At 35.9% G+C, this 115,343-nt stretch carries 113 protein-coding genes (2 of these 113 cut by a window edge); 64 read left to right on the forward strand and 49 right to left on the reverse strand.

The window, feature by feature from the left end; translation table 11 throughout:
- The 8 genes in view from IV494_RS11080 to IV494_RS11115 are tightly spaced (at most 20 nt apart) and all read left to right on the forward strand, a layout consistent with a single transcriptional unit that may run on beyond the window.
- Window positions 1-522, forward strand: the 3' portion of a protein-coding gene (locus tag IV494_RS11080; RefSeq protein WP_196080208.1) for an alpha-1,2-fucosyltransferase. The gene continues 381 nt to the left of window position 1, outside the view; 522 of the gene's 903 nt are visible here — the last part of the coding sequence; its start codon lies off the left edge, out of view; its stop codon occupies window positions 520-522.
- Window positions 519-1,523, forward strand: coding sequence for a glycosyltransferase (locus IV494_RS11085; RefSeq protein ID WP_196080209.1), 1,005 nt, complete (start codon window positions 519-521; stop codon window positions 1,521-1,523). The genes IV494_RS11080 and IV494_RS11085 overlap by 4 nt, the downstream gene beginning before the upstream one ends.
- Window positions 1,523-2,437, forward strand: a complete 915-nt coding sequence (locus IV494_RS11090) for a glycosyltransferase family 2 protein (RefSeq protein ID WP_230380118.1) — start codon at window positions 1,523-1,525, stop codon at window positions 2,435-2,437. Before IV494_RS11085 ends, IV494_RS11090 begins: the two co-directional genes overlap by 1 nt.
- Before the next feature lie 5 nt (window positions 2,438-2,442).
- Window positions 2,443-4,239, forward strand: coding sequence for an asparagine synthase (glutamine-hydrolyzing) (gene asnB, locus IV494_RS11095; RefSeq protein WP_196080210.1), 1,797 nt, complete (start codon window positions 2,443-2,445; stop codon window positions 4,237-4,239).
- Between the two features lie 4 nt (window positions 4,240-4,243).
- Entirely contained in the window at window positions 4,244-5,188 is a 945-nt protein-coding gene (locus IV494_RS11100; protein WP_196080211.1) for a glycosyltransferase family 2 protein, read from the forward strand.
- Between the two features lie 20 nt (window positions 5,189-5,208).
- The gene (locus IV494_RS11105; RefSeq protein ID WP_196080212.1) at window positions 5,209-6,264 is read left to right on the forward strand and encodes a hypothetical protein; all 1,056 of its coding nucleotides are present in this window, start codon (window positions 5,209-5,211) and stop codon (window positions 6,262-6,264) included.
- The gene (locus tag IV494_RS11110; protein ID WP_196080213.1) at window positions 6,265-7,155 is read left to right on the forward strand and encodes a GT-D fold domain-containing glycosyltransferase; all 891 of its coding nucleotides are present in this window, start codon (window positions 6,265-6,267) and stop codon (window positions 7,153-7,155) included.
- An 18-nt stretch (window positions 7,156-7,173) separates the two neighbouring features.
- Window positions 7,174-8,115 (forward strand): glycosyltransferase family 2 protein, encoded by a 942-nt coding sequence (locus IV494_RS11115; RefSeq protein WP_196080214.1) that lies wholly within the window; start codon window positions 7,174-7,176, stop codon window positions 8,113-8,115.
- Here the strand turns inward: IV494_RS11115 and IV494_RS11120 are convergent.
- From IV494_RS11120 to IV494_RS14900, 6 genes are read right to left on the reverse strand one after another with little or no spacing between them, the layout of a single operon-like run.
- Window positions 8,107-8,685, reverse strand: coding sequence for a GNAT family N-acetyltransferase (locus tag IV494_RS11120; RefSeq protein ID WP_196080215.1), 579 nt, complete (start codon window positions 8,683-8,685; stop codon window positions 8,107-8,109). The two genes, IV494_RS11115 and IV494_RS11120, sit on opposite strands and share 9 nt — an antisense overlap.
- Window positions 8,682-9,620: a GNAT family N-acetyltransferase gene (locus IV494_RS11125; protein ID WP_196080216.1), complete on the reverse strand. Its 939-nt coding sequence runs from the start codon at window positions 9,618-9,620 to the stop codon at window positions 8,682-8,684. The genes IV494_RS11120 and IV494_RS11125 overlap by 4 nt, the downstream gene beginning before the upstream one ends.
- Window positions 9,604-10,431 (reverse strand): carbohydrate deacetylase, encoded by an 828-nt coding sequence (locus IV494_RS11130; protein WP_196080217.1) that lies wholly within the window; start codon window positions 10,429-10,431, stop codon window positions 9,604-9,606. Before IV494_RS11130 ends, IV494_RS11125 begins: the two co-directional genes overlap by 17 nt.
- A complete protein-coding gene (locus IV494_RS11135; RefSeq protein ID WP_196080218.1) occupies window positions 10,431-11,771 on the reverse strand; it encodes a DUF6056 family protein in 1,341 nt (446 codons plus the stop codon). The genes IV494_RS11130 and IV494_RS11135 overlap by 1 nt, the downstream gene beginning before the upstream one ends.
- The gene (locus IV494_RS11140) at window positions 11,758-12,720 is read right to left on the reverse strand and encodes a glycosyltransferase family 2 protein (RefSeq protein WP_196080219.1); all 963 of its coding nucleotides are present in this window, start codon (window positions 12,718-12,720) and stop codon (window positions 11,758-11,760) included. Before IV494_RS11140 ends, IV494_RS11135 begins: the two co-directional genes overlap by 14 nt.
- Before the next feature lie 12 nt (window positions 12,721-12,732).
- Entirely contained in the window at window positions 12,733-13,503 is a 771-nt protein-coding gene (locus IV494_RS14900; protein ID WP_196080220.1) for a class I SAM-dependent methyltransferase, read from the reverse strand.
- 104 nt (window positions 13,504-13,607) lie between these two features.
- On the opposite strand from IV494_RS14900, the gene IV494_RS11150 reads away from it, so the two are divergent.
- Genes IV494_RS11150 through IV494_RS11160 form a run of 3 tightly spaced genes read left to right on the forward strand, consistent with a single transcriptional unit; the run spans window position 13,608 to window position 16,171 of the window.
- Complete coding sequence (locus tag IV494_RS11150) at window positions 13,608-14,444, forward strand: glycosyltransferase family 2 protein (RefSeq protein WP_196080221.1); 837 nt, start codon at window positions 13,608-13,610, stop codon at window positions 14,442-14,444.
- 3 nt (window positions 14,445-14,447) lie between these two features.
- The gene (locus IV494_RS11155; protein ID WP_196080222.1) at window positions 14,448-15,614 is read left to right on the forward strand and encodes a glycosyltransferase; all 1,167 of its coding nucleotides are present in this window, start codon (window positions 14,448-14,450) and stop codon (window positions 15,612-15,614) included.
- Entirely contained in the window at window positions 15,611-16,171 is a 561-nt protein-coding gene (locus tag IV494_RS11160) for an acyltransferase (RefSeq protein ID WP_196080223.1), read from the forward strand. Before IV494_RS11155 ends, IV494_RS11160 begins: the two co-directional genes overlap by 4 nt.
- Window positions 16,172-16,218: 47 nt before the next feature.
- Here IV494_RS11160 and IV494_RS11165 read toward each other — a convergent pair whose 3' ends face one another.
- A complete protein-coding gene (locus IV494_RS11165; protein ID WP_196080224.1) occupies window positions 16,219-16,521 on the reverse strand; it encodes a DUF4298 domain-containing protein in 303 nt (100 codons plus the stop codon).
- 79 nt (window positions 16,522-16,600) lie between these two features.
- Here IV494_RS11165 and IV494_RS11170 point away from each other — a divergent pair, with 79 nt between their 5' ends.
- Genes IV494_RS11170 through IV494_RS11185 form a run of 4 tightly spaced genes read left to right on the forward strand, consistent with a single transcriptional unit; the run spans window position 16,601 to window position 21,037 of the window.
- Window positions 16,601-17,746, forward strand: a complete 1,146-nt coding sequence (locus IV494_RS11170; RefSeq protein ID WP_196080225.1) for a glycosyltransferase — start codon at window positions 16,601-16,603, stop codon at window positions 17,744-17,746.
- Window positions 17,747-19,036, forward strand: coding sequence for a M48 family metallopeptidase (locus IV494_RS11175; RefSeq protein ID WP_196080226.1), 1,290 nt, complete (start codon window positions 17,747-17,749; stop codon window positions 19,034-19,036).
- Between the two features lie 5 nt (window positions 19,037-19,041).
- Window positions 19,042-20,448, forward strand: a complete 1,407-nt coding sequence (locus tag IV494_RS11180; protein ID WP_196080227.1) for a hypothetical protein — start codon at window positions 19,042-19,044, stop codon at window positions 20,446-20,448.
- Window positions 20,449-20,482: 34 nt separating this feature from the next.
- A complete protein-coding gene (locus IV494_RS11185) occupies window positions 20,483-21,037 on the forward strand; it encodes a serine acetyltransferase (protein WP_196080228.1) in 555 nt (184 codons plus the stop codon).
- Here IV494_RS11185 and IV494_RS11190 read toward each other — a convergent pair.
- Window positions 21,034-22,134 carry a Pnap_2097 family protein gene (locus IV494_RS11190; protein WP_196080229.1) on the reverse strand — a complete coding sequence of 367 codons (1,101 nt, stop codon included), beginning with the start codon at window positions 22,132-22,134 and terminating at the stop codon, window positions 21,034-21,036. The genes IV494_RS11185 and IV494_RS11190 overlap by 4 nt on opposite strands.
- A 146-nt stretch (window positions 22,135-22,280) precedes the next feature.
- Here IV494_RS11190 and IV494_RS11195 point away from each other — a divergent pair, with 146 nt between their 5' ends.
- The gene (locus IV494_RS11195) at window positions 22,281-22,961 is read left to right on the forward strand and encodes a carbonic anhydrase (protein ID WP_196080230.1); all 681 of its coding nucleotides are present in this window, start codon (window positions 22,281-22,283) and stop codon (window positions 22,959-22,961) included.
- Between the two features lie 21 nt (window positions 22,962-22,982).
- Here IV494_RS11195 and pth read toward each other — a convergent pair whose 3' ends face one another.
- Genes pth through mfd form a run of 3 tightly spaced genes read right to left on the reverse strand, consistent with a single transcriptional unit; the run spans window position 22,983 to window position 27,914 of the window.
- Window positions 22,983-23,546 carry an aminoacyl-tRNA hydrolase gene (pth, locus tag IV494_RS11200; RefSeq protein ID WP_196080231.1) on the reverse strand — a complete coding sequence of 188 codons (564 nt, stop codon included), beginning with the start codon at window positions 23,544-23,546 and terminating at the stop codon, window positions 22,983-22,985.
- A 9-nt stretch (window positions 23,547-23,555) separates the two neighbouring features.
- The gene (locus IV494_RS11205; protein ID WP_196080232.1) at window positions 23,556-24,452 is read right to left on the reverse strand and encodes a hypothetical protein; all 897 of its coding nucleotides are present in this window, start codon (window positions 24,450-24,452) and stop codon (window positions 23,556-23,558) included.
- A gap of 54 nt (window positions 24,453-24,506) precedes the next feature.
- Window positions 24,507-27,914 (reverse strand): transcription-repair coupling factor, encoded by a 3,408-nt coding sequence (gene mfd / locus IV494_RS11210; RefSeq protein ID WP_196080233.1) that lies wholly within the window; start codon window positions 27,912-27,914, stop codon window positions 24,507-24,509.
- A 313-nt stretch (window positions 27,915-28,227) separates the two neighbouring features.
- Between mfd and IV494_RS11215 the strand changes: the two genes are divergently transcribed.
- From IV494_RS11215 to IV494_RS11235, 5 genes are all read left to right on the forward strand, one after another.
- On the forward strand, window positions 28,228-28,494 hold the full coding sequence (locus IV494_RS11215) for a hypothetical protein (protein WP_196080234.1): 267 nt from the start codon (window positions 28,228-28,230) through the stop codon (window positions 28,492-28,494).
- Between the two features lie 73 nt (window positions 28,495-28,567).
- Window positions 28,568-28,927, forward strand: a complete 360-nt coding sequence (locus IV494_RS11220; protein WP_196080235.1) for a hypothetical protein — start codon at window positions 28,568-28,570, stop codon at window positions 28,925-28,927.
- Entirely contained in the window at window positions 28,927-29,538 is a 612-nt protein-coding gene (locus IV494_RS11225) for a hypothetical protein (protein WP_196080236.1), read from the forward strand. Before IV494_RS11220 ends, IV494_RS11225 begins: the two co-directional genes overlap by 1 nt.
- Window positions 29,539-29,584: 46 nt before the next feature.
- Entirely contained in the window at window positions 29,585-31,102 is a 1,518-nt protein-coding gene (locus tag IV494_RS11230; RefSeq protein WP_196080237.1) for a GH3 auxin-responsive promoter family protein, read from the forward strand.
- Between the two features lie 4 nt (window positions 31,103-31,106).
- Window positions 31,107-31,439, forward strand: a complete 333-nt coding sequence (locus IV494_RS11235; RefSeq protein ID WP_196080238.1) for a hypothetical protein — start codon at window positions 31,107-31,109, stop codon at window positions 31,437-31,439.
- Between the two features lie 35 nt (window positions 31,440-31,474).
- On the opposite strand, the gene IV494_RS11240 is transcribed toward IV494_RS11235, so the two are convergent.
- Window positions 31,475-31,813, reverse strand: a complete 339-nt coding sequence (locus IV494_RS11240; RefSeq protein WP_039349674.1) for a DMT family transporter — start codon at window positions 31,811-31,813, stop codon at window positions 31,475-31,477.
- A 176-nt stretch (window positions 31,814-31,989) separates the two neighbouring features.
- Here IV494_RS11240 and IV494_RS11245 point away from each other — a divergent pair, with 176 nt between their 5' ends.
- From IV494_RS11245 to IV494_RS11300, 12 genes are all read left to right on the forward strand, one after another.
- Window positions 31,990-33,228, forward strand: coding sequence for an MFS transporter (locus tag IV494_RS11245; protein ID WP_196080239.1), 1,239 nt, complete (start codon window positions 31,990-31,992; stop codon window positions 33,226-33,228).
- A gap of 251 nt (window positions 33,229-33,479) precedes the next feature.
- A complete protein-coding gene (gene dnaB / locus IV494_RS11250) occupies window positions 33,480-35,078 on the forward strand; it encodes a replicative DNA helicase (protein ID WP_039349681.1) in 1,599 nt (532 codons plus the stop codon).
- Between the two features lie 2 nt (window positions 35,079-35,080).
- Window positions 35,081-35,563: a ribonuclease HI gene (gene rnhA / locus IV494_RS11255; protein WP_196080240.1), complete on the forward strand. Its 483-nt coding sequence runs from the start codon at window positions 35,081-35,083 to the stop codon at window positions 35,561-35,563.
- Between the two features lie 225 nt (window positions 35,564-35,788).
- Entirely contained in the window at window positions 35,789-36,418 is a 630-nt protein-coding gene (locus IV494_RS11260) for an NAD(P)H-dependent oxidoreductase (protein ID WP_196080241.1), read from the forward strand.
- A gap of 37 nt (window positions 36,419-36,455) precedes the next feature.
- Window positions 36,456-36,680, forward strand: a complete 225-nt coding sequence (locus IV494_RS11265; protein ID WP_196080242.1) for a hypothetical protein — start codon at window positions 36,456-36,458, stop codon at window positions 36,678-36,680.
- A gap of 252 nt (window positions 36,681-36,932) precedes the next feature.
- Complete coding sequence (gene nadB / locus IV494_RS11270; RefSeq protein ID WP_196080243.1) at window positions 36,933-38,507, forward strand: L-aspartate oxidase; 1,575 nt, start codon at window positions 36,933-36,935, stop codon at window positions 38,505-38,507.
- Complete coding sequence (locus tag IV494_RS11275) at window positions 38,504-39,346, forward strand: sulfurtransferase (protein WP_196080244.1); 843 nt, start codon at window positions 38,504-38,506, stop codon at window positions 39,344-39,346. The genes nadB and IV494_RS11275 overlap by 4 nt, the downstream gene beginning before the upstream one ends.
- Window positions 39,347-39,401: 55 nt before the next feature.
- Window positions 39,402-40,271, forward strand: coding sequence for a carboxylating nicotinate-nucleotide diphosphorylase (gene nadC / locus IV494_RS11280; RefSeq protein WP_196080245.1), 870 nt, complete (start codon window positions 39,402-39,404; stop codon window positions 40,269-40,271).
- A gap of 206 nt (window positions 40,272-40,477) precedes the next feature.
- Entirely contained in the window at window positions 40,478-43,144 is a 2,667-nt protein-coding gene (locus IV494_RS11285) for a TonB-dependent receptor (protein ID WP_196080246.1), read from the forward strand.
- Window positions 43,145-43,226: 82 nt separating this feature from the next.
- Window positions 43,227-43,667: a hypothetical protein gene (locus IV494_RS11290; protein WP_196080247.1), complete on the forward strand. Its 441-nt coding sequence runs from the start codon at window positions 43,227-43,229 to the stop codon at window positions 43,665-43,667.
- Between the two features lie 33 nt (window positions 43,668-43,700).
- Window positions 43,701-44,693, forward strand: a complete 993-nt coding sequence (locus IV494_RS11295) for an aspartate-semialdehyde dehydrogenase (RefSeq protein WP_196080248.1) — start codon at window positions 43,701-43,703, stop codon at window positions 44,691-44,693.
- Window positions 44,694-44,768: 75 nt separating this feature from the next.
- Window positions 44,769-45,770, forward strand: coding sequence for a cation diffusion facilitator family transporter (locus IV494_RS11300; protein WP_196080249.1), 1,002 nt, complete (start codon window positions 44,769-44,771; stop codon window positions 45,768-45,770).
- Here IV494_RS11300 and IV494_RS11305 read toward each other — a convergent pair.
- The gene (locus IV494_RS11305; protein WP_196080250.1) at window positions 45,767-46,204 is read right to left on the reverse strand and encodes an exosortase F system-associated membrane protein; all 438 of its coding nucleotides are present in this window, start codon (window positions 46,202-46,204) and stop codon (window positions 45,767-45,769) included. The genes IV494_RS11300 and IV494_RS11305 overlap by 4 nt on opposite strands.
- Window positions 46,191-46,733: an exosortase family protein XrtF gene (xrtF, locus tag IV494_RS11310; RefSeq protein ID WP_196080251.1), complete on the reverse strand. Its 543-nt coding sequence runs from the start codon at window positions 46,731-46,733 to the stop codon at window positions 46,191-46,193. The genes IV494_RS11305 and xrtF overlap by 14 nt, the downstream gene beginning before the upstream one ends.
- A gap of 53 nt (window positions 46,734-46,786) precedes the next feature.
- On the opposite strand from xrtF, the gene IV494_RS11315 reads away from it, so the two are divergent.
- From IV494_RS11315 to IV494_RS11345, 7 genes are all read left to right on the forward strand, one after another.
- The gene (locus tag IV494_RS11315) at window positions 46,787-47,815 is read left to right on the forward strand and encodes an aminoglycoside phosphotransferase family protein (RefSeq protein WP_196080252.1); all 1,029 of its coding nucleotides are present in this window, start codon (window positions 46,787-46,789) and stop codon (window positions 47,813-47,815) included.
- Window positions 47,816-47,824: 9 nt separating this feature from the next.
- A complete protein-coding gene (locus tag IV494_RS11320; protein WP_196080253.1) occupies window positions 47,825-48,244 on the forward strand; it encodes a RapZ C-terminal domain-containing protein in 420 nt (139 codons plus the stop codon).
- Window positions 48,237-48,611 carry a DUF805 domain-containing protein gene (locus tag IV494_RS11325; RefSeq protein WP_196080254.1) on the forward strand — a complete coding sequence of 125 codons (375 nt, stop codon included), beginning with the start codon at window positions 48,237-48,239 and terminating at the stop codon, window positions 48,609-48,611. Before IV494_RS11320 ends, IV494_RS11325 begins: the two co-directional genes overlap by 8 nt.
- Before the next feature lies 1 nt (window position 48,612).
- Window positions 48,613-49,326: a nucleotidyltransferase family protein gene (locus IV494_RS11330; RefSeq protein WP_196080255.1), complete on the forward strand. Its 714-nt coding sequence runs from the start codon at window positions 48,613-48,615 to the stop codon at window positions 49,324-49,326.
- A gap of 4 nt (window positions 49,327-49,330) precedes the next feature.
- A complete protein-coding gene (locus tag IV494_RS11335; RefSeq protein ID WP_196080256.1) occupies window positions 49,331-50,089 on the forward strand; it encodes an LOG family protein in 759 nt (252 codons plus the stop codon).
- Window positions 50,090-50,129: 40 nt separating this feature from the next.
- Window positions 50,130-50,600, forward strand: coding sequence for a DUF6702 family protein (locus IV494_RS11340; RefSeq protein WP_196080257.1), 471 nt, complete (start codon window positions 50,130-50,132; stop codon window positions 50,598-50,600).
- Window positions 50,601-50,721: 121 nt separating this feature from the next.
- Window positions 50,722-50,862, forward strand: coding sequence for a hypothetical protein (locus IV494_RS11345; RefSeq protein WP_196080258.1), 141 nt, complete (start codon window positions 50,722-50,724; stop codon window positions 50,860-50,862).
- Window positions 50,863-50,878: 16 nt separating this feature from the next.
- Here the strand turns inward: IV494_RS11345 and IV494_RS11350 are convergent, their stop codons facing one another.
- Together IV494_RS11350 and IV494_RS11355 are read right to left on the reverse strand one after the other, a co-directional pair.
- A complete protein-coding gene (locus IV494_RS11350; protein ID WP_196080259.1) occupies window positions 50,879-52,942 on the reverse strand; it encodes a DUF5689 domain-containing protein in 2,064 nt (687 codons plus the stop codon).
- A gap of 19 nt (window positions 52,943-52,961) precedes the next feature.
- Complete coding sequence (locus IV494_RS11355) at window positions 52,962-55,739, reverse strand: carboxypeptidase-like regulatory domain-containing protein (protein WP_196080260.1); 2,778 nt, start codon at window positions 55,737-55,739, stop codon at window positions 52,962-52,964.
- Between the two features lie 243 nt (window positions 55,740-55,982).
- On the opposite strand from IV494_RS11355, the gene IV494_RS11360 reads away from it, so the two are divergent.
- The gene (locus tag IV494_RS11360; protein ID WP_196080261.1) at window positions 55,983-57,185 is read left to right on the forward strand and encodes an endonuclease/exonuclease/phosphatase family protein; all 1,203 of its coding nucleotides are present in this window, start codon (window positions 55,983-55,985) and stop codon (window positions 57,183-57,185) included.
- Window positions 57,186-57,267: 82 nt separating this feature from the next.
- Window positions 57,268-57,684: a DUF6146 family protein gene (locus IV494_RS11365; RefSeq protein ID WP_196080262.1), complete on the forward strand. Its 417-nt coding sequence runs from the start codon at window positions 57,268-57,270 to the stop codon at window positions 57,682-57,684.
- An 80-nt stretch (window positions 57,685-57,764) separates the two neighbouring features.
- Here IV494_RS11365 and IV494_RS11370 read toward each other — a convergent pair whose 3' ends face one another.
- Entirely contained in the window at window positions 57,765-58,361 is a 597-nt protein-coding gene (locus IV494_RS11370) for a superoxide dismutase (protein ID WP_317193011.1), read from the reverse strand.
- Between the two features lie 144 nt (window positions 58,362-58,505).
- Window positions 58,506-60,440, reverse strand: a complete 1,935-nt coding sequence (gene rho / locus IV494_RS11375) for a transcription termination factor Rho (RefSeq protein ID WP_196080264.1) — start codon at window positions 60,438-60,440, stop codon at window positions 58,506-58,508.
- A 155-nt stretch (window positions 60,441-60,595) separates the two neighbouring features.
- Between rho and IV494_RS11380 the strand changes: the two genes are divergently transcribed.
- The 4 genes from IV494_RS11380 to IV494_RS11395 all read left to right on the forward strand — a co-directional run bounded on the left by IV494_RS11380 (window position 60,596) and on the right by IV494_RS11395 (window position 64,350).
- Window positions 60,596-60,985 carry a DUF4293 family protein gene (locus IV494_RS11380; RefSeq protein WP_196080265.1) on the forward strand — a complete coding sequence of 130 codons (390 nt, stop codon included), beginning with the start codon at window positions 60,596-60,598 and terminating at the stop codon, window positions 60,983-60,985.
- Between the two features lie 99 nt (window positions 60,986-61,084).
- The gene (locus IV494_RS11385; protein ID WP_196080266.1) at window positions 61,085-62,008 is read left to right on the forward strand and encodes a M28 family metallopeptidase; all 924 of its coding nucleotides are present in this window, start codon (window positions 61,085-61,087) and stop codon (window positions 62,006-62,008) included.
- Window positions 62,009-62,058: 50 nt separating this feature from the next.
- Window positions 62,059-63,897, forward strand: coding sequence for an ABC transporter ATP-binding protein (locus tag IV494_RS11390; RefSeq protein ID WP_196080267.1), 1,839 nt, complete (start codon window positions 62,059-62,061; stop codon window positions 63,895-63,897).
- Between the two features lie 18 nt (window positions 63,898-63,915).
- Window positions 63,916-64,350, forward strand: coding sequence for an energy transducer TonB (locus tag IV494_RS11395; protein ID WP_196080268.1), 435 nt, complete (start codon window positions 63,916-63,918; stop codon window positions 64,348-64,350).
- A 64-nt stretch (window positions 64,351-64,414) separates the two neighbouring features.
- Here IV494_RS11395 and IV494_RS11400 read toward each other — a convergent pair whose 3' ends face one another.
- The 3 genes from IV494_RS11400 to mutS are packed head-to-tail and all read right to left on the reverse strand — an operon-like array spanning window position 64,415 to window position 68,014.
- Window positions 64,415-64,801: a ribosomal maturation YjgA family protein gene (locus IV494_RS11400; RefSeq protein ID WP_196080269.1), complete on the reverse strand. Its 387-nt coding sequence runs from the start codon at window positions 64,799-64,801 to the stop codon at window positions 64,415-64,417.
- A 4-nt stretch (window positions 64,802-64,805) separates the two neighbouring features.
- The gene (locus IV494_RS11405; RefSeq protein ID WP_196080270.1) at window positions 64,806-65,396 is read right to left on the reverse strand and encodes a hypothetical protein; all 591 of its coding nucleotides are present in this window, start codon (window positions 65,394-65,396) and stop codon (window positions 64,806-64,808) included.
- A gap of 32 nt (window positions 65,397-65,428) precedes the next feature.
- A complete protein-coding gene (mutS, locus tag IV494_RS11410; protein ID WP_196080271.1) occupies window positions 65,429-68,014 on the reverse strand; it encodes a DNA mismatch repair protein MutS in 2,586 nt (861 codons plus the stop codon).
- Window positions 68,015-68,086: 72 nt separating this feature from the next.
- On the opposite strand from mutS, the gene IV494_RS11415 reads away from it, so the two are divergent.
- Window positions 68,087-68,623 (forward strand): RNA methyltransferase, encoded by a 537-nt coding sequence (locus IV494_RS11415; RefSeq protein ID WP_196080272.1) that lies wholly within the window; start codon window positions 68,087-68,089, stop codon window positions 68,621-68,623.
- A 225-nt stretch (window positions 68,624-68,848) separates the two neighbouring features.
- Here the strand turns inward: IV494_RS11415 and IV494_RS11420 are convergent, their stop codons facing one another.
- The 4 genes from IV494_RS11420 to IV494_RS11435 form a co-directional block, all read right to left on the reverse strand.
- Window positions 68,849-70,261 (reverse strand): efflux transporter outer membrane subunit, encoded by a 1,413-nt coding sequence (locus IV494_RS11420; RefSeq protein WP_196080273.1) that lies wholly within the window; start codon window positions 70,259-70,261, stop codon window positions 68,849-68,851.
- Between the two features lie 35 nt (window positions 70,262-70,296).
- Entirely contained in the window at window positions 70,297-73,437 is a 3,141-nt protein-coding gene (locus IV494_RS11425) for an efflux RND transporter permease subunit (protein ID WP_196080274.1), read from the reverse strand.
- Entirely contained in the window at window positions 73,437-74,663 is a 1,227-nt protein-coding gene (locus IV494_RS11430) for an efflux RND transporter periplasmic adaptor subunit (protein WP_196080275.1), read from the reverse strand. The genes IV494_RS11425 and IV494_RS11430 overlap by 1 nt, the downstream gene beginning before the upstream one ends.
- Window positions 74,664-74,725: 62 nt before the next feature.
- On the reverse strand, window positions 74,726-75,169 hold the full coding sequence (locus tag IV494_RS11435; protein ID WP_196080276.1) for a transcriptional regulator: 444 nt from the start codon (window positions 75,167-75,169) through the stop codon (window positions 74,726-74,728).
- Between the two features lie 202 nt (window positions 75,170-75,371).
- Here IV494_RS11435 and IV494_RS11440 point away from each other — a divergent pair, with 202 nt between their 5' ends.
- Window positions 75,372-75,695: a translation initiation factor gene (locus IV494_RS11440; RefSeq protein WP_196080277.1), complete on the forward strand. Its 324-nt coding sequence runs from the start codon at window positions 75,372-75,374 to the stop codon at window positions 75,693-75,695.
- Window positions 75,696-75,888: 193 nt separating this feature from the next.
- A complete protein-coding gene (locus IV494_RS11445) occupies window positions 75,889-76,743 on the forward strand; it encodes a nucleoside phosphorylase (RefSeq protein WP_196080278.1) in 855 nt (284 codons plus the stop codon).
- Between the two features lie 201 nt (window positions 76,744-76,944).
- On the opposite strand, the gene IV494_RS11450 is transcribed toward IV494_RS11445, so the two are convergent.
- Complete coding sequence (locus IV494_RS11450; RefSeq protein WP_196080279.1) at window positions 76,945-77,499, reverse strand: DNA-3-methyladenine glycosylase I; 555 nt, start codon at window positions 77,497-77,499, stop codon at window positions 76,945-76,947.
- A 195-nt stretch (window positions 77,500-77,694) separates the two neighbouring features.
- Here IV494_RS11450 and IV494_RS11455 point away from each other — a divergent pair, with 195 nt between their 5' ends.
- The gene (locus IV494_RS11455; RefSeq protein WP_196080280.1) at window positions 77,695-77,961 is read left to right on the forward strand and encodes a hypothetical protein; all 267 of its coding nucleotides are present in this window, start codon (window positions 77,695-77,697) and stop codon (window positions 77,959-77,961) included.
- A gap of 97 nt (window positions 77,962-78,058) precedes the next feature.
- Window positions 78,059-78,871, forward strand: a complete 813-nt coding sequence (locus IV494_RS11460) for an enoyl-ACP reductase FabI (protein ID WP_196080281.1) — start codon at window positions 78,059-78,061, stop codon at window positions 78,869-78,871.
- Between the two features lie 55 nt (window positions 78,872-78,926).
- Here the strand turns inward: IV494_RS11460 and IV494_RS14770 are convergent, their stop codons facing one another.
- The 3 genes from IV494_RS14770 to IV494_RS11470 all read right to left on the reverse strand — a co-directional run bounded on the left by IV494_RS14770 (window position 78,927) and on the right by IV494_RS11470 (window position 81,297).
- On the reverse strand, window positions 78,927-79,427 hold the full coding sequence (locus IV494_RS14770; RefSeq protein ID WP_230380121.1) for a M28 family metallopeptidase: 501 nt from the start codon (window positions 79,425-79,427) through the stop codon (window positions 78,927-78,929).
- A gap of 152 nt (window positions 79,428-79,579) precedes the next feature.
- Entirely contained in the window at window positions 79,580-80,269 is a 690-nt protein-coding gene (locus IV494_RS14775) for a M20/M25/M40 family metallo-hydrolase (RefSeq protein WP_230380122.1), read from the reverse strand.
- Complete coding sequence (locus IV494_RS11470) at window positions 80,266-81,297, reverse strand: threonine aldolase family protein (protein ID WP_196080282.1); 1,032 nt, start codon at window positions 81,295-81,297, stop codon at window positions 80,266-80,268. Before IV494_RS11470 ends, IV494_RS14775 begins: the two co-directional genes overlap by 4 nt.
- 254 nt (window positions 81,298-81,551) lie before the next feature.
- On the opposite strand from IV494_RS11470, the gene IV494_RS11475 reads away from it, so the two are divergent.
- The 3 genes from IV494_RS11475 to IV494_RS11485 all read left to right on the forward strand — a co-directional run bounded on the left by IV494_RS11475 (window position 81,552) and on the right by IV494_RS11485 (window position 84,390).
- Window positions 81,552-82,202, forward strand: a complete 651-nt coding sequence (locus tag IV494_RS11475; protein ID WP_196080283.1) for a metal-dependent transcriptional regulator — start codon at window positions 81,552-81,554, stop codon at window positions 82,200-82,202.
- An 86-nt stretch (window positions 82,203-82,288) separates the two neighbouring features.
- Window positions 82,289-83,914, forward strand: a complete 1,626-nt coding sequence (gene pruA / locus IV494_RS11480; protein WP_196080284.1) for an L-glutamate gamma-semialdehyde dehydrogenase — start codon at window positions 82,289-82,291, stop codon at window positions 83,912-83,914.
- 233 nt (window positions 83,915-84,147) lie between these two features.
- Window positions 84,148-84,390 carry a YtxH domain-containing protein gene (locus IV494_RS11485; protein ID WP_196080285.1) on the forward strand — a complete coding sequence of 81 codons (243 nt, stop codon included), beginning with the start codon at window positions 84,148-84,150 and terminating at the stop codon, window positions 84,388-84,390.
- A 112-nt stretch (window positions 84,391-84,502) separates the two neighbouring features.
- On the opposite strand, the gene ypfJ is transcribed toward IV494_RS11485, so the two are convergent.
- The 13 genes from ypfJ to IV494_RS11550 form a co-directional block, all read right to left on the reverse strand.
- A complete protein-coding gene (gene ypfJ, locus IV494_RS11490) occupies window positions 84,503-85,357 on the reverse strand; it encodes a KPN_02809 family neutral zinc metallopeptidase (protein ID WP_196080286.1) in 855 nt (284 codons plus the stop codon).
- A 154-nt stretch (window positions 85,358-85,511) separates the two neighbouring features.
- Window positions 85,512-87,035, reverse strand: coding sequence for a phosphoethanolamine--lipid A transferase EptA (eptA, locus tag IV494_RS11495; RefSeq protein ID WP_196080287.1), 1,524 nt, complete (start codon window positions 87,033-87,035; stop codon window positions 85,512-85,514).
- On the reverse strand, window positions 87,022-87,849 hold the full coding sequence (locus IV494_RS11500) for a phosphatase PAP2 family protein (protein ID WP_196080288.1): 828 nt from the start codon (window positions 87,847-87,849) through the stop codon (window positions 87,022-87,024). The genes eptA and IV494_RS11500 overlap by 14 nt, the downstream gene beginning before the upstream one ends.
- Window positions 87,850-87,985: 136 nt before the next feature.
- Window positions 87,986-88,495, reverse strand: coding sequence for a 6,7-dimethyl-8-ribityllumazine synthase (ribH, locus tag IV494_RS11505; RefSeq protein WP_196080289.1), 510 nt, complete (start codon window positions 88,493-88,495; stop codon window positions 87,986-87,988).
- Window positions 88,496-88,507: 12 nt separating this feature from the next.
- On the reverse strand, window positions 88,508-89,221 hold the full coding sequence (locus IV494_RS11510; RefSeq protein ID WP_196080290.1) for a YfgM family protein: 714 nt from the start codon (window positions 89,219-89,221) through the stop codon (window positions 88,508-88,510).
- Between the two features lie 135 nt (window positions 89,222-89,356).
- Window positions 89,357-89,893 (reverse strand): adenine phosphoribosyltransferase, encoded by a 537-nt coding sequence (locus IV494_RS11515; protein ID WP_196080291.1) that lies wholly within the window; start codon window positions 89,891-89,893, stop codon window positions 89,357-89,359.
- A 1-nt stretch (window position 89,894) separates the two neighbouring features.
- Window positions 89,895-91,055, reverse strand: coding sequence for a DUF6694 family lipoprotein (locus IV494_RS11520; protein ID WP_196080292.1), 1,161 nt, complete (start codon window positions 91,053-91,055; stop codon window positions 89,895-89,897).
- 78 nt (window positions 91,056-91,133) lie between these two features.
- Window positions 91,134-92,465 carry a quinol:cytochrome C oxidoreductase gene (locus IV494_RS11525; RefSeq protein WP_196080293.1) on the reverse strand — a complete coding sequence of 444 codons (1,332 nt, stop codon included), beginning with the start codon at window positions 92,463-92,465 and terminating at the stop codon, window positions 91,134-91,136.
- Window positions 92,466-92,478: 13 nt separating this feature from the next.
- Window positions 92,479-93,246 (reverse strand): c-type cytochrome, encoded by a 768-nt coding sequence (locus tag IV494_RS11530; RefSeq protein ID WP_196080294.1) that lies wholly within the window; start codon window positions 93,244-93,246, stop codon window positions 92,479-92,481.
- A complete protein-coding gene (locus IV494_RS11535) occupies window positions 93,239-93,760 on the reverse strand; it encodes a DUF3341 domain-containing protein (protein ID WP_196080295.1) in 522 nt (173 codons plus the stop codon). The genes IV494_RS11530 and IV494_RS11535 overlap by 8 nt, the downstream gene beginning before the upstream one ends.
- On the reverse strand, window positions 93,747-95,147 hold the full coding sequence (gene nrfD / locus IV494_RS11540) for an NrfD/PsrC family molybdoenzyme membrane anchor subunit (RefSeq protein ID WP_196080296.1): 1,401 nt from the start codon (window positions 95,145-95,147) through the stop codon (window positions 93,747-93,749). The genes IV494_RS11535 and nrfD overlap by 14 nt, the downstream gene beginning before the upstream one ends.
- An 18-nt stretch (window positions 95,148-95,165) precedes the next feature.
- Entirely contained in the window at window positions 95,166-98,261 is a 3,096-nt protein-coding gene (locus IV494_RS11545) for a TAT-variant-translocated molybdopterin oxidoreductase (protein ID WP_196080297.1), read from the reverse strand.
- Window positions 98,262-98,283: 22 nt separating this feature from the next.
- Complete coding sequence (locus IV494_RS11550) at window positions 98,284-99,645, reverse strand: c-type cytochrome (RefSeq protein ID WP_196080298.1); 1,362 nt, start codon at window positions 99,643-99,645, stop codon at window positions 98,284-98,286.
- A 184-nt stretch (window positions 99,646-99,829) separates the two neighbouring features.
- Here IV494_RS11550 and IV494_RS11555 point away from each other — a divergent pair, with 184 nt between their 5' ends.
- Complete coding sequence (locus IV494_RS11555; protein WP_196080299.1) at window positions 99,830-100,378, forward strand: SPOR domain-containing protein; 549 nt, start codon at window positions 99,830-99,832, stop codon at window positions 100,376-100,378.
- 134 nt (window positions 100,379-100,512) lie between these two features.
- On the opposite strand, the gene IV494_RS11560 is transcribed toward IV494_RS11555, so the two are convergent.
- Window positions 100,513-101,199, reverse strand: a complete 687-nt coding sequence (locus tag IV494_RS11560) for a response regulator transcription factor (protein ID WP_039349832.1) — start codon at window positions 101,197-101,199, stop codon at window positions 100,513-100,515.
- Window positions 101,200-101,274: 75 nt separating this feature from the next.
- Window positions 101,275-102,840 (reverse strand): sensor histidine kinase, encoded by a 1,566-nt coding sequence (locus IV494_RS11565; RefSeq protein ID WP_196080300.1) that lies wholly within the window; start codon window positions 102,838-102,840, stop codon window positions 101,275-101,277.
- A 186-nt stretch (window positions 102,841-103,026) separates the two neighbouring features.
- Here IV494_RS11565 and IV494_RS11570 point away from each other — a divergent pair, with 186 nt between their 5' ends.
- The gene (locus IV494_RS11570) at window positions 103,027-103,521 is read left to right on the forward strand and encodes an SRPBCC family protein (RefSeq protein ID WP_196080301.1); all 495 of its coding nucleotides are present in this window, start codon (window positions 103,027-103,029) and stop codon (window positions 103,519-103,521) included.
- A gap of 24 nt (window positions 103,522-103,545) precedes the next feature.
- On the opposite strand, the gene IV494_RS11575 is transcribed toward IV494_RS11570, so the two are convergent.
- From IV494_RS11575 to IV494_RS11590, 4 genes are all read right to left on the reverse strand, one after another.
- Entirely contained in the window at window positions 103,546-103,896 is a 351-nt protein-coding gene (locus IV494_RS11575; protein ID WP_196080302.1) for a hypothetical protein, read from the reverse strand.
- Window positions 103,886-105,940: a S9 family peptidase gene (locus IV494_RS11580; RefSeq protein WP_196080303.1), complete on the reverse strand. Its 2,055-nt coding sequence runs from the start codon at window positions 105,938-105,940 to the stop codon at window positions 103,886-103,888. The genes IV494_RS11575 and IV494_RS11580 overlap by 11 nt, the downstream gene beginning before the upstream one ends.
- 128 nt (window positions 105,941-106,068) lie before the next feature.
- On the reverse strand, window positions 106,069-106,809 hold the full coding sequence (locus tag IV494_RS11585; protein ID WP_196080304.1) for a uroporphyrinogen-III synthase: 741 nt from the start codon (window positions 106,807-106,809) through the stop codon (window positions 106,069-106,071).
- A 9-nt stretch (window positions 106,810-106,818) separates the two neighbouring features.
- Window positions 106,819-107,487 carry a DUF4271 domain-containing protein gene (locus IV494_RS11590; RefSeq protein ID WP_196080305.1) on the reverse strand — a complete coding sequence of 223 codons (669 nt, stop codon included), beginning with the start codon at window positions 107,485-107,487 and terminating at the stop codon, window positions 106,819-106,821.
- 115 nt (window positions 107,488-107,602) lie between these two features.
- On the opposite strand from IV494_RS11590, the gene IV494_RS11595 reads away from it, so the two are divergent.
- From IV494_RS11595 to IV494_RS11610, 4 genes are read left to right on the forward strand one after another with little or no spacing between them, the layout of a single operon-like run.
- Window positions 107,603-108,319: a polyprenol monophosphomannose synthase gene (locus IV494_RS11595; RefSeq protein WP_196080306.1), complete on the forward strand. Its 717-nt coding sequence runs from the start codon at window positions 107,603-107,605 to the stop codon at window positions 108,317-108,319.
- Window positions 108,316-108,684, forward strand: a complete 369-nt coding sequence (locus IV494_RS11600) for a DUF4296 domain-containing protein (RefSeq protein WP_230380123.1) — start codon at window positions 108,316-108,318, stop codon at window positions 108,682-108,684. Before IV494_RS11595 ends, IV494_RS11600 begins: the two co-directional genes overlap by 4 nt.
- A gap of 4 nt (window positions 108,685-108,688) precedes the next feature.
- Window positions 108,689-109,822, forward strand: a complete 1,134-nt coding sequence (tgt, locus tag IV494_RS11605; protein ID WP_394368406.1) for a tRNA guanosine(34) transglycosylase Tgt — start codon at window positions 108,689-108,691, stop codon at window positions 109,820-109,822.
- Window positions 109,823-109,838: 16 nt separating this feature from the next.
- Window positions 109,839-110,933, forward strand: a complete 1,095-nt coding sequence (locus tag IV494_RS11610) for an LptF/LptG family permease (protein ID WP_196080308.1) — start codon at window positions 109,839-109,841, stop codon at window positions 110,931-110,933.
- Here IV494_RS11610 and IV494_RS11615 read toward each other — a convergent pair.
- Entirely contained in the window at window positions 110,927-111,643 is a 717-nt protein-coding gene (locus IV494_RS11615; RefSeq protein ID WP_196080309.1) for a biotin--[acetyl-CoA-carboxylase] ligase, read from the reverse strand. The two genes, IV494_RS11610 and IV494_RS11615, sit on opposite strands and share 7 nt — an antisense overlap.
- A gap of 86 nt (window positions 111,644-111,729) precedes the next feature.
- Here IV494_RS11615 and rsfS point away from each other — a divergent pair, with 86 nt between their 5' ends.
- From rsfS to IV494_RS11635, 4 genes are all read left to right on the forward strand, one after another.
- Window positions 111,730-112,092, forward strand: coding sequence for a ribosome silencing factor (rsfS, locus tag IV494_RS11620; protein ID WP_039349857.1), 363 nt, complete (start codon window positions 111,730-111,732; stop codon window positions 112,090-112,092).
- 54 nt (window positions 112,093-112,146) lie between these two features.
- A complete protein-coding gene (gene ftsH, locus IV494_RS11625; RefSeq protein ID WP_196080310.1) occupies window positions 112,147-114,144 on the forward strand; it encodes an ATP-dependent zinc metalloprotease FtsH in 1,998 nt (665 codons plus the stop codon).
- Between the two features lie 115 nt (window positions 114,145-114,259).
- Window positions 114,260-114,841: an LUD domain-containing protein gene (locus IV494_RS11630; protein ID WP_196080311.1), complete on the forward strand. Its 582-nt coding sequence runs from the start codon at window positions 114,260-114,262 to the stop codon at window positions 114,839-114,841.
- Between the two features lie 51 nt (window positions 114,842-114,892).
- Window positions 114,893-115,343 carry the 5' portion of a phosphatidate cytidylyltransferase gene (locus IV494_RS11635; RefSeq protein WP_196080312.1) on the forward strand. 425 nt of this gene lie beyond the right edge of the window, so the window shows 451 of its 876 coding nt (coding positions 1-451); its start codon is at window positions 114,893-114,895; its stop codon lies beyond the right edge, outside the window.

Raw genomic sequence — 115,343 nt, forward strand, 5'->3', positions numbered from 1 at the left:
GTAAGAAGAGGCGATTTCGTCGATAATAAATATTATTTTCAAACCTCTTACCGATTTTATTTCACTGCTCTTATAAAGCATTTTCCCGATTTCGAAAATTATAATTTTATTTTCACCAGTGATAACATTGGCTATTGTAAAAAACACTTCAGTTTTTTGCCTAACTCCTATTTTTTAGAGGATCTTTCGGCTGTTGACCAACTTTGTCTGGGAAAGAATTTTGATCATTTCGTCATCAGCAACTCTACTTTTTCCTGGTGGATTGCCTGGCTTGGAGAAAAAGAAAATTCAAAAATAATTTGCCCGGAGAAAAATTTTGATGGCATCTATTCTGATCAATATGATGAAAGCGACTATTTCTGCGAACGTTGGATCACGCACTCTGAAAAGGAGACACCAATTCCTAATAAATACAGAATGATTAAAATTAAAGGGGACGTGTTAATTATAAAGCAAAAAATACGTAATTTTATAAAGAAGAAATATTACATAATGAAAGGCTGGCCAACTGATTTAAGATGACTCCAATAATCTCTATTATTATACCATGTTATAACCAACAGGAATTTATTGATCGTTGTGTAGCGTCGGTTATCGAACAGACTTTTACCACTTGGGAATGCATTCTAATTAATGATGGAAGTACAGACCGCACCTCAGAAATAGGTCAGAAATGGACAGAGAAAGATTCCCGTATAAAACTATTTCATAAACCAAACGGCGGACTTTCTTCAGCAAGAAATGCCGGAATGGAGAAAGCAACCGGAACTCATATTCTTTTTCTTGACAGCGATGATCGATTGGCAGACAAAAACTCATTGGAATATTTAGCAAAAGTACTTCGACCTGAAACAGAAGTAGTTGCCGGAAATATTTACAATGAATTTGCTGACGGTAGTCTGAAAAAATCAACTTTAAATAAAGTTAATCCTGAAGTTACAATTTTTAGAAAAGAGGAAGTTCTTACCGCGTATTTAGAAGACAAAATTTCTCCCGTCGCCTGGAATAAGATTTATAAAACATCCTTTATTAAAAATCATAGTTTGAAGTTCGAAGAAGGCCTTCTACACGAAGACGAATTATGGTCGCTACAGGTTTATCTTAACGCAGAAAATGTGGTAGTTATTCCAGAGTTTACTTACAAATATTACAAAGACAACTCCAGTTCTATTACGGCGAATAAGAATGAAAAAAATTACAATTCGCATCTGTTTATCATGAAAAAAATAACAGAATATGCGGCAGATCATCCCAAATTAAAAAAGACACCGGAAAAATTAGTGATAAGACTTTTCGAAAAACAATACTATTTTTTGAAAAGCGATGCGGTAATAAAAAATAAAAAACTTTGGATTAAAAATTATGGCAAAATCCGCTTAATTTATAGGAACAGTATCTTGAATTCTTATCAAAAAAGATTTTTATATCCTGCATTTATTGCCTATTATGCACTGAAAATTAACAACTCTGAAACTGCACTGCCCATTTTAAAAAAACTATCCCAAAAAGCAATTACCTACTGATGAGTGTTTACATAATTATCGTCACCTACAACGCCATGAAATGGGCAGAGAAATGTTTTTCGAGTTTGCGGAAATCATCTTTTCCCATGCAGGTTATTGTAATCGATAATTGTTCTGAAGATGGCACTCAGGAGTATATTAAAAATAATTTCCCGGAAGTAAATTTTATTCAAAATCAAGAAAATCTGGGTTTCGGGAAAGCCAACAATATCGGTATAGAAATCGCCTATAAAAATGGTGCAGACTTCTTTTATCTCATGAATCAAGACGCCTGGATTTATGAAAATTCTATTCAGAAATTATTAGATGTTTATGAAACTCATCCTCGAAAAAGTGAAATCGGAATTCTAAGTCCGATGCATTTAGACGGAAGCGAAAAGAAACTCGATATTTTCTTGGATAAATACATTTCTCAGAATTTTGAAACCAGAATGATTTCTGATTTCTATCTAAATTCTCCAAAACCTTATTACGAAATCAGTTTTATTAACGCCGCTCATTGGTTTATCCCAAAAGATACGATTGAGAAAGTCGGTGGTTTTAATCCCTATTTTTTCCATTATGGTGAAGATAACGAATATGTAAACAGGCTTCATTTTCATCATAAGAAAATCTTACTTTGCACCAATAGCAAAGTGGTACACGACGGAAAACAGGAGTTGGGAAAAGTAGATTATCAAAAATTTAAAAACAATTTTTTGGAAATCAAGATTCTAAATCCAGGTTATAAAAATGGGTTGCAAAAAGAACTTAAATCATTACAATTAAGCAGAGCCAAACATTTCCTTAAGGGAAATTTGCAATTTGCAAAAGAACTCAACAGCAGTTATAAAAAGATTAAATCAGAATCTATAAACCTGAAAAAACTTCAACAGGAAGCGAGTCAAGAAGGATCTACTTTTTTAAATTTATAAAATTTATGTGTGGAATAGCCGGAATAATCACCCCAAACGCAAGAAATTATACTGAAGAGATTCAGAAAATGACCGATGCAATTGCACATCGCGGTCCCGACGCTGCACATCATGAGTTCTTAGAAAACGCTGCTTTAGGTCATAGAAGATTATCAATTGTTGATCTGTCAGAAACCGGAAAACAACCCATGTTTTCAAACACCAGAAACGAGTGTATTGTTTTGAATGGGGAAATTTACGGTTATCAGGATTTAAAGAAAAAATATTCAAGTTATTCTTATCGCGGAACTTCTGACACTGAAGTAATTCTTGCAATATATCAAGCAAAAGGAAAGGAATTATTAGATGAACTTCCCGGCATGTTTGCGTTTGCTATTTGGGATGAAGAAGAACAGAAGTTATTTTGTGCACGTGATCGATTCGGCGAAAAACCTTTTTATTACGCCATCGGAAAAAATGGTGAGTTTATTTTTGCGTCTGAAATTAAAGGAATTCTTGCATCGGGATTAATTGTTCCTCAAGTTAATCAGGAAGCACTTCACCATTTCCTGCAATATGGTTATGTAAGTACTTATCAAAGTATTTATTCAAATATTCAAACACTTCCACCGGCGCATTATTTAATTTATTCTAAAGGAAATATCGAGGTAAAAAGATATTACAGCATTCCGAAAAATGATTTGCAAATAAACCTTTCCGAAGCGAAAGAAGAATTTTCAAGTTTGCTAAAAAATGCGGTTCAAAAACAATTGGTTGCTGATGTTGAAGTCGGAAGTTTTCTGAGTGGAGGATTAGATTCTTCGACGATTGTAGCGATGGTAAGTGAATTTAAACCAAAACAAACCACCATCAGTTTTGGATATTCCGGAGAAAACAGTGAACTGAAATATGCGGAAGAAATTGCAAAGAAATATCACACCAATCATATCGAAATTCACGAAAACCGCGGAGACATTGCCGCCGATTTATTGAAAATCTCACCCTATTTTGATGAACCCTTTTCAGATATGAGTTATACGCCGCAATTCAAAATTTGTCAGGCTGCAGCAAGACATCTCAAAGTAGTTTTAGGTGGCGATGTTGGCGATGAATTATTTGGTGGTTATCATTTTTACACGGTCGAACAGGAGATGCGAAACCATTTTTCTTACAATAATATTTTGTTGAAATTTGGTTTAAAGCAGTTCGGGAAAGTAAAAGAAACCTCTTTCGTGACGAAACAAAATATAGCTTATAAAAACATTCTCGATTTTCATCAGAATAGAGTTCGTAATTATTTTTCAGCAAAGGAAATGTCAGCATTGGGAGTTCGTTCAAAATACCAGCAGGAATATAGTTTTAATGTTGATCCGAATTCGCTAAATGATTTAATGCGTGTTGATATCGAAAAATATGTTCCCGGAAATATGCTGGTTAAATCTGATCGCATGGCAATGGCAAATTCTCTGGAGATAAGAACACCATTTTTAGATAAAGATTTCGCAGAGTTTTGCATTCAGCTTCCGGAAAATCTAAAATTAAATTCAACTCAAGACAAAATAATTCTGCGGGAAACCATGCAAAACTATTGGACTGAAACGATCCGGAACAGAAGCAAACAAGGTTTTGGCTCTTCTGTCGAGAAATGGTTTGAAGAAAAAAACCTGATGGATTTATCTGATGTTTTATTAAAAAATAAAGACAGTAAAGTATTTCAATTCATTGATTTTAAAGTGGCACAACGGTTTCTAAATCAGGATAAAAAACACTGGAATCTTCTTCAATTAGCACTTTGGGCAGAAAACCACAAAAATTTTATGTAATAAAATGCTGAAAATCTCTGTCATCATTCCGGTTTATAATGCGTCGGCTTTTCTTAAGAAAGCTGTAGAATCTGCCTTGCAATTTGAGGAAGTAAAAGAAATTCTTTTGATTGAAGATTGCTCGAGGGATGATTCTTTAAAAGTCTGTCAGGAATTAACTTTAGAGTATTCAAGAGTTCAACTTTTCCAACATCCAGACAAAGGAAATCATGGCGCAGGAGCAACCCGAAATTTAGGATTAAAAAAAGCATCCCAGGAATTTATCGCCTTTTTAGATGCAGACGATTACTACTTGCCAAACCGTTTTGATGCGGAAAAAGAACTTTTTAAAAATGAAAAAACAGAAGGTGTTTTCGGCGCAATCGGTACTGAATTTTTGACTGAAAAAGGTAAGGAAAAATTTAAAGAAAAATTCAACACAAACACATTAAGTACAGTCAACTATGTCGCTGAAGGCCAGAAAATATTCGAGGGTTTTTTTGGAAATGGTAAGTTTCTCGGCGCCTTCTTTTCCCTTATTGCGCTTACAATACGGAAATCAGCACTGGAAAGAGAAAGTTTGCAATTCAACGAAAAATTGAGGGTGCACCAGGACAGTGATTTTATCACCAAACTGATGTATCACTGCCACCTTCAAACGGGAATTATAGATCAACCGATATCGATGCGCGGTGTACATGATGACAACCGAATTACCAGTGTCATCAACTATTCGGAAGATTACTACAACAAACAGATGCTGCTTGCAGAATCCCGTTATAATTGGGCAAAGGAACAAAAAGCGATGCCAAAAGAGATTTTACTTAATTTCCGACTTTCTTATCTAACTTATAAAATTGGACTGACTCCGACTCCGATTAAATATTTTAATTTTGTATGGCATGCTTTGCAAAATCCTAAATTATTTAAAACAAGATATCGTTTTCTCGCTTTAAAAAAACACGGATGATCAAAAAAAGGTTTTCACAAATGGCAACGCTCTTAAAAGACGCAGCAGAATTCATTATGTTGAAACTTTCACCTACACCGGTCTTGGGAGAAAAAGTTCTTTTAGTTGATTTTAAAAACCCTAATCTTTACCATCGTTTTTTTTATCTTTTGCTTAAATTCTACAAGATATCCGGTTATCAGATCATTTATCCAATGACTTTTGCGAAATTTCGAAATCTACGAAATGGCGATCCTTATTTAGCGTTTATCCTGAAAGAGGAAAATCTTCTCAGTATAAAAGACATTAAGCCAAATTCTAACTTTGTAAGAATAACGGATGAACAATTTAGCGCAGAGTACTTTAAAAATTACTTTTCTGAAAATAATTTAGAAAAAAACGCTTTCCATATCCCGATGAGTTTTCATCCTTTAATGTATCATAAAAACTTGTGGAATAACAACGTACGAAATCAGAATAACCGGATTAACTCCATTTTTTGCTACGGAAACTTTGATGACAAAGCCTATTTAGAAATTGATAGAACAGGCTTTAAAGTTGTTAACCGTCGTAAACTTTACGAATTTTTCAAGCAGCAGTCAGAATTTCATTTAATTAAAAATCAAGAAGATCTAAATCAAATACTATCAGAGAAACCGATTGGAAAATATATTTTCGCAGAAAAATATGTTTATCCTTTACCGATGGACGATGTTCAAAGAACACTTTCTAAATTTCGTTTTTTTCTTTGCTGTCCGGGCGTCGTGATGCCTCTTTGTCACAATGTTATAGAAGCAATATCTGTGGGAACAGTTCCCATAATTCAGCGGGAATATGCGCAAGTAATGTATCCCAAACTTGAGAATGGAAAAAACGCAGTGATTTTTGAGAATCTTGATGATTTAAAAGATATTTTAAAAAACAAACTTTTTAATATTTCAGAAAGTGATTGTAAGATAATGAGCGATCATGTTTTCCAATACTATCAAGATTTTCTTTCTCCAGAAAGTGTTGTTGAAAACATTAATTGTAACTTAAAAAGTGGTGCTACAATTTATTTGAATGCAGAACACCGGAGTATTAAATTCTTAAAATAAATGCAGAATCTCAGAAAGAAATATCATTTTTGGCGTTTCTACTTTACAACCAGAAATCTGCGTAAAAACTTTCCTTTTTACAAGATCAAAAGTATAGAGGAAACAATTGAAGATGCGATTGTAAACCGTAAAAGCATCAGCAGGTTTGGCGATGGCGAATTTCGTCTTCTACTCGAAAACTCCAATATTGGTTTTCAAAGTGGCAGTTCGGAAATGACTGCAAGACTTCGGGAAGTTATACATTCGAAATTAGAAAATCATATGGTGGCTTTACCCGAAACATTTTCCGTAAAAAACAATCTTAACTGGCGCGTAAAATACTGGTGGCTCAATTTCATTAATAATATCGGAGTTCAGGTAGTCCCATTTTTAAATTCTGATAAAACATATGGTAACGCATTTATTACAAGGTTTTATCTGGACTATGAAAAAAAAGAGAAAATCCCAAGGATCATTAAAAACCTTAAAAAAATCTGGGACAATCAAAATATTCTGATCGTAGAAGGAAAATATTCCAGACTTGGAGTTGGAAATGATTTATTCGAAAATTCAAAATCGATAAAGCGTATTTTATGCCCTGAGAAAAATGCTTTTTATAGTTACGAAAGTATTTTACAGGAGGCAAAAAAACATGGCGGAGACAAATTAATTCTTATAGCTTTAGGTCCTACTGCCACTATAATGGCTTATGACTTGGCAAAGGAAAATTTTTGGGCATTAGACATTGGTCACATCGATCTGGAATATATGTGGTATCTGAAAGGAGAAAGAGAGAAAACACCTGTTGAAGGAAGGCTGGTTAATGAAACTGAAAAGCAACTTAGCCTTGAAATCCCTCAGGAATTCAGAAAAAACTACGAAGACTCTATTTTGGCGGAAATTAAATGCTAAAAATAAATTATACAATCAATGAAAATCTCCGTTATCACCCCAGTTTACAATGCCGAGAAATACATTACGCAAGCCGTAGAATCCGCCTTGCAATTTGACGAGGTTTACGAGGTGATTTTGGTTGAAGATCAATCGCCGGATCATGCTTTGGAAGTTTGTAAAAGTCTAGCCGAAAAATATGACCGTGTCCAATTATTTCAGCATCCAGACAAAGGAAATCATGGCGCCGGAGCGAGTAGAAATTTAGGTTTGGAAAAAGCAACCGGTGATTTTATCGCCTTTTTAGATGCCGATGATTATTATTTACCGAACCGTTTCGAGGCTGAAAAGGAACTTTTTAAAAAGCCAGAAGTAGAAGGAGTTTATGGCGCACTTGGCGTTCATTATTATTCTGAAAAAGCAAAAGACCAGTTTTACTCCCTCTTCGGCGATCGACTGACAACAGTTTATAAAAAACATTCGCCGAAAGATGTTTTTCGTGGACAATTGGGAATGAATGGAAGTTTCGGATTATTTAGCATTGATGCTTTAACCATTAGAAAATCAGCTTTAGATAAAAAACTTTCCACAATGATGAAAACGCATTTACGACTTCATCAGGACACCGAATTTCTTTTCCGACTTTCTTATTATTTAGATTTATATCCCGGAATTTTGGATCAAGCGGTGGCGATTCGCGGAGTTCATGAAAGCAACAGAATTACGCAGGTTGACAGTGGAAAAATAAAACCTTCTCTTTCCAGAGTGATGCTTTGGGAGGAAATAAAAAATTGGTCAGAAAATGAACCATCTGTTTCAGAGGATATCAAACGCCATATCCAAAGAATGCATCGCAGTTTTCAAATTGCAAATAATCCTTTCTTGAAAAAATGGGGAATGATTGGAAAGTATTTACTTTTAGATTTTAAAAGTATCCGGTCTGGATTATATAATATAAATTTCCGGAAGGAATTATTTTAAATGTTTTCCGAGCAGGTATTTTTTTTCTAAAATGCCGTTCAGTTCAGAAACGGTAACAAAATTGTTTTTTTGATAAAACCCCAATGCAGGATTATTTTTCTCCACTTCTAATTCGTAATAATCAACTGATTTTTTCGCTTCTTTTTCAAAACCTACCAAAAGCATTTTACCCACTCCTTTTTTACCGTAAGATTGATCAACTGCAATATAAACCAACTGATTTTGAGATTGAGTTTCTGCAGTTCTTTGAAAAACCTTACCTAAAAGATGAACGAAATAAATCGGATGTTTTATCAAAGCCTTCATTGTTTCCTTGATGAAATAGAAACGATTCTTTTTAAGAAAATCATCAAATAACAAATCTACTTGATAAGTTCCGAAAACAAATCCCAGAAGCTTAGTTTCGTCAAAATACCCTAAGAAAATTTTCTTTTCTTTATCAGAAGAAACATGATAAGAATAAAATTTCTCAATAAAGTCTACAGAATAAAAAGAAATGATACTTGGCAAAAACTTCTTGTGAATTTCTGCGACTTGTCTTACATCTTTTTCGGTGATTTTTTCTATCATTTCAGAACTTTGTAGATGAATTTTGGTCCCATAAAATTAGCAATTTTTAAAGGTAATTTTTTCCAAACCTGAATTAAAAACTGAACGATCTTATTTTCCTCTTCGTTTTGATGCGAAGTTTTATTCAAGTAATAATAATACAATTGAACCTCTTCTGCTCCCCAGGACTTTTTATAGGGTGCCGTTCCCTGATCTTTTTTACTTCTGCCTAAATCAAAAAAAGAAATTCCTTTTTCGATAGCGTGACAAATGATCTCCCAATACAATGCGTTGTTTAAAGAAAGATGATTGTACTGCTTCAACGTTGCTGCGTAAGGATGATATATTGCGGTTGGATCCTGAATCAAGCATGCTGCACTCACGGGTCTGTTTCCGATATACATCACAATAAATTCTGCAGAATAATCTTCGCTTTTTCCTAATTCCAGAATAATATTTTTATAAAATTCTTTGCTGTGAGTTGGGGTTCCCAAATCTCGCCAAGCCGTAGAAATTACCTTGTAGAAATCATCTAACAAATCGAGTGTTCCGAATTTTACGGTATAATTTGCTTTTTGGGCTTTTCTGACCTGATTTCGTGTTTTGGACTTCACCGATTTTTTCCAGACTTCTTCTTTCCCAGCACTTAAGTCGAGCAAAAAAGTGAAGTAGTCTTCGATCAAAACATGGTTAATATCCTCAGAAATATTTAAAGGAGATCGGTATTTTAATAAGATCGGCGTTATAATTCCGTTTAAATCTTTTTTAGATAATGAAATAGATTCATCCATCTTTCCACCATCTGTGATATAAGGGGAGTTTACGAACAGTTCTTTGGTGCCAGAAAGAATTATAGTGCTGTTTCCAAAAGTAATTTCTTTGCTTTCAAGTGGATAAGTTTTAAGTGCCATATCCTGCCAAAAACGGGAGTCGGAAAACTTATTCTGCAATTTCATATTCTTTAAAATTTTCGTTGAAACATAAATCATACTCGCTCTTACGGTGAGCGTCTTGAAAAAATGTGACAAATCTTGGATCTAAAGTTTTGTAATATTCTTTGTTGTCGAATTCATTTAAAGCAGGATGCAGCATAACTTCGACCCTATCATAAGTCCTGCTGTTTTTCAGGAAATTAAACAGATTATCGCCATTAATTTCGCACGTATTCAACATGGAATAAAATCCTGTTTTAACGGAATTCTCATTAAAGAAGGAAAGAAACTTTAGCAGTAAAAGTTTAATAACATTACTCACCGAAGCAGTTCTGCCATTGTACTTCCAACTTTCAAAAAGACCTTCATTTATTTCTCTAACTCTTTCGATTTCGTATTTCTTCGCTAACTTTCTTACAATTTTGTTGATGGAGGGAATGATGTGAACATGTTCATGACCATCGATATGAGAAATCTCAATTCCAATTTCTTTGATCTTTAAAATCTGTAATTCAATTTCCTTTTCCAGAGATTCCAGAACTTTTTTACTTTTCCATTTAAAAAGTAATTTCACAAAAGTATTATTAAGCAACCCATTTTCGGTAAGTATATTCTCTGAAAACAATGCTTTTGCACATGTTAGATTAACATGAACTCCGACACTAAGTTCCGGACATTGTGGTATAATTTCTTTGACTGCATGATCAAAAAACTGCGTATTTGCCATCAAACTTGCATGCGAAAGGAAACCTTTCTTATTCGCTTTAAGAATGGCTTGATTTACTCCTAAAGAAAAGCCTAAATCGTCGGCATTGATGATGAGTTTTTTTACCATTACTTTTGTTTTATAGATCGAAGGTTAAATTTACTCTTTAGATTTCTTTCCATAGAAGTGTCTTGTAAAGGATTTTGATCGATATAAGATTCGCCGGATTCTAAAAATATTTTCCGATTAAGATACGATCCAATATCTAAAGTAAAATAATTTAACTGATGATCCAACTCTATATCTTTCGTATTAATTTTCTTATGTTCTATTTCTGAAATCAACATTTCATATTCCTGGTTTGCCCGAAATGTTATGATCATACTCATTCCAAAAAAGACGGTGAAGAAACCGTACAAGAGCATATTACTGAGTTTATTTTGCTTAAAATCAAATAGATATATAATTAATTTATATAAAATAATTAGCAGAATACTGGTGGAAAAGAAAAGCAATCTGGTTCCGATTAATGGTGAAACAGCAACAATTAATAAAGGCATTATAAAAAGTAGTCCCCAAAATAAAATTCTCTCTAGCGAAAAGGTTGCTTTTCTAATCTTTTTATTCCATATCGTAACTGCAATTAAAACAACGATCAATAACAGAAGCAATTCACGATTGTAATAAAAATAAGTCTTGATGATCCTTATCCAATTTGAAAGATAATCGTTTAATCCTATATCCATAACAGATTTCCCCACAACTTTTTGTTTAATCTTATTTGCTGGAGCGAAAAACAAAAACGCATATCCAACCACTATTGATAAAGGAAATACAATTAATTTTAAACCAGGAATCTTTCTCAATTTAATGAAATAAATCAAGGCGAAGAGAAAAGAAACAGCTACTAAAACAGGGGGTACATGTTCATTACTCATTCCAATAAATAGTCCCAACACGAAGATCAAAAAGAGTGGAATTTTCTTTATTAATGTTTTGTTTCCATCAAGATAATAGTCACTGATTACAAATACATAAAACAAATAGAAAACATGTGTCAGTGTATAATTGGTGCTGTAAGGAGTGTAATAAAACATCTCCCCAAAATAATTGATAAAAAGAATAAAGAATGCAGAGAGCCACAAGAATTTTCGCAACTCATCTATCTGTCTTAAATCTGGGAATTTTCGGTAAATATTCAAGAATAAAACAGAAATAAAAGAATTGAATAAAACCACACCAAATATTACGACCAAAAACTTATCACGGGAAACAAGGTTTGCGAAAAACTGACCGATACGTGGATTGATCTTATGATAAGAATTGTAATATTCTAAAAAAGGCGACGGAACGTTAAATTTATTGATATAATAAAAACTGTCTCTCGATACTGGATAGTAATAACAACTGATTGCAATAGCAATATTTATCAGAATAAAAACGATGTAGGGTAAATTACTCTTTTTCATTCTTTAAAACTTCATTAAAATATAATGGTCTGTTTTTAACTTCAATATGAATTCTCCCAATATATTCTCCGATTATTCCGAGAAAAAATATGATTAAAGAGCAGAAAAAAATCATGACAGATAAAAGTGTCAAAAATCCGGTTCTCGGTTCATGATGAACCCAACTGATGTAAATGGAATAGAACAAAAACAATATTGAAAATAGACAACCTAAAATCCCAATAAATGTAGCAACTCTTAGCGGTTTTATAGAAAACTGAATTACACTGTCAATTGCTAATTTATATAATTCTAAAAAATTATATTTTGATTTACCTGCGTTTCTTTTCGGAGCAGCGAAAGGAATAATATGAGCATCTTGTAAACCAACTAATGATAGCATTCCTCTGAACATACGGTCGGTCTCATTCAAACTGTTAATCCACAAAACATATTTCTTGTCTAACAATCTAAAATCAGGCATATTTCTCGGAATCTTAACATCGGAAAGGAAATTTAAGATCCAGTAATACGTATTTCCTAAAATACTATACCTTAATCCCTTATCTTCATTATCAGTTCGCTGAGTAAGTATTAATTTATTTCCTTTCTCCCATAATTGAACCATTTCAGCTACAATTGCTGGCGGATGTTGCAGATCAGCATCCATAAAAACTACTGCGTAATCAGAATCAATAGCTTTATTTTGTTGAACTACATAATTTAATCCGGCAGTCATTGCTATTTCATGTCCGAAATTTTTGCTTTGATTGATGATGATTACTCGCGGATTGCTCTTTTGAATTTCCATAAGAACAGACAAAGTCTGATCTTTAGAACCATCATTTACAAAAACGAGTTCATAGTTCTTAAAGGAAATATTTTCAAAATTCTGCTGCAATTGCTCTGTAAGAAGTGGAATGTTTTCTTGCTCATTATAGGCGGAAATGATAATGTAGATTTTTCTCATCGATTCCAAATATTATTTAATAAATAGGCCTACAAACTTCCCTTCAAATTCAACAACAGTAGAATCAATTCCGTTTTTCTCACAGAAATCCTGATAAGCAGAATTGTCGCCAATATCGTCGCTGATAAAAACGCCGCATTCTCTTAAATGCTTATATAATTCATTATAAGCCCAGGTTCTGCCTTCGTAACTTTTATCTGAATCGTAATGAATCACATCGAAAAGATCAGCTTCACCGAAGATTTTAGGTAAAGATTCTTTGTCAGCATGACGAAAGAGCCGCCAGTTTTTTCGGAGATTTTCAGGAACAACACATCCAACATATTGATCACCATCCTGACCTAAATAGGGCATATCGGAACTATAAAGCGTACCATTTCTTTTCTTTAACGAAAATAATGCTGCTAAAGATGACCAACCATAAGCAACACCCGTTTCTACCGCATTTTTTGCCTGGGTAAATTCGCATGCGTGGTAAATTAATTCCAGCGCACCTGCACCACCCATTTTAATGGGACAATCTGCTTCTTTTTTCGACGCCGACTTTAGTTCTTCCGGAAACAGGCTGCTAAAAGATTGCATCGAATGACCAAAAAGCTTTTTGATCGCGATATCTTGTGAAACTGCTTTAGACGCTGCCCATTCGTGCGTCTTCTCTTTACCTCGAAAAGCACTTTTTCTGTTGAAAATATTTTTAACAACTTTACGACCTAATTCCGGATAAAGATCAGGACGTTTTAGATATCCAATAAATGTTTTAGTTACTCTTTTTAATTCGCTCACTGTGTTTTATTATCTCGCTAAAATAAGCAAAATAACAATGATTTTTAAAAAACGCTGTATATTTGTTTATCCTCAGATCAATAAAAAACACCTTCAAAGCCTTGATGAAATTTTCGATCCTTATCGCACATTATAATAATGCCCGCTATTTTAAAAAATGCTTTGATTCTTTGGTTGCACAAACCTACTCCAATTGGGAAACTATAATTTTAGATGATGGTTCTCGGGAAGAGGAAAAGGTTGCAATAAAAAAAATAATTAAAGATGATGTCCGATTCAAATATTATGAAAACAGCAGTAATCAGGGAGTTGGCTTCACAAAACGCAAATTAATTGAACTGGCAAACGGGGAAATTTTAGGATATGTTGATCCCGATGATGCCCTACTTCCGAGTGCGCTTCAGAATAGCATTGCTGCTTTCCTCAAACACAATAAGGCCTCATTGACATACTCTCGATTTATGTCGTGTGATAAAGACTTAAAACCAATTGGTCCCTTCAAAGCTGCAAAACAGATCGAGAATGGAAACCCTTATTTTTTTAACTGTCCCATCCAAATCAATCACTTTGTCTGTTTTAAAAAAGGGATTTACGAAACAACAGAAAAAATGAATCCTGAACTTCAAATTTCTGAGGATCAGGACTTATATTTAAAATTATATGAGAAGGGAAAAGCAATTTTTATTGATGATACCAATTATCTTTACAGAAGCCATGATGGTGGGATATCGCAAAACGAGAACAAAAAAAAATCCTACGAGTACTGGGCTAAAGTAATTTTTAACGCCATGCATCGAAGAGGACTTACAATGATCAATGGTCAAAAAATTCCGGCAGAATATACCTCATCACAAGAAATATTTGATTTGTTAGCTTATCAAAATTCTATTGTCTACCGCCTAAAGAAAAAACTGAAAATTATTCTACAAAGCTTTTCCTAAACCATGCGCAAAAACGATAAAGTTAAAATCCTCTTTCGCCACCGTTCTATGGAAATGGGTGGTGTAGAAAAAGTGATGTTAAGCGTTCTCAATAACTTGGATCAGGAAAAATTTGAAATGACAGTGATCCTCAATTTAAACCAAGGAGAGTTGAGAAACGAATTTCCGTCGCATGTGAGAAAAGTTTATTTAACTGATGGTAAAGAGGATTTATCTAAAAATATTTTGCTCCAAAAACTTCAACTTTTAAAACGGAAAACTCAATTAGAAAAACTTCGCAAAAATCCTGACATCATTGATAAAAAGTATTTAAAAGAAGAATATGATATTGAGATTGCGATGACTTATAATGATTTCGAATCGGTTTTAAATTCTACAAATAAAAATTCAAAAAAAATTGGGTGGTTTCATTCAGAGATCAATTTGCCAAAATTGCAACCTTTAGTTCCTTCGATTTTAGAGCATTTCCCGCAGTTCGATCACATGATCTACTGTTCTGAGAAAATTCAGAAAATCATGCACGAAGTTTATCCGACCCTTCAATATCCAAAAGAAAGTGTGATCATCAACGCCATTCCAATTGAAGAGATTAAAAAGAAAGCTAAGGAAAAAATATCTGATCTACCGCAAAATCCTCTATTTGTTTCTGTCGGAAGACTGCACACCAGAAAAGGCTATCACAAATTGATGGATGCACATGCGCAACTTTTAAAAAAGGGATTTCAACATTCCGTAATGATCATTGGTGATGGAGAAGAATTAACCAATCTTTTGGCTCAGCAAAAAAAATTAGGAGTAGAAAAGACTTTTATTTTCGCCGGAAATAAAATGAATCCGTATCCATATCTAAAAAGTGCAGATTTTTTCATCATGCCATCCGAATCTGAAGCTTGGCCTTTGGTAATTGCGGAAGCTCTTATTTTACAGAAACCAATTATTGCAACCAAAGTTGGCGATGTTGAAATGATGATCAAGGATAGAAAAACCGGTTATTTGATCGATTATAAAACGGCGGAAATATGTGCGGCAATGAAGGAATTTCTTACCAATAAATCTTTAATTTCAGAATTAAAAGAAAATCTAAAAGACATTGAAAAAGAATTTGATAATCAAAAAATATTCAATGAGATTGAAGAAATCATCCTTAATTTAGCAAAAACGAACCGATGAATTTCCTCTACAGAATCATATTAAAAATCCACACGATCTGCGTCGGCTTACGCGATAAAGCATATATCGAAATTTGCAAATCCCGCGGCTTAAAAGTGGGCAAAGACGTTGTTTTTATCGAAGCACCAAAGTTTGGGTCAGAACCTTACTTAATAGAAATTGGCGATCGCACCAAAATTACAGCAAACTGCACGTTCATCAATCACGACGGCGCAATGTACGTGATCCGCTCGATGGAAAAATATCATGATGTTAGAAATTTCGGACGGATAAAAATTGGTAAAAATTGCTTCATCGGAAATAACTGTACTATTCTTCCGGGAGTTGAAATGGGCGATAATTGTATTTTAGGCGCGGGTTCAGTTCTCAATTCTTCCACTCCACCCAATTCTGTTTTCGCCGGAACTCCCGCGAGATTCATTTGTACGATTGAAGAATATGGAGATAAAGCTTTGAAAAACAATGTAATGTATCCACGTGAATTAGAAGATATTCGACCAAATCTGGATGCGTACATAAAACAAAATCTTCCTCACAATTACAAACCCGTAAAATAAGTTGTACAAAAAGCAAATCTAAAAATTGGTAAATAAATTCTTTAAGATCACTCCAGACCTGCGACCCCCAATTTGATCATTTTAATTAAAAGATCTTTTCTGTTCCCATAAGCGTCGAAAACGGCATCCTCACTCAAAGCGCCGCGCGGTAAATTTTGCGGAATGACTTTCAACCGGTCGTCTTCTAGGTCCTTTCCCCTTTCTTCACCGGTATAATAATTCATCAATTCGTTAAAATCTTCCTGATTCTGATCCCACTTTTCGAGTAACTTTTTCATTTCTGAAATAAGTTCGTCGGTGCGGTTCAGAATATTTTCCATTTTGGTAATATTTTCAAGGCGTTTTTCCATTTATGTAATTTTAAAATTAAATATACAGATTACTTTTCTTAACAGACGGGCTTTATTATCTTTGTAGAAACACAATCGTTTGAAAAAGAAAATCCTGATCAGAATCGGTTCTTTACGCCATGGCGGCGCAGAAAAAGTTTTGGTGACTTTTCTGAAAAACCTGCCGGAAGACAAATATGAAATCGATCTTTTATTGAACTTATATTCGGGGAAATATTTGGCAGAAGTTCCCAGTTGGATCAATGTTTTGTATTTGAATAAAGGCGAAATGATTACGACTAATCGCCTGCAGGACATTCCTACAAAAGCATTTCGGGTGATTTATCAAAAGGTTTTGAAGACGTTTTCTTCGCTTCTTTATCAATTTATTTTAAAAGATAAAAAATACGATATTGAGTTTGCGGCGATTCATGGTTTTCGGGACGAAATTCTAAATTCACCTCAGAAATCATCAAAAAAAATCATCTGGATTCACAATGATTTAAAGAAAACGGAACTGTACAATTATACTGACGACGAATTCCGCAAGTTTTTTGGCTTTGATAAAATTATGGTGATCTCAGAAAAAATTCAACATGATTTTGAAACTTTAGCAAAAACTGAAGAGGAAAAAAATAAGATTGTTCGAATTTATAATCCTTTAGATACAGAAGAAATTTTGAATAAGTCGGAATGTGGAAGCGGCAAGTCGGAAGATGAAGTTCCTGTTTTTATTTCGGTCGGAACTATTTTCCCACAAAAAGGATTTGACCGCCTGCTGAGAGTTCATAAACGACTTTTAGAGGAAGGTTTTAAGCACAAAATCCAAATTCTCGGCGACGGTTACGATTTTGAAAACATCAAAAAATTACAAAAAGAATTGGGAGTTACGGAAACTTCGACGCTTTTTGGATTTACTGACAATCCTTATCCTTCAATTAAAAACGCATACTTTTATATCTTAAGTTCGCGATACGAAGGTTTTCCCACGGTTTTATTTGAAGCCATTACTTTAAAAAAGAAAATTATTTCAACTGATGTTTCGGGTGTTCGGGAAATGTTGGACAATGGAAAACTTGGATTGATCGTAGAAAATTCAGAAGACGGAATTTATGATGGAATGAAAAAAGCCCTTGAAGAACCTGAAAGTTTTGATCAATATTCCGAAAATTTAGAACATTATGAAATACCTTTTAATCTGGACCATTCGGTTAGTAGAATCATGGAAATTATAGATCATCTCTAAATGAAAATAAAAATTCTTTTAATCGTATTTTTCATCAGTCAATTTTTCTATTCACAAGTTTTAAAACTAAACGATACCATTAATGACGCCAGAAAATTAAGTCTATTTGCGGCAGATTTTGAATCGAGAACACCGCAATTGATATCTCAATTAGAAAGTCGTAAAATTGGAGATCAAAAAACAATTTCATCTTTAATAAAAATAAGAAAAAAAATTGTTCTAGAATTTGCCAAAAACCAATACATTTATTTTGATGAGGAATCTGAAAAATATTTAAATGATGTCTTTCAAAAATTATTATTGGCAAATAAAATACCTAATCAAAACCTGAAAATTTATATCAACAGAGAAACCAATCCAAATGCTTTTAGTATTGGTGACGGTATTTTTTTTATTAATATTTCGCTAATCTGCAAAATGGATAATTTAGATGAACTCTATTTTGTACTTTCCCATGAATTGTCGCACTATTTATTAGATCATTTTGAAAAAACAATTGTTTTAGAGGAAAAATCTTTATCTACCTACAAAGAAAAATCAAAGAACATTACGAAAAAAAATAAATTTGAGCAAAGTATTTCTGCCATGAAAGACTATACTTATTTTAATAAAAATCGCAGCAGAAGACAGGAAAAAGAAGCTGATTCTCTAGGTTTTGCTCTTTTTAAAAATGTTTCTAATAATGATTTTAGTGCAGAGAAAATTCTAACAAAATTCGATTCTATATCTCCAATTGAAATCGCTCAGGTTGATTTAGATGATTTTAAAAAAGAATTTCAAACCAAAGATCTAAAATTTAATGATGATTGGATTGATCTTGCATCATACAAATCCTATTATTATAAAAATGGCAGATCTGATGTTTTTGGTTTGGATAGAGATTCTGTTGCAACACATCCAGAAATTACTGAAAGAATACATATTCTTAAAAAACAGTTTCGCACCGGTCAAAATGATTTACAAACGGAAAACGTGGAATTTTCTGCCTTAAAATTGAAAATGATCAGCCAAAATTTAATGTCTTATTATTTATCACAAGAATATGGCAAAGGACTTTACTATTCTTTACAATTAGAAAAAATTAATCTTGCTTCTGATTTTGAAAAAAATTTAAAATCAATTTTCTATGAGAAATTGTACGAATCAAGAAAAAACCATTCTTATAAAAAGTACGTGGAAGATGTTGATATTTCGCACCAAACAAAAAACTACTCCATGTTTTTAAGTATTTTAGAAAACCTTTCCCTTTCAGATTTATTAAAACTTAAGGAATATTATGAACACGAATAATTTTTATGAAAAAATTCTTGATCGTCCTAATTATCTGCATTTTTAATCTCCAAAATGCACAAATTGCAATCCCGATATTTAAAGAAAATAAGGAAGTTTTTGCTTATGCCACGTTTAAACCTGTTTCTAAGTCGAGCAAAAATTATATTTATAAAATGGAAATTCAAGATGTGAATCTGAATAAAATAAATGAAGTTTTACTAAAAACAGATTTTAAAGTTTTATCATTTGATTTATGCTTTAATGGAAAAAAACTATTGATAGAATGCTTTGATTATGATGATTACAGGACTCTATTAAAAGATTTCAGGTATTTTATTTATGATATTAAAGAAAACAAAATCTCAGATTGTTTGCAAATGGATTTTGCAAAAGAAAACCGAAATAATATTGTACAAAAATCATTTCCTATCAATGAAAAAGGATTTACCTTTTTTTTCACAAATGGGTCCAAACAGGAAACCACCATGTATTCTATCAACAACGAAAACCAAAAGATTTCTGAAAATGCAATTTATTTTCTCAATGAAAAAAATAAGAGAACATACTATCAATATTTAAGATCTGCCACTTCTGATAATATCATGATCCATTGTTTTTTTGACAATACTGTTCGATTAGATGGTTCTTATCAACTGCTTTTCTACAATTCTGGCGAACTTTTAAAAACAATAAAACTATCAAATGGGAATAAGAGAGAGCTTCCAAAATCAATCATTGTAAAAGATAAGGAAGTATTTGTATTTGGCGACACTTACACTTTCATTAATAATAATCTTCAGTACGATGGCTTTTTTCTTCGGAAATATGATTCTCAAGGCAACGAAATTTCTAACAAAACCATGACGTGGAATGACATGAAACCATTTATCAAAATTAATGAAAATGGAATCGTCGAAAATCTCGGTTCCATCTACAGTCATGAGTTTAAAATAGATAAAACCTCGAATCATATTATTCTTGTTGGGGAAACTTTTCAGCGCAGACCTTCAAAAATTAATGATATGATTTTTTTAGATTTTGATGAAAATTTTGAATTAAAAGCGGTAAAAAACTTCAATAAAACTTTTTCAAAATCGAACACAGGTTTTAATTATGGCAATCCTTTGGCGGAAGGAACAGATCTTAAAGCCTTAAATTATTTTGATTACGAATTCAGTAATGACTTGGTTAAAAACAATGGGTTGGCTTTCTTTTTTAAAAATACTGATCAAAAAGATGGATTATTTACAAATGGAAAATATAATTACGGAATTATATCTTACAAAAACAACGAGTTTTCTCGTGATGACATCAATTTTACAAGTCAGAATTATTCGTACCTTCTTCCATCTAAACCAGGATATTTTTTGATTTACGAGTTACAAAAGGACGAAAATGTTGAAAAAAGAATTGAAAAAATTAATAATTAAAATTTAAATTCAATTTTCTTTTATCTTTGCTCTAATGTCAGAAAAAACCATAATCCAAAAAGATTTTTACCGCGAAAGTGGCGTGATGCTTTCGAAGTTTGAAATATTTAAAAAATGTTTCAATCCTAATCTGCATTTTATTTATCTTTTTAGAACCACGCAAAAATATCCTAAAAATACATTTTCAGGGAAATTCTGGAGGTTGGTATTGAGACATTATCAGATCAAATATGGTTTTCAAATTTATCCTGAAACTCAAATTGGCGAAGGTTTGTATCTCGGACATTGGGGTTTGCTCGCCATTAATCCGAAAGTAATCATCGGTAAAAACTGCAATATTGCGCAAGGCGTAAGTATTGCTCAAGCCAATCGTGGTAAATTTATCGGAACACCGATCATCGGAGATGAAGTCTGGATCGGACCAAATGCTGTAATCGTGGGCGGAATTACCATCGGAAATAACGTGTTGATTGCGCCGAATGTTTATCTTGCAGAAGATGTTCCCGACAATTCTCTGGTCATCGGAAATCCTTGCCGGATTTTCAATATTCACAATGCGACGGAAGGTTACATTAATAATAAAGTTTAAGAATTTCTTCTCTGTTTGATGGTAAAAATTCTCGCCATCATCATTCCATCTGATTTACGGATCAAAGTACTGCACAATTTCACTCGGTTTTCTGACAGGTTTTCTACGGAATTTAAAACATAAATGATTTTGTCGCGGGAATCACAGTTTGCATAATACATCACGTCTCGAAATAACGTAAAATAGTTTTGTTCCCACTTCAATTGTCCTTGCGAATTAAAGAATTGCAGCTCGCAGAAATCATTGATAATAGGATACGACGCAAAATATAATAGTCCAACTCCATTCAAATCGTAATATGGGTTTAACGAATATTCGAACGTAAATAATTGCTCATCAGAAATGTGGAAAATATAATCTTTGTAGAAAAAAGTCTTTAACTCGTTCTTTTTGATCAACCGATATTCATTCCCAAAAACAGGAAATTCTGAATGCTGTTTGATTTCGCAATGCTCAACGGTTGGTTGACTTTTCGCTAAACTTTTATTGTCGCCTGTTGATTTTCGAACCGAAAAACTGGTCATCATATCGATTTTAATATTCTTATCGACAGAATCAAAAATGGTGTTGCTAAAGAACATTCCCATTCCAAATCGGGAAAGTTCAGCCTTAAATTCAAAAGGATCATTTTCTTTAAAATCATTAAGATTTCCATTTCCATCGATTCTAATTCTTACAAATGTGGCGTAAAGTCTATTTTCAACGTCATCTTTTAATTCAGATGAAGAAGTACCTAAACCTTCGCAAAGCAAATCCCAGTGCAAACTTCCGGCTTCTTTAAACAGCCAGTTTTCTGATAGCGCTTCTAAACACAACTGCGGCATATTGATAAAATTGCGTTTTACATTAGTGGATTCTGAAATTGTTTTCGCACGATTTGTTGATGCTGTAAAACCTTCACCATCACAGTAGTTCAGAATATCTTTAAGATTTACAAATGAAAGCCAATCTTTATTTGGGATCATTTTGCCCAATTTATTCTCCACTTCCACGCGCAGGGAAACCAGATCAATACTGTCGATATTTAAATTCCGAAATTCATCAATATAATTTTCTTCGGTAAGCGCAGGCAAGAGTTTTTGGACGATACTTTTCATTCAATTGTATTTACTTACAAAAATATCAATCTTTCTGCGAAGTCGCTTACATTTAGTACAAAAAACATATTTTTGTGTTTAGAAAATTTTACTGTTCATTAATTGGCATTAATCGAACTTCAATATTTACCAAATTCCCTATAAATATGAAAAAGTCCTACGACGCGATATTTGAAAATAACCGAAAATGGGTAGAAGCACAAGTTGCGGAAGACCCAAAGTTTTTTGAAAATTTATCACTTACTCAAACTCCGGATTTTCTTTACATCGGTTGTTCAGACAGCCGCGTTTCTGCAGAGGAAATGATGGGTATGAAACCGGGCGAACTTTTTGTGCACCGGAATATTGCGAATGTGGTGAATACTTTGGATATGAGTGCGACCGCCGTAATTCAGTATGCGGTAGAACATCTTCAGGTGAAACATATTATTGTTTGCGGCCATTACGGTTGTGGTGGAATTAAAGCTGCGATGACGCCGGAAGATCTTGGCCTTTTGAATCCTTGGTTACGAACGATTCGTGATGTTTACCGTTTGCATCAGACGGAATTAGATATGATCGAAGATGAGCAAAAACGCTACGACCGATTGGTAGAACTGAATGTTCAGGAGCAATGCATCAACGTGATTAAAATGGCTTGTGTTCAGGAAGAATACTTAATAGATGAATATCCGATTGTTCACGGCTGGGTTTTCGATATGAAAACCGGAAAGATCATCGATCTTGATATCGACTTTGAAAAAATCTTAAAAGACATTCAGAAAATTTACAATTTGACCGATTCTAACTGGGTAATGGGCAAAAAGAACAATAAAAATATGCTTTAATTTAAAGGTAAAAGAGAAATTTTATTTACCATTAAAAGAAGTCATTGCATTTTGAATTCCCGCGAAAACAAATGACAGACAAGCTTTAGCAGACTTCTCGATTCTTTCGGGAAGTTTTTCTTTTTCGTCACCTTCCCATTTTCCGAGAACATAATCAACTTGTTTTCCTTCTGAAAATTCGGCAGAGATCCCAAATCTTAACCTTGGATAATTTTGGGTCTGCAACTGTTCCTGAATACTTTTCAAACCGTTGTGACCCGCGTCAGAACCTTTCATTTTCATTCGTAAAGTTCCGAATGGCAAGGACAGATCATCGGTAACGATAATCAAATTTTCCAAAGGAATATTTTCTTTCTGCAGCCAGAATTTCACCGCATTTCCGGAAAGATTCATGTAGGTATCAGGTTTCAAAATAAAAACTTTTCTACCTTTGTATTTCCCTTCTGCTAAGAGTCCAAAATTGGAGGATTTAAAGGGTGCTTCAATGGTTTCGGCAATTTTCTCCGCAACTTTAAACCCGACGTTATGCCGGGTTTCAGTATATTCTTCGCCTTTGTTTCCAAGACCTACGATGAGGTATTTCATGCTCAATTTTTATTGATATTCATACTTTAAAGTTCCCTGTGCAGATGTTGCAGATGTTGGATAACCATCGTTATCATAAACAAAAGTGAAATTTGCAGTTTGCGTGTCAACATTTGTTGTGGCAACAGCAGTACCATAATTATTGGTAGAAAGTCCCAAAATAGAGTTGCTTGATGTAAGAAAGTGCGCACCCGCCAAATTTAATTCATAAGGTAAAGTGGCCAACGGATTTTTCTTTGTATCGTAGTTACTAAATTTAACATTGGTAACAATGGGATCAATGGTAACTGGAGGCGGAGTTATTGCTTTTACAGTCATTTTCCAGGAAGACATATTATCTCCATTAAAAATAACATTGCTTTCAATATTAAATTTCTCTGTGTAAATATTGGGATCAATAAGATCTTTTCCAGTTAGTGAAGTAACGATTTTGCTTATTTTACCTGCAGCATTGTAAGTATAAATGGTATTGTTTTTAGTAGCTTCTTCACCGCCAGATTCCATATTGCCAAATGAACTTACTAATATCCCATTATTATAAACCAGATTTACAGTAGTTGTAATGATATTTGTGCCATCGGAATTATTCATTATAAATTGAGACAGTTTATTGTCTTTGTAACTGAAGGCAAAATCAGATTTATCACCGTCGTCATCAAGATTAGCACTGGTTAAAACTCCGGCAGTATAGTTATAAGTAAAAGTTGAGACCGCTCCATCAATGTCTACTGATGTCATTTTTTTCAGTAATTTGGTAGAGCCTGAACCGCCGCCGCTTCCGCCACCATTTCCACCAGGTTGGGTCACCCCGATAAGGTAATCACCATTGGTATCACGATTGGGTTCGCATGAAAACAAAATAACAAAACTTAAGAAAAACGTCAATATGCTTAGAACTTTATTCATCTTTAAAATAATTTTAGCAAAAGTAGTCTTTTTTTAGAAATTTCGAAAAAGGATCTATTTCCCCAGGATCCTTTCCAAAACCGCATTCACCTCATCTACATTCTGCACATTTTCTTTTCTCATCATGAGTTGATTCCCTTCTTTACTGCTTTTCTCCTTTAAAGTCGCTTCTTTCGGATTTCGATTCAAGTAAGAAATAATATTTCTGAACTTATCGCTCTGATAAAATTTGTCCTGAGGATTTGAAGGAAAATAACCTAAGAAAACTCCGTTCTTCACGACGATCTTATCAAAACCGATTTCGGCAGCGATCCATTTTAACTCCACAGATTTCAAAAGATTGATCGCTTCTGCCGGTAAATCTCCGAATCGATCGACCAGTTCACTTTCTAATTTTTGAAGCTCTTCTTTGCTTTGAATTTCTGCTAATTTTTGATACAGTGACAACCGCTCTTCGATACTTTGAACATAAAAATCGGGCAACATCAATTCGAGATCGGTATCAATATTAACTTCTTTAACTGATTTAAAGAGTTTTTTACGGTCTTCTTCATTATCAAACAAATCTTCAAATTCCTCATCATTCTGTAATTCTTCCAACGCTTCCTGCATGATTTTCTGGTAAGTCTCAAATCCCATTTCATTGATGAAACCACTTTGTTCACCGCCCAATAGATCTCCCGCTCCACGAATTTCTAAATCTTTCATCGCGATCTGAAAACCACTTCCCAGATCCGAAAACTGCTCAATGGCTTCCAGTCTTTTTCTCGCCAAAGAAGACATCATATCAAAAGGTGGCGTGATCAAAAAACAAAAAGCTTTCCGGTTGCTTCGACCAACTCTTCCCCGCATTTGATGCAGATCTGCCATTCCGAAACGCTGTGCATCATTGATGAAAATGGTATTCGCATTCGGAACATCTACTCCACTTTCAATAATGGTCGTCGAAACCAGAACATCATATTTTCCCTCCATGAAATCCAAAACATTTTTCTCCAGTTGTTTTCCTTCCATTTGTCCGTGACCTGTAATGATCTTGGCATCAGGAACTAACCTTTGAATTAAACCTGCAATGTCTTTCAGATTTTCGATTCTGTTATTAATAAAATAAACCTGTCCGTCGCGCTGAATTTCATAGGAAATCGCATCCCGTATAATTTCTTCACTGAAACCAACAATATTTGTTTCTACAGGCTGTCTGTTTGGTGGCGGCGTTTTAATGACCGATAAATCTCGTGCAGCCATCAAAGAAAACTGCAAAGTCCTCGGGATCGGAGTTGCCGTTAAAGTCAAGGTATCGATATTACTTTTCAAAGTCTTCAACTTATCTTTTACCGAAACTCCAAATTTGTGTTCTTCATCGATAATTAAAAGACCCAGATCTTTAAATTTTACTGCACTTCCCACCAATTGATGCGTTCCTATCACAATATCTATTTTCCCGGATGTTAAACCTTCCAAAGTTTCTGCTTTCTGTTTCGCAGAGCGGAATCTGTTCATATAAGAAATGTTCACCGGAAAATCTTTAAGCCTTTCTGTAAAACTTCTGTAATGCTGAAATGCAAGAATCGTTGTAGGAACTAAAATCGCGACTTGCTTTCCATCAGTTGCGGCTTTAAAGGCGGCTCTAATTGCAATTTCTGTTTTTCCAAATCCTACATCACCACAAATCAAACGATCCATCACGTTATCGTTTTCCATATCATTTTTTACATCCAAAGTCGCTTTTTCCTGATCCGGCGTGTCTTCGTAAATAAAGCTCGCTTCGAGTTCATTCTGCAAATAAGAATCTGGTGCAAATGCAAATCCTTTCGCTGTTTTTCTTTCTGCGTAAAGTCTAATGAGGTCAAAGGCGATCTGTTTTACCTTCGCTTTTGTTTTCTGTTTTAAAGATTTCCACGCCGGTGAACCGAGTTTGGATAAAACGATCTCTCTTCCGTCCGGACCGTTGTATTTCGAAATTTTATGTAAGGAATGAATACTTACATACAGTAAATCACCATTTTTATAAGTGAGTTTGAAACATTCCTGAACTTTTCCGTTATTGTTCACTTTCACCAAGCCCATAAACTTTCCGATTCCATGGTCGATGTGCGTGATATAATCGCCGACTTTCATCTGCATCAGATCTTTCAGCGTGATCTGCTCTGATTTGGCAAAAGCATTTTTGGCTTTGAATCTTTGGTAACGGTCAAAAATCTGGTGATCCGTATAAACAGAAATTTTATGATCAAAATCGACAAACCCTTCATGAAGTTCAGATTTAAAGGTTTTGAACAAGATTTTTGATTTTTCACCTAAAATATCATCGTTTTCTGCGGATGATTTCTGCGCAGTCAGATCTTCAAAAATTGATTCTAAACGCTCTTCCTGTTTTTCGGTAGAAAAAGAAATCCATGTTTCGAAACCGTCATTTTGTTTTTCCTCTAAATCTTCGAGTAGAAGTTCAAACTTTTTGTGAAAACTTGGTTGTGGTGTTTGATTTAGCTGAACGATGGTCGCGTCGCTGCCTTTCACTTCCTGTAAAGTAAAATCGATCCATTCAAATTTATTGATCTCTTTCACGAAATCTTCTTCTGAAACAAAAAGTTCGGCAGGTTTCTGATGTTTTATTTCAGTACTTAAAGTTTCAAATTTCTCTTCCGCTTTCGCATAGAAATTTTTAATGGCACTGAATCCTGCAAAAGCATTCTTGGTCACTACCACTAAATCTTTCGGTGCCAGATCAAACAAAGAAACCTTTGTTCCCTGCATTGAAAAATTCATATTCGAAACCAGCTGAAACTCTTTGATTTTTTCCTTCGAAAGTTGAGTTTCAATATCGAAAGTTTTAATGCTTTCTACTTCATTTCCGAAAAAGGTAATTCGATACGGCTCTTCATTCGAATAAGAAAACACGTCCACAATACCTCCTCTAACGGAAAATTCACCCGGTTCAGAAACGAAATCGGTATGATTAAAATTAAATTGATGCAGCAACTCTTCCGTAAAATCAAAATCCAGTTGATCACCGGTTTTAATCGTATGAGAAATCGCTTTGAAATCTTCTTTCTTCATCACTTTTTCTGCCAGAGAAGAAAAAGGCGCGATCATGAGTCTTGGTTTTTTATCGTGATGAATCCTGTTCAGAACTTCAGTTCTTAAAACCAGATTAGCATTTTGCGTTTTCTCAATTTGATAAGGTTCTAAATGGGTCGGCGGAAAATAAAGCACATTTTCTTTGCCCAATAAATCCTCTAATTCTGAAGTAATATATAAAGCATCTTCTTTATCATCGGTGAGGAAAAGAAGTGATTTCTTTTTGATCAAAAATAATTCTGCAGCAAAAACCGCGGGAGAAGATCCTGCAAAAGACTTTACTACAAGGTGTTTATTTTGATCGAGTTGGGTGAACAGTTCTTTTCCAAATCCTAAATGTAGAAGTTGGGGCAGAAAAGTTTCGGTAATTTTTTTTAACGGCATATGTTGATCTGAAGGCAAAAATGAACTTTAAAAATAAGTGATAATAAAACAGAAAAGCGATTTCGGGACTTTTCCGAAATCGTTTGAAGCCACAAATTTAAGCATTATTTCTGATTTTCATTTTTCTGTAATAGATAGGTTTTCAGAAACCTTTGATAATTATTGCGGTAATAAATTAGAAATCAACCATGAAGAGGCTTTATTTTAGTTAAATTTTGGTTAAAGTTATCTTCGAAAAATTATCGAGAATATTATTTGTATAATTTTACTTTGTTAAAAAACAACACAATATTAATTTAACCCTTTTTAAAAAATGAAAAAATTATTCACAGTATTGTCTTTGGCTCTGGGATTAGGATTAGCAAGTGCACAACAAGTTACTCCAAAAGCAACGACTAAAGCAGCGCCTGCAAAAGAAGCGAAAATGCAAACCGCTAAACCTGCAGTTAAAGCAGCAAAGCCGGCAGCAACAAATTCCGCCGTTAAAATGAAAAAAGACGGAACACCGGACAAAAGATACAAAGCCAACGAACATCTGAAAAAAGATGGTACTCCTGATAAAAGATACAAAACAAAATAATTTTGTAATTTCTAATTTAGAAAGCCTTGAGAATTTATTCCAGGGCTTTTTTGTTACCTTTAAAAAAAAATTAATGAGACTTCTCTCTACCCTATTTATTTTTGCTGTGATTCTGGGTTGTCAATCGGAAACCCGGGAAAATCCCCGCGCCTATGTGGAAGGCAATATCACAGAAACCAAATTAGAATTTGCAAAAATCAAAGTGCTCATAAAAAGCGATAATGCGATCGTGGCCGAAACAATTCCCAGCGGTTCGGGAGATTTCACATTATCGGGTCCGCTTCTTTCTGATTCTTTTTCCTTGGTTTTTAATGCAAAAATTAAATCGTTCAAAGCATCAAAATCTGGGTCTGCAATTTCGAGTGATTCTCTGCAAATACTCGTTCCTGCAGGAACAACCTATATTACTTTTAACGAAATAAAACTAAAGTAATGAGAATCTTGACCCTCTTTTTTTTCTGTTGCAGCACTTTAATTTTCAGTCAGAAAAAGAAAAAAATACTCGATGTAGTTTCTAATATCGAAACAAAAGTTACCATCTTAAAACCAATCGGTAATAATTCTCTCGCCAAAGATGTACAGCCGTTTTACGGATTTGGATTTAGCGGAAATTTAATGACACCGATCAATTTTGGGATCGGCGTAGATTACAGTATGCTTTTCTCCAATGTAATTTACGACCGCAAAAATGCTTATGGGAACATCGCCTCACCGACTTTGACCATTATCGATGTTTTTCTCATGCACCGTGATAATATTTCCGAAGAATTTATGGTGGAGGAAATGGCGGGTTTCAGCTATTACAATCATTCCAGCACCTATTTAGATTTCAACAATGAAAAATTAAAAAATAATGGAATTGGTTTTAATTTAGGTGGAAAAGTCATCTATATTTTAGATCCGGAAGGCTATCAAGCAGTTTTTCTGACGGGAAGATTAAATTATTATTCTACCAATGTTTATAACGAAAACCCGGAAATTCAAAAATTTTACAACCATTCTGTCTTTCTGAGTTTAAGTTTTGGTTATCGCTTCAACTTTTAAAATCATGATCTTTAATCTTCTCGATAAAATCTATTAAATTTGCGTTATGCTGAATTTTATTAAGAAAAAAACTGCTTTGATCTGGGCAAAAAATAATGTGAAGGAAACGCAAACTTTCAAAAAAAATGCGGTCCAAGATCAGGAGAAACTGATGTTGTCTTTGGTAAAAACCGCAGAGAAAACTTTGTTTGGCAGAGAGCATCAGTTTGAAAACATCAAAACCATTTCCGACTTTCAAAAAAATGTAACGATCGCTGATTACGAAGATCTTAAACCTTATATTGAGAGAGTAAAAAAAGGACAGAAAAATATTCTCTGGACAGAAACGCCGGAATATTTTGCGAAAACTTCCGGCACCACTTCCGGTTCTAAATATATCCCGATTTCTAAAGAAGGAATGCCTTTTCAACTTAATGCAGCCCGAAGTGCGCTCTTTCATTATATTGCTCAAAAAAATAATTCAGATTTCGTTTCCGGGAAAATGATCTTTTTGCAGGGAAGTCCGGAACTGGAGGAAATTAATGGAATTCAAACTGGCCGACTTTCCGGAATTGTAGCGCATCATATTCCAAACTATCTGCAGAAAAATCGACTGCCAAGTTTGAAAACGAACCTCATCGAAGACTGGGAAACTAAAGTTGATGAGATCGTAAAAGAAACTGAGAAAGAGAATATGACTTTAATTTCGGGAATTCCACCGTGGTTGATCATGTATTTTGAAAAACTGATCGAGCGAAACGGTAAGAAAATTAAAACCTTATTTCCTAATCTACAGCTCATCATTACAGGCGGCGTGAATTACGAACCCTACCGCGAAAAGATGGAAGAACTTCTGGGTGGAAAAGTAGATATCATTCAGACTTTTCCGGCGAGTGAAGGTTTTTTTGCGTTTCAGGATGATTTTGAAAAAGAAGGATTATTACTTTTAACGAATCATGGAATTTTTTATGAATTTATTCCGCTCGAAGAATACGGAAAAAAGGATGCTAAAAGATTAACTTTAAAAGACATCGAACTCAACAAGGATTACGCTTTAATTTTGACCACCAATTCTGGACTTTGGGCATATTCGATCGGAGATGTTGTACGGTTTATTTCTGAAGATCCTTACCGAATTTTAGTTTCCGGCAGAACGAAACATTTCACTTCAGCTTTTGGAGAACATGTGATCGCTTTTGAAGTTGAAGAAGCCATGAAAGCAACGGTAGAGAAGTTTCCTGCGCAGATCACCGAATTTCATCTCGCGCCACAAGTGAATCCCACGCAAGGTTTGCCTTATCATGAATGGTTCATCGAGTTTGAAAAAGAACCGGAAAATTTAGAAAATTTCCGGAAAAATCTTGACGAAGAAATGCGGAAGAGAAATTCCTATTATGATGATCTAATTTCAGGGAAAATTTTGCAACCTTTGATCATTACCAGTTTAAATAAAAATGCGTTTCAGGATTACGCAAAATCAGAAGGAAAATTAGGCGGACAAAATAAAATCCCACGTTTGGCAAATGACAGGAAAATTGGTGATTTTTTAGATTTAAAAAAAGTAAATCCTAATTTTATAAATTAACAGCATGAAAAATATTTTTGCTTTTCTTATTATTCTCATGTCGGTTTCCTGCGTTTCGACAAAATACAATACTGAGAAAAATCAAGGGAATTTTGATCAAGTTCAAGCTGGTGCAAAATATGCTGTTTACGATTTCAATAATAACAAATCAGTCATCGATATCACTTCTATAGAAAATTACCGAATCATTGGAACGCATAATAAGCAAACAATTTCGATCGCTAAAAAAGACATTAAAGAAATTAAGAAAATTAAAACGACAGGTACAATTGTTTTAGTTACAGCTGGTGTCGCGTTGGTAGCGAGTGCCATAGCTCTTATAAACTTTTCAAGATGAATTCATACTACTGCAAAAAACACTGAAGTGAATGCCTAATTCGAAACCACCTTCAACCCAACCACAGAAGCAATTAATGTAAAAACAAAAAACATTCGCCAGAACGTTGCCGGTTCATTGAACACAAAAATCCCCATAAAAACCGCTCCAACTGCTCCAATTCCAGTCCATACGGCGTAAGCAGTTCCGATCGGAATCGCATTTGATCCGACAGAAATTGCTTTGTACAATAAAAACATGCTCAAAAACAGGGAAATCACGAATCCAGCCCACCAGAAATAACTTTCTCTTCCTGTCGTTTCCTGCGCTTTTCCAAGACATGTGGCAAATCCGGTTTCAAATAAACCACCGATAATGAGTAAAATCCAGTTCATTTTTCAAAGATAAATTTTTAAATTAAAATTAAAGTCCACGAAGGTGAATATGAGTTGCAAAAAAAATTAATTAAAAGCCGCAACTTTATCTAAATAAAGTAATGCCCAAGAGAAAATTCTTGCATTCATCGTAAATTAATAAATGATTTTTCATTTCGAAAATTTAATTTTGCAAAATGATTTCTCTGCAACCCATTCAAACCTTAAAAATTCCCGAATTTCGAAATTTAATGACAGGAAGATTTTTTCTGATTTTAAGTTTTAGAATGTTAGCAACTTTGATGGGATGGTGGATCTACCAACTCACCAAAGATCCTTTTGCCATTGGTTTGATCGGTTTATCTGAAGTAATTCCCGCAGTTTCTACCGCGCTCTATGCAGGCCACGTTATCGACAATTCCGAGAAGAAAAGACTTTTGTTAATTTGCAACTACGCCTACGTTTTCCTCATCAGTTTATTGGCGATTCCCGCATTTTTCGGACATCGATTATTACATTTCAGCAATGTAGAAATTTCCTATTTTATTTACGCAGTCATCTTTTTCACGGGATTTTGCCGCGCTTTTATCGGACCCATTATTCCTTCGATGATTCCAAAAATTGTTTCGAAAGAAGAGCTTCAGAACGCGATAACGCTCAATCAGGCAACATTTCTTACCGCCTCCGTTTTCGGCCATGCTTTAGGAGGATTTTTAATTCATTGGATTGATGTTTCCGGAACCATTTTGGTCGTAGTTGGCTTAATGATTTTCTCTTCCATTTTCTTTTGGCTCCTCAACCAACATCCCTCCGAAAACAGTGATAAAACCATTGGCGTCGTAAAAAGTATGCGGGAAGGTATTGCCTTCATTTATAAAACAAAAGAAATTTTAGGCGCGCTCAGTCTCGATATGTTTGCCGTACTTTTCGGCGGCGCAGTCGCTATGATCCCCGTTTTTGCAACCGATATTTTAAAAGTGGGCGCAGAAGGTTTTGGACTGCTCAATGCAGCTTCAGACATCGGCTCTATGTGTATTATTTTGACCCTGGCTTTTTTCCCCTTAACCAAAAATCAAGGTAAAATATTATTGATCGCCGTTGCGGGATTCGGATTATGCATCATCGGTTTTGGATTGTCAAAACTCTACTGGCTTTCCTTTATGCTCCTCGTTTTCAGTGGCATGCTCGACGGGATTTCCGTTGTTATCCGGGGAACAATTGTACAGTTAAAAACGCCCAATTATATTCGGGGCCGTGTTCTGAGCGTGAATTCAATTTTCATCATGTCGAGCAATGAAATGGGACAATTTGAAAGCGGCGTCGCAGCAAAACTTCTTGGCGTCGTTCGGTCCGTCGTTTTCGGCGGTACCATGACGGTTTTAATTGCACTTTTGGTCGCGAAGAAAGTCCCTAAACTTCGCAAAATGAATTATTAATTTTTAACGAGCACCAATAGTCTCGCTTCTCAATGAAGCTGATCCGGCTCTACGTTCCAATCTTTTTTGCCAAAGCTTTACCCATCGCCAAAAAAAGGATTTCCACTGCGATCCGGGCTAGAATAAAAACAACAGCTTCTGCCAACTTACCAACATCAAACCGAATTGACTGCTAGTGATTTAAGTCACAATTCAGATTCAATGTTGATTAAATAATTTGAATAAAAACTTTAAAAAACTATCTTTGTCTCATGACACAAAAGGAAACTTTATCTTCACTCATTCATGGTAATTTCGCGAAAGAACTTTCTATTTCCGACGGCAAAATGCCGCCAAATGCAATAGAATTCGAGAAATTGGTGATCGGGACTTTTTTGATCGATAAAAAAGGACTCGATTATTCTATCGATTTACTAACGGCTGAGGTGTTTTACGATCCCCGTCATCAGGAAATATTTACGGCAATTTTAAAATTATACGAAGGAAATCATCCTGTCGATTTAATGACCGTGATTCAGCAACTCAAAAAAACTGAAAAACTCAGTTTTGCAGGTGGTGATCATTATATTATTGACTTAACAATGGGAGTTTCTTCAAGTGCTCACATCGAATATCATGTTCGTGTCATCCTGGAAAAATTTATCCTCCGAAGTTTAATTAATGTATCTGCAAACGTCATCGACAGTTCTTACAAAGAATCCACCGACGTTTTTGAATTGCTGGACAAAGCCGAACAATCTTTCTTTGAGATCACCAACGGAACCATTAAAAAAGGGTTCGATACCGCAAATACTTTGGTAAAACAAGCCATCGAAACGATCAAAGCTTTAAAAGACAAAGAAGGAATCTCCGGAATCCCCTCTGGATTTAAAGACATCGACAAAGAAACCGGTGGTTGGCAAAATTCAGATTTAATTATTATTGCAGCCCGTCCCGCCATGGGAAAAACGGCGTTCCTGCTTTCTATGGCCAGAAATATTGCCGTAGAACATAAAATCCCTTTAGCTTTATTCTCTCTGGAAATGGCATCAGTTCAGTTGATCACCAGAATGATCGCGTCGGAAACCGGCATTTCTTCAGAGAAATTGCGAAAAGGACAAATGAGCGATGAAGAATGGCAGCGATTATTTTCAAATGTTTCTGCTTTGGAAAACGCTCCTTTATATATTGATGAAACTCCGTCGCTTTCTGTATTCGATTTCCGTGCAAAGTGCCGAAGATTGGTCATGCAGCACGGCGTGAAGATCATCATGGTAGATTACCTTCAATTAATGACCGCAAACTCCGGAAAAGGAGGTGTTGGAAATCGGGAGCAGGAAATTGCAATGATCTCCAGATCTCTAAAAGCGATTGCAAAAGAACTGAATGTTCCTGTAGTTGCACTTTCACAGCTTTCCAGAAGTGTAGAAACACGCCCTGGAAAAAGACCAATGCTTTCTGACCTTCGGGAATCTGGAGCTATTGAACAGGATGCCGATATTGTTTCCTTTATTTTCCGCCCGGAATATTATAAGATCGCGACCTGGGATAATGACGAAGATGGTGGCGAAACTTCTACTGAAAATCAGGCAGAACTTATTATCGCAAAACACAGAAATGGTGCAACAGCTGATGTGAGAATGTCTTTCTACAAAAATATTGCAAAATTTGCCGACCTCGATCTATTTGGAAATCAATATGGAACCGGCGGTTATCAACCTTCTAATTTCGGACAACTTGATGCTCCAAGCGGTTTTGAAAAAATAAAAACGACCATCGATCCTGGTGCTGCTTTCGATTTACCGAGCAAGCAAAATCTTTCCGGTTCTTCGATGAATGATGCAGATGATGATGACGATTTTCAATTTTAGGAATGAGCCTTAAAATAGAAATTTTTACCGACGGTGCCTGCAGCGGAAATCCGGGACCAGGTGGTTACGGGATCGTCATGAAAGTTCCCGAAAAAAATTACGAAAAAAGATATTCCCAGGGATTTCGCCTCACCACCAACAACCGCATGGAATTATTGGCGGTAATTACGGCTTTAGAAAAAATAAAATCTACGGAAAACGATATTCATATTTATACCGACAGCAAATACGTTGTAGATGCTATTCAAAAAAAATGGTTGCAATCCTGGGTGAAAATTGGATTTAAAAATAAAAAAAATCCTGATCTCTGGAAGAGAATGATCCCTTTGCTCAAAGATTATAAAACGACTTTTCACTGGATCAAAGGTCACGCCGGACATTTAGAAAATGAGATCTGTGATCAACTTGCGGTAAAAGCTGCGCAAACAGAACCATTGCAAATTGATGAGTTTTTTGAAAACCAACAGAACGGTGGACTTTTCTAAGGGGTCATTTGCTTCGCAGTGAATAGTGAATTGCTTCCGATAAATTAGCGTTGCTGTAAGTGTCATCTTTTTAAATTCATTTGAAAAAATTGAATATTCCCCTTTAGAAATTCACTATTGACCAAATTGACTCGAAGAAATTCACAATTCAGTCATTCACGCGAAGAAACGCCATCATAGAAATTCTCTACCAAATCTTCACCCCCATTTATTTATCTTTGTTTTATGAATTACCTAGAATCTCTGCGCAACCGCTATTCTGTGAAAAAATTTGATAAAAATAAAGTTGTTTCCAGTGAATTGATCACTAATATTTTAGAAGCTGCAAAACTTTCCGCAAGTTCGTTGGGACTTCAACCATACGAGATCATTATTGCAGAAAGTCCTGAAATGAAGGAGAAATTAATACCCGCTTTTTATAATCCTTCTCAAATTTCTACGTGTTCCCATCTGATCATTATCACTTCTAAAAACAACATCAGTCCGGATTATATTGGCGAATACTTCACGCAGATCTCTACTACGAGAGAAATTCCTTTAGAAACCCTCGATCCATTTCGGGAAAGCATCAGCAAGCACATCCAAAAATTAAGTAGTGATGAAGTCATGACCTGGGCCGATAAACAAAGCTACATCGTTCTGGGAAATCTTATGTTTGCTGCAGCTTTAGAAAATGTAGACACTTGTCCGATGGAAGGATTTAAGCAGGAAATTATTGATGAAATTTTGGGACTGGATTCGCAGATCGAAAAAGTCGCCGTGACTTTAGCACTCGGTTATCGCTCGGAAGAAGATGAGTTTCAGAATTTTAAAAAAGTACGGAAACCCAATGATAAATTGTTTAAATTTATTTAAAATATTTGGTTAAATTTGATAAGTTAAATTATTTATAATGAACGCAATAAGACAAATTGTGGAGGTTAAAGACCACAAAATAAATATAGAACTCCCCGAAAACTTCAATGCTGATAAAGTTGAAGTTATTATTTTTCCTGTAGATGAGGAGGAATTGTACTACGTCTCAGAAGAAGAAAAGAATTTGATGCGGGAACGACTGAAAAATATAAATGAAGAAGATTTTGAAAGTTGGGATTCAATCAGACAAAATTATTTGTAATAATGTTTAAAATACTTATTTCCCAAAATGCGAAATCAGATTTAAGCGAAATAAGTTACTTTAGAGCAACTAAAATTAAATCCTTTTTTTCAAATCCGATATGACCAATTCCGAATGCGGCAGGTAAAAAAATTTCCAGTTATTATTCATTTTATTATCGATACGGAAAAAAATACATTAAAAATTTTCGGGATTCGACATGCAAAACAAAATCCTGAAAATTATCCAAAAATTTAATCTCCAACAAACTACATGATAAAAGCAGACGTACTCGTTATCGGATCCGGAATCTCCGGACTTTCTTATGCGATAAAAATTTCCGAAAGAATGCCCGAAGCGAAAATCATTATCGTCACCAAAGCCGATGAAGATGAAAGCAACACCAAATATGCTCAAGGCGGATTAGCCGTTGTAACAGACTTCGATAAAGACGGTTTCCAGAAACATATCGACGATACCATGAGAGCCGGCGACGGTGAAAATAATCTGGAAGTCGTTAAAATGGTCATCGAAGAAGGTCCCGAAAGATTTAAGGAACTCGTGGAATGGGGAACCAATTTCGATCAGAAAGATGGTCATCTCATGCTTGGAAGAGAAGGTGGTCACACCGAAAACCGAATTGTTCACCACAAAGATATTACTGGAAAGGAGATAGAGCGCGCTTTACTGGCAACCATCAATAAATCTCCGAATATCGAAATGATGGCGCATCATTACGTCATCGATTTGATCACGCAACATCATGTTCCGGATAAAATTTTCGATCTTGATAAAATCGACTGTTATGGTGCTTATATTTTGGATGAAAAAACGAAAAGCATCAAAAAAATTACAGCGAAAATAACTTTAGTTGCAACAGGAGGAGCTGGGCATGTTTATAAAAATACCACCAATCCAATTATTGCAACCGGCGACGGAATCGCTTTCGTACACAGAGCGCGGGGAAAAATTTCGAACATGCAGTATTATCAGTTTCACCCGACTGCTCTATATTCTAAATTAGACGGAATGCTGTTTTTGATTTCCGAAGCAGTTCGCGGTGATGGTGCCAAACTAAGAACGAAAGACGGTAAGAAATTCATGCACAAATATGATGAGCGCGAAGAATTAGCTTCAAGAGATATTGTCGCAAGAGCTATTGACAGCGAATTGAAGATTTCCGGCGACGAATATGTAGGACTTGATTGTCGCGAAATGGATCACGAAAAATTCGTCGAACACTTTCCAAATATTTATCAAAAATGCCTGGATGAAGGAATTGATCCCTTCAAACAACTCATTCCTGTAGTTCCGGCCTGTCATTATTTAATGGGCGGAATCGACATTGACCGAGACGGGCAAAGTTCCATCAAAAACTTATTCGCCGTTGGAGAATGTACCAATTCCGGATTGCACGGCGCCAATCGACTGGCTTCCAACTCTTTATTGGAAGGAATGGTTTTCGGACATAATGCAGCTTTGAAAACCGTCGAACTTTTAGAGATCAATGATTTCAATTTTGATGATTTGAAAGCGATTCCTGAGTGGAACGAAGAAGGCATGAAAATGATGGATGAAATGGTCATGGTGTCTTATCTTCGACGACAGTTGCAGGAAATGATGAGCGATCTGGTGAGTATTGTTAGAAGCAATGACCGATTGACACTGGCAAAGAAAAAGCAGCAGGAAATTTTCGAAGCGGTAAACGAACTGTACAGTTATTCTATTCTTTCGCCGAAACTTTCTGAACTCAGAAATTTGACCAATATTTCTTACCTCATCATCAAACATTCCTTATTAATGAGGGAAAATAAAGGTGCATTTTTTAATAAAGATCTCGTATCATGAAAATATCTCCAATTATCAGCGCAGAAGAATTAGCCAGTTTAGACCGGGAAAATGTGGTCATCGTTGACGCCGGAAGCGGTGGATCTGCTTATGAAAAATACCTCGAAGAACATATTGACGGAGCGCTTTATGTCGATTTGAATAATGATTTGGCGGCCATTTCTAAAAATTCAAAAGACGGCGGAAGACATCCTTTACCAAGCTTAGAAAAATTTGCAGAAGTTTTACAACATTTAGGAATTGGCAAAAACACGCATGTCATTGTTTACGATAATAAAAACGCATCCATCGCTGCATCGCGGTTTTGGTGGATGTTGCGGTCTGTAGGAATAGAGAACGTACAGGTTTTAAATGGCGGAATTCAAATGGCAAAAGAAAAAGGATTGCTTTTAAATTCGAATAAAGTCGCACCTAAAACAGCAGATAAAATTTCTACACAGGACTGGAAACTACCACGAGTCGATCTTAATTTTGTTGAACAACATTCTGAAGATCCAGAATTTTTGGTAATTGATGTTCGGGAAAAAGACCGATACGATGGAAGAACTGAACCTATCGACGAAATTGCGGGACATATTCCGGGCGCTGTTAATGTTCCTTTTAAAGAAAATCTCAACGATGACGGAACTTTTAAAAGTCCAGAAATCCTGCACGAAAAATATGCGAAGTTGTTAAATAACATTCCATCTGAAAATACAGCAATTCACTGTGGTTCAGGCGTTACTGCTTGTCACACTTTATTAGCATTGGATTATGCAGGATTTGAAATCCCAAATCTTTATGTCGGATCATGGAGTGAATGGTCGAGCAGTGACAAAAAAGTCGCAACAAATATTTAATTAAATTTCGATCTTCAATATTAAAAATTCCTGAAGATCTCTTAAAAGATAAAAAATGAAAAAACCCGAATACGTTACAAAAGAAGCACTCAAAACATTTATTACTAATGCTTTAGAGGAAGATATTCACGATGGTGATCACTCTACTTTGGCAACGATTCCAAAAGATTTACAGCAAAAAGCTAAACTTTTAGTTAAAGAAGACTGTATTCTAGCTGGCGTTGAACTGGCAGAAATTATTTTTAAACAGTTCGATAAAAATCTGGTAGTAGAACGTTTGTTAAAAGATGGCGACGCGGCAAAAGTAGGCGATATTGCTTTTTTCGTTACGGGAAGTGCGCGATCGATTCTTTCCACGGAACGGTTTGTTTTAAATTGCATGCAGCGAATGAGCGGAATCGCGACGATGACCCATGACTGGGATTCCAGGTTATTGGGAACTAGAACTAAACTTTTAGATACTCGAAAAACCACTCCAAATTTTAGAATTTGCGAAAAATGGGCAGTTGTCATTGGTGGCGGAACCAATCACCGATACGGATTATATGATATGATCATGTTGAAGGATAACCACATCGATTACAACGGAAGCATCACGAACGCCGTAAAAATGGCAAAAGATTACGTAAAAAAAACTAAAAAGAAACTAAAAATTGAAGTAGAAACCCGGGATCTCGCTGAAGTTGCAGAAGCTATAAAATCTGGTGCGGATCGAATTATGCTCGATAATATGGATACTCAAACCATGAAAAAAGCAGTTCATCTCATCAATGGCAAATGCGAAAGTGAAGCTTCGGGCGGAATTACGAGAGATCAGTTAAAAGATATTGCCAATACAGGCGTAGATTTTATTTCAGCAGGCGCCTTAACGCACTCTGCAGCCAACATTGACCTAAGTTTGAAGGCGGTGAATGATTTGCAGTAAAAACATCTAAATACGGTTAATTTTATATATAACACATTTAACATAAATTTATTCAGTGCATAAAAAATCGTCTAATAGACTTTTAATCAACTGATTGATTTAATTTTTAACAAAACTTTAAAATTTAACAATTTATTAATAAATGTTCCGAATTTTTTGAATATTTTTGCACCAATTAATTAGAATAAAACCTAAGTTTAAAATTTATGAAAAGTAATTTGTTAAAAAAGTCGATGTTAACTGTGGTTATCACACTTTCTACAGCAAGTGTCTATTACGCACAGTCGGTAAAAGATACCTTGAGCAGAGAAGCTGATATCGAGCAAGTTGTACTTACGGGTGTTGCTGATATTGCAAAGGACCGCAAAACTCCGGTAGCTGTTTCTACTATTAAAGAAGCACAGATCGTAGAGAAATTGGGTAACCAGGAGTTCCCAGAGATTCTAAACACCACTCCATCAGTTTATGCAACGAAAGGAGGTGGAGGTTTCGGAGATTCAAAATTGAATATTCGAGGTTTTGATCAAAAAAATATCGCCGTAATGGTAAATGGTGTTCCTGTAAATGACATGGAGACCGGAGCAGTTTACTGGTCTAACTGGGCTGGTTTATCTGATGTAACTTCTGCAATGCAGGTTCAGAGAGGATTGGGTTCTTCTAAATTAGCAATTGCTTCTGTTGGAGGTACCGTAAATATTTTAACAAGAGCAGCAGACAAAAAAGAAGGTGGAATCGTTTCAGCAGCATTGGGAAACAATGGTTATTTGAAAACGCTTGCCGCTTACAACAGTGGTAAAATGGCAAATGGTCTTTCTACTTCATTTTTATTAAGCAGAACTGCAGGTTCTACTTATGCAGACGGAACTAAATTTGAAGGCTACAACTATTACTGGGCTTTAGGATACAAAAAAGGTAATCATGACTTTCAGTTTACCATTACCGGTGCACCGCAAACTCACAACCAAAGATTTTCTTACGTAACACTTCAAAATTATATCAAATACGGATCTGACGGTGAACCAAACATCAGATACAATCCAGATTGGGGTACTTTGAAAGGAGAAGAATATTCTATGAGAGTCAATTATTACCACAAACCGGTTCTATCTTTGAACTGGGACTGGAATATTTCTCCAAGCTCTAAATTAAACACAGTTGCTTATGCTTCTTTTGGTAGAGGTGCAGGAACTGCTTCAGTTGGAAAATCTAACGGAAAAGATCTTTCAGCATTTACTACGCCTGAAGGAACTTTAAATATTGACGGTATTGTTGCAAGCAATGCTGCATCAACTCCAGACAAAGGGATCTTAATTAGAAATGCTTCTATCAACTCTCACAACTGGTACGGTGTGATCACCAGCTTTAATCATAAAATAAATGACCAAATTAACTTCACAGTTGGTTTTGACGGAAGATACTACTACGGATATCATTATCAAATCGCAACAGATCTTTTAGGAGGTTCTGCATACAGAGATCAAGGTAATAAAAACCTTTTTGTTCCAAATGCACAAAATGTTTTGGTACCTGGTTATAACTACGTATCAAATGTTTTCGCACCTAAACCAGACTGGAATCCTTTCGGAGGAAAAATTAATAATATCAGCGACCGAATTGGTTACAACAACGATGGTGAAGCTCTTTGGTATGGTGGTTTCGGACAATTAGAATATTCTAATGACAAACTATCTGCCTTTGTACAAGGTGCAGTTTCTCAACAGGGTTTCCAAAGAATTGATAATTTCCTTATTGATGGAGTATCTACACTTAATGGTAATAATTATGTAGGATATAATAATCCAGCTTCAGGATCTACTCCTCTTACAGCTCCTTATGCTGCAACAGCAGCGAATCCTGCTCTTAATACCAAAACAGGTTTCAAAAATATTTTAGGATATAATGTTAAAGCCGGTTTGAATTATAACATCGATGAACATCACAATGTTTTCGGAAATATTGGTTATTATTCTAAGCAGCCTTTCTTAAACGCAGTTTACCCAAACAACAAAAATTACCTGAACCCAAATCTTACCAATGAGAAAATATTTGGTGTAGAATTAGGATATGGTTTCCGTTCTGCAGTCTTTAATGGTAACATTAATGTGTACAGAACTTCTTGGGCAGATCGATTGTTAAGAAAATCTAACGGTAATATTACTTTGCCAGACACTTCTGTTTATTTAAATACTTATGCGAACATCAGTGGAATTACAGAAATTCACCAAGGTGTAGAATTTGACGGAAACGCCAGATTAACAAAATATTTATCTTTGACAGCAATGGCATCGATCGGAGACTGGTACTATAAAGGACAGGCAACCGGAGATGTATTCGACGAAACAAACGTAGCTGTTCCAGGACAATCTGCTCAAACTTTATATTTAGATAAAGTAAAAGTTGGTAGTTCAGCACAAAGTACTTACGCAGCTGGTTTCATTTTAGAGCCGGTAAAAGATCTTAAACTTGATGCATCTTACAGATATGTTGACCGTTTATATGCAAATTTAAATGTTACCAGTTTTAATACTACAGCTGCACAGGATGCAGGAGCATTAAAATTACCTTCATTCGGATTGTTTGATCTTGGAGCTTCTTACAAATATTACATCAACGCAAAACAATCTTTCACAATCAGAGGGAATGTTTACAACTTATTTGATAAAGTATATATTTCAGAATCAAACACCAATATCTTTTCAGGTTTGTCCAAAGATCAATATGCAGCTCTTAACCCAGCGTTTACAGGAACTACTTTAACAACTAATTATAATAATTACGTTGCAGCAGGAACTTACAACGGAGTTAGCCAGCAAAATCAAGCTTATTTCGGATTCGGAAGAACTTGGTCAGCGAGTTTAGCTTTCAACTTCTAATCACTTAGATTTTATAATATCTAAATCCCGGCTTTTCGCCGGGATTTTTTTTATCTTTGCCGTTAACATTAAAAAAAATAAAATGGATTTTTACAACATTTTTCTTCAGGCACACAAAGGATTTGGTTACTTGGTTTTATTACTCGTAGCAGTATTCTTAATTTCTTTACTCGTTTGTATGTTTGGGTACTCCGGAAAAATTTCTAAATTATTGAAAAAGTCTACTTTAATTACCATGATCATGTTTCATATTCAGGCGTTGGTAGGAATTGTTTTGTTATTTATCTTTTCCCCAGGCTTTAAACAAGCTTTAGACAGTGGAACATTGATGAGCGATTCTGCAACCAGACACACCTTCGTAGAGCATCCTTTTTCAATGGTTGTTGGAGCAGTTTTAATGACCATCATCAATAAAAAATTGAAAACAAACGACAAACTCAATTTCGGGATCGTAATTATGGGAGTTGTTGCAGTTATATTATTCGCGTACGCTTTCCCGTGGATGAGAGTTTTCGGATCGTAATTAAACAGTCATTCTAATTTTTATCTTAAATAAATGAAAGTAGCACTTATTGGCGCAACCGGAATGGTGGGTCAAGTAATGTTAAAAGTTTTAGAGGAAAGAAATTTTCCCCTTACCGAATTAATTCCTGTAGCCTCCGAGAAATCGGTTGGTAAGGTTATTATTTTTAAAGGAAAGGAATACAAAGTCGTATCCATGCAAACCGCGATTGATATGAAACCCGAGATCGCTCTTTTTTCTGCAGGTGGAACAACTTCTCTGGAATTTGCACCAAAATTTGCCGCCGCAGGAACAACGGTGATCGACAATTCTTCCGCATGGAGAATGGAAGCTGATAAAAAATTGATCGTTCCTGAAATCAACGCTAAAGAACTTACCAAAGAAGATAAGATCATCGCAAATCCAAACTGTTCGACGATTCAGCTGGTAATGGTTTTGCATCCTTTAAATCTGAAATACAACTTGAAACGCGTAATTGTTTCCACGTATCAATCTGTTACCGGAACAGGGAAAAATGCAGTAGATCAGCTCAATGCTGAGATCGAAGGCACTAATGATGTCGCAAAAGTTTATCCTTATGAAATTTTCAAAAATGCTTTGCCGCAATGTGATGTTTTTTCAGATGATGATTATACGAAGGAAGAAATTAAATTAATGACCGAACCGAAGAAAATTTTGGGCGATCACACCTTTAACATTACCGCTACAGCAGTTCGTGTTCCAGTTCAAGGTGGTCATTCCGAAAGCGTAAATATCGAATTTGAAAATGATTTTGATTTGGATGAGGTTCGAAATATTCTTTCAAATACGCCGGGAGTTACCGTTTTAGATGATGTAAAAAATAACATTTATCCGATGCCACTTTATGCAGAAGGGAAAGATGAGGTCTTTGTCGGTAGAATCCGGAAAGATTTCTCCCAACCCAAAACGCTGAATATGTGGATTGTCGCAGATAATCTCCGAAAAGGTGCCGCAACAAATGCGGTGCAGATCGCAGAATATCTGCTCGAAAACAAATTAGTCTAAAAAAAATGCTCACCAGAAAGTGAGCATTTTTAATTAGAAGACTGAAACAATTTTAATTAATACCCTATAACTGTAATGACAGAAAACAGCAATTCCCCCAATAATAATTTTGCCTTTCAAAGATGGGTCGCCATCATCGGGATTGTACTTTTTATCGGAAAACTTATCGCTTGGCATTTGACCAATTCTGATGCGGTTTTTTCTGACGCCATGGAAAGTATCGTGAATATCATCGCTGCTTTTATGGGATTATATTCGCTTTATCTCGCTGCAAAACCCAAAGATCGCGAACATCCTTACGGACATGGAAAAGTAGAATTTGTGACTTCAGGAATCGAAGGAGCGCTTATTATTTTCGCCGGAGTTATTATTATCGTACAGTCTGTCGATTCTTTATTACACGGAAATACTCCTAAACAATTAGACTGGGGAATCCTCATCGTTGCCGTTACCGCCGTAATTAATTATTTGCTGGGTTACATTTCTACTAAAAAAGGGATCAAAGAAAATTCCCTTGTTTTACAAAGTTCGGGGAAACATCTGCAGAGCGATACTTTAACTACACTTGGCGTAGTCGTGAGTTTGATCCTGGTTTATTTCACTAAACTCTACTGGATCGATGCAGTCGTCGCCTTACTTTTCGGTGCATATATTATGTTTGTGGGGTATAAAATTATTCGTAAATCGTTGAGCGGAATTATGGATGAAGCAGATCTTGGAATGCTTTCCCGCCTCGCTGCTTTTCTCAATGAAAACCGAAAACCGGAATGGATCGACCTTCACAATATGCGAATTCAACAGCACGGAAGCGGACTTCACATCGATGCTCATTTAACAATTCCATGGTATTTTCAATTGCGGAAAGCGCACGAAGAAATGGAAGAAATGTACCGTTTGATCGGAGAAAATACAGACCGAACGATCGAATTTAATTTTCACTTAGATGATTGCAAACCGGCTTCCTGCGAAATCTGTCAAATTTTTGATTGTCCGGTTCGGGAAAGACCTTTTGTGAAAAAAATCGAGTGGAATTACAAGAATATTTCTCAGGTGAGCAAACATGATGTCAATAATTAAAGGCGGTTAATTATCATCTTTTTTCGATAATAAAACAGCGGAATGATCAGTAAGAGGATCAAAGGTTGAATAACAAATCTTCTCATATAAAAAGAAAACAGATATCCGATCTCAAATTTGGTGTGAATGCAGTACAAATAGATCGGCAACGTGATCGCGAAAACAATAAGCATTAAAATGATCGCCTGAATGGTCCACTCTTTATTTTTGAAAATAAAATAAACAACCACTGCAGAAAAGAAGAGATTCAGCAAAAACCGAAATGCATAACTAAGAATGAGCTTCGTCCATTCAAAATCCGGAAAAGCTGCGTGTTTATTAGCTTCATGAAAATAGTAGAGAAAAGGATCGTAAAAAATCTGATCTTCCAGCATGCGAATGCTGATGAGACCGAAAACTCCCAGAATTACAAAAAGCCAGCTAAATATTTTCATTTTTTGTTTCCTTTAAAGCAAAAAATTTAACCCAGATGAGCCAGAGAAGCACAACACTTCCATAAATAATCGCGGGAAAAAAATAATCATGACCAATCTTCGAATATTTCGGCAATTCTAAAATGATGATATTGAGTCCGGCAATTCGAAGAATATTCATAATGTGGAGGAACAGCAATCCGAAAATTACAAAGAGAAAAGTTTTTGCTCCCTTATAGAAAGCAAAGATAAAGGACAGGAACAAAATCATGATCGAAATTGCGTTGCAACCTTCTACCATTCGAGACGTATATTTTCCACTGACAAAAAACCATGTCGTTTCATCTTGCGGTTTTCCCGGTATCATTTGCGAAGGATAACCCAGAAATTGCTGCACAAAAGTTGTTTGTCTCATGACCCAGGTTGAAAAAGGATCTAAACCTGCATTTTTGAATTCATTAAGGTAAAACTGATACGCCAAAACCATTACCACATATAAAATGATAAATCGCAGCAGAATTTTCAGAACAGGCTTGAAATCAGTGAACATTCCTGCAAATATAATGATTTATAAAATTGTAATTTCCCTATATTTGTAAAAGTATGACCAGGGAAAAGGCACAAGTTTTTTTTGAAGAATTTATCGGCGAGAAAGCGTCCGATTTTTTTAGTTTAGCACAAAGCGGCTCTGCAAGGATAAATTTTGTAGGCAAAAGTTCGGACAGAAAATACATCATCACGTTTAATGATAATTTAGCCGAAAACGAAAGTTTCTATTATTTTTCCCGGGTTTTTTCTGAACTTCAATTAAACACTCCAAAAATTTACAAGATCTCTGAAGATTGGAAAATTTATATTCAGGAATTTTTGGGCGAGAAAACATTATCAGAAGTTATCGAAGCGGAAGGATTTTCCGAAAGAACGAAATCTTTAGTTAAAGAAACGCTTCAAAAACTTTTTAACCTTCAAACGAAAACCACCGAAGCAGTTGATTATTCAAAAACCTTTGAATACGAAAGCTACAACGAACTTCCAGTTTTAAATGATTTATTTTATTTCAAAAGTTTCATCGCCGATGTTTTAGAAATCCCTTATCATAAAGCGAGTTTGCTTCTTGAATTTAAAAAATTAATTTCCCTAATTGAAAACCTGGAGCCAAAAGGAATCATGATCCGTGATTTTCAGGCGCGAAATATTATGGTCGGTGAAAATGACAAAGTTTATTTTATCGATTATCAGTCTGCGATGAAAGGACCCTTGATTTACGATGTTGTTTCATTTTTATTTCAGGCAAAAGCAAATTTTCCTCATGATTTTAAAGAGGAAATGCTTAATTATTATTTCTCATTGTGGAAGGAAGGGGAAAAAGTTGGGCAGTTGAAAAATTCTTTAAAACCGATTCAGCTGATCCGATTTCTGCAGGTTTTGGGAGCATATGGTTTCCGTGGATTGATTCAGAGGAAAAAACATTTTATTTCGAGCATCGATCAGGGAATAGAAAACCTTTTTACCTTTTCTGAAAACTGGGAGGAAATGAATGAATATCCTGAATTGAAGAAAATTATTTTGCAATTGAAAACGGATGAGGTGAAGAATAAAATTAATAACATTATTTTAAAACATGAGCAATAAATTAAAAATATGAGCAATAAATTAAAGATAGAAATACACAGTTTTTCCTATAAAAAAGGCGGAATCCCTAAAGATTATAGCGGAAATGGTGGCGGTTTTGCCTTCGATTGTCGTGGAATCTTAAATCCTGGAAGAGTTGAAGAATACAAACAGCAAACCGGTTGTGATATCGGCGTTCAAAATTATCTGGAAACCGTAACCGAAATGCCTAATTTTTTAGAACTTGTAAAAAATTTGGTTTCCATCAATATTGATAATTATCTGTCCAGAGGATTTGAACATCTTCAAATTAATTTTGGATGTACTGGCGGACAACATCGCTCGGTTTATTGCGCTGAAAAAATTGCTGCATTCGTTAAAGAAAAATATCCGCAAACTGAAGTTATGCTTCAGCACGACGAACAGCCACAACTTAATCAGCATGTTTAAAAATCCTTTTTCTTTTGAAGGTAGAATTCGACGAACAGAATTCGGGATTTCGTACCTAATTTACATTGGTATTTCAACGATTTTTTCTTTGGTTCGAGAGAAAATGAAGCAACAAGGCGATGAGAATTTATTGTTGTTGATTATTACTTTAATATCTTATATTCCTTTGATATGGTTTTCTTTAGCGCAAGCTGCAAAAAGATGTCATGATCGCGGAAATTCTGGTTGGTATCAATTAATTCCGTTTTATGTGTTATGGTTAATTTTTGCTGACGGGGAAGTTGGCCCAAATGAATATGGTCCAAATCCTAAAGGAATCGGAAATTTTGATGAAATAAACGAAATAGGATTAAAAGAAACTTTTTAATATGAAGGCACTCATCTTCGCAGCCGGAAAAGGCACCCGCTTAAAACCTTTTACTGATCATCATCCAAAAGCACTTGCGGTGGTGAATGAAGTTCCTTTGCTGGAAAGAAACATCAAATATATTCAGAGTTTTGGCATCAATGAATTCGTAATTAATGTTTATCATTTTGGAGAACAGATTACCGATTTTTTGAAGAAGAATGATAATTTCGGTGCGAAAATTGAGATCTCAGACGAAAAAGAAGAGTTACTCGAAACTGGCGGTGGTTTAGTTTTTGCAAGAAAATTTCTGGATTTTAAAGAAGATTTTCTGATCATGAATGCAGATATATTAACAGATTTAGATTTGAATGGTTTTGTTAAATTTCATCAGGAAAAGAAAGATTTCGCTACATTAGCAGTATCAGACCGCGTTAGTTCTCGTAAACTTCTTTTCAATGAGAATATGATCTTACGAGGTTGGCTCAATGTACAAACAGGCGAACAGCGATTGGCAGAATTCAACAAAGGATTTAAACCTTTAGCTTTTAGCGGAATACACTGCATTAATCCCCGAATTTTTAATAAGATAAAAAGAAAAGGCAAATTTTCCATCATGGAAGAGTATCTGGATTTAATGCACACTGAAGAAATTCATGGCTATGAACATCAAGCCCATTTAATCGATGTTGGAAGACCGGAATCTATTCTGGCAGCAGAAAAAATTTTTAAATAAACGAATGAGTAAAATAAAAAGAGGGAAAGGAACTTCGATAGAATTGACCGGACCCGCATTTGAGATCGATCAAAAAGTACAAAGTTCTTTCAAGGAAAAAACCTGGGACGAAACCATCACCAAAGACAGCTGGATGGTTTTTAAAATAATGGCGGAATTTGTAGATGGCTACGAAAAATTGGCGAAAATTGGTCCCTGCGTTTCTATATTTGGATCTGCACGGCTAAAACCAGGCAGCGAACATTATAACATGGCGGTAGATATCGCAGAAAAAATTACAGAAATCGGTTTCGGTGTCATCACAGGAGGTGGTCCCGGAATCATGGAAGCCGGAAACAAAGGTGCTCATCAAGGTGGCGGAAAATCGATCGGATTGAATATAGAGTTGCCTTTTGAACAGCATTTTAATCCTTTTATTGATAAAGGTTACAGCATGGATTTTGACTACTTTTTCGTAAGAAAAGTAATGTTCATTAAATATTCTCAAGGTTTCATCGTAATGCCGGGAGGATTTGGGACTTTGGATGAATTGATGGAAGCAATTACTTTAATTCAAACCGATAAGATCGGCAGATTTCCTATCGTTCTGGTTGGGTCAAAATACTGGGGCGGTCTCATCGACTGGTTTAAGAATACCCTTTTAGTAAACGGTATGATCTCTGAAGAGGATTTGAATCTTTATCGTGTTGTTGATACCGCGGAAGAAGCAGTTGCTCATATCAAGGCTTTCTACGACAAATATACAGTGAACGTTAATTTCTAATGGCACTATATTTGAGCCAATCATATTACAAAAGAATAAGATGAAAAAGTTTTTACAGATTACAGGAATATTGGCTTTGATGATATTGATGAGTTTTGAAGGTGCAGACTTTTACTCCTCAATGACAAAAGTGGATTATGTGGAAGGAAGCAAGACCTTAAAATTCACGACAAAAATGAATAAGGAACACATTTCTGACGCCATTAAAATAAATTCAAGCACCGCAGGTTTTGAAGCAGAGGTAAAAAAATATGTGAATAATAATTTCGATCTGTACGTGAACGGAAGTCCAAAAGCACTTACGTTCACAGGCAGTCAAATTAATGGCGAATCAGTTTGGGTATATTTTGAAGCGAACGGTATTGCTGACATCAGTACTTTAAAAATTAAAAATACGATCATGTTGAGTACCTTCCCGAAACAGTTTAACCTTGTTAATATCGCTTACAAAGGAAATCAGAAAACAATGAATTTTCAGCGAGGAAAAGAAGTGAATGAGGTTAGTTTTTAAAAGATAAACCATAAATACAAAATCCGTTCTGTCATATGCGACAGGACGGATTTTATTTTTGAGAAGAAAGTGAAGCTTGCTTTCAAAAACTAGCCATAGATTTCCCAACAATAATGAATTCATGATATTAGTTCGGATTGAACCAATTCTCATCAATACAGATGCATTAAAATGCTTTCTCAACATTACAAAAGGTGATTATAACAAGCAAAACGTAAGACACGAAAAAGCCGCCTCAAAAAATGAGGCGGCTTTTTTATAGATATAGGAAACTATCTTTATTTAGCTCCTTTAACTGCAAAGTTATCAACTTCCCAAGTTGTAGAGAAGCCTGGAACTGAAGTATATTTAAACGCCAGTACAATATTTTTGTTGGCATAATCTTTTAAGCTTACGCGCCCTGAACTTGCAAAACCAAAGTTGTTGATGTCTGTATCAAACGAAGCGTTAAGCTTAGTCCAGGTTGTAGTCGCAACATTACCTGTATAATTTTCGGTAACGTAAAGTTCTAATGGATTACCTGAATATCTTGCGTCGCTTTCAAAAGACACAAAAGCGTTCGTATATCCAGCTAAAGAAATTTTATTCTTCGTGATCAACCAGTCTTCATTTGCCTGGCGGAAACCGTCCATAAACGCACATGGTCTTGGATTACCAAAAGCAGCGGTGTTCCAAACCTGCGCACCTGTAACGCTCACTGCAGTCCAGTTTGCTAAGGTGTTAGAGTCGAAACCATCTTCAAAGATAGGCGTGAAAAGCTGAGGAACTGTTCCGTCACAACGAGCATTACCAAAATTAGCATTGATCTGTTTTGGAATCAGTAGTTGGTATTTTCCGCTCACATAAGTTACGATCGCGTAAATATCACCTTTTCCTCCGTCGCTTTCAGAACGTGCAAAAGTAGCCGATGTATAGGTTTTCAAAATTATTTTGTTACCACTACAATCTTCTAAAGTCAAATCTGCCGGTGCATAAGATTTGTACAAATCAGCAGCAATAACCTCAACATCTCTGATTTTGACCCAACGACCAACATCAGACGCTGTCAGTGAAGTAATTGTTCTTTCTGTAGGTACTGGTGCCGAAATATTAGCATTACTATCGTAGAAAGTATTATATACATTAGCTTCCGGTATTAATCCATTGTTAATTATACCAATCTGAAGTTCACCATTTACATTGCTTACCGCAAGACCTTTTAATTTAACGTAAACAACTTTACCAACTCTAAATCGAGCATCCTGATAAAGAGCTGCCTTATTAACATTGATACGAATTCCGCCAGTTTCATCTTCACCATAAATAGCTCTGGTAAGATTATTTGCTTCATCGTTTGCAGTTACTTTAACTTTCAATAAGAAATCACCAGTAATCTGGGTTGAAGATCCGGAAATAAGCTGTTTAACTTCTGCTACTGTTTTAGCAGTTAATCCCGTTTGATCTAATATACAAGGATTGCTTGCAATACCATCTTTTCTAGGAAACTTTTTCATTTCTGCTAAATCGGTAACCTTATTAATATACAGTTGGAAGGTGCTTGTAAATTTACTGAAAATACCAACAAACGCTCCGTTTCCAGCAGGTACAACCTGATTTGCGAATGAAGCAAAACCACTGTTTCTTACGATCGCAGTTCCTGTGTAGTTGTTAGAAACCGTATTCCAGCCTTCACCAATTTGTCTGTCCACTGTAAATCCGTCTGGAGCGAAGTTTGCACAAAGTGCATTTTTCGTAAATTCAACATCATTCACCTGGATCAATGCTCCTAATAAATTATTATTCGCAGAAAACTCAGAGATCTTCAATACTTTAGGAATAATGTTCTCTCTGATTTTACATGATCTGAACATCGCAGCAGGAAGCAATTTTTCTGGAATTCTTGAAACTGCATCTACCTGACCCGTTGCATCTGATTTGGAATCTCTAATTCCCAATTGCACTAAACTACCATAAGATCCTAAAGAAAGACCTGCTAATTTAATATAGATCTTACTTCCCTGTGGAAATTTAGTGTAAGTACTTACCGCATCAACACTGATCGTAAAACCTTGTGTAGGATTCACCGGTAAATCCTGAATGTAGATCGTTTTATAGATGTTCCCTGTTTCATCAGTAGATGATACATAACCTTCCATAATGTCAGTTGAAGTCGCCGGGAAATCATATCTCACACTTCCGTGCAAAGCTTTCACCTGCGCAATTGTTAATGTTGCTACAAGATCCTGACATTGATAACCGTCTAAATTCGGTGCATCATATTTATCATCGTGAACACAACCTGTAAGAAACAGCGCCGTGAAAGCGATAAATAAAACCTTAAAAAATGAATTATATTTTTTCATTTGGATATATTATTATTAATTAAAACCTTAAATAAACGTTTGCGAAGAAAGTAGTTCCTCTGTCATACCATAATTTTGGTCCGAACAAAGGTTTGTCTCTTTGTGCATCAGCAAAAGCTTCCGGGAAGTTAACTGATCTGCCTTGCTCAAATCCTCCTGTTACGTAATTTCTGTTGTTCAAAATGTTGTTTACACTTAAACTAAGACCCATTCTGTATTTTCCGAACATGAAAGATTTACCAGCATTTGCATTCAACATAAATTGATCGTCAAATTTTTTCTGATCCGTGATCAATGCTAAATTTTCTGGTGTTACACCAGGATAAAGATGTCCTGTCGGATCTGTATATAAGGTTGAAGTCTTGTTCAATGCAGAGAAATTCAAATAATTATCCTGCAAATAATTTGCGGTTGCACCAATCCACCAATATTTTGGGGAGTTGTATCTCAATCCTACTGAATATGCTTTCTGTGGAGTTCCGGCAACTTTGTAATCTTTAATATTCGCAGTACCGAAATCTCTGATCGGATTACCGAAATTTTTCACAGTCGTATCATCTGCAGTAAGAACTCTTGGATTATTGGTAATTCTGTAATCACCGTAGCTTCCAACAGCTGTTGCGCTCAATGTTGGTGTAATTTTTACTTCTGCACCTAATTCTAAACCTTTGTAAGTTTTATTAACTCCACTAAGAATTTCAGCAACTAATGCATTTCCCTGATCTACAACAGAAGATGAAATATCTGCGTAATAGCGGGAGATTTGTGTCGCATTATTAACGGTCGTGTAATAACCACTCAATCTTATTTTTAAAGTTTGTCCTCTTAAGATATAACTCAAGTCATTAGAATTGATGATCTGGTTTTCAACATTTGGCGTGATCATATTGCTTACACGCGGATTAATGAAGATTTCATTAAGCGTTGGTGCCAAACTGAAGAAAGCTCCGTTATAAACAATAAAGTTTTTACCGTTTATTTTATAAGTTACTTTCCCTTTGATCCCTGCATCAAATGAGTTATAAATATCACTTTTACCTTTACTTCCCGGATAATAGTGGTGTCTGAATTTACCATCTCTCTGCGAATCTGCGAACGACGTAAATACCGATCCTACAATATTCCATTTTGGTAAATCTATTTCTGTAGAAGCATTGAAACTATATTGATTTCTCAATAAATCGTAAGAATACTGCGTTCTGTCTCCAACCTTGATCTTTGCATTCGGGTTATCTAAATCGTAAGGCTGATCGTTTCCGAAAGCATTAAGATTTGATCCGTACAAACCTCCTAAAAGATCTTTCAATTCTCTAAAATTATCTGATTTTAAATTCTGATAATTAAAGTTAAGATTCAACTTCCAGTTAGGTGCTAATTTGGTATCGAAATGAGATACAAAATTGATGGTTTTATCTTTGTTTACGTCTTCAACAATGGTATAAACAGCTGCCTGTTCTTTACCGGTCATATCATAACGGTTGATGTAATTCGCGTTATAAAGATTGTTCCAGTTAATTTGGCTAACATTCTCGTCATTTTGCCAGGCGCTTGTATTTGCATCGATATCAGCTTGTGAAGCTCCAACAGATATTAAGTAACTTGGTAAATTTCTATAATAAGTTGGGTTCGGATCTGCGGCGTGGAACCAATCCAAACGGCTTCTTCCGTCTCTACCAAACTGGTATGAAAGGGTATTGTTCCAGTTACTGCTTTTACCAATTTTTAAATAATCAGTGATCATGAATACCGGTTCAAAAACTTTTCGGATACGGGAATTTCTTTTTTCCCCATCTTGCCATCCCCAATAAGAGTTGTAATCTTTACCCATTAAGTCATAAACCTCCTGCGTGTTTGGTGAATTGCTCGCTCTGTACGTTGGCGAACCAAAAGCGGTAATATTAATAGCGTGTCTGCTGCTGAATTGTTTTTCGATCGCACCGAAGTATCCGTAAGCATCCTGATAAGTTCCTTTGATAACTCCTTCATCTGCCCATCTTCTACTTGCAGAAAATGTGAATGCCCATCCTTTTTTAGATAAACCGCTGGAATACGTTGCCATTGCACGGTGAAAATAACTTCTGTTCGTAAATGAATATGCCAAAGAAGTTTGCTTTCTGTAGCTAGAAGCTCTTGTATTGTAATAAACTACTCCACCTAAATTTCCGAATGCATATTCAGAAGGTGTAATATTATCTACATACTCGTAAGGATATCTTGTAACATCATTTAAACCACCCCAATTGCTGAAATCAACTTTTCCATCATCTCCTTTAGACATTGAAACGCCGTTGAATAATACATCTTCATATCTGTTTTCAACACCTCTTGCACGGAACCAGTACGCTCCCAGTTCAAATGCCGAAATATTTTGGAAAGTATCTCTACCTGAACTTAAAAGTCCTACTGTTGGCTGCATCGAAGAACCACCTTCAGAACTGTCATTAGCAGAATCGTCAATGACCATCACTCCTGCGTTTGGATTTGCAGCAACCCCTAAACTGATAACGCCCAGATCTTTTCTCTTATCATCGGCAGTTACATCAAATTCGATCAATTTTGCTTCAAAACTTTGTCTCGAAACGGTGATTTGATAGTGACCGGGTTTTAAATCAACAAACTGGAAATAACCAATTTTGTCGGCTTTTACTTGATCTGCAGATTGTCCCAAGTCAATCGCTGCATTCTCAATAGGTTTTCCCTCCTGATCTTTTACATATGCGTAAACCGTAGTTTGTGCAAAATAAAATGATGCAGGAAGCAAAGTAAACAATGAGATTAAGGATAATTTTTTAATCATAACAAATTATTTATTTCCCTTTTTAGATATCAATTTATTAAGGGGTCACAAATTTAAACTTAATTTTTGTTAAGTTAAACATATTTAACACTTTATTCTCATAAATACACGTTAACAATTATTAATTTTATTTATTCATATCGAATTCATGATTAACATCATATTTAGGATTTTATTAAAGTCTTTACATTAAAAAATATTCACTAGTTTTACCTCCTCAATTTTTATATCATAATTTTGAAAATGAAAAAACTTTATATTTTAGCTTTCGTTTTTAGTTTCGGATTTATTTTTTCGCAACAAAAACAGGTTCAGAGAGCCGCAATTGGTTTCCTAAATGTTGAAAATCTCTGGGATACAGTTCCGTCTGCAGATTATATTGACGGCACCAAAGATGTTCACAATCCCGCATTCCACAGAAGTGTACCGCTCGATTCTTTAAAATATTTAGAAACAACCGAAGATTACAAAGGCGAATGGAGTGATTCACTGCTTATCGGTAAAAAAGTGATCCGCAACCAAATTCTTGCTGATGATTTCACTGAGAACAGCGCAAAAAACTGGACCAAAGCAAAATACAATCAAAAACTGGCCAACGAAGCGAGAGTTATTTCAGAGCTTGGCCGACAATACACCAATGACAATCCTGTTATCGTAGGTTTGATCGAAGTGGAGAACAGACAGGTTATTCAGGACCTTATCGCGCAACCGGCCCTGGCAAAAGCGAATTACGGAATCGTACATTACAATTCTTATGATGCGAGAGGAATTGATATCGCAATAATCTACCAAAAAAGCAGATTCAAAGTAACTGATTCTTATGTGACCGACATTAAGGTATATAACGATGAAGGGAAAAGATCTTACACCAGAGGAGTTTTGGTAATAAGAGGAATTTTAGATGGTGAAAAAGTAGGGGTCTTTATGAATCACTGGCCATCGAGAAGTGGTGGAGAAGCAAAATCTCTCCCAAGACGTGCTGCCGCTGCAAAAGTATTGAAAACGGAAATGGATAAAGCCAGAGCCGAAGATCCAGACAGAAAATTATTTGCAATGGGTGATTTCAATGACGATCCGGTAAGTCCAAGTGTGAGAAAACTTTTGGGAGCCGTGGGTGATCCTGCTCAATTATCAGAAACAAGTCCTTATTACAATTTAATGTACAAACCTTTCAAAGCAGGAGTAGCTTCACTAGCTTATCGTGATGCACCGAATCTTTTTGATCAAATCATCGTTTCTAAAAACCTGTATTCAACCGAGAAATTAACTCCAACGTACAGTGTTTTTAAAGCGGAAATTTTTGCACCTTCTTATTTGGTCAATGACTCCGGACAATGGAAAGGGTATCCTTTGAGATCTTGGGACGGTGATAGATTTACAGGTGGTTTTAGTGATCACTTTCCAGCAGTATGTATCATCCAGAGAGAATTTAAGTCTACTAAATAGACGAGTCAAATAATAACAGTAAGACCGGAGTTGATTCAGCTCCGGTCTTTTTTATTTTATATCTTTAACTTAAAATTACGCAATGAAAAAAATAATTTATTTAATAATGATCTCGCTCTTCGTCATGAGTTGTGCTCCTCAAAATAAAATAGCGGACACGAAAGAAAATCACGAGATCAAACCAACCAAAAACGACGACGGAGAATGGGAACTGGATGTTCTGGATACGCAGTATGACTATTTTCTGACCGCAATTGCGAAACCGATGAGTATGTATTCTGAAAATTATCTGAAAAGCCGAAACACCTTTCTGGTCACCGAATGGAATTCCTACTATTTTTCCGGAAGATATAGAAATGTGATTGAGTCCTCAATCGATTACAATTCCAATGAAAATTATGGGATCAAATTTGAGTACAGATTGTACCAGGTTTTCGCTTATGTTCAGTGGAAATATGGTTTAAAAATGAATGGTTTGAGTCAGGCAGACATTCGGTAATCTTTTACCTTAGATTTTAAATTAAAGCAAAAAAAAGGTTCAGAAATTCTGAACCTTTAATTATAATAAGAGTATTCTAATTATTTATTGAATTTTTCTTCAACTTTATCCCAGTTGATCACATCGAAAAATGCAGTGACGTAATCTGGTCTTCTGTTTTGATAATGCAAATAATAAGCATGTTCCCAAACATCTAATCCTAAAAGTGGCGTTCCCTGACAATCTGCAACCGGCATCAAAGGATTATCTTGATTTGGTGAAGAACAAACTGCAACTGAACCGTCTGCTTTTTTGCACAACCAAGCCCAACCGGAACCAAATCTCGTTTTCGCTGCTTCAGCAAAATCAGTTTTAAATTTATCAAAACCTCCGTAAGTTTCGATGGCTGCTTTTACATTTCCTACAGGCTCTTTGCTTCCTCCCGGAGTTAAAATTTCCCAGAAAAGAGAGTGGTTAAAATGACCGCCACCATTATTTCTAACAGCAGGTTTGTCTGTTCCTGTTTTGCAAACTTCTTCGATCGTTTTACCTTCTAAATCTGTTCCAGCAATTGCTTTGTTTAAATTATCAATATATGCTTGATGATGTTTTGTGTAATGGATCTCCATTGTTTTTGCATCAATCGTTGGTTCTAATGCGTCGTAAGCGTATCCTAATTCTGGTAATGTGAACATAATTTTTTGGTTTTAATGTTATTACCCAAAATTACTCATTAATTAGACCAATTCCAAAATAGAAACATTGTTTTAGTAAATCTTTAACATTGCTAAAAAACAAAAACCGCTCAAAAGAACGGTTTAAATATTATTATATAAAAAATTTTATCTGTTCATCGACATCAAAAATTCTTCGTTGTTTAAAGTATTTTTCATGCTTTTGTTGACAAATTCCATCGCTTCGACCGGATTCATATCAGCCAAATATTTTCTCAGGATCCACATTCTCTGTTGCGTTGTTTCATCCATCAAAAGATCATCTCTTCTCGTGCTTGATGAAACAAGATCGATCGCTGGATATGTTCTTTTGTTCGCAATTTTTCGATCCAGCTGAAGTTCCATATTTCCGGTTCCTTTAAATTCTTCGAAAATTACTTCATCCATTTTAGAACCTGTATCAATCAATGCTGTAGCGATAATGGTCAATGAACCACCACCTTCAATATTTCTTGCCGCTCCGAAAAAACGTTTTGGTTTGTGCAATGCATTCGCATCAACACCACCGGAAAGAATTTTTCCTGAAGCCGGTGTTACTGTATTATAAGCTCTCGCCAAACGTGTAATTGAATCTAATAAGATCACAACATCATGACCACATTCTACCATTCTTTGTGCTTTCGACAGCACCAGATTTGCCACTTTTACGTGTTTATCTGCAGGTTCATCAAATGTAGAAGCAATTACTTCTGCATTTACGCTTCTTTCCATATCGGTTACCTCTTCCGGTCTTTCATCGATGAGTAAGATCATCATATAAGCTTCGGGATGATTGGCTGAAATTGAATTCGCAATATCTTTCAACAACATGGTTTTACCGGTTTTCGGTTGCGCCACGATCATTGCTCGTTGTCCTTTTCCAATTGGGGTAAACAGATCGACAATTCTTGTAGAAAGTGTTGAGTTTTTTCCAGTTAAATTAAATTTTTCTTCCGGAAATAATGGCGTTAAAAATTCAAAAGAAACCCGGTCTTTAATGAATTCCATATCGCGACCATTCACTTCAGTTGGTTTTAATAAAGAGAAATATTTCTCGCCTTCTTTCGGTAAACGTACAATTCCTTTTACCGTATCACCTGTTTTCAAAGCGTAATTACGGATCTGATTCGTCGAAACGTAAACATCGTCGGGAGAAGAAATGTAAGAGAAATCGGAGGAACGCAAGAAACCGTAGTTGTCTGGAAGAATTTCAAGAACACCTTCAATCGTTACTAAACCATCGAAATTAAATTCTTTTTTCGCCGGCTCCTCGTGAGAATCTGCGTTTTGCTGATTCTTATTTTGGTTAGGGTTTTTATTTTGGTTCGGATTCCTGTTCTGATTAGGATGATGCGGTTTATTCTGATTTGGATTCTGATTAGGATTAGGGTTTTGATTCCCGTTCCCATTTTGATTTACATTCCCGTTCTGATTACCGTTTCCGTTCTGATTTACATTACCGTTTCCGTTCTGTTCCTGATTGAGATTTTGATTCGGATTCTGGTTTTTATTCTGATTCGGGTTTTGGTTTTGATTAGGATTCTGATTTGGGTTTTTCGCCTTCAGCGGTCTTACCTCAGGTTCCTTCTCTACTACCACCTCATCTGCGGAATTGTCAGCAGACATTTGCTCCTGAGCTTGTGGAGTTCGCTGTCTTTTTTTCTTCTGTTCCGAATTTTGTTGTTTCGGTTCGTCCGTTGAAAGTTGAACATTTTCCTTCTTTAAATCTTCAAAATTAGATTCTTCAACCATTGCGACCGCATTTTCTGTAATTTCGTTTGCAACAGCAACAACTTCAGCCGGTTTCTCGACTTTCTTTTTAGGTGCTGGTTTTTTTGCAACCGTTTTTTTTGGTGCAGGAGTTGAATTTTCTTCTGTGATCATAGGAGTTTGAGTGGCGTTATAATAATCTTTTGCAACTTTCGAGTTCGAAGCCTGAAAATCCAGGATTGCAAAAACTTTATCATTTTCTGTGCTATTTTTAGCAACTTTAACGCCTAAATCTTGGGTGATTTTAGCCAAATCCGTATCAGATTTCGACTTTAACGTTTCGATATTGAACATAAATTGTTATGTAAGAAATAAATTATAAGTAGGTGTAAGTAAGAAAGTTAAGTCGGGCGACTTGTCTCTTTTCAGATCATTTGTAATGCAAATCTACACTAATTTTCGAATAATGCAAAAAATTATCGCTATTTTTGCACCTCAACTTCATCATAATGTTGCAAAGAATACAGACTGTTTGGATATTTTTGGCGATTTTAGGCGCCATCTTTTTGTTCGTAACCGGACAGGATTTTTCCCTCTTCGGACCTACTCCTTTTATATCTATTGTTTGTGTAGTTATGATCTTGTTGGGATTTATAAGTATTTTAAGTTACAAAGACCGCAAAAGACAAATTCTGCTGAATAACATCGGCATTTTTATAAACGTTTTGTTGCTCGGTTTATTGGCGTATTGGTTACTCACTTTATCTGGAGGAATTCATTTTCCTGAGAAAGGTATTGAGCCGTTTTTTCCGTTTCTTTCGATCATCTGTTTGCTTATTGCAAACGTTTATATTCGAAAAGACGACAGGCTCGTAAAATCTGTAGACAGACTCCGCTAAACTCACAACGATTTTTTTTGAGTGAAACAGTTCCTTTTTAGGAGCTGTTTTTTTTATGACCAAAACTGAAAAATATTTTATCTTTAACAAAAATTATCTATGAGCAGAATTTCTTTACTTCTAGCATTAATGTTGTCCTCGCTATTTTACTCACAGGAAGTTTCAAAAGAAAGAGTAACAATTGTTCTTTCCAAACTGGCTTCTGATGAAATGAAAGGACGCGAAATTGGAACTCCCGAAAATGATTCCGCTTCGATCTATATTGCAAAGCGTTTTGAGGAGGATCAATTAGACTTTTGTACCGGAAATTCTTACCTCGTTCCCTTTCAGTACAAAGGAAAAACAGTTTACAATGTTTGCGGAATTAAGAAAGGAAAGTCCAATAAAACTCTCGCTTTCACAGCACATTTCGATCATATTGGCACAAGCGAAAACACCGAAGATAAAGTGTTCAATGGTGCAGATGATAACGCAAGTGGCGTAACCACCGTAATTGGTTTAGCTGATTTTTTTAAAACTGAAAAGCCCGATTTCTCTATGATGTTCATCGCTTTTAACGGCGAGGAAAAAGGAATGAAAGGTTCTAAAGCCATTTCCAACCTTGAAAGTTTAGAGTCGAAATACCAAAATATTACAGCTTTATTTAATTTCGAAATGGTGGCGACGGTTTCTAAATTTGGTCGGAACGCCTTATATATGACGGGTGATGAATTTTCAGATCTGGACGAACTTTTTAATGGGAGAGCGGTTAATGGCCTTCAGATATTTCCTGACCCTTATTTAGGACAAAATCTTTTTTACCGTTCCGACAACGTAAGTTTTGTGAAAAAGAAAATCATCGCGCACTCTTTTTCGACGGTAGATATGAATACTGCAACACATTACCATCAACTGAATGATGATTTAAAAGTGGTGAATTTTGATAATCTCACGCAAATAATCAATAATCTGGGAAAAACATTCGAAAAATTGAAACCGGAAAATTTTAAACCAACCTATAATAATAAGGTCGATTTTAATTAATCAGCGTCACAATTCTAAATTCCTTAATTTTGCTCCCGAAATTCCCTTAAATGAAACCATTAAAACGCATTCTTTCTATTGCAAAACCTCATCAAAGATACCTTTACGGAAGTATTATTTTTAATCTACTCTACTCTTTACTCCAGATCTTTTCCATCGTAACCATGCTTCCGATCCTGCGAATATTATTCAAGCTGGACAAAGAAGTTGACACGAACATCATTCCTGTTTACAGCGGTAGATTTGCAGATTATTTTGGGTATATGAAAGATATGGCGTATTATAAGATCCAGCTTAACATCAATGAATATGGTGCGATTCAGGTTTTAGCCTTCCTTTGTGGTCTTACTGCTGTTGCGTTTTTACTTCGAAATCTTTTTAGATATTTAGGTTCTTATCTTTTGGTGAATTACCGCGTTGGAATTACGAAAGATCTACGAACTGCGATGTACGATAAATTTTTAAAACTGCCCGTTTCCTTTTTTACAGAGCAGCGAAAAGGAGATATGATGTCGAGAATCTCCAATGATATCGGCGCCGTAGAAGGCGGAATCATGGGAAGCTTGGTCGATATTTTGAACGCTCCTTTCATGATCATTGCGTCGTTAATTACTTTATTTATTCTTTCTCCACAATTAACTTTATTTTCCCTTTTAGTCTTTCCAATAATGGGTTTGATCATTGCCTGGGTGGGAAAAAGTTTGAAAAGACAGGCAACTGCAGCACAGGAAGAGTTAGGAAATTTATTTTCTTTGGTCGATGAAACTTTGAAATCTTCCAAAGTCATTAAAATTTTTAATGCAGATAGAATTCTAAAAAACAGATTCAATACCACCACCGATAACTGGCAGAAATACGCCATCGGAATGAGTCGCAGAAGAGAACTCGCTTCACCGATGAGTGAATTTTTGGGTTCCGTAACTTTATTAATCATCACTTGGTTTGCTGGAACTGAAATCATTAACGGCACCAACAAAGACCCTGTGACTTTCTTAGCTTTTATCGGAGTTTTCTTCCAGATTTTAGATCCTGCGAAAAAATTATCAAATGCTTTTTCCTCTATTCAAGGTGGAATGGCGAGTTTAGATCGTGTCTCTGAAGTTTTAGATTACGATTTAAAGATTGATGAAATTCCAAATCCAACTCCTATATCTACTTTAAAAAATCAAATTGAATTTAAAAATATTGGTTTCTTTTACGATAAGGATAATGTTATTTTAAAGAATTTCGATCTAACGATTCCAAAAGGAAAAACCATCGCTTTGGTCGGTCAGTCAGGTTCTGGAAAAACAACGATCGCTAATTTACTGGCGCGTTTTTACGATGTTTCTGAAGGGGAAATTTTAATTGATGGGGAAAATATTAAAAATTTAAAGGTTCAGGAATACCGTCATCTTTTGGGAATGGTTACGCAGGAATCTGTTTTATTTAATGATTCCATCTTCAATAATATTTTGATGGGAAAACCCGACGCAACCGAAGAGGAAGTGATGGCTGCAGCGAAAATCGCCAATGCTCATGAATTCATTCAGAATTTACCTGAAAAATATTACACCAATATCGGTGACGACGGAAATAAACTTTCCGGCGGACAAAAACAAAGGGTTTCCATTGCAAGAGCCGTTCTGAAAAATCCACCAATAATGATTCTGGATGAAGCGACGTCTGCTTTAGATACAGAGTCTGAAAGATTTGTTCAGGATGCTTTAGAAAAAATGATGGAAAACAGAACTTCACTCGTTATTGCACACCGACTTTCAACCATTCAAAAAGCCGACTGGATCGTCGTGATGGAACGCGGAGTTGTTGTAGAGCAAGGAACTCATCTGGAATTGTTCGAGAAAAAAGGAATGTACAGAAGATTGGTTGATCTGCAGAATTTCGGGTAATTTTAACACTATAACGCTATGAAAAATTTTATTGTACTTTTTACATTGATGGGAATTTTCGCTTTTGGTCAGGAAAAAGCAAATATGGATATTTCACAAAAAAAGGAATATTCTATTTTAAAAAGTAAGATGGATTTGACAGATGTTCATTTAAATGCTGACACAATACCAGAGTTTCCGGGTGGAATAAATGCTTTTAGACAAAAATTCAACCAACTGATAGACGTATCAAATTTAGATCCAGGAAGAGGCGGGACGACGAAGACAACAGTATTTTTTATTATCGAGAAGGATGGAAATGTAAGTAATATCGCAACTATCGGTGATAAGCAATATTCAAAAGAAGCTGAAAAGGCCCTTAAACAAATAAAAAATATTTGGAAGCCTGCAATATTAAATAATGAACCTGTGAGATATTTTTTCACACTGCCCTTGACAATGAGTTTTGAATAGGTGCCAATTTTTTTGAAGTTTTTCTTACTAAATTTTAGCCTGCGAAAAAAGGCATTTTCATTATCTATAACCTAAAAGTAACATTAGTCCATAATTTTGTAATTAAGAAGATGATGGTACAACCTGCTGCATAACACAAAATATCGATCCAGCTAAAACTATTTCCAACAACGATTGCGGCGATACTTCCGGGTTTTAAACCTAAAACATCTGCGATTTTAAAATACTGTAAAACTTCAACGATCACGGAAAAAATAAAGATTCTTGTAATTAATTTTGTGCGGTTTTCAACTTTAAAAAAAGTAAGAATTAAAGTATAAATTAAGATCACCACGATAACATCGCCAAGATAAGCGCGTACGAAAAAAATATCTTTGAAGACCGTTGCAATCAACACTTCGATCAAAAATAGTAGTATTGACAGAAGAAAATATTTTAGGCTAAATTTCATTATTTTAAATTATAATGTTATTGTTTACTTTTTTCTTTTCCGAGCGGTAAGCAAAATAGGCCAGTCCGCCATAAAAGCTTCCGAAAAATAAAAATCGCCCATAATTTGTCATTACCGTTCCGTCTCCCAGTTTTACAGGATGTGTAATTCCCAAAACTTCCAAAGCATTTTCAGCTGAAATAGTGAGGATGATGACAGGAAATAAGATTAAAATTTTAAGAAATCTAAACTTTAAAATTCTGCCTTTCTCATCTTCCGAAATGTCAAATAGTAAAAATTTGTTTGCTAAAAATAGGGATAAGAAAGTATTAAAAACGATGGTATCAACGCCTAGATCTAAAAAGAAATAAATAATTCCACCAGCAAATAATAAGGAAAAGACAATAAATCTAAATTTGAAGGGAAAAAAGACCAAAAAAATAATGGGGAAAAACAACATAATGTCGTAATAAAAAAGTTCCACATATTGTTTAGCAATTTCCCTGTCAATATTATTTGCAAACACAAGAATATACAAATACTGCAACATTAGAAACACATAAGATGCGGTAAGTTCGTATTTCCAGAAAGTAAATTTATTTTGAATTCCAATCATCAAATAAGGTTATCATCAAATTAGCACTTTAATTATCTCCCAATCATTTTCTTAATCGAATTCAACTTCATCAAAGCTTCAATCGGCGTTAAAGTATTGATGTCTATTTTCAATAATTCTTCCCGAATATTTTCTAAAACAGGATCATCTAACTGGAAGAAAGAAAGTTGCATACTTTCTTCGGTAATTGATTTTGCAGAATCTTTGGAACCACTGTGTGAACGGCTTTTTTCTAAAGTTTTCAAAACTTCATTCGCGCGGTTTACAACTTTTGCCGGCATTCCTGCCAATTTCGCAACGTGAATACCGAAACTGTGTTCACTTCCACCTGACAATAATTTACGTAGAAAAATAATACTCCCTTTATGCTCCTGAATCGAAACGTGGAAGTTTTTAATGCGTTCAAAATTGACCGTCATTTCATTGAGTTCGTGATAATGGGTTGCAAATAAAGTTTTCGCCTGCGTTGGATGTTGATGCAGATATTCCGCAATCGCCCAAGCAATCGAAACTCCGTCGTAGGTTGAAGTTCCTCGTCCGATCTCGTCTAAAAGAATTAAACTTCGTTCAGAAATATTATTCAAAATATTGGCAGCTTCATTCATTTCTACCATGAATGTTGATTCACCGGAAGAAATATTATCCGTCGCGCCAACTCTCGTAAATATTTTATCTAAAACGCCAATTTCCGCATGTTTTGCCGGAACAAAACTTCCAATTTGCGCCATTAAACAAATAATGGCGGTCTGTCTTAAAATTGCCGATTTACCCGCCATATTCGGACCGGTAACCATTATTATCTGTTGAGAATCTTTCGACAAAAACAAATCGTTTGGAATATATTTTTCCCCCAAAGGCAAAGCGTTTTCAATAATCGGATGACGCGCTTCTTTCAGATCAATTTCAAAACCTTCATTCAAAACGGGCTTCGTATAAGATTCAGAAACAGCGAGTTCAGAAAGTCCAACACCACAATCGAGTTCAGCAATAATTTTAGAATTCTCCTGAATTTGATCGATGTAGATCATCACATTTTCACAAACTTTTCGATACAGTTGATGTTCTATTTTTGAAATTTTTTCTTCCGCGCCGAGAATTTGTTCTTCGTATTCTTTGAGTTCTGCCGTAATGTATCTTTCAGCATTTACCAAGGTTTGCTTGCGGATCCAGTCTTCCGGAACTTTATCTTTATGAGAATTCCTGACTTCAATAAAATAACCGAAAACATTATTGAAACTGATCTTCAAACTCGTGATTCCGGTTCGTTTGACTTCGCGGTCGCACATCTCATCCAAAAAACCCTTTCCTTTGGTTTGAAGGCCGCGCAAATGGTCGAGTTCATCTGAAATTCCGGTCTTAATGACATTCCCTTTGGAAATATTAACGGGAAGTTCTTCGTTCAAATAATCAGTCAAATAATTAATGAGTTCATCAACATTTACCAAAGGCGAGATCCACGTTAAAACCTCATCGTGACTATGAAGAAGTTCTTTAATTTTTTGAATATTAATCAGACTCTGACGAAGATAACCGACCTCTTTTGGATATATTTTTTCCGAAGCCAACTTCCCCATCAAACGATCAAGATCAGAAATCGATTTTAATAATTGTAAAATCTCATATTTCAGATTTTCTTCTTTATTAAAAAACTCAATGAGATCTAATCTTCTATTGATTTCATTCACCGATTTTAAAGGGAGAATCAATCTTCGTCGCAACAATCTTCCTCCCATCGGAGTTGAAGTTTTGTCCACAATATCCAGCAATGATTTCCCTTGAGGATGACTTGAATAAACGATTTCCAAATTTCGCAACGTGAAATGATCCATCATCAAAAAATCATCTTTCGGAATGAGTTTTATTTTGGTAATGTGCTGCAAAAGTGCATGATGCGTATCTTCAACCAAATAAGCGAAGATCGCGCCGGCTGCAACAATTCCTAATTTTAGATCATCAACGCCAAATCCTTTTAGGGAACTTGTTTTAAAATGATTGGTCAGTTTTTCATACCCGTAATTATATTGAAAAGCCCAGTCCTCTAATTTAAAAGAATTGCGGTTTTTCAATTGAGCAGGAAGTTCTGTGGTTCGCTGATAAATAATTTCGCTCGGATCAAAAGTTCCGACGATGTGAAGCAGTTGTTCCAGATTTCCTTCTGAAGTCAAAAATTCGCCGGTAGAAACATCGACCAAAGCCAGTCCGAACTTCTCCTTTGCTTTATGTATAGAAAGTAAAAAGTTATTTTTCTTGGAAGTTAAAACCTGTTCATTGAACGTTACGCCTGGAGTTACCAATTCGGTCACGCCACGTTTTACAATTCCTTTGACACCTTTTGGATCTTCAAGTTGATCACAAATCGCCACACGAAGTCCGGCTCTCACGAGTTTTGGCAAATAAGTATCCACCGAATGATGAGGAAAACCAGCGAGTTCGATATGACCTTCACCGTTGGCTCTTTTGGTTAAAACGATTCCTAAAATCTGAGAAGTTCTAATCGCATCCGTACCAAAAGTCTCGTAAAAATCTCCCACACGAAACAGCAAAAGTGCATCAGGATATTTCGCCTTGATGGTGTTGTATTGCGTCATTAAAGGAGTTTCTTTCTTTTCTTTTGCCACGGAATGGATTTTAAAAATTTATTGGAATGAAAATTAAGATTTGAAAACCTTAATTTTGCCAAAAATACGAAAATGTCATCCACAAAGAAACTGAAACTCGAAGAATTAGGAAGAATAGATGTTGAAACCTTTAAAGAAACCAAGAAAACACCACTTGTCGTGGTTTTAGATAATGTTCGGAGCATGCATAATGTGGGTGCGATTTTCAGAACGGCAGATGCTTTCTTAATTGAAAAAGTCGTATTGTGTGGAATTACACCTCAACCGCCACATCGGGAAATTCATAAAGCTGCTTTGGGCGCGACAGAAAGTGTGGATTGGATTTATGAAAAAGATATCGTTGAAGCTTTACAAAATTTAAAAAAGGAAAACTTTAAAATTATCGGAATTGAACAAACGACGAGTTCAGAAGTCATCACTGATTATCCTATTAATAAAGAGGAGAAGTACGCTTTGGTTTTGGGAAACGAAGTTGAAGGATTAAGTGACGAAGCGCTGTCTGAATATGATACTTTCTTAGAAATCCCGCAATTAGGCACGAAGCATTCTTTGAACGTTTCTGTATGTGGTGGAATTGTAATGTGGGAATTTTTTAAATATTTAAAGTAAATTTCTATTCGAATAAATGGAACGACAATCTTTAACGCAAAGACGCTAAGATTTCTTTCTATTACTTCTTTTAAATTACGAGCGCAAAGGCGTTTCACTCAGCAATGGAAAATATACTAGCTTAGAATCCAAAATTAGGTACTCTTAGCAAAACTTAAAAGCACATAAAAAAATCTCTTCCATAAAAATATGAAAGAGATTTTTTTATTATTATTTTGAAAGAATTTATCTCCAACCTCCACCTAAAGATTTATATAACTGGATCCCAGCATCTAATTTGGAAAATTCTGCATTTGAAATATTGAGTTCTGCGTTCAGTTGATTTACACTTGCATTGATCACTTCCAGATAATTTGCCAAACCATAATTTACCAGTTCCTGAGAATATTCTACGGAGTTTTTATAAGCTTCCATTTCTTTTCTTTTTAAACTGATGAATCCGTCCTGAGAATTATAAACAGTGAGAGCATCTGAAACTTCTTTTCCTGCAGTTAAAACAGAACGTCTAAAATTGAGATAGGCAACTTCTTTATTCGCCAAACTTACTTCATATTGCGTTCTGATCTGTCTCTGATTAAAAATAGGCTGCGTTAATCCCGCTACCACATTGGCAAACAAGGAATTCACACTAAACAACTGATCAATTTGACCCGACGTTATTCCACCACCTGCAGTTAATCTTAAGGCAGGATAGAAATTGGCTTTTGCCGCATTCGTTAATTCAAAAGCATTTATTAAGCGGTATTCTGAAGCTTTAACATCCGGACGGTTTGCTAGCAAATTTGCAGGATAACCCAATTGCAGACTGATCGGCATTTTCTGAGCACTGATGGTTGTTCGCTCGATGGCATGAGAAGGTTCCGCCATCAATAAACTTATCGTGTTTTCGAGCAAAGCGATCTGAACATCAATGCTGATTAACATCGACTGTGCATTAAAAACTAAAGCTTCACTTTGCTGAACCGCAACTTCTGTTAAGGTTCCGGCCTCTTTCAAAGCTTTGGTCGTCTCCAGATTTTTATTTCGTAAAGCGATCGTTGCATTTATAATTCTCTTTTGATCATCAAACGTCAACAATTGATAATAAGCGGAGGCTACAGAAGCAACCAAATCACTCTTCACCGCCTGATGCGCGGAAACTGTTCCTAAATAATTGGCGAGTTCTGCTTTCTCCTGAGATTTTAATTTTCCCCAAAGATCCAGTTCCAAACTGGAATTTGCAGTAATATCAAACTGATTTCGGTACGTTCGTCCGTTGTTCAAAAGCTGCCCGCTCTGGCTATTTAATGATTGCGTTTGAAAGGTATAATTTGGACCTGCAGAAAGTGTCGGGAAATAAGCAGCTTTGCTTTGTTTCAAGTAAGATTCTGCTGCATTGATATTTTGCAAAGCGACTCTTACATCTAAATTATTTGCTAGAGCCGTCGAAATATGTTTCTGCAAAACCGGATCGGTGAAAATTTCTTTCCAGGAGACCGTTGCCATACTTGTAGAATCTTTTGGCAACAGATCGGTGCGGAAAAGATTTTCATTGATGACTTCTTTCGGTCTTTCGTTTTTCTGGCGCGCCATACACGAAGTTAGGATCACTGCCAAAGACAGAAATGAAAGTATTTTTATATTGAAGTATTTATTCATTGTTTAAATTTTATATCAAAGTTTTTGACTTTCAATTATTCGGAAAGATTAATTTCTTTTTCTTTTAATGGAGAAACTTTTTCCTGCAAGGTCTGGAAAACAATAAATAAAATCGGGATCACCAACAATCCTAAAAAAGTTCCTATTAAAAGTCCGGTGGCGGCACCTGTAGCGATCGATCTGTTTCCGGTAGCTCCAATTCCTGAAGCGAAAACAAGTGGCAACATTCCACAGATAAATGCAAATGAAGTCATCAAAATCGGTCTAAGTCGCGCTGTTGCAGCATGTATTGCGGCATCCACGATCGTCTCACCGTGCATCCTCCTCTGGACTGCAAATTCAACGATCAAAATCGCATTCTTCGCCAGTAATCCGACGAGCATAATTAAGGCGATCTGGAAATAAATATTGTTTTCCAGGCCGAAGATCCATTGTCCGATATACGCTCCCATTACACCTAAAGGCAACGATAGAATAACCGATAGCGGTAGAATATAACTTTCATATTGTGCAGAAAGAATAAAGTAAACAAATACTAAACTCAATGCAAAAATCATTAAAGTTTGAGAACCTGAAGCTAATTCTTCCCGTGATAGACCAGTAAATTCAACGTCGTAATTCGATCCTAAATTTTCGCTTGCAACCTGCTGAACTGCTGCAAGAGCATCACCGGTACTGTAACCCAGATTATTCGCACCCGTAATTTTCACGGAGGTAAACAAGTTATATCTGCTCACACTCTGCGGTCCATACGTTTTTTCTAAAGTAACAAACTGAGAAATTGGCGTCATTGCTCCTGAACCGGTTTTCACATACATCGTATTCAAATCTTGCGGTGATTTTCGGTCATCGGGTAAAGCCTGAACAATTACTCTAAACTGTTTTCCGTATTTAGTAAAGTCAGCCGCATAAATTCCACCAATATATCCCTGCATCGTACTCAAAATATCTGAAACCGAAACGCCTGACTGTGCAGCCAAAGGAACATTGATATTCATTTGATATTGCGGATATTTCGTGTTAAAGGAGGTTTGAGAAAACTGAATTTCCGGTCGCTGCATGAGTTTTCCAATAAAGTTCTGAGAAGTGGCATCCAGATCTTTATAATCGCCACCTGCTTTATCTAAAAGCACCATTTCAAAACCTGCATTATTTCCAAAACCCGGTACTGAACCTGGCTGAAAGAATACAATTTTTGCATCGGGAATACTTGAAGCGATACCGAATAATTTTTTGGTCAGATCATCGGCAGATTCACCTTTTCCACGGTCAGAAAATGGCGTTAATTTCACAAAAGCCAAACCATTATTACTTCCATTCCCGGAGAAAAACGATCGTCCTGTAGAGATCGTTACGTTTTGAACTCCCGGAACTTTTAAGACTTTTTTCTGCAGTTCTTTCATCGCATTAAAAGTTCGTTCTTGCGATGCACCTGCAGGAAGTTCTACATTGGCAAATAAGATCCCACGATCTTCATTGGGTACAAATCCTTTTTTCATGGAAGAATTAGACCAGAAGATGAGCAAACCAGTGATAACAAAAATACCGATGGTCACCCATTTATGTTTGATCAAAAAGGAAAAGGCATTCCCATATTTCGTGGTCATTGCTTTAAAACCGATATTGAATTTATGGAAAAACTTCTCGAAGAAATTTTTCTTTTCGTATTCAAGATCGTGATTTTGTGGTTTTAAGAATAAAGAACATAAAACCGGACTTAAAGTTAAAGCGTTTACCGCAGAAATTAGAATCGCGATAATCAACGTCACCCCAAACTGTTTGTAAAATACTCCTGTTGGTCCTTTAATAAAGGTTACGGGAATAAAAACCGCTGCCATTACTAAGGTGATCGAAATAATCGCACCTGTAATTTCATCCATTGCTTCGACGGTGGCTTTTTTGGGATCTTTAATTCCGCTTTCCATCTTGGCGTGAACGGCCTCGACGACGACAATAGCATCATCAACCACAATTCCAATGGCTAAAACCAAAGCAAAAAGCGTTAATAAATTAAGGGAGTACCCAAATAAATTCAGGAAGAAAAAAGTTCCAACAATAGAAACCGGAACCGCGATCGCTGGGATCAGCGTCGATCTAAAATCCTGTAAAAAGATGAATACCACGAGGAATACCAAGACGAATGCTTCAATTAAAGTATGAACAACTTTATCGATCGAGGCTGTTAAAAATTCATTCGTGTCAAAATTGACCGTGTATTTAATTCCTTCCGGGAAATCTTTTTGGGTGCTTTCCAGATATTGGTCGATGTTATTGATAATTTCCTGTGCATTCGATCCCGGAGTTTGAAAAATCCCCATACTAATAGCCGGGTAATCACCGTTCTGGGCTAATCCGCCATAAGACAAGGCAGACAATTCTACTTTGGCAACGTCTTTCAATAGTAGATTTTGACCATTACCCAGGGATTTCAAAATGATATTATCGTACTGTTCCTGGTTATTATATTTCCCTACATATTTAATGATGTATTCGAAAGACGCACCACTATTTTGCCCGATAGATCCAGCTGCTGCTTCTCTACTCTGATCATTGATGGCGTTAGAAACATCTGTTGGAGACAAACTGTAAGCTGCCATTTTTACAGGATCTAACCAGATTCTCATGGAATAAGTTTTCCCTCCAAAAACACTCGCATCTCCAACTCCATTAATTCTTTTAATGGCCGGAATTACATTGATGTTCACATAATTCTGAATGAAAACATCATCAAATTTTTTATTTTCGGTGTAGAACGTCAGATACATCAATGCACTCGTTTGTTGTTTTTGTGTAACAACTCCTGCTCGCGTAACTTCTGACGGCAATAATGGTGTTGCTCTTGCAACTCTATTCTGTACGTTTACCGCAGCAATATCTGCATTGATTCCCTGTTTGAAGAAAATTTGAATAGAGGCTGAACCGTCGTTTCCGGCGCTTGAAGTAATGTAATCCATTCCTTCAACTCCATTAATTTGTTCTTCTAAAGGAACCACCACACTTTTCATAACCGTTTCTGCATTCGCACCTGAGTAATTTGCGGATACACTTACTGTGGGTGGCGCAATATCCGGATATTGGGTAACCGGAAGAGCGGTAAGTCCCAAAATCCCCAGGATCACGATCAGAATAGAAATTACGGTTGATAAAACCGGTCTGTTAATGAACTTTTTTATCATTAGAAAATTGGTTTTATGGTTTTTACTAAACTGTCTAAACTGATTGGCTTCGGAATGATCGCCGTTTTATCTTTGATTGCACCTGTTCCGGCAGCAACAACTTTATCTCCTTTTTTAAGTCCGGCTGTAACAATGGCCAAATTATTAACCCTTGTTTTTACCTGAACGATCGTACTTCTGGCGGTATCTTTCTCAACTTTAAATGCGTAAACAATACCTTGCTGCTCATAAGTTGCGCTTTCCGGAATGACCAAAACGTTATCGTAATATTGAGGGAAGCGGATATTTCCACTGTTACCATTGCTTAACAATTTTTCTGCATTGGGGAAACCTACGCGGAATTCAATCGTTCCTGTTTCCGGGTTGATCTGTCCGGTGATCGCTTCGATTTTTCCTTTTTCCGGATACATACTGCCATTCGCTAATTGTAATTCTACCATTGGTAAATTCCGGATTTTTTCAGGCATTGTTGCGCCTTTTGATTCTTCCAGAAAATCAAAATATTCTTTCTCATTCATCGAAAAATACGCATATACTGATTTTGTATCGGAAATCGTAGTTAAAGGAGTTGGATCTGATGGACCAACCAAACTTCCGACTTTAAACGGTAGTTTACCCACAACCCCGGAAATCGGCGCTCTGATAATTGAATAATCAATATTGGCCTGAACTCCCTGAAAATTTGCCTGAGCCTGAGAAACTCCGGCGCTCGCCTGTTGTTTTGCCGCAATTGCCTGAGAAACCTGTGCCTGTGCACGAGCAAGATTTGCCTGCGCAGTTTGCAACTGTACATTGCTGATAATATTTTTTTCAACCAAAGGTTTCAACTTATTGACCTCAACCTGCGCTGCACTTACGGCTGCCTGCGCAGCTTTTACATTCGCATCAGAAGCCGAAACATTTGATCTTGCTGCACCGACACCAGCTTTTGCGGCATTGGCCGACTGCGTCAAAATATTTGTCTCGAGGCGGAACAAAGGTTGTCCTTTCGTAACATATTGTCCTTCATCCACTAAAACCTGTGTGATATAGCCTTGAATTTTTGCACGAACATCATTATTTAAAATCCCATGAATAGAAGCTGGAAAAGTTTGATAACCTGTCACGTTTTTCGTTTCTACAGAAACCACAGGATATGGCATTGCGCCCGGTTTTTTCGGAGCTTCTTTTTTACACCCGATTATCGTAAGAGCCGATAAAGAAAGGAGAATGATTTTATTTTTCATGAATTTAATTTTATAATTGAGGTTCAATGCTTTGTTTGAATGAGGTTATAATTTTTTCTTATTTAAAGTTGAGGAAGCGTTTCTTTGATATTCGTAATATTCTTATTAAAGAGACGCGTATAAATTTCAAATTTTCGCAGCGCACTTTCGTCGCTTGTATTTCGAAAATCTTTGAGGTTGTGCAGGATTGATAATTCACGTTCCATTTTTTCGATGATCTCTTCAAAACGGATTTTCATAAAGTTTTCATTCATTACGAAAAAACGTTTTCTTTCATCGATTTTATTAAAGTCATTAATGATATTTAGATTCAATAGTAAATTGAGATTGGAGGAAACGGAACTTTTACTGGCTGAAAAAACATCAACAAACTTATCGAAGCAGACGCCTTTTCTCTCAAAATCAAAAATCAGGTACGCATAAATTTTTGCAGCAAGTGGCGGTATATGGAAGACGTCTCCATAAAAATTAACCATTTCACTAAAAATTTCTTTGTCGATTTTCATTACTAGATTTAAAATTAATGCGCAAAATTACATTTTAGTTCTGAACCAAACGAACCAAATATAAATTTTATGACTTTTTTATGATTTACATAACAAATCATCACAAATTTTAAGAATTATGTTTAACTAAAATTAGAGATATGCGTTTAGAAAACCAAAAATCATTAAACCAATTCTACATTTATTTCACTAATTTTGTTAGATGGATTTAAGAGATCAACTCAAAAATATTTTTCCTGACCATGAAGAGCAGGATTTCGAAATGCCCGTAGAAAAATTTGTTCAGAAAGAACCTCTCATTTGTAAGTTTGAAAAAAAAGGCAGACATGGAAAACCGGTGACTTTAGTTGAAGGTTTCGAAGGCAATGACGATGAGCTGAAAAAGATCTCAAAAAAAATAAAAACAACTTTGGGAATCGGTGGCTCAGAAAAAGATGGAATTATTATTATTCAAGGTGACAACCGCGATAAGATCATGGTGATCTTGAAAGAAATGGGTTATAAGACCAAGAGAGTTGGAGGGTGATTTTTGATGAGTAATGAGTAATGAGTAATGAGTAATGAGTAATGAGTAATGAGTAATGAAAAATACTTTTAATTCTACAAAACCATCTGCAGCCCGACTTGAGTGGATCCCGATGTAAAATCGGGAGGGAACGGAAGGTCTCGTCTTTAAGGACGAGACCCAAATAAAAATTTAAAAATAAAAAAAATGTACTATGCTTAATAAATTAGCTGCATCAGAATTGGTGCTCAATGACGATGGAAGTGTTTATCACTTAAACTTATTGCCAGAAGATATTGCGGGAAAAATTATGTTGGTTGGTGATCCTGACCGTGTACCAAAAGTTTCGAAATATTTTGACAAGATTGAAATCAAGAAAAACAAAAGAGAATTTTATACACACACTGGAACTTTGCGCGGTGAAAGAATCACGGTTATGTCAACCGGAATTGGGACTGAAAATATCGATATCGTGATGAACGAATTGGATGCTTTGGTGAATATTGATTTGAAAAACAAAGAATTCAAAACCGATCATACGGCTTTGGAACTTTTCAGAATGGGAACTTGCGGAAGTGTGAATCCTGATGTGGAAGTTGACAATATGTTGGTGACAGAAAACGTGGTTGGTCTTGATGGTTTACTTCATTTTTACCAGGATTATGCTTTTGAAAATGAGTTCTCCAGAAACTTTATGGCGAAATTCCCGTACGAGAAAATCAAACCGATGTTGTATTTTTCTGACTGGGCTAAAGAAATGGGCGAATATTATAAGGACGCAAAATACCACGGAAATACGGCGACTTTTCCAGGTTTCTATGCACCACAAGGACGTCAACTGCGTTTGAAAGCGCTCGATGATCAGTTTTTGGAAACCTTAAATGATTTAGGCGTAACGAATTTCGAGATGGAAACTTCTGCGATCTACGGACTTTCTAAATTACTGGGCCACAAAGCGATCACGGTAAATTCGGTTATTGCGAACAGAAGAAGAGGCGAATTTTCTGCGGATCATGCAGCTTCTGAGAGAAATATGATCGAGTGGGTTTTGGATCGGATTATTAAATAAGAGTAATGAATGATTTTAAACTCTTCATCTGATTTTTAGCTTTAGTAATAACTGTATTTTTATTCTACTTCGATAAAAAAGGAGAATTATCAATTTTTTTTCAAGGTATGTTCTTCGGAGTAGGAATTATTTTCCTGGTTCGATATTTTAACGAAAAATATAAAAAATAAATAATTAAGAACCGGCTTTTAGTCGGTTTTCTTATTTAAAAATACAATCTACCAAATGATCATTTACCATTCCCGTTGCTTGCATGTGTGCATAAACAACGGTAGAACCGAGAAACTTAAATCCTCTTTTCTTTAAGTCTTTTGACAGAGCGTCTGAAATTTCTGTGGTTGCAGGAACTTCTTTTAAGGTTTTTGGATGATTTACAATTATTTTTCCAGCGACGAAACTCCAGATATATATTGAGAAGGTGCCGAATTCTTTTTGAACTTCCTGAAATCTTTGAGCATTATTAATGGTTGCTAAAATCTTTAATCTGTTTCTTATAATTCCAGCATTACTCATTAACTCTTCTACTTTATCTTCAGAATAATTTGCAATTTTTTTATAATTAAAGTTATCAAAAGCTTCTTTGAAATTTTCTCTTTTCTTTAAAATCGTATGCCACGAAAGTCCGGCCTGAAAACTTTCTAAGACGAGAAATTCGAAAAATGTTTCATCATCGTAAACTGCTTTTCCCCATTCTTCATCATGATATTTTCTGTATAGATCGTCTTTCTCAGACCAACCGCACCTCACTATATCCATTTATTCAACTTTAGCTCAAAAATAAAAAGATAATTATGAATTCTGTTCCTTAGTTCATCAATACTTGAGAATTTTAAGAAAAAATTATTAAATGTTTAACATAATATTGGCTTATATGGGAATGGAACTTGCAACTCAATAGTATATCAAATTATTTTTTTCAATCATAAAATATTAACATTAAACATTATTATCATGGACAGACAAGATTACAACAAAGCAGATGACGCGGTAGAAAAAGCAAAATGGACCGTAAACGATTATGCTGACAGAGCACAAGATTATATCCGCGAACAAAAAGAAAAAAATACAGAGCCAACTCACGAAGGCTGGATGGAAAGAGCAAAGGAAAATGTTTCTGATGCTTGGGAATCCACAAAAGATGCTGTTTCTAACGTTTGGGAAAAAACCAAAGATGCATCTGTAGATGCGCAGGCAGAAATTAAAAAAGCGACAAACTAAACTCGTTTTTACATAAAATTAAGAACCGTATTGACTACGGTTCTTTTTTTATGCATTTAACAGTAAAAATTTTTTAAATTTGTCTAAAATTAAGAATATGTCATACGGATTACTAAAAGGTAAGAAAGGAATTATTTTTGGAGCTTTAAACGATCAGTCTATCGCCTGGAAAGTTGCGGAGAGATGTCATGAAGAAGGCGCAGAATTTATCCTTTCGAACGCACCAATCGCAATGAGAATGGGAGAAATTGATGAACTGGCTAAAAAAACAGGTTCTGATGTTGTCGCTGCAGATGCAACATCGATGGAGGATTTGGAAAAACTTTTTGCCCATGCTGAGCAAAAATATGGCAAAATCGATTTTATCATGCATTCAATTGGGATGTCCGTAAACATCAGAAAAGGAAAAACGTATACCGATCTTAACTATGATTTTTTAGAGAAAGGTTGGGATGTTTCTTCTGTATCTTTTCATAAAGTCATGAAAACTGCCTGGGATAAAAATATTATGAACGAATGGGGATCTATTTTAGCTTTAACTTATATCGCTGCTCAAAGAACCTTCCCGAATTATGGCGATATGGCAGATAACAAATCCTATCTGGAAAGCATCGCAAGAAGTTTTGGATATTATTGGGGCGACCGAAAAGTTCGTGTAAATACTATTTCTCAATCTCCCGTGATGACAAAAGCAGGTGCAGGTGTGAAAGGAATTAGCGGATTTTTTAACTTCGCAGACAGCATGTCTCCGCTTGGAAATGCCGATGCTCTTGATTGTGCAAACTATTGCGTGAGTCTTTTCTCAGACCTTACGCGAAAAGTAACCATGCAAAATCTTTTCCATGATGGTGGATTCAGTAAAACCGGAGTTTCCCAGAAAATTGTAGATAAATTTGAAGATTTGCAATAAACAGATCTTTAATTAAAATATGAATTCCGTCTCGCTGAACTGAGACGGAATTTTTTTATCTTGATACTTTGGGAATAACCGGCAAACTTTCGTTTCCAGAAGCAGAAATACTTTGTACCGCAAACAGGAAATTATCTTTCGACAAAGGAACATTATAAGAAGTCTCTGTCGTAAAGATCTTTTTAGTCCAGACCGAACTGTCGGTTTCACGGATCAAAATATAATATCCTTTTACTTTTCCGGAGGCGGGTTTTTCCCAACTTAATTTGGTAGAGTTTGACAACTCTTTTACATCCATCAAAACATTTCCCGGTTGTGGAGTTGCTTTCGCTAAGTTGGCTAAAACGGCAACGTTTACGGCGGTATTCGTTTTTAAATAATCAAAATCCATGAACTCCATCAAATCGCCATATTTTTTATTATTTTCTGTTCTGAGATCCTGATGCTGATGATCGTAATTTTCATAATAATCAGTTAATCGTACCGCCGTAAATCCACTGTTAACGAAAGGCGTATGATCTCCACCACGAAGAAAGCGGTCGTTTCTATAGATCAATTTGATGTCAATTTTTTTCACATACCTTTCCCCGATCTCCTTTACATATCTTGCTAACTGTCTTGCTTTCCCATCATTTTCAAGACCGAAATTCCGGATTCCTGCAGCTGATTTTTCTGTTTCAAAAGCAGGAAGGCCTTCACTGAAAACCCTTAATTTGGAGTTCCATCATTCTTCGGTGTATCGAAACTGTTGTTGCCGATCATATCATTATTTAGGACAGCTTCAACTTGCCAATTCTCTGCCTTTGCTTTATCTGAAAGCATCTTCGCTCCAAATAAACCCTGCTCTTCACCGCTTACTGCAACAAAAAGAATATTCATGGGAAATTTTGATCTGCTTAAAACTCTGGCACTTTCGATAACGGCAGCAACTCCGCTTCCATCGTCGTTCGCTCCCGGTGCATCATCGGTGGAATTTAGGATATCTGAAACTCTGGAATCAAGGTGGCCGGAAACAATAATGATTCTTTGATCTGTTGGATCAGTTCCTTTTAAAAGAGCAATTGCATTCCCAAGGTTCGTGACTTTATTGATCCTTTTTCCGTCAGGTTGCAGATCTTCATTTTGAAGATAAACTTCCATTCTTCCCTCGGAATTTTTCGCAAAGTTTCTAAACTTGGACAAAACCCAATTTCTCGCAGCGCCGATTCCTTTCTCTTTATCCGTTGTCGAACTCATGGTGTGCCGGGTTCCTAAACTGACAAGCTTTTCGATATTCGCTTTGAGGGAATCCTTACTTACATTTTTTACATATCCGGCAATTTCAGGATCTTTTTCCTGTTTTTGTGCGTTGATCACTATGGAAAGCAAAATGCTCAAAAAGAAAACTGCTTTTTTCATTTCAAATTTTTAATTTCAATGATGAATTTCTCAACAATTTCATCGCTCGTCGCCCAGGATGTTATCAAACGAACGGCAGATTTCTCTTCGTCAATTTTTTTCCAGACATAGAAATCGAAATTCGTGGAAAGTTTTTCAATCTGTGAATTGCTTAAAATTGGAAAGATCTGATTCGTAAAGGTTTCACTAAGAAAATCACAACCAATTTCCTGGAAAGCTTTCTTTATTTTCATGGCTTGCTGATTCGCATGTTTTGCCAAGTCAAAATAGAGATCATCTTTTAACAACTCTTCAAACTGAATTCCCAGCAAACGGCCTTTTGCGAGCATCGCACCTTTCTGTTTCAGATGAAAGCCAAATTCCTGCTGCAAATTTTCATTATTAATGATAATTGCTTCACCGATCAAAGCTCCGTTTTTAGTTCCACCTAAATAAAAAGCGTCGCTATATTTCCCAAAATCCTCTAAAGATAAATCATTCGTTTCCGCAGTTAAAGCGTGTCCTAAACGTGCACCATCAACGAATAAATAAAGGCTTTTTTCCTGACAGAATTGATAAAGATCAATCAATTCTTTTTTAGAATAAATGGTTCCTACTTCCGTAGAATTTGAAATATAAACCAATTTCTGTTTAACCTGATGTGGTTTATTTTGATGAAGATCAATAATTTTCTGCACCTCTTCCGGCCGAATTTTTCCATCTGAAGTTTCTATCGCATGAACCTTATGTCCGGTTGCTTCAATTGCACCACTTTCGTTGGTTAAAATATGTCCTGTAGCTGCTGAAACAACACTCTCATGCGGTCTCAAAAATGCTGAAATGGCAATTAGATTTGCCTGTGTTCCACCTGAAACAAAATGCACTTTCGCTTGAGGATTTTTGATCTTTTTCCGGATCAAATTTTCAGCATTAAGGCAGTAATCATCGAGTTCGTAACCGTTTTGCTGCACGAAGTTGGTAGCAGAAAGTGCTTCTAAAATTCTTGGATGGCAACCTTCTGAATAATCATTTTTAAAGGAAAATTTCATACCATAAAAATAAACAAAATACGTGAAAACACGGTGTGAAATACCGTAAATAAACCCGCTATTTTAATCAATAAAAGCAGCACCTTTGAATCAGGAAATCAGCACAAAAAAAATTTAGTATTATTTTTCTTATGTTCTGATGCCGTTAAATTTTTCATAAGAATTTCTTCTCGTTAAACTGAAACTCATCTTTATGGTGAGTTTTCTTTGTCTAATATTATTGTTAGATTTGCACTACTGTTAATCTAACTACTATGATTTCCCTTACTGAAGAAAATTACCTGAAAGCTATTTTCCATCTAATTAATGATAATAATACCGTTACCATCAATGAACTGAGTAAATTTCTCAATGTAAAAATGCCGAGCGTTAACAATATGATGAAGAAGTTTGCGGACAAAAAATGGGTTATCTACGAAAGCTACAAACCTTTAAGAGTAACAGATTCGGGGAAAATGCAAGCTGCCTTGGTCGTGAGAAAACACCGCTTAACTGAAATGTTTCTCGTAGAAAAAATGAATTTCGGGTGGGAAAATGTACATGAGATCGCGGAACAGGTAGAACACATCCAATCTGATGTTTTTTTTGACAAGATGGATGAACTTTTGAATCATCCAAAATTTGATCCTCACGGAGAACCAATTCCGGATAAAGACGGAAACATTATTGCACAACATTTAAAGAAACTTAGCAGTTGCAAAGAAGGGAACAATGTTGTCTTCACCGCAGTTACGATCACTGATGATGACTTTCTAAGTTATTTAAATGCTAAAAACCTGGAACTGGGAACGAATATTGAAATACTAGAAATCGAAAAATACGACGGATCGATGAAGGTAAAAATTGAGGACAAAACTGTCATTTTAAGTAAACTCGTGAGCGAAAAAATATTGGTGAAAGAATAGATTTTAGAGATCAAGTGTTTTTGGAACATTGCCCGAATTCCCTTAACTTTGTAACATTCACAATAAATTTAATAAAAAATAAAAATATGTCAAAAGCAATTTCGCAAGTTCCATTCGCAATCAACGAGCCGGTAAGAACTTATGAACCAGGTTCTGATGAAGTAAAATCATTGATCGCCACTTATAAAAAAATGTGGAAAGACAAATCGGAAATTCCAATGATCATCAACGGAAAAGAAGTTACGAGCGAGAATAAAGTGAAAATCAGTTCCCCACAAGATCATCAACACGATCTGGGTTTCTACTATAAAGGAACAATGGAAAATGTGGACGAAGCGATCAATACAGCTCTTGCTGCAAAAGAAAAATGGAATAATCTAGGTTGGGAACAGCGCGCTGCGATTTTCCTGAAAGCTGCAGATCTAATTGCAGGACCATACAGAGATCGCCTAAATGCTGCGACAATGATCGGACAGAGTAAAAATGTTCATCAGGCAGAAATTGATGCTGCTTGCGAATTCATCGACTTTTTGCGTTTCAACGTAGAATTTATGACCGAAATGTACAGCGAACAACCAGTTTCGGACACCGGAATTTGGAACAGATCTGAATACAGACCTCTGGAAGGTTTTTGTTTTGCAGTAACGCCTTTTAATTTTACTGCAATCGCTGGAAATTTACCAACTTGTATGGCAATGATGGGAAATGTTGTGGTTTGGAAACCTTCAGACAAGCAGATTCTTTCTGCTAAAGTTTTGATGGATGTGTTTATGGAAGCGGGTTTACCTGCAGGAGTAATCAACATGATCTTTACAGACGGAAAAAGTACTGCTGAAAAAATAATGTCGCACCCAGATTTTGCAGGACTGCATTTTACAGGTTCTACAAAAGTTTTCCAGGGAATGTGGAAAATGATCGGAAACAATATCGATTTGTTTAAAACTTACCCAAGAATTGTTGGAGAAACAGGCGGAAAAGATTTCGTTGTAGCGCACTCTTCTGCAAATGTAGAAGCGGTTGCAACAGGTTTGGTTCGTGGTGCATTCGAATATCAAGGTCAAAAATGTTCCGCTGCTTCCAGAGCTTATATTCCAAGATCAATTTGGAATGATGTTAAAGCAGTTATGGAATCTCAATTGAAAACGGTAAAAATGGGAAGTCCGGAAGATCCTTCTAACTTCGTGAATGCAGTGATCGACAAAAATTCTTTCGAGAAATGTAAAGGTTATATTGAAAGAGCAGCAAAATCTGCAGATGCTGAAGTAATTATTGGTGGTAAATGCGATGATTCAAAAGGATGGTTCGTAGAACCGACCGTGATTTTAACCACCAATCCAAAATACGAATCGGTTTGTGAAGAAATCTTTGGACCCATTCTTTCCATCTATATTTATGAAGATAAGGACTGGGCAGAAACTTTGAAACTGGTAGACGAAACTTCACCCTATTCATTAACAGGAGCAGTTTTCGCACAAGACCGTTACGCAATTGCTGAAGCTTACAAAGCTTTGGAAAATGCCTCAGGAAATTTCTACATTAATGATAAACCAACAGGAGCAGTTGTAGGACAGCAACCTTTTGGTGGAGCAAGAGCTTCCGGAACCAATGATAAAGCAGGTTCTAAAATGAACTTGATGAGATGGGTTTCTGTACGAAGCATTAAAGAAACTTTTGTATCACCGAAAGATTACAAATATCCTTATTTAGGGTAATTGAGAACTTTTAGTTATAAAAACGAACGCTGTCCTTTTGACAGCGTTTTTTTTGAGAGAATTTGATTTAAAAATAAAGCTTAATGTAAAAGCTCAATGTCGGGACCACTATAAAACTCTGAAATTAAATAATTTAACAAAATTTTAAGGTTTAAAATAATTTGATGGCACGCTTTTTACAATTGAACAAGTATTAAATTAAATTTTTTCAAAATAACTTAAAACTTAAAATTATGAGCACTAAAAAAAATGGCTTATTAGCATTACTAGGACTTGGAGCATTGGCATGGTGGAAATATAAAAATTCTACACCTGAGGAAAAACAAGCAGTGAAGGATACCATCAATACTGCAAAAGATAACTTCAGCAAATTTGGAAGTGATTTGAAATCAAAAGCAAATGATGTTGCTTCTCAAGTTCAGGATAAAGTTGGTCAGGCAAAATCTTCAATGGAAGAAACTGCAAATCAAAACTAAAAATTATCTTTAATATATTTTAGTAGGCCGTAGTGTATTTTACATTGCGGTTTTTTTGCGCAAAAAAATTCCCGAAGATTTCGGGAATTTTTATTTTACAGGAAAGTGAGATCTATTTCAGTAATTCATTGAAAGTATCTCCCTGTCGAATATCACCGGTGTTATAACCTTTCATGAACCACTCTTTTCTTTGTGCAGAACTCCCATGCGTAAAACCTTCCTGATTAACATAACCTTGGGAACGTTTCTGAATATTGTCATCGCCAACCGCTTCAGCTGCAGAAATAGCAGATTCGATATCTCCCGGTTCTAAAATGTGTTCCCGATTATCGGTTTGTTTTGCCCAGACTCCAGCATAAAAATCTGCCTGAAGTTCTGTGGCTACAGAAACTCTATTCATGTCAGCTTCCGAATATCTTCCGCTTGATCTTAGCTGATCGACTTTTTGAGTAGTTCCCAAAAGTGTTTGTACGTGATGCCCAATTTCGTGTGCCATCACATAAGCAATTGAAAACTCTGTAACCTTTGCGCCAAATCTTTGTTCCAGTTCTTTGAAAAAACTCATATCCATATAAACTGTTTCATCCGCAGGACAATAAAAAGGTCCCATCGCAGCTTGTGCCGTTCCACAACCAGACTGAGTTACACTTTCGAACATGACCACTTTTGGCGGTTTGTATTGCATTCCATTTTGCTGAAAAATTGCGATCCAGGTTTTCTCTGTTTCCTTAGTAACCATGGAAACAAAATCTTTAACTTTTAATTCATCCGGTGTTAAATTACGCTGTTCAGTCTGTTGCGGTGAACCGCCTCCTGAAGAAAGAATTGCGGAAGGATCACCACCCAAAAAAAATATAATGGCCGCGATAATAAGCGTTCCCAGACCGCCGCCGACCATCATTCCGCCACCACTGCCCGAACCGCGTCTGTCATCAACATTATCACTTCTATCGTTGGTCCATTTCATAAGGTATATTTTAAAATATTAATTGAATTAAAATTACAAAAATTTTATTTATTGAGCTTATTTTCTTTTGCCCAAAAACTTGAATATTGGTAAACTACTATAAACGAAAGTTGTGCTATTTTTAGATATTTCTTTTAAAAAATTTAAAGTTTAATTATTTAAAAATATTCATTTGCTCATTGTAAATAGGACTTCCAATGTTTAAAAAATTTAAAACACTGTGGAAGACGTAATTTTGAGTGAGCACTTTATTTGGTTTTAATTGTCTCGCGCTGTTATCCGAAGTCCAAACGATAAAAGGGATCTCATATTGTTGCTTGGGTGCGATACTTATAGGTAAACCATGCATATACAAATTATTTTCACCTAAAGATTCACCGTGGTCAGAAACAAAAATCATAGCACTTTTATAATCTTTTAGTTGTTTTAAATCTTCAATGACATTTGCTAAAAGATAATCGGTATAAACGATCGTGTTGTCATAGGCATTGACGAGTTCTGTGTGAGAACAATTTCCTAATTCAACACTGTTGCAAACGGGTTTGAAAGTCTCAAACTGCGCTGGATATTTCTTGCTGTATGTTGGCCCGTGACTTGTGCTTGTATGTAAAACGATGAGAATTTTATTTTTTTTGCTGGCTAAAATTTCCTCTTTTAATCCAGACAAAAGGATTCCGTCGTAATTGCAGCCATCGCCTTTGCAGTTCGGCAATAAGGCTTCTCTATTTTCGTAATTTTTGATGTGAACGGGCGGTTCGCCCCAGTTTGTAGTTCGCCAGACAACATCGACATTATTTCTATATAGATAGTTGGGCAAAATTTCATACAGTTCATCTGTATTTTGATGTTCTAATATACTTTTTACACCAGCAGTTGTGTAAGTGGCATCCGAGGTTGCATTAAAATGAGAAACATTTGGAATTTTCGAAAGTAGTGGATTCGTATTTTTTCGATAGCCGTACAAAGAAAAGTTTTCGCTTCTTGCAGATTCTCCGATCACTAAGATCACGACCGATTTCTGATTGTCTTTTATAGTCGCATTTGGTAGTAAGATCTCTTTCTCATTCTTCTTGAATTCATGAATGTAAAACAGAGGAATATTGACCGCGTAAGACCATGGCATTGCAAGTCCACCCAGGGTTTTTGAATTTTTATCGATCCACAAAAAATTACTAGAATTTGCGAAAACCAAAGTCAAAAGAAATAATAAAGTAAGTGAAATGGAGATTAAAAATCTCTTCAAAGTCACGTTTATAATTTTCGCTTTAACAATATAAATACTCGGAATAATCCCAAGAAAAACAAGGTATAAAACCAATTTCACCGAAAAAAAACTGCTCGATTCAGAATAATTGGTATTAAGCACATTACCAATCATACTTTCATCGATAATTACACTATACGTGTTGACAAAGTAAACTGCAACTGCATTGATGATAAAAAACAGGACTAACAAAAACTTCCCAACAAAACGAGATAGAAAAAAGAAAAGAAAAAGAACAAAAGCATTGGCAACCAACATTGAAATAACTAAACTTACAATGATAAAAACACCCGTGAAGCTTTTATAATCTACGTTATTAAAAACAAATTTGAAAAAAGGATAATGAAAAAGCAGGAAAAGGAGCGCACTCATTATCAGCACAAAATGAGTTATTTTGATATCATTTTTTAACATATACATAAACGATTTTATAGAGTGAAACGCATAAAATAACTAAGGCCATATAAAAGACGAACACATTTTCAGTAATTATTTTATTGATCAGAGAACCACAAATAGCCAAAATTAATACGATGAAAATGGGAAAGTATTTTTTGTTCCCGACCCAACTGAAAATTTTATATTTTCTACTGATAAAAATACCAATAAGTCCGGAAATATATCCGATGATACTACCGATAATAACATCCAGCGGATGATGGGCTCCAACTCCCACTCGAGAAGATGCAATAAATAATCCTAAAGCGATAATGAAAAATGTCCATAAAAATTTAAACTTAAAATCTTTGGGCATAAATGCATAAAGCAAAACCGTAAGTGTCGTAAATATGGTGATAGAATGACCAGAAGGTAAACTGGAATATCCAACAGCAGTTTTGCCGACGATGATAAAAAGATCGTTATCATAAACAACTGCGGGTCTTGGCACATCGAACAAATTCTTCAGTCCATTCGAAAATACGAGAGAAACCAAAGAAGCAGATATTAAAGCCTCCCAAATTTTTGGAGCATACACCAGGAAAATAATTAAGAACGACAAAAAAATGGAAGCATCTCCAATTTGCGTTAGATTATATTCAAGATTGGGAAATTGGCCTAAATGATGGTTGAGAAGAAAGAAGCAATTCTTTTGAATTTGCGTGTATTGATAGGCATTTAAAGAATTTTGACTGTAAAGAAATATAACGATTGCAATCAACAAAACCAGTGGTAAAATAAATAAGGAAAGCTTGAGCTTCGAGTAATTATTAATAACGGTGGTGTTCATTACGCTTCTTGTTTTATAGATTTACTTTTTAAAATTCATTATAATCTACATTGTGTTCGGAATTATGATACAAAACTCAAACATCATTCAAATTAGGAAATTGCAGCAAAAGGAATGGTTTAAATTTCAGCTCAAATTAAAATCCGATCTGACCCAGTTTAGCATTTAATTTCTTCTTAAAATCGATCATTTGTAACGCCGTAACAGCAGCTTCAATGCCTTTATTTCCTAGATCGCCACCACTTCTTGCGATAGACTGTTCCTTATTATCATCTGTTAAAAGACAGAAAATCGTGGGTACGTCGGTCATAATATTACAGTCTTTGATTCCTTGCGCAACCGCAGAGCAAACATAATCAAAATGTGGAGTTTCACCGCGAATAACGCAACCAATTGCAATAACAGCATCGAAAATACCTTCTTTGCATAACTGCATCGAGGCGTAGTTTAACTCAAAAGCTCCGGGAACTTTGAAAACTTTTATATTCTTTTCTTTTACGCCTTCGGCTTTAAGCACTTCTAAAGCGCCATCGCGAAGATTGTGGGTTACAAAATCATTCCATTCTGAAACAACGATGCCAATTCTAAAAGAACCGGCATCATTGATCTGTAATGGTTTGTAATCTGAAAGATTTACAGTTGCCATCGTTTATTTTTTTTAGTAATATTTTACCATTTCGATATAAGATTCAGACATTCCGTTATCGTAATCCTGATATTTTTCGTCGATCGTAGAGAAGTATTTTTTAGCCTCTGCATTTTTCTTCAATGCTAATGAAACCAATCCTGCTTTTCTTGTGAAATAATAAGAAGTGTAAGGATCATCGGAAGCTGAAGTTGCTTTATCTAAAAGTGATAATGCATCATCATTTTTATTAAGGTTTGACTGACAATCTGCCATCGCGCCATATTTCAACGCCATTAAAACTTTATTATCAGAAGAAAATTTATCTAACAGATCATAAGATTCCTGATATTTTCCTTCTTTGAATTTCAAAAGACCTGCGTTGTAAGCAGAAAGCTTTCCAACTTTAGTTCCAGAATAGTCATTGTAAGTTCCAAGAAAACCTGGATTTGCAGCAGTTTTACCACCTAAAGCCAATTCGTCTTTCCCATCGGCTAAATTTTTCTGAGCAGAAAGATAACTCAAAATCGCTTCTTCATTTCTAGGAGCAACGTAGAATTGCTGGTAAGCAAAATATCCTAAAACTGCCAAAACCATCACACCAAAAATAGTGATCAAAGTTTTTGCGTGCTTCTCAACGAATCTTTCGGTATCTAATGCACCCCGGTCTAAGTCTTTGAAAACTTCAACAGTTTCCTTTCCTTCCATTTCTTTCTTACTCGTGTGAGGTTTATGTAGTTTTGCCATAATTGTTATAAAAATTGAAGTGCAAATTTAACTGTTTTTGAACGATTTACAAAATTATGTCTGAAAAAACATTTTTTTAAAAAAGCTTACTGTAAATCCCCAAGAAATCTGCGATAAAAACAGTAAAATTTAAATTTAATATTCTAAGATCGAATGAACAGGTGCATTAAACTGTTGCAGTCTTTTTTCTCCATCAAGGTCTTTTAAACCGATCAAAAAACTAAATTGCGACACTTTGGCTCCTTGTTTTTCTACTAATTTTGCAGCAGCTTCTGTGGTGCCGCCCGTTGCTAAAAGATCGTCGTGTACCAGAATTCTTTGTCCGGGTTTTATTTGTCCGGTCCGCATTTCTATCTCTGCGGAACCATATTCCAGATCGTACTTTTCGCCCACAAATGGTGGTGGTAATTTTCCCTTTTTTCTAATCAATATAAACGGAACTTCCAGCGCTACAGCAATTGCGATCCCAAAAAGATAACCGCGGCTTTCTATTCCGCAAACAGCATCAACTTTTCCACGACTGAAATCAGCAAGATTAGCAATAACTTCTTCGTACAATTTTGGATTGAGAAAAATCGGCGTAATATCTTTAAACTGAATACCGGGCTTCGGAAAATCCGGGATATTTTCTATGGTATTTTCTAATTGATGAATCAATTCAGATTTTGTCATTTTAGTTTATTTTATAGCTGGAAATTTTCCACTCGCCATTAACATTCTTTAATCCAAAGGTTACCAAAAGTGCGGTTGTTTTACCATTTTTATCGGTAACATCATACGTTGCATTTACACTGGAAGAATTAGCGCTTGTCTTTGGTGCGGAGATATTTTTAACAGTAATGTTTTTAACTCCGCCGAAACCAGAAGTCGGATTGGAGAAATTATCAAAGGAACCCCAGTTTGGATTATCTGAAGTTTCGTAAGCTCCCTTCAAATTCTGAGCGTTCAGATTATTCAGAAATTTAGAAACACTGGCTTTCGGATCGGATGAAGGCGTAACTGTTGGATTCGTAGTCTGTGGATCCGTAGGATTTTCCGTTGGAGGAACCGTTGTAGTTGTGTTTGGATCAGCAGGATTATCTACTTTATTTTCTGAAGGCATCAAAAGTGCTTTTGGATTGACAGTAACGCCAATCTTCGACATTTTGAATGTTTTCTTCGTCGTTTTCACGGAAACGGTGATGTCGATCTTGTTATCTACAATCTTCTGCGAAGGCAGGGAAGCAAATCTTAGATTAAAACCTTTAAAATTATTATCCTGCATTAAATTTTTAGCCGTAAGGATTTTCGTTCCATTGCTGAAAACTTCCATAATAGCTTCTAAACCAGCTCCAGTAAAAGCAATTGGTTTACCGGTAGAATCCAGCAATCGAGGCACGATCTGCAATGATTTTGGACCTAAAATACTGTCAACCGCAATTGGAGTCGTAACAACATTTAAAGAACTCGCTGAAATATCATTTGGATCAGATTCTTTTGCTGCAATATTTCCGAAAATATTCATTTCGCCCAAAGAAGGTGGACCTGTACTTGACCAGTCGATTCCATTCTTCTGAGCAACCTGATCGGCAAGACTGAAAATTTCGGGAACCTTTTTTCCGTTGATCAATTTTCCTAATGCTTTCAATTCGTTCGTGTCGCCATCAACTTCTACCCCAAATGTTTTCAGGATATAAAGTGCTTCATTAAATTTCACCTGCTTTAGTGTGTTCAAACTTGCCGTCATATCATTAATGCTGGACTGCAGCGTTTGCGTACTGGTTGCATCAACTTTATCTTTTTTGCACCCGATAAGAAAAAGGCTAAAAAGCAATAACAACAAAATTCGTTTCATAGTAAGTGATTTGTACAAATTTAAAAAAAATCCCGACATAAAGCCGGGATAATAATTTGAAAGAATATTCTGTACCTTTTAGAAAGGATATTCATATATTTTTGATTCTTTAAGGAATGGATTTCCTACCGGCATCAACTGTAATTTAGACAACGCAGTCATTACCACGAAGATAAACAATCCTAAACCAAATAAAATGGAACCAGCATTAAGTAATAATACCTCCGGAGTTTTCCAGAAAGGACCAACTGTTCCCGGCATTACCATATTGAAATAAACCAACCATTGTCCACATATAACAATTACTGCTATGGTAGAAACAACTTTATAATTTCTTTTAATGCTTGAACTTACCAAAACTGATAATGGAATAAAGAAATTCAGTATTAAGATGATCCAAAATATACTTTTATAATATTCGAAACGGCCGAAGAAATAATTGACTTCTTCCGGTACGTTCGCATACCAGTACAACATGAACTGTGCAAACCAGGTATAGGTCCAAAGCATACTCAATGCAAATAAGAACACTCCTAAATCATGCAGGTGATTATCATTAAATTGTGGAAGTACTCCAGTTTTCTTTAAATAAACACTTATTAAAATGATCACCGCTAATGCTGCGGCCCATGCGCTTACCATTGCGTACCAAATATACATGGTAGAATACCAGTGTGGATCGATTGACATTAACCAATCCCATGCCCAAGCTGCAGAACAAAATCCGAAGAAAGCAATGTAACCAATACTCCAGCTGTAGTAACTTGCATAGACTTTTCTACTTTTTGTCTCATCTACTTTCTTAGAAAGCGATTTCAGTTTCCAAACGAAGAAAGAAGCACCAATTACATAGAATAAAGTTCTGAAAACATAAAAAGGAATATTTAAAAACTTTTTCTTTTCGAAAAGAATAGGATCAAAATTTTTGTCTCCCTGCGTCGTTAGTTCAGGATCCATCCAGTGGAAAATATGGCCTACATTAGTAACATTCAAAATCATCAGGATTACAACTAATGTTCCTGCATACGGAATAAAAGAAGCAATCGCCTCCATTACCCTTAATATTATTATAGACCAACCTGCGTGTGCAGCATTTTGGATACAGTAGAAAAATAATGCACAACAGCTTAAGGCGAATAAAAATACCGAAACGGTATGAATCGCTGCTAAAGGCTGATTGTGAACTTGATGTTTTGCATGTTCTAAATGCGCTGCATGATCCTGAGGACCTACCAATTCGCTTGAATTTGTAGGCGCCTGAACTCCACCCGGATGAGCGGCTTCCATCATATGCTCAATTTTCGCATCGGTCATTCCGTGATTCATAAAATAGCCTGCGCCAAAGAGTACTAATCCCAGAACGATAAATATGATTGAATATAATCTTAATTTAGGTGAAAAACTATACATGTTTTATTTCTTTTTATTTTTTAGGACTAGTCGTTACATTTGCTGCGGGTGCAACCATCGCTGCATCTGCTGGTTTTGCATCAGTTGCCGGAGTTGGAGTTGCTGTAGTAGATGCCATTGGCATTGCTGCAGCAGCGGCCGGAGCAGGATTTACACCTCCCTTGAACGCACTCATAACATATAAGGCAACTCTCCATCGGTCTCCTGGAGTTAACATTCCTGCGTAAGAACCCATGGAATTTCTACCATGCATTAAAACGTAATGTACAGACCCAACTGTAATTTGTCTGTCGGCATATTTAGGAACTCCTGCATACGCACCGCTCACTACGATCGGTCCTTGTCCGTCTCCTGCAATTCCGTGACAGGCAGAACAGGTTTTTTCGTAAAGACCTTTTCCACGTTCAATATCTTTTTGCTGATTGGCATTTTTTAAAGGAGAACCTACTATTAATTTAGACTGGTCATATCCTCCATTATACTGATCAGGCGTCATTGTCGAATTCATTGCTTCATCAGCAACTCCATCTACATCGTGGGAAACAGTTCCATCAACCGGACCTAATCCTGTTGCGCCATTATTATTTACAAAAGCTGGAATTTCAGTTTCATGATCTGAGTAAGCAATAACAGCTTTAGCCAAAGGATCGTACGCTACAGGAAAATACATATCTGGAAAATAAACCAAAGGCGGATTTTCTTTGCTGCAAGAACTTAATGAAAATGCTACAAACCCTATGATCGCTGTAATTTTAATTATATTCTCTTTCATTTTAAGCATCTTTTACAGTTATTTCTTCAACTCCGGTATCAATCAGAACCTGTTTTACTGCATCAACATTGTCGGTTACAAACTCCATCATAAATTTATCATCTGTAGTTCGTGGATCTGGATTCTGTGGTGGACAACCCGGATACATTTTGTTTCTTATCAAAAAGGTAAGCGACATCATGTGAGCTGCACAAAAAACCATTAGTTCAAACATCGGCACTACAAATGCAGGCATGTTATGTCCCCAGTCAAATGAAGGTTTCCCCCCAATATTCATTGGCCAGTCGTGATTCATCGTATACCATGTAACTAAACTCCCGATTGACAAACCATATATTGCATACATAAAAGCAGCATCTGAAATTCTGGTTTTTCTTAATCCTAAAGCTTTATCAAGACCGTGAACCGGAAACGGAGTATACACTTCGTTGATCGCAATTCCTTTATCGTTGCAAGCCTGTACACCGTTTAATAAATCATCATCGTCGGCATAAATACCAAATACTATCTTAGTGGTGCTCATCTTCTTCTTCTTTAGTTTTATAAGTTTCACCTGATATTTTCAAAATAGTTTTCAGTTCGGCCTGTGCAATTACAGGGAACGTTCTTGCGTACAATAAAAATAACACTCCAAAAAATCCTATTGTTCCTAGGAACACTCCAACATCAATAATTGTTGGTTTAAACATCGTCCATGAACTTGGTAAATAATCTCTGGAAATATTGATAACGATAATATCAAATCTTTCGAACCACATTCCAATATTAATAATTAAAGCAATAATAAATGTTGCGATAATATTCGTTCTTACTTTTTTGAACCAGAATAATGCAGGAACGATCAAGTTACAAGTAATCAATGCCCAGAACGCCCACCAGTAAGGACCGGTTGCTGCACCTGGAGAAAGGTATGTAAAATCTTCATATCTTGAACCTGAATACCATCCGATAAAATATTCTGTACCATAAGCTACAGTTACCATACCACCAGTAATGATGATAACGATATTCATAATTTCGATGTGGTACATCGTGATATAATCTTCGAGGTGACAAACTTTTCTAGCCACTAACAAAAGTGTCTGTACCATTGCAAACCCGGAGAAAACTGCTCCTGCAACAAAGTACGGTGGATAGATCGTTGAGTGCCATCCTTTAATTACCGACGTAGCAAAGTCAAAAGATACCGTGGTGTGTACGGAGAATACAAGTGGTGTTGCTAAACCTGCTAACACCAAAGATAATTCTTCGAAACGTTGCCAGTGTTTTGCTTTTCCACCCCATCCAAAGGAAAGGAAAGTATAAATTCTTTTTGTCCAGGGAGTTTTTGCTCTATCTCTGATCATTGCAAAGTCAGGAATTAATCCCATAAACCAGAATACGGTTGATACGGAGAAATACGTTGAAATTGCGAATACGTCCCAAAGTAATGGTGAGTTAAAGTTCGTCCAAAGTGAACCAAACTGATTCGGTAAAGGGAAAACCCAATATCCAACCCAAACTCTACCCATGTGAATTACAGGGAAAATAGCGGCCTGAACTACAGCGAAAATTGTCATCGCTTCCGCAGAACGGTTAACAGACATTCTCCATCTTTGTCTAAATAATAACAATACTGCAGAGATCAAGGTTCCGGCGTGACCGATCCCTACCCACCAAACGAAGTTGGTAATATCCCATCCCCAGTTATTGGTTCTGTTAAGTCCCCATGCACCGATTCCGGTACCAATGGTGTAAGCAATACAGCCAAATCCGTAAAGGAATAAAGCTAATGCTACCCAAAAGGAAACCCACCACAGTTTACCTGCGCGTTCCTCGATAGGTCTTGCAATATCTTCGGAGATATCGTGATAAGTCTTATGACCAATAATTAAAGGTTCCCTTATCGGAGCTTCGTAATGTCCTGACATTTTTTACCTATTTATTATTTAAACGTTATTTTCTTTTCTGTTTCTTACTTTGGTATGGTAGAATACATTTGGTTTGGTACCAATTTCTTCCAGCAAAGTATATCTTCTGTTGGTGCTGAATAATGCGCGAACTTCTGAGCTCTTATCATTCATATCACCAAATTTTAAGGCAGTTGTAGGACAAGCGTTCACACAAGCTGTAGAGAACTCGCCATCTTTTATCGCTCTTCCGTCTTTCTTAGCTTCCAGGATGGTGTTCTGCGTCATTTGAATACACATTGAACATTTTTCCATAACCCCTCTTGTTCTTACAACAACATCAGGATTCAGTACCATTCTTCCTAAATCGTTATTTTGATTGAAGTCGAATTTATCATTAAGGTTATAAGTGAACCAGTTGAACCTTCTTACTTTATAAGGACAGTTGTTTGCACAATATCTTGTACCGATACATCTGTTATAAGCCATTTGATTTTGACCTTGTTTACCGTGAGATGTTGCAGCAACCGGACAAACTGTTTCACAAGGAGCATGGTTACAGTGCTGACACATTACCGGCTGGAAAATCACATCTGGATTATTCGCAGGATGATTTAAAATACCGCTTTTCTTGTCTAAGAAATGACCATACATTCCCGGAACATTAAGATCTGCTGCAATCGCTTCCTCTTGAGAAAGTTTGCCATCTTTGTTCAAATCAACATTCGCTGGAATATCGGTCGAATAGTAACGGTCAATTCTTAACCAGAACATATCCCGAGACATTCTTACTTCCGCTTTCCCAACTACAGGAACATTATTTTCAGCTTGACAAGCGATGACGCAAGCGCCACATCCTGTACAAGAATTTAAATCTACTGATAAATTAAAGTGAGGACCATCTGCATCATCGAAAGCATCCCAAAGGTCAATCTTTCCTGCAGGCATTGCTCCACCGATCGTATGATATTCCAAAGGTTTGTTCCATCCTAATTTTTCATCGTCAAATTTAACATTTAAGAAAGTATCCAAAGGAACCTCTCTGGCAATCTCGTAACGACCCATCAAGGTATTCTGAAGCTGCATTCCTGCAAACTCATGATCTCCACCAGTTTTCTCAATTTTTACATTGGATAAAATGGTGTTTGAACCATCAAATAAAGGATAAGCATTGACACCTGTTTCGGCAACTTTACCGGAATCTTTTTTACCATAACCAAGCGCAAGTCCGAAAGAACCGTCTGCCTGACCAGGTTGAATAAATACAGGAACGTCTTTTAAAGTAACGCCATTTACTGTTAAATTTACAGTAGAACCGCCCAACTGCATTCTTGCATTTAGATCATTATCAAGACCTAATCTGTCAGCATCTCCGGGAGAAACCGTCAAATAATTGTCCCAAGATAATCTTGAAATAGGATCTGGAAGTTCTTGTAACCAAGGATTGTTGGCTTGAGTTCCATCACCGATTGCAGTCTTCGTATAAAGTACTAATTCTAAATCAGAAGTTTTGAAACCATTTAATTCAGTAATAGCTTGCTGCGCATTTCCACCAGTGTAAGATAGACCAGCAGTATTTCCGCCTTCCAGCACTCCGTTATAAAGCGCTTTATTGAAAGGAGTACCACCGATCATAGTGGTTGCGTTAGCTTTTAAATAATCATAATAATTATTGGCAGGATTTCCTTTTCCATTCATCCAAACTAATAATGAATCTTCAATCTGTCTTGATTTGTAGATTTTCTGAATGGTTGGCTGCATTAAGGAATAAATCCCCGTTTGCGGTGCAAAATCACCCCAACATTCTAACCAGTTTGCGACAGGAATTACAGCTTTCGCTGCTTTGTACATTTCGTTTTTCTTGTCGGTAACTGCAATTACATAGGGAACCTTTTCCAGAGATTTTCTGAAATCTTCTCCTTTATTACTTGAATAGATCGGGTTTACGTTGTTAGCGATCAACACGCCAACTTGCCCGGAAGACACCCAACCTAAGAATTCTTTATATTTTGCGCCGTCAAATTCTTTCAGGAAATTTGCTTTTCCTGTCACAGCAGTTGAGGCTAATTTTTGATTGATCAAATGTGCTAAAACATAAGCGCCTTTCGATCCGTTTGCAAATACAACTGCGTTGCTTCCTTTTGCCTGTAATTCTTTTACAATTTCACCAGCTTCTTTGGTTGTTGCACCACCATTCAGTCCGTTGTAAACTTCAATTAAAACTTTGTTTACTGCACTTGGTTTTAACTGAACTCTTGTATCGGCATTTGCTCCGGTTAAAGATAAATTAGATTCGATCTGAATATGTCTCAACATATTTGGACCTGGCGTTCTTGCTGAAGCGTAAGAGCTTTCTAATGATCCAGCATTATAATCACCTAAGAAATCTGCCTGGAAAGATACTACCAGCTGAGTTTTCGAAAGATCATAAACAGGTAAAGCTCTTTGTCCGAATACTTCCTGAGCAGCATCTAAAGCCGCCGTGTGAGGAATTGCATCGTAAGTAACGAGTTCTGCTGTTGGATATTTAGTTTTGAAATCTGCAAATAATTTTTTGAAAGTCGGTGAAGGGAAAGAGTGTGATAACACAACGATCTTTTTACCTCCTGACTGTGCTTCTGAAATACCTTTTAAAACGAAATCATCAACTTTATCAAAAGTTTCATCTTTTCCGTCGAGTTTCGGCTGTTTTACTTTGTCGTTATCATAAAGAGAAAGTACAGCCGCCTGTGCACGAGCGTTGGTTTTACCCACGCCGTTTGCCAAAGGATTCGGCTCAATTTTAATAGGTCGTCCCTCTCTAGTTTTTACTAAAACACTGGCAAAGTCATAACCATCAAAATAAGTAGTCGCGTAATAATTCGGAATTCCGGGAATTATTTCGTGCGGCTTAACAACATAAGGAATGGTTTTAATTACCGGAGCTTCACACGCTGCTAATGTTACAGCTGCTGTAGAAAATCCTAAAAGTTTCAGGAAATTTCTTCTCGAAGTTCCAGACTCACTCGATTTGTCGCCTCTTAATAATTCATCCACCGGAATTTCGCTCTGAAATTCTTTTAGAGCCAGCTTACCGTTTAAGCTTGGATCTTTCAGTTCGTGAATACTTCTGAATTTTATTTTATTTGAAGCCATTGATACTTCTAATTTTTTATTATTAATAATGACATTTACCACACTCAAGACCTCCAATCGCAGCCACTGTAACCTTAGTTCCAGAACCGTATTGTTTTTTCAATTTATCGTGTAGATTTTTGAAATACTCTTTATTATAACCGTTGGTCATATCAACTTCCGTAGTTCTGTGACATTCAATACACCATCCCATTGTGAAGTCATTTGCCATTTGCACCACATTCATGGTATCAATTTGACCGTGACATGCTTTACACACGACATCGATTTTCGCTTCAGGATTTTTCTTATTGTAAGAAGTGATGATTGCATTCTCTCCTGCTACAACGTGTTGTGCGTGATTGAAGTAAACAAAATCTGGCATATTGTGAATTCTCGTCCACTCAACTGGTTGCGTTTTCCCCGTATATTGCTGTGAAGCCGGATCCCAACCTACTGCTGAGTATATTTTTTGAATTTCTCCATCGTAGAACGCTTTGTCTTTTCCTGGCTCAATGTATTTACCGTTATATTCGGCAATCATTTTGTGACAGTTCATACAAACATTCAATGAAGGAACTTCAGAAACCTTTCCATATTTTGCGGAAGAGTGACAAAGCTGACAATCTATTTTATTTTCCCCGGCGTGGATCTTGTGAGAGAAATAAATTGGCTGTTCAGGTTTGTAACCTTTATAAACACCAACCCACATCAACCAGTTCCAGATTCCGTACGCAGCGAAAATTCCCAGAACTACCAATACGCCTTTTCCAACGTAGCTGTATTTTCTGTACAGATCACCGAAAGAAACCGCTCTGCTCGCATTAAGTCCTGCTAATTCTTCTGTCTGCTGAAGTTTAACAAGCTGTCTTAATTTAAGAAGCAACCATAACAGCAAACCACCGATAGCAATAAGTGAAATCAAAATAACTTTTGAATTCATCGATTGTTTTTGCGCCATCTCCAGAGCAGCTACAGAATTTGTATCTGGTGCAGTTGCCGCATCTGCAGCGGGTGCAGCAGCAGGTGGATTTGTAGTATACTCCAAAATGTCATCGATATCCTTATCAGTTAGATTAGGAAACGCAAGCATTTCGACTTTGTTGAACTTCTCAAAGATTGCGATCGCATCTTTATCACCAGATTCTCTAAGTGATTTATTGTCCTTGATCCACTTTTTAAGCCAACTGGTATCTAAATTTGACTCTTTTTTAACTTTATCTACGATTCCTCCTAGAGCAGGACCAACAAGTTGCTTGTCTAAAGCGTGACATGCGACACAGTTTGCTTTGAACAGTTTTTCACCGTTTTTTGCATCTCCTTGAGCGTAAATAGAAGCACTGGTCGACAGCAACACGTATATTGCGATGAGACCTCTTTTGTAATGCTTTCTCCAACTAATCATATAAAATCTTGGGTTAGTAAATTGTATTGTGTTTACTTTTAACTTGGCAAAAATAGCACATTTAACAGAAAATTAAGAAGAGAACCACGCTGCAATTTATCATTTAAGGTAATTTGTAACAGTTCTAAATTACAAATGTTGGTATAATTTTAAATTGTTATAAATTTGTCAAAAATAAAGCTTGATGAAATATATTCTTAAAATATTCACCGTATTATCACTGCTCACAATTAATGCCTTTGAAGCACAGCAAGTTGTGAAAAACGATACCATTTCCGGCACTCCATTATCAATGACAATGGACAAAAAAATTAATGATTTACTCGGAATTGTAGAGGATAAATGCGGCACGAATCTCGCCAACAATCCCGGAAAATCCTGGAGCGATGGTACAGATTCTTCTTCAAATTCTAATACTCCGAGAATTATTGTACCGGAAAGAGAACTTTCCCGATCTGAAATATGCCGAAGAAACCCACGAATCATGGGTTACAAAATTCAGTTGGCAGTTGTGAAAAGCAATGAAGAAGCCCGCGAAGTAGGAATGTATTTCCGAAGAAGATTCCCAAACATGAAAGTGGAGATCGATGCCTCCTTAAGACCCAATTATAAAGTAATGGCAGGAAGTTATCTTTCTAAACAGACTGCTAGTTCGGACTTCAGCAGTGTGCAAAAAACATTTAAAGAAGCACGTTTGATTCCTTATCGCGTTTTCTGCGTTGAAGCAAAATAATTAGAAACATTCAAAAATAAAATAAGCCGCTCTCTTTTGAAAGCGGCTTATTTTTAGACCAATTTTACTCTTTCGTAATTCGAAAGACTTGGTTTTTATACTTTTCTTTGGACAAATCTAGAATTGTCCCTACTTTAATTTTTTACCAACAAGCGGAAACCTTCCCCGTGAACGTTGATGATCTCTAAACCATCATCTTCTCTAAGCAGTTTTCTCAACTTCGCGATGTAAACATCCATACTTCTTGCTGTAAAATAATTCTCTTTTTTCCAGATCTTTCGTAAAGCCAGATCTCTCGGCATGAAGTCATTTCTGTGCATACAAAGCAATTTCAGCAATTCGTTTTCTTTTGGTGAAAGTTTATATTCATTATCATTAACTCTCAGTTGACGCAGCATTGAATCAAAGAAAATATTACTGATCTTGAACTGTTCCTGCTCATCGTCTTCCAAAACGGCGCTTCTCTGTAAAATCGCTTTGATCTTATATAGCAAAAGCTCAGTATCAAAAGGCTTTGTAATATAATCATCAGCGCCTAACTGATAGCCTTTCAAAATATCTTCACGCATATTTCTCGCGGTAAGGAAAATGATCGGTATATTTTTGTCAATTCTTTTTACATCTTCTGCCAAACTGAAACCGTCCTTTTTCGGCATCATCACATCGAAAATACAGATATCGAATTCGTTTTCTGTAAATTCTTTTAAACCCATTTCGCCATCTGTGGCAAGGTTCACTTCAAAATTATTTATCGTTAAATAATCTTTCAAAACAGCCCCAAAACTCTGGTCGTCTTCTACTAATAAGATTCTGTTACTCATAATACAATTGATTAAATTTATTTGTTTAGGCTAAAGCTTTCTTTCACCTTCTTCTTTTTTATTAAATATTTCTTTTTACGCTTTATGCTGACTCGGATTCATCGGTAATTTAATGGTAAATGTACTTCCGACATTTTTTTGAGAATCAACAATAATGAGACCTTTATGCAATTCGATGATCTTCTTCACATACGACAATCCTAAACCCTGGCCTTTTACGTTGTGAATATTCCCGGTTTCTTCTCTAAAGAATTTTTCAAAGATCCGAACTTTGTTATCCGTTTCCATTCCCATTCCTTTATCAGAAATTTCGATGACATACCAGTTTCCTTCATTCCTTGTTCTCACCGTAATTTCCGGCGGTTCTGTGGAATATTTATTCGCATTATCCAGTAAATTAACGAGTGCATTCGAAAAGTGAAACTCATCAATTTTGAAATTATACTTTTCTGTATTGAATTCCTGAGTCAAAGTTCCTTTTCGCTGAGCCACGATCAAGCCGAAAGATTCGGTGATCTTTTTAATTAAAGCTCTCACATCGGTTTCCTTCAAAAATAATTTAACCTCATTCCGCTCCAGTTTCGACATATTCAAAATATTCTCCACCTGATGTTTCATTCGCAGATTTTCCTGCTTGATCAATGCCGAATAATATTTCACTTTCTCCGGATTGGTCGCTATTTTATCGTTGGCTAAGGAATCTGTTGCTACAGAAATCGTCGCGAGAGGCGTCTTAAATTCGTGCGACATATTATTGATGAAATCGGTTTTAACCTCTGCAATTTTTTTCTGCTTCATCATATAATTAATGGAAATAATATAAATCCCCAAAATGGTCAGCAAGGACATAAAAGTTCCCAGAAGCATGGGCAAATTTGTCTTTGCAAGGGAATAATCCTTCCGCGGAAAAACGAGCGCTAATGTATACAATGTTCGGTCTTTGCTGTCGGTAAAAAGCGGATAGGTATAATTATTTTTATCTTTCTGATCTTTATAAATACTGTTTATGACTTTGGTCGGTTCATTTTTTTTATCCATTATGGCAAAACCAAATTTAGTATCCAAACCATTCAACCTCAACTCTTTGGTCAAAATAGAATCTAAAGTTTTCTCGTCGACGCGTTTTTCAACAGGCAAACTCGAAGCACTTAATTTCGCGAATTCACGTAAAGCATAAGTGTTGTTATTAATGTCTTTGCTTAATTGAGCCGTTAAAGGTTCTGAGGTAATTTGCGGTTTTTTAATTTTCAAGATACCTTCATCCGTGTACAATTTGGTCAATGTAAGACTGTCACCTTTTTGCGAAATAGGAATATTTTGATTTTCAACGATGCTTTTTTGAAAGGTAATTGTTGACTTATTACCGACTTCCGAATTTTGCTGAATATAGGTTTGTGTAGGTTGATTGCTGCTGTCGACCACATTTTTAGCAAAATTCTTATAATATTGATTCAGATATTTATCAACTTCCAGCTGTTGCGTTTTCATAGAAGATGATTCTAATGCAGAATAGACCTTATTTGAAAAATCCTGATTAAGAGCAGAATACAATTCTTTGATCCAGTATAACTGTAGTGTTACGAAAACAACCATCGAAATTGTCATCAGTATCGAAATAAACGGAATGAACTTATTATTCATTTAATGATTTTAAATTTGAATTGTTAAAATTACTCATTTTAAGATTATAAAAACAAAATAGTTAGACAAATATTATGTTTACTTTCTTAAAATACTTTTTTTTAACAAATTATTGTGAATTCGACTCGGAAATATTTTAACGGCAAAACTTTAAAAATATTATCTAAATTTGTTTAAAATAAAAAGATGGATACTAAAATAGTTTTTAATACCGATGAAAATGCGGGAAGTCTGTACATCATGAAAGTTTTTTCTGCAAAACCTGCTCAAATCTGGGATCACTTCACGCAATCTGCTTTATTAGAAAAGTGGTGGGCTCCGAAACCATGGAAATGTGAAACAGCTGAGATGAACTTTGCTCAAGATGGAATCTGGATATATAATTTGATCAGTCCGGAAGGTGAAAAACATTACGGCGCGTTAAAATACCACGAGATCAATTTGCACAGAAGTTTCGATTTTACAGAATATTTCACCGATGATAAAGGAGAAAAAATAGAAGAAGTACCTTCCGGGAATTGGTTGGTTGGTGTAACAGGCGTTGAAGAAGGCACAAAATTAACCATCAATATTCAGTACAATTCAACTGAAGAATTACAAACTATTTTAGACATGGAATTTGAAAGTGGTTTTACAGAAGTTCTGAATCAATTAGAACAATTACTTCATAAAAAAGACTGATGTTAAAATCAGTCTTTTTGTTTTTTACAAAAGTTCTTCGTCAATAAAGTATTGAATGATCGCTTTTTTCATTAAAATTTGCTGTTCATTCGGTTTTAGATCAGGTAATTTTTCGACCTCCTCAAAATGTGGATAACCATCGTCATCGTAATGTGAAAATTTGTAATATCCGAAAGGTTCTAACAGTCGACAAACCGCAATATGCAGAATGTTCAACTTATCGTCTTTCGTATATTTCTGTTTCCCACTTCCCAGTTCCTGAACGCCAATTAAAAATAACAGCGTATCAATCTGCGGATGTTTTTCGGTATCGAAATTTTTAACAAAAAAGGCTTCAACTTCTGCCCAAAGTTCGTTATCTGTCTTATTTTCCATCGATCTTATTTTCTAATTTCATTAAAAAAGCATATTCCAGAGAGTCTTCTTTTAGAGATTCAAATCTTCCACTTGCGCCACCATGACCGGAACTCATATCTGTTTTAAATAAGAGAAGGTTATTATCCGTTTTCAGCTCTCTCAATTTCGCTGTCCATTTTGCAGGCTCCCAATATTGAACCTGAGAATCGTGTAAACCGGTCGTGATCAAAATATTCGGATATTTTTTCGCTTCTACATTATCATAAGGAGAGTACGATTTCATATACTCGTAGAATTTCTTCTTTTTCGGATTTCCCCATTCGTCAAATTCGCCAGTTGTTAGAGGAATTGTTTCGTCCAACATGGTTGTAACAACATCTACAAATGGAACTTGCGCAACGATTCCGTTGAAAAGTTCGGGTTCCATATTGATGACTGCTCCCATTAAAAGTCCTCCTGCACTTCCGCCCATCGCGTAGAGATGTTTTTCTGACGTGTAATTTTCGGAGACTAAATATTTTCCGGCATCGATAAAATCGTAGAAGGTATTTTTTTTCTGAAGCATTTTTCCGTCTTCATACCATTCTCTTCCTAAATATTCTCCACCTCGAATGTGCGCGATCGCATAAACAAATCCGCGATCTAAAATTGAAAGTCTTACATTAGAAAAACTCGCATCAACGGTATGTCCGTAACTTCCATAACCATAAATTAGCAACGGTGTTTCGGGAGATTTTGGCGTGTCTTTATGATAAACCAAAGAAATTGGAATGGAATTTTTACCATCGCGTGAAGGCGCCCAAATTCTTTCTGATCTATAATTTTCGGCGAAAAATTTTCCACCTAAAACTTCATGTTCTTTTAAAACCTTGGTGGTTTTTTCCTTCATATCATATTCCAAAGTAGAATTTGGTTTGGTCAATGAAGTATAGCCGAAACGTAATTTTTCAGTATTAAATTCTAAATTCAAACCAATATATGCGGTGTAGGTTGGATCTGAAAATTCCAGATAATGAGATTCATCGGTCTGATTCTCAATAACTTTAATATAAAGCAAACCTTCCGTTCTTTCTTCCAGAACAAAATATTTATTGAAGATCTCAAAACCTTCCAGCAAAGTTTCTTCCCGATGCGGAATTACTTCTACCCAATTTTCCATTTCTGGAGCAGCAACTTTTGTTTTTACAATTTTGAAATTGGTCGCCTCGTCTGCATTGGTGATGATATAAAATTCATCTTTGTAATGTTCAACTGCATATTCGAGATCATCGATTCGGGGCTGAATAATTTTCCATTCTGCCAAAACATTGTCTGCCGGAATAAAGCGGTGCTCATCGGAAATTGTACTCGAACTTGCGATAAAAATATATTCTAAAGACTTTGTTTTAAAAACATGAACATCAAAAGTTTCATCTTCTTCATGAAAGATCAATACATCCTGAGAAGAATCGGTTCCCAATTGATGCATGAAAACCTGATAAGCACGAAGACTGTCATCTTTTCTCGTATAAAAAACATGCTCGTTATCATTTGCCCAAACTGCTTTTCCCGTTGTGTTTGGAATTTGATCCTGAAGAATTTCGCCGGTTTCTAAATTTTTAAAATTGATCTTATAAATTCTTCTACCCATTGTATCAGAAGAAAAACTCATCAATTTATTATTCGGAGAAACCGCAACGCTTCCAACTTCGAAAAATTTTTGATTTTCTGCCAGAATATTTACATCGAGCAAGATCTCTTCTTCATTTTCTAAGGTCTGAAATTTCCGACTGAAAATCGGATATTCTTTGCCAATTTCAAACCGTACGATGTACCAGTATTCATTGAAAAAATAGGGCAAACTTTCGTCGTCTTCCTTATATCTGGCTTTCATTTCATCGAAAAGTTGCTGCTGAAAATCCAGAGTATCTTTCATTACGAAATCGCAGTACGCATTTTCTTCCTCCAAATAAGCGGTTACTTCTGGGTTTTCTCTTTCTTTCATCCAGAAATAGTCATCAACTCTTTTATCACCGTGAAATTCTAGAATGCTTTGTATTTTTTTTGCTTTGGGAGCGTTCATTTTTTTGAATAATTAGCTGGATTTTATAAATCCTGGTGTTTGCAAATTCTAAAAAATTTAGAATTATAAAAAAATAAAGCCATCTTGATCCAGGAAAAAGACGGCTTTAAATATGATTTTATATCGACCTATTTTTCCATATTTCGAAGATATTTCTCAATAGCCATCGTCATCGATGGGAATTCTTTGCTTGGAGCCATTACGTCGACTCTTATTCCTTCGTCTTTTGCAGCTTGCTCGGTCGTTGCACCGAAAACTGCTATTTTTGTATCCCCCTGTACAAAATCGGGGAAATTGATTCCCAAAGATCGAACTCCTTGCGGACTGAAGAACACCAACATATCGTAATCTCCAATAGAAACATCGGTCAAATCGCTGCATACTGTTTTATACATTGTCGCTCTAGTCCAGTCGATCGGTGCAGTTTCCAACACTTTTTGAACATCGGGACTTAAGAAATCAGCTGCAGGAAGCAAGTATTTTTCTGAAGGGAATTTCTTGAAGAGTGGCAATAAATCGCTAAAGGTTTTTTCACCAAAAGAGATTTTTCTTTTTCTATAAATAATATGTTTTTGAAGATAGTTTGCGATCGCTTCAGATTGACAAATATACCTCATCGAATCAGGCACCGAAAAACGCATTTCTTCTGCAAGACGGAAATAATGATCTACCGCATTTTTGCTTGTAAAAATGATCCCTGTGAACTGTGTAAGATCAATTTTTTGAGTCCTAAGTTCTTTTGCATCAACACCTTCAACATGAATGAAAGGCCGGAAATCAATTTTAATTTTTTCCTTTTTCGCCATCTCCAAATAGGGAGAAGACTCATTCGGGGCTGGTTGTGAAACCAATATAGATTTAATTTTCATCATTAAATTTTAAAAGAATAATACTTTCCAGAGTACCAAAACAGGTACAATTTGGAGGGTGCAAATATACAAAAATTTATAATACCATTTTTGGGGCATTATATCGTTCTTATGGAACAAATAATAGAATTGCTTGAACACAAACATCAATAAAAATCCAATAAAATAAAAAGGAAGTCTCTTTAATTCAGCATCCGGGTAAAAATAGCTCATCACACATAAAACAATGATAATGATGGAGATACAGAAGTAAAACTTAGATACCGTGAAATAAAACAGATCCCATTTTTTAATGGCGCCTGTTCCTGCAAAAAATATGTAGCTCAGCATATTCTTGATAAAGTAAAATCCTGCTAAAACGGCTACGGTAAAACCAAATTTATTGAGTTCATATCCAAACAAAGAGAGGTTACTTATGCTTTTTGGAACGACGGGAATATATTGCGATAGAAAAGTGGCAAAAGCCAAACAGAAAACGACACTAACAATCATCCAGCTCAAAAAATTATTGCTGGAATCCGGGAACTTTTGCATCAGAAATTCCCTAACAGAAGAGTCCCGCTGCAAGGATAATAACATGAAAACATAAAGGAATAAACAGCCAATTATAATGAAGACCACCCAATCGTTTTGCTGTGCAATTCTTACCAATTCTAAACTTTTTGCAAAAGTAAGCATATAAATAGAAATACATTTCACTTTACCTGTATATTAAAATCAAAATTGATCGCACCTTCTATAAATTGAATTAAATAAAGCGGGAAAAGTTTATCTTTGCCAATTAATTACGAAGATGAAGAAACTGGTCATTATACCGACCTACAACGAAAAAGAGAATATAGAAAATATTATTTCCGCAGTTTTCGCGCTGGAAGAGGATTATCATATTCTGGTTGTAGATGATTCATCACCCGATGGAACTGGAGAAATTATAAAAAAACTTCAAACTGAACATCCAAATTATCTCCATTTAAGTGTAAGGAAAATTAAAGATGGTTTAGGAAAAGCATATCTGCACGGATTTGCGTGGGCTTTGCAAAACAATTACGATTACATTTTCGAGATGGATGCAGATTTTTCCCACAATCCAAAAGATCTCAATAAATTATTTGAAGCCTGCCAAAATGCTGATATGAGCATTGGTTCCAGATATTCTAAAGGAGTAAATGTGGTGAACTGGCCGATGGGAAGAGTTTTGCTTTCTTACTTCGCTTCTATCTATGTACGAACAATTTTAGGAATTCCGATCCATGACACCACGGCCGGATTCGTTTGTTTCAGCAGAAAAGTTTTGGAAACGATCGATTTAACAGATATTAAATTAAAAGGATACGGTTTTCAGATCGAAATGAAATTCCGTGCTCTGAAGAAAGGATTTAAAGTCGTAGAAGTTCCTATTATTTTTACCAACCGCGAATTAGGCACAAGTAAAATGAATGGCGGAATTATTCACGAAGCCGTTTTCGGTGTTTTGAACTTAAAGTGGAAATCAATTATTGGCAAATTATGAAGAAATACCTTTTTATAATTTTTTCTTTATTAATGTTGAGTTGCTCACAATTGATCGATCCACCAAAAAATTTAATTCCGAAAGATAAAATGTCGGAGATCGTGGCAGAATTTGCGATGAACGACCAGATCAACACCTACGTTCCGGGAAGCAATCTGGAAAACGCCACAAGAATGGCTTTAAAACAAAGAAAGATAAAACCAGCAGACTTTATAGACAGTTATAAATATTATACAGCGACCGGAGATTTAGAGAATATTCTGAACGATGCGCAGGAAATTATTTTAGCCAAAGATCCGGCTGCGAAAGATTATATCGAGAAAAAATTAAAAGAAAATAAAAATACACCTCCTCTTGTCAAATAATATGATGTCCCCATTTTTCGAAATAAATAAAACTTCAACCGGTAAAGCCAGAGCCGGAACCATTACTACAGATCACGGAACCATTCAAACACCGATTTTTATGCCGGTAGGAACGGTTGCTTCTGTTAAAACAGTTCATCAACGAGAATTAAAAGATGATATAAAAGCGCAAATTATTTTAGCAAACACCTATCATCTCAATCTGCGTCCGAAAATGGATATTATTCAAGCAGCAGGTGGATTGCACAAATTTATGAACTGGGATTTACCAATTCTGACAGATTCCGGCGGTTACCAGGTTTTTTCATTATCGAAATCGAGAAAATTGAATGAAGCAGGCGTGAAATTTAAATCTCACATCGATGGAAGCACGCATTTTATTTCCCCCGAAATTTCTATGGAAATTCAAAGACAGATCGGCGCTGATATTTTTATGGCGTTTGATGAATGTGTTGCTTATCCCGAAGAATACAACAAAGTTAAAAAATCCATGGAGCTTACGCACCGATGGTTAAAAAGATGTATAAAATGGAACGCAGAAAACCCTGAATTATACGGACACAAACAAGCTTTCTTCCCAATTGTTCAAGGTTCTTGCTATTCTGATCTAAGAAAAAAATCAGCCGAATTTATTTCGGAACAAAATGCCGTTGGAAATGCAATCGGCGGACTTTCTGTAGGAGAACCCGAAGAAGAAATGTACCGAATTACCGACGAAGTAACCGATATTTTACCCAAAGACAAACCGCGATATTTAATGGGGGTTGGTACGCCGTGGAATATCATCGAAACCATTGGACTCGGAATTGATATGATGGATTGTGTAATGCCGACAAGAAATGCCAGAAATGCAATGCTTTTCACGTGGAAAGGTGTTATGAATATGAAAAATAAAAAGTGGGAAAGTGATTTCTCTCCGTTAGATGAATTTGGGACCAGTTATGTTGATGCAGAATATTCCAAAGCGTATGTTCGACATTTATTTGTGGCGAAGGAATATTTAGCGAAACAGATCGCCTCCATTCATAATCTCGCATTTTATCTGGATCTGGTAAAGGTGGCACGCGAACACATCGTTGCAGGCGATTTCTACGAATGGAAGGATTCTATAATTCCTGTTTTAAAACAAAGACTCTAAAAATTTTTTAGATCAAATGAAAATAATAGATTTATATATCATCAAAAAATACCTCGGAACTTTCGGGTTTATGCTGGGATTATTAACTATTATCGTATTGGTGATCGATGTTCAGGCAAAAGCACCGAGAATTGAATCGAACGGTTTTACGGTGACCGAATTCCTCATCAACTTTTATCCGTACTGGATCGTGAATCTGATCATCACCTTCATGTCGATCTTGGTTTTTATTTCTGTTATTTTCTTTACTTCAAGAATTGCAAATGACACCGAAATTGTTGCCATCATAAGTTCTGGCGCAAGTTTTCATCGTTTTGCAAGACCTTATTTAATGACTTCCGGCTTGATCGCTATTTTTGCCCTATTGCTCAATCACTATGTTTTGCCTCTTGCAAATATTAAGAAGAATGAACTGGAACCTTACACCTACACCACAATGGCGCGGGAAGAATTCACAGGAAGCTCCGAGGTTTCAACGCAACTTTCCAAGACCGAATATATTTTCGTTAAAAGTTATAATAAGAAAGAAAAACGCGGATCCGGATTTATTTATCAAAAATTCGACAAAAACAGAAAGTTAGTTTACCAGCTTAATGCGACCGATTTCAACTGGGACAATAGTAAAAAGCTTTTTATTCTCAATAATTTTTTCACGAAGGCCATCAATAAAGATGAAACCGAAAAATTAGGAAATGGAACGGTGATGGAGAAAAGCTTCATTCATCCACCGGAAGAGTTATTTCCCGATGTTTTGCTCGGACAAAATAAAACAACGCCGGATCTGATCAAATTCATTGACAGAGAAAAAGAAAAAGGAAACGGAAATCTCAACAATTATCTCAATGAATTGTATCAAAGAACTTCGATGCCAGTTTCGGTGATCATTTTAACTTTCCTCGGATTATCTTTGTCATCACAGAAAAAACGCGGCGGTTTAGGAGTAAATCTTGCCATAGGAATTGCCCTCGCTTTTGTTTTTGTATTCTCGTTTGAAGCCTTAAAAGTGGTATCTGCCAACAAAACATTAACGCCACTTTTAGCGATGTGGTTGCCAAACCTCGTTTTCGGACCGGTTGCCGTCTACTTATATTTCAAAAGAGCCAATCAATAAAGCAATTCGATTTCTTTGTGGTAAAACTTTTGAAGACCTTTATTTTCTAATTCTATCCAAAGGAAACCATCTTTATCGACCTCTTTTATAATGCCATTTTGTCTTAAACCTTCAATATCGAAAACTGAAATCTGATCTTTTCGAAATAATTGGCCGTTTAATCCCGTTAAAACCTCATGTTCAGAAACTTCTTTCATCAAATGAATTAAAAAATATTCATTCAGAGCTTCTGTGAACTCATTCAAATTAAATTTTAAACCAGTCTGAGTAAGCAACGATCCTGCTCTTGTAAGATTCTCAAATTTTTCCTGCAGAACATTTAAGCCAATGCCAATGATGAAATAAGGTATTCCACCAATGTTTTTTTTCTCGATCAACAGTCCGGCAATTTTTTTATTTTTAATGATCAAATCATTTGGCCACTTTATTTCAACAACTGATTTTGTCATAATGGCTAGAAAGTCCGCCAATGTTAGAGCGGTATAGAAATTGAATAAATGATCCTGTAATTTAATAAGAGAAGAAGGAACAGCAATTGTAAAAGCTAGATTCAAATTTTCTGATGATTGCCAGGAATTTCCATACTGTCCTTTTCCTTTTGTTTGCTTGAAAGTATAAACAGAGAGTAACTCATTAGGTTCCGCGGGGAGGAAATGGAGAATTTCATCATTAGTTGATCCACATTCATTCAAATAAATAATTGAAGCCATTAAGAAAACTTTAAGAGTTAGAATGGGTAAATTTGAGACTAATTAAATAAAAAAACAATAAATTTGCAGATTATACAAAATTTTTAATGAATAAGATTACAGAAAAGCAACTACTTATCGACAAAATAGTAGAAGCAATGCAAGATACAAAGGGAGAAGACATCCTAATTTTTGATTTAACGAAGATTGAAAACTCAGTAGCAGAAACATTTATCATCTGTAGCGGAAACTCTAATACCCAAGTTTCTGCAATCGCAGGAAATATCGAGAAAAAGGTAAGAAATGACTTACAGGATCGTCCTTGGCACGTAGAAGGAAACGAAAATGCTTTGTGGGTTCTTCTTGATTACGTCTCGGTCGTTGTGCATGTTTTCCAAAGAGAAACCCGTGAATATTACGATATTGAGGAACTTTGGGGCGATGCGAAGATCACCAAAATAGAAAATTAAAATTAATGATATTTGACGGAATTATATTTTCGTCAAAATTTTTATAGAAAAAATATGAATAATAATAAAGGATTTAACTGGTTTTTTCCAATAGCAATTGGAGCCATTCTACTCTTTTTCTTTTCGAATATGAACAGCAATGCTGACTCAAACAATATCGATGAAGATGCATTCTACGCTTTAATGCAACAGGGAAAAGTACAGGATGTTTTAGTTTATAAAGACACCGAAAAAGCGGACGTATTCCTCACAAAAGCAGCAAAAACAGAATTGGCAAGCAAACAAAAGGCGAAAGAAAAAAGCCCGTTTGATGCTTTCGATTTTGCACCAAAAGCAGATTATAATTTGAGTTTCGGTGATTTGCAGTTGTTTCTGGAGAAATTTGACAAGATTAAACAGGAAAACCCAACCATTGTAACCAAAAAAGATTACGGTGTGGGCAAAAACCCGATGACAGAGTTGCTCTTTACTGCGATCTTCTGGATTGCAATTATGGCTTTATTTTATTTTGTGATCTTCCGCAAAATGATGGGCGGCGGTGGCGGCGGAGCTGGTGGACAAATATTTTCCATTGGTAAATCCAAAGCAAAACTTTTTGATGAAAAAGATAAAGTTCAGGTTTCATTTAAAGATGTTGCCGGTTTAGAAGGTGCCAAAGAAGAAGTACAGGAAGTTGTAGATTTCTTGAAGAACTCAGAAAAATATACTAAACTTGGTGGAAAAATACCGAAGGGAGTTTTATTGGTCGGTCCTCCGGGAACCGGGAAAACCCTTTTGGCAAAAGCTGTTGCAGGTGAAGCAAAAGTACCTTTCTTCTCTCTTTCTGGATCAGATTTCGTGGAGATGTTTGTAGGAGTTGGAGCTTCACGAGTACGTGATTTATTTGCACAGGCAAAACTTAAATCTCCCGCAATTATTTTTATTGATGAAATTGATGCCATTGGTAGAGCCAGAGGAAAAGGAAATATGACCGGTGGAAACGACGAAAGAGAAAATACACTGAATCAATTGCTGACAGAAATGGACGGTTTCGGAACCGACACGAATGTGATCATTATGGCAGCAACCAACAGAGCCGATATTTTAGATAAAGCATTAATGCGAGCAGGTCGATTCGACCGTTCGATTTATGTTGACCTACCAGAATTGCACGAAAGAAGAGAGATCTTCGATGTGCATTTGGCGAAAATTAAAATGGAACCTAATATCGACCGTGAATTCTTAGCGAAACAAACTCCAGGCTTTAGTGGAGCAGATATTGCGAATCTTTGTAATGAAGCAGCGCTAATTGCAGCAAGAAACTCTCACGAAGCGGTATCGACCCAGGATTTCTTAGATGCTGTTGATAGAATTATCGGCGGACTTGAAAAGAAAAATAAAGCGATCAAACCTTCGGAAAAAAGAAGAGTTGCTTATCATGAAGCGGGTCATGCTACAATCTCCTGGTTGGTAGAACATGCGGCGCCATTATTAAAGGTAACGATTGTACCAAGAGGACGCTCTTTAGGAGCAGCTTGGTATCTTCCGGAAGAAAGACAGCTTACCACAACAGAACAGATGTATGATGAGCTTTGTGCAACTTTAGGCGGAAGAGCAGCTGAACAAACCATTTTCGGAAATATTTCAACCGGTGCTTTATCAGATCTTGAAAGAGTGACGAAGCAAGCTCAAGCCATGGTGACGATTTACGGTTTGAACGATAAAATTGGTAACATTTCCTACTACGACAGTACAGGACAATCTGAATACAGTTTCGGAAAACCTTATTCTGAGCAGACTGCTAAAATGATCGATGAAGAAATTTCTAAAATTATCGAGACGCAATATGCAAGAGCTTTGCAGATCTTAGCTGATAATAAAGATAAGTTAGATGCTCTCGCAGCAAAATTGTTAGAAAAAGAAGTTATTTTCCGTGAAGACCTGGAAGAAGTTTTCGGACAGAGAGCCTGGGATCCTGAATTAACAGAACATCCTGTGTCAAATACACACAAAGGGGAAACTCCGGAAGAAGAAGCGGTAATTGTAGCGCCTGATTCTGGTACCCAACTTTAATAAAAACAGTCCTGATTATTTAATTTATAGTAAATAATCAGGATTTTTGTATTTAATTGATTGTTTACGCAAATATTTTCTATTTTTGCACTAACAACGATATAATCAATAGAAATTGAGTCTTTTCAAAAAAATTGTCGGAAAAATATTAAATCAACCTGAAGAAGAAGAAAATCAGGATTTGATAAAACTTGGGGATCAGCTGAAAAATGCTGACCTTGATTATAAGTTTGCGCAACTTTTTACGCATTCCGGCGGATTTTTTAACTATTGTGCAGATGAGGCTGAAGCACTTCAAACCCTGCATCATATTCTGAAAATAGAAGATATAAAATCTGTTTTTTGCTGGGACGCCGATTTGAAGAACTTTTTAGATGTTGTAAAAGTTCCTTACACCAAAGAACTCGAACTTTTCAATGATTGTGCCTTTATCACCTGCGAATATTTAATCGCTTATGATGGCAGAATTATGCTTTCCTACAATAATATTCAACATTATCATTCTTCGAGACTTCCACAAAAAATTATTTTGATGGCCAATGTTTCTCAGATCGTAACCAATCTGAACGATGCGATGAGTAAAATTAAACGCAATGGTAACATTCGAAATCTCACCTCGATTAGTGGAAGCAACTCCAAATTGGATACGCCAAATAAGGATAATACAAAACTTTTCTTACTTTTGCTCGAAGATTAATTCTTCGTCTTATGGAAAAGAAAAAACTAGTTAACTTACAATCACACCATCTTGGATAAAAATTTAGTACAGCGAATTTTCGGAGGATTTTTATATGGTTTTCTTGTGATTTTTTGCACCACTCCGCTTGGATCACAACTCCTCGATAAAATTTCGCCCAACCTTGTCACACAACAAGATCTTTTTTATGGATTGATCACCTTCTTTCTTTTCGTCGGAGCCTGGGAATGCATGAAGATGATGAAGTTTGATCCTAAAAGCTGGGAGAAATGGGCAGTTTTTCCATTAATTATTCTGGTTTTCTATCGCTTTTCTAAAAGATTTTTTCAGCACGGTTTCTTTTTCGACTTTAACCTGTCTGAAATATTGGCACTTTCGCTCATCGTCATTGCGGTGATCACCCTCTTCAAATTTTCTAAAGAACTCTATTACGATAATGGCAAATTGATCTTTACCGTAATATATACCGCACTTCCATTTGGATTTACTTTGGGTTTACCAA

Origin of the sequence: Kaistella gelatinilytica, assembly GCF_015679325.1 — a bacterium.
Classification (GTDB): domain Bacteria; phylum Bacteroidota; class Bacteroidia; order Flavobacteriales; family Weeksellaceae; genus Kaistella; species Kaistella gelatinilytica.

Bases quoted from the DNA above. Each gene is read 5' to 3' on its own strand.
- IV494_RS11380 (WP_196080265.1), top strand. From the start codon at position 60,596: ATGTTGCAAAGAATACAGACTGTTTGGATATTTTTGGCGATTTTAGGC.
- IV494_RS11150 (WP_196080221.1), top strand. From the start codon at position 13,608: ATGAAATTTTCGATCCTTATCGCACATTATAATAATGCCCGCTATTTT.
- IV494_RS11325 (WP_196080254.1), top strand. From the start codon at position 48,237: ATGTTTAAAAATCCTTTTTCTTTTGAAGGTAGAATTCGACGAACAGAA.
- IV494_RS11445 (WP_196080278.1), top strand. From the start codon at position 75,889: ATGCTTAATAAATTAGCTGCATCAGAATTGGTGCTCAATGACGATGGA.
- IV494_RS11110 (WP_196080213.1), top strand. From the start codon at position 6,265: ATGCAGAATCTCAGAAAGAAATATCATTTTTGGCGTTTCTACTTTACA.
- IV494_RS11130 (WP_196080217.1), bottom strand. From the start codon at position 10,431: ATGGTAAAAAAACTCATCATCAATGCCGACGATTTAGGCTTTTCTTTA.
- IV494_RS11120 (WP_196080215.1), bottom strand. From the start codon at position 8,685: ATGATAGAAAAAATCACCGAAAAAGATGTAAGACAAGTCGCAGAAATT.
- IV494_RS11500 (WP_196080288.1), bottom strand. From the start codon at position 87,849: ATGAACACCACCGTTATTAATAATTACTCGAAGCTCAAGCTTTCCTTA.
- IV494_RS11430 (WP_196080275.1), bottom strand. From the start codon at position 74,663: ATGAAAAATAAAATCATTCTCCTTTCTTTATCGGCTCTTACGATAATC.
- IV494_RS11385 (WP_196080266.1), top strand. From the start codon at position 61,085: ATGAGCAGAATTTCTTTACTTCTAGCATTAATGTTGTCCTCGCTATTT.
- IV494_RS11485 (WP_196080285.1), top strand. From the start codon at position 84,148: ATGAGCACTAAAAAAAATGGCTTATTAGCATTACTAGGACTTGGAGCA.
- pth (WP_196080231.1), bottom strand. From the start codon at position 23,546: ATGAAATACCTCATCGTAGGTCTTGGAAACAAAGGCGAAGAATATACT.
- IV494_RS11415 (WP_196080272.1), top strand. From the start codon at position 68,087: ATGTCATCCACAAAGAAACTGAAACTCGAAGAATTAGGAAGAATAGAT.
- IV494_RS11390 (WP_196080267.1), top strand. From the start codon at position 62,059: ATGAAACCATTAAAACGCATTCTTTCTATTGCAAAACCTCATCAAAGA.
- IV494_RS11590 (WP_196080305.1), bottom strand. From the start codon at position 107,487: ATGCTTACTTTTGCAAAAAGTTTAGAATTGGTAAGAATTGCACAGCAA.
- IV494_RS11220 (WP_196080235.1), top strand. From the start codon at position 28,568: ATGAGACTTCTCTCTACCCTATTTATTTTTGCTGTGATTCTGGGTTGT.
- IV494_RS11285 (WP_196080246.1), top strand. From the start codon at position 40,478: ATGAAAAGTAATTTGTTAAAAAAGTCGATGTTAACTGTGGTTATCACA.
- ribH (WP_196080289.1), bottom strand. From the start codon at position 88,495: ATGGCAACTGTAAATCTTTCAGATTACAAACCATTACAGATCAATGAT.
- IV494_RS11215 (WP_196080234.1), top strand. From the start codon at position 28,228: ATGAAAAAATTATTCACAGTATTGTCTTTGGCTCTGGGATTAGGATTA.
- eptA (WP_196080287.1), bottom strand. From the start codon at position 87,035: ATGTTAAAAAATGATATCAAAATAACTCATTTTGTGCTGATAATGAGT.
- IV494_RS11135 (WP_196080218.1), bottom strand. From the start codon at position 11,771: ATGAAAAAGAGTAATTTACCCTACATCGTTTTTATTCTGATAAATATT.
- IV494_RS11555 (WP_196080299.1), top strand. From the start codon at position 99,830: ATGAAATATATTCTTAAAATATTCACCGTATTATCACTGCTCACAATT.
- ypfJ (WP_196080286.1), bottom strand. From the start codon at position 85,357: ATGAAATGGACCAACGATAGAAGTGATAATGTTGATGACAGACGCGGT.
- IV494_RS11235 (WP_196080238.1), top strand. From the start codon at position 31,107: ATGAAAAATATTTTTGCTTTTCTTATTATTCTCATGTCGGTTTCCTGC.
- IV494_RS11560 (WP_039349832.1), bottom strand. From the start codon at position 101,199: ATGAGTAACAGAATCTTATTAGTAGAAGACGACCAGAGTTTTGGGGCT.
- IV494_RS11165 (WP_196080224.1), bottom strand. From the start codon at position 16,521: ATGGAAAAACGCCTTGAAAATATTACCAAAATGGAAAATATTCTGAAC.
- IV494_RS11455 (WP_196080280.1), top strand. From the start codon at position 77,695: ATGGACAGACAAGATTACAACAAAGCAGATGACGCGGTAGAAAAAGCA.
- IV494_RS11565 (WP_196080300.1), bottom strand. From the start codon at position 102,840: ATGAATAATAAGTTCATTCCGTTTATTTCGATACTGATGACAATTTCG.
- IV494_RS11240 (WP_039349674.1), bottom strand. From the start codon at position 31,813: ATGAACTGGATTTTACTCATTATCGGTGGTTTATTTGAAACCGGATTT.
- nadB (WP_196080243.1), top strand. From the start codon at position 36,933: ATGATAAAAGCAGACGTACTCGTTATCGGATCCGGAATCTCCGGACTT.
- IV494_RS11350 (WP_196080259.1), bottom strand. From the start codon at position 52,942: ATGAAAAAATATAATTCATTTTTTAAGGTTTTATTTATCGCTTTCACG.
- IV494_RS11550 (WP_196080298.1), bottom strand. From the start codon at position 99,645: ATGATTAGTTGGAGAAAGCATTACAAAAGAGGTCTCATCGCAATATAC.
- IV494_RS11320 (WP_196080253.1), top strand. From the start codon at position 47,825: ATGAGCAATAAATTAAAGATAGAAATACACAGTTTTTCCTATAAAAAA.
- IV494_RS11525 (WP_196080293.1), bottom strand. From the start codon at position 92,465: ATGTATAGTTTTTCACCTAAATTAAGATTATATTCAATCATATTTATC.
- IV494_RS11305 (WP_196080250.1), bottom strand. From the start codon at position 46,204: ATGAAAATATTTAGCTGGCTTTTTGTAATTCTGGGAGTTTTCGGTCTC.
- IV494_RS11460 (WP_196080281.1), top strand. From the start codon at position 78,059: ATGTCATACGGATTACTAAAAGGTAAGAAAGGAATTATTTTTGGAGCT.
- IV494_RS11140 (WP_196080219.1), bottom strand. From the start codon at position 12,720: ATGAGAAAAATCTACATTATCATTTCCGCCTATAATGAGCAAGAAAAC.
- IV494_RS11615 (WP_196080309.1), bottom strand. From the start codon at position 111,643: ATGGCTTCAATTATTTATTTGAATGAATGTGGATCAACTAATGATGAA.
- IV494_RS11185 (WP_196080228.1), top strand. From the start codon at position 20,483: ATGTCAGAAAAAACCATAATCCAAAAAGATTTTTACCGCGAAAGTGGC.
- IV494_RS11435 (WP_196080276.1), bottom strand. From the start codon at position 75,169: ATGAAAATCGACAAAGAAATTTTTAGTGAAATGGTTAATTTTTATGGA.
- IV494_RS11545 (WP_196080297.1), bottom strand. From the start codon at position 98,261: ATGGCTTCAAATAAAATAAAATTCAGAAGTATTCACGAACTGAAAGAT.
- IV494_RS11100 (WP_196080211.1), top strand. From the start codon at position 4,244: ATGCTGAAAATCTCTGTCATCATTCCGGTTTATAATGCGTCGGCTTTT.
- IV494_RS11260 (WP_196080241.1), top strand. From the start codon at position 35,789: ATGAATTACCTAGAATCTCTGCGCAACCGCTATTCTGTGAAAAAATTT.
- IV494_RS11205 (WP_196080232.1), bottom strand. From the start codon at position 24,452: ATGAATAAAGTTCTAAGCATATTGACGTTTTTCTTAAGTTTTGTTATT.
- IV494_RS11515 (WP_196080291.1), bottom strand. From the start codon at position 89,893: ATGACAAAATCTGAATTGATTCATCAATTAGAAAATACCATAGAAAAT.
- IV494_RS11335 (WP_196080256.1), top strand. From the start codon at position 49,331: ATGAGTAAAATAAAAAGAGGGAAAGGAACTTCGATAGAATTGACCGGA.
- mfd (WP_196080233.1), bottom strand. From the start codon at position 27,914: ATGCCGTTAAAAAAAATTACCGAAACTTTTCTGCCCCAACTTCTACAT.
- ftsH (WP_196080310.1), top strand. From the start codon at position 112,147: ATGAATAATAATAAAGGATTTAACTGGTTTTTTCCAATAGCAATTGGA.
- IV494_RS11600 (WP_230380123.1), top strand. From the start codon at position 108,316: ATGAAGAAATACCTTTTTATAATTTTTTCTTTATTAATGTTGAGTTGC.
- nadC (WP_196080245.1), top strand. From the start codon at position 39,402: ATGAAAAAACCCGAATACGTTACAAAAGAAGCACTCAAAACATTTATT.
- IV494_RS11085 (WP_196080209.1), top strand. From the start codon at position 519: ATGACTCCAATAATCTCTATTATTATACCATGTTATAACCAACAGGAA.
- IV494_RS11115 (WP_196080214.1), top strand. From the start codon at position 7,174: ATGAAAATCTCCGTTATCACCCCAGTTTACAATGCCGAGAAATACATT.
- IV494_RS11585 (WP_196080304.1), bottom strand. From the start codon at position 106,809: ATGAAAATTAAATCTATATTGGTTTCACAACCAGCCCCGAATGAGTCT.
- IV494_RS11595 (WP_196080306.1), top strand. From the start codon at position 107,603: ATGAAGAAACTGGTCATTATACCGACCTACAACGAAAAAGAGAATATA.
- nrfD (WP_196080296.1), bottom strand. From the start codon at position 95,147: ATGTCAGGACATTACGAAGCTCCGATAAGGGAACCTTTAATTATTGGT.
- IV494_RS11425 (WP_196080274.1), bottom strand. From the start codon at position 73,437: ATGATAAAAAAGTTCATTAACAGACCGGTTTTATCAACCGTAATTTCT.
- IV494_RS11180 (WP_196080227.1), top strand. From the start codon at position 19,042: ATGAAAAAATTCTTGATCGTCCTAATTATCTGCATTTTTAATCTCCAA.
- IV494_RS11295 (WP_196080248.1), top strand. From the start codon at position 43,701: ATGAAAGTAGCACTTATTGGCGCAACCGGAATGGTGGGTCAAGTAATG.
- IV494_RS11570 (WP_196080301.1), top strand. From the start codon at position 103,027: ATGGATACTAAAATAGTTTTTAATACCGATGAAAATGCGGGAAGTCTG.
- IV494_RS11195 (WP_196080230.1), top strand. From the start codon at position 22,281: ATGAAAAAGTCCTACGACGCGATATTTGAAAATAACCGAAAATGGGTA.
- IV494_RS11580 (WP_196080303.1), bottom strand. From the start codon at position 105,940: ATGAACGCTCCCAAAGCAAAAAAAATACAAAGCATTCTAGAATTTCAC.
- IV494_RS11360 (WP_196080261.1), top strand. From the start codon at position 55,983: ATGAAAAAACTTTATATTTTAGCTTTCGTTTTTAGTTTCGGATTTATT.
- IV494_RS14775 (WP_230380122.1), bottom strand. From the start codon at position 80,269: ATGAAAAAAGCAGTTTTCTTTTTGAGCATTTTGCTTTCCATAGTGATC.
- IV494_RS11225 (WP_196080236.1), top strand. From the start codon at position 28,927: ATGAGAATCTTGACCCTCTTTTTTTTCTGTTGCAGCACTTTAATTTTC.
- asnB (WP_196080210.1), top strand. From the start codon at position 2,443: ATGTGTGGAATAGCCGGAATAATCACCCCAAACGCAAGAAATTATACT.
- IV494_RS11575 (WP_196080302.1), bottom strand. From the start codon at position 103,896: ATGGAAAATAAGACAGATAACGAACTTTGGGCAGAAGTTGAAGCCTTT.
- IV494_RS11535 (WP_196080295.1), bottom strand. From the start codon at position 93,760: ATGAGCACCACTAAGATAGTATTTGGTATTTATGCCGACGATGATGAT.
- IV494_RS11090 (WP_230380118.1), top strand. From the start codon at position 1,523: ATGAGTGTTTACATAATTATCGTCACCTACAACGCCATGAAATGGGCA.
- IV494_RS11450 (WP_196080279.1), bottom strand. From the start codon at position 77,499: ATGGATATAGTGAGGTGCGGTTGGTCTGAGAAAGACGATCTATACAGA.
- tgt (WP_394368406.1), top strand. From the start codon at position 108,689: ATGTCCCCATTTTTCGAAATAAATAAAACTTCAACCGGTAAAGCCAGA.
- IV494_RS11125 (WP_196080216.1), bottom strand. From the start codon at position 9,620: ATGAAATTGCAGAATAAGTTTTCCGACTCCCGTTTTTGGCAGGATATG.
- IV494_RS11475 (WP_196080283.1), top strand. From the start codon at position 81,552: ATGATTTCCCTTACTGAAGAAAATTACCTGAAAGCTATTTTCCATCTA.
- IV494_RS11400 (WP_196080269.1), bottom strand. From the start codon at position 64,801: ATGAAATTTAGCCTAAAATATTTTCTTCTGTCAATACTACTATTTTTG.
- IV494_RS11105 (WP_196080212.1), top strand. From the start codon at position 5,209: ATGGCAACGCTCTTAAAAGACGCAGCAGAATTCATTATGTTGAAACTT.
- IV494_RS11190 (WP_196080229.1), bottom strand. From the start codon at position 22,134: ATGAAAAGTATCGTCCAAAAACTCTTGCCTGCGCTTACCGAAGAAAAT.
- IV494_RS11290 (WP_196080247.1), top strand. From the start codon at position 43,227: ATGGATTTTTACAACATTTTTCTTCAGGCACACAAAGGATTTGGTTAC.
- IV494_RS11510 (WP_196080290.1), bottom strand. From the start codon at position 89,221: ATGGCAAAACTACATAAACCTCACACGAGTAAGAAAGAAATGGAAGGA.
- IV494_RS11340 (WP_196080257.1), top strand. From the start codon at position 50,130: ATGAAAAAGTTTTTACAGATTACAGGAATATTGGCTTTGATGATATTG.
- pruA (WP_196080284.1), top strand. From the start codon at position 82,289: ATGTCAAAAGCAATTTCGCAAGTTCCATTCGCAATCAACGAGCCGGTA.
- rho (WP_196080264.1), bottom strand. From the start codon at position 60,440: ATGTTCAATATCGAAACGTTAAAGTCGAAATCTGATACGGATTTGGCT.
- IV494_RS11405 (WP_196080270.1), bottom strand. From the start codon at position 65,396: ATGATTGGAATTCAAAATAAATTTACTTTCTGGAAATACGAACTTACC.
- IV494_RS11530 (WP_196080294.1), bottom strand. From the start codon at position 93,246: ATGCTTAAAATGAAAGAGAATATAATTAAAATTACAGCGATCATAGGG.
- xrtF (WP_196080251.1), bottom strand. From the start codon at position 46,733: ATGTTCACTGATTTCAAGCCTGTTCTGAAAATTCTGCTGCGATTTATC.
- IV494_RS11155 (WP_196080222.1), top strand. From the start codon at position 14,448: ATGCGCAAAAACGATAAAGTTAAAATCCTCTTTCGCCACCGTTCTATG.
- IV494_RS11520 (WP_196080292.1), bottom strand. From the start codon at position 91,055: ATGAAACGAATTTTGTTGTTATTGCTTTTTAGCCTTTTTCTTATCGGG.
- IV494_RS11365 (WP_196080262.1), top strand. From the start codon at position 57,268: ATGAAAAAAATAATTTATTTAATAATGATCTCGCTCTTCGTCATGAGT.
- IV494_RS11470 (WP_196080282.1), bottom strand. From the start codon at position 81,297: ATGAAATTTTCCTTTAAAAATGATTATTCAGAAGGTTGCCATCCAAGA.
- IV494_RS11420 (WP_196080273.1), bottom strand. From the start codon at position 70,261: ATGAATAAATACTTCAATATAAAAATACTTTCATTTCTGTCTTTGGCA.
- rnhA (WP_196080240.1), top strand. From the start codon at position 35,081: ATGAGCCTTAAAATAGAAATTTTTACCGACGGTGCCTGCAGCGGAAAT.
- rsfS (WP_039349857.1), top strand. From the start codon at position 111,730: ATGAATAAGATTACAGAAAAGCAACTACTTATCGACAAAATAGTAGAA.
- IV494_RS11245 (WP_196080239.1), top strand. From the start codon at position 31,990: ATGATTTCTCTGCAACCCATTCAAACCTTAAAAATTCCCGAATTTCGA.
- IV494_RS11230 (WP_196080237.1), top strand. From the start codon at position 29,585: ATGCTGAATTTTATTAAGAAAAAAACTGCTTTGATCTGGGCAAAAAAT.
- IV494_RS11345 (WP_196080258.1), top strand. From the start codon at position 50,722: ATGATATTAGTTCGGATTGAACCAATTCTCATCAATACAGATGCATTA.
- IV494_RS11610 (WP_196080308.1), top strand. From the start codon at position 109,839: ATGAAAATAATAGATTTATATATCATCAAAAAATACCTCGGAACTTTC.
- IV494_RS11440 (WP_196080277.1), top strand. From the start codon at position 75,372: ATGGATTTAAGAGATCAACTCAAAAATATTTTTCCTGACCATGAAGAG.
- IV494_RS11275 (WP_196080244.1), top strand. From the start codon at position 38,504: ATGAAAATATCTCCAATTATCAGCGCAGAAGAATTAGCCAGTTTAGAC.
- IV494_RS11395 (WP_196080268.1), top strand. From the start codon at position 63,916: ATGAAAAATTTTATTGTACTTTTTACATTGATGGGAATTTTCGCTTTT.
- IV494_RS11300 (WP_196080249.1), top strand. From the start codon at position 44,769: ATGACAGAAAACAGCAATTCCCCCAATAATAATTTTGCCTTTCAAAGA.
- IV494_RS11355 (WP_196080260.1), bottom strand. From the start codon at position 55,739: ATGATTAAAAAATTATCCTTAATCTCATTGTTTACTTTGCTTCCTGCA.
- IV494_RS11175 (WP_196080226.1), top strand. From the start codon at position 17,747: ATGAAAATAAAAATTCTTTTAATCGTATTTTTCATCAGTCAATTTTTC.
- IV494_RS11315 (WP_196080252.1), top strand. From the start codon at position 46,787: ATGACCAGGGAAAAGGCACAAGTTTTTTTTGAAGAATTTATCGGCGAG.
- IV494_RS11160 (WP_196080223.1), top strand. From the start codon at position 15,611: ATGAATTTCCTCTACAGAATCATATTAAAAATCCACACGATCTGCGTC.
- dnaB (WP_039349681.1), top strand. From the start codon at position 33,480: ATGACACAAAAGGAAACTTTATCTTCACTCATTCATGGTAATTTCGCG.
- IV494_RS11330 (WP_196080255.1), top strand. From the start codon at position 48,613: ATGAAGGCACTCATCTTCGCAGCCGGAAAAGGCACCCGCTTAAAACCT.
- IV494_RS11265 (WP_196080242.1), top strand. From the start codon at position 36,456: ATGAACGCAATAAGACAAATTGTGGAGGTTAAAGACCACAAAATAAAT.